This is a genomic window from Kocuria dechangensis (assembly GCF_014636775.1).
Classification (GTDB): domain Bacteria; phylum Actinomycetota; class Actinomycetes; order Actinomycetales; family Micrococcaceae; genus Kocuria; species Kocuria dechangensis.
Map to the genome: position 1 here is coordinate 170,411 of NZ_BMEQ01000003.1, position 91,641 is coordinate 262,051.

The window sequence follows — 91,641 nt, forward strand, 5'->3', positions numbered from 1 at the left end:
GGGGGGGGAGAAGCTGATGTGCGGCTTTTCATCAGGGTACTGCGGACCGCTGGACTGACGGTGTCCGGCGCCGTCCCCATAAAGGCCCACAAAACAAAGGCCCACAAAACAAAGGCCCACAAAACAAAGGCCCACAAACCGTCGGGGCTCAGCGCAGGCGGCCGTCGCGCATGGTCACGGACCGGTAGGCGAGCGGGACGAACTCGGTGTCGTGGGTGACCACCACCGTGGCCGTGCCGAAGCGCCGGGTCGCGTGCACGAGCAGGTCGACGACCTCCAAGGCCCTGTTCATCTCCGAGGCCACGGTCAAGACGCACCTGGTGCACATCTACGACAAGCTCGGCGTGGACAACCGCACCCGGGCGGTCGACCGGGCCCGCGCCCGGCGCATCATCTGAGGGGGCGACCGGAGAGGGTGGCGTCATATCCCGGACCGCTTCGCCGTGTCTATGTACTTTCGTCCATTTGCAATGAAAAATACAGGAGGAACGAAGGGAGAAGGCATGCGCGTCACGGTGTTCGGAGTCGACAACCCGGTGGGGCGAGCGGTCGTCGACCACCTGTTCTGCCGGGGGTTCGAGGTGCAGGCGTTCGTGGTCGATCCGAGGTCCGCCGCGGGCCGGTGGGGGAGCGACGTGCGGGTGACGGTCGGGGACGTCACGGACCCGGCCGCGGTGGCCGAGGCCGTGGCCGGGAGCGAGGCGGTGATCAACGCCCTGGACCCCCGCCTGGACCGTCCTACCGCGGACGGGGCCCTGGTGCGGGCGACCACCCACATCGTCGCCGCGATGCAGGCCCGCGGTGTGCGCCGCTACATCGGTCTCGGCGGCCCGGTCACGGGGATCTCCCCGAACGAGCGGCCCTCCACGTGGCTGCGGGTCCACCGGTCCGTCATGGCGGCCCTCCATCCCCGGCGGTACCAGCAGAAGGAGCAGATGCTCGCCGTGGTCACCGGCGCCGACCTGGACTGGACGATCGTGCGGTTCGTCCACCGTGCCCCGGGCGCGGGGCACGGCGTGGGGTACGTGGGGCGCTTCGGGCACGACCACGTGGGCATGTGGACCACCGCCGCCGACATCGCCGGCTTCGCCGCCGCCCAGGTCCTGGAGCACCGCTTCATCGGTGCCGCCCCGGCCATCAGCCACTGAGGTCGCCGACGGTCCGGTCCACCGCCTGCACAGGGTCACAATGATGCGTGCCGCCCGGCCGCTCTGGAGAATGGACGCTGTGAGCTGGACCCGCGCCGGGTGCGGCCCGAGCGGAAGGCGGTGCCGTCCCATGGGTGGAGTGTTCCGCCACGAGCTCACGGTCTCGGACACGGAGGTGGTGGCCGCGCTGGGGGACCGGACCGGGATGCACTTCGGGTACAGCTCCACCGATCCGCGGTTCTCCTATCGTCTGTCCCGCGCCGGGGACGAGCGGATGGCCGTGTCCCAGGTGCACGTGGGCGGGGTGATGTCCCTGTGGGGGGACACCGGGACCTTCACGGTGGCCGAGGTGCACGGGGTCCGGTACGACTGGCAGACGCGGGAGGAGGCCGGCGCCGCCGCCGCGGGGTCGTCAGTGCTGTTCCGTCCCGGCCATCCGGCCCTGGCGGTGATCGAGGACGCGGACGTGACCCTTGCGCACCTGCCGGTGGAGCTGGTGCAGGAGACCGCCGACACCGTGTACGGCACCGACACCCCGGTGGCCTTCGCCTCCTCCGCCCCGGTCAGCGCCCGGCTGGGACAGTACTGGTCGCAGGTGGCGCACTGCGGGATGGGGCTGCTGGGCACGCAGGCCTTCGACGAGCCGCTGGTGCGCAGCCAGATCACCCGCCATCTCTCCGTGGGCCTGCTCGAGTGCTTCCGCCTGGTCGGGGACCGTCACGAGCGGTACCTGTCCATGGAGGCCCAGGCCCACCGGTACCGGCTCGCGGTGCAGTTCTTCGACGACTCCGCCCCGGACCCCATCACCGTCGAGGACGCCGCCCGCGCCGCCGGGACCACCACGCAGGCGCTGGTGCGGGCGTTCCGCGCCAACCACCCGCTGGGGCTGACCCCTGCGCAGTACCTCCGCCGGACCCGTCTGGACGCCGCCCACCGGGACCTGCAGGCCGCGGACCCCACCGCCGGGGACACCGTGAAGAAGATCGCAGCCCGCTGGGGGTTCGCCCACCCGGGCCGCTTCGCCCAGTACTACCGGCAGATCTACGGGGTCAGCCCACGCGACACCCTCTGCCGCTGACCGCTGCCCCGCCGGCCGGGCCCTGGTCCTCCCGGTGACGCGGCCGGCCACGCCGCGGACACCGAGAACCCCGAGACCGAGGAGCCACGACATGACCCCCGTCATCCGAGCACGCGGACTGGTGAAGGACTACGGCCCGGTCCGGGCCCTGCGCGGGGTCGACCTGGAGGTCCACCCCGGGGAGGTGTTCGGCTTCCTGGGCCCCAACGGGGCCGGCAAGTCGACCACCATCCGCCTGCTCGTGGACCTGCTGCGCCCCACGGCCGGCACCGTCGAGGTATTCGGTCTCACCCCGGCCGCGGGTGGAGCCGAGCTGCGGATGCGGATCGGGTACCTGCCGGGCGAGCTGGCCTTCCCGGCGCGCCTGGACGCCGGTGAGTACCTGAGACATCTCGCGGCCCTGCGCGGCGGGCGCGGGAGGCCCCGCATCGATGAGCTCGCCCAGCGGTTCTCCCTGGACCTGTCCCGTCCGCTGCAGGCACTGTCCAAGGGCAACAGACAGAAGGTGGGGCTGGTGCAGGCCTTCATGCACGAGCCGGACCTGCTCGTCCTCGACGAGCCGACCAGCGGCCTGGACCCGCTGCTCCAGCGGGAGTTCCGCCTGCTCGCCCAGAAGTCGGTCGCCCGCGGCGCCACGCTCTTCCTGTCCAGCCACATGCTGGGGGAGGTCGAAGAGGTCGCCGGGCGCGTGGCGATCATCCGTGAGGGCCGGGTCGTCGACGTCGACGACGTCAGGGCCCTGCGCGCCCGCGCAGGCCAGCAGGTGCTGCTGCGCTTCGCCGAACCGGTGTCCCTGGCGGAGTTCGACAGCCTGCCCGGGGTCCAGGACGCGGTCCTGGACCCCTCCGACGGGGTGAGCCTGAGCTGCCTGCTCCGCGGTGATCCCATGCCGCTGCTCCTCGCGGCCGCCCGGCACCGCGTGGTGCGCTGGCAGGTCCAGGACCGTGAGCTGGAGGACCTGTTCCTGGACTTCTACCGCGCACCGGACCGCACCCCCCCGCGGGACAGCGCGACGTCGGGTCCCGCCGGCACGGAGACCGGCACCGAGACCGGCACCGAGAAGGAGGCCGCGCGATGACCGCCCGAGAAGGAGGCCGCGCGACGACCGCCCCAGCAGGCACCGTGCTGACCGGTGTGCTGAGAACCCGTCGTCGGTCCCTGGTGCTGTGGGCGGTGGCCGTCTCGGCCGTCGCGACCCTGTACACCGCGTTCTACCCCAGCATCGGCGGGGACAAGATGGCGGTGATGATGCAGTCCATGCCGCCCGGGTTCATCACCGCGATGGGCTTCGACAGCATCTCCACCGCGGCCGGGTACGTCTCCTCGACGGTGTACTCCCTGCTCGGGGCCATCCTCACCCTGGTGTGCGCGATCGGGCTGGGCGCACGGCTGATCGCCGGCGACGAGGAGGACGGGACGCTCGAGCTGGAGCTGAGCGCACCGGTCTCGCGCCTCCAGCTCTACCTCGAGCGCCTGGCCGTGCTGTGGGTGGGCGTTCTCGTGCTGGTCGTCGCCCTCAGCACGGTCCTCGCCGTCCTCTCCGTGCTGCTGGAGCTGGAGCTGTCGCCGGTCAACCTGATCGCGGCCGGCACCGGTCTGCTGCTCTTCGGCGGCGCCCTGGGCACCGTGGCGTTCGCGACCGGGGCCGCGACCGGCCGGCGCGGGACCGCCCTCGCCGTGTCCGCGGCAGCGGCCGTCGTGGCCTATCTGCTCAGCTATCTCGGCCCGCTCGTGGACGCGCCCTGGATGGAGGATCTCTCCCCGTTCCACTGGTACATCGGTGGCCGTCCCCTGTCCACCGGCTTCGACTGGTCGGGCCTGGGTCTGCTGGCCGCCCTCGCCCTGGTGGCCGCCCTGGGCGGAGCCGCATCCTTCACCAGGCGCGACCTCATGGTCTGAGCCGCAGGGATCCGCGGGCGGCCCGGTCGGTCGGGGACGGAGCTCAGCCGCGCTTCTTCTCCGCGGCCTCGGCGGCCTCAGCAGCTTTCGCCGCCGCGAGGATCTCGGCGGCCTCGGGGTGCTCGGCGACGTAGTCCTCGTGCACCTCCTGGACGTTCAGGTCGATGCCCTGGATGTTCTTCGGGACCAGGGACACCGCGATGAGCGAGACGGTCGCGATGCCGGCGATGTACACGCCGATCGTCCAGGACATGCCCGTCTGGTTGAGCAGCAGCTGGGCGATCATCGGGGCGAAGGCACCACCGATGATGGAGCCGAACGCGTAGCCGATCGAGACGCCGGAGTAGCGCACCCGGGCCGGGAACATCTCGGCGTACAGGGCGGACTGCGGGCCGTAGGACGGGCCGAGGCCCACGGTCAGGATCACGATCGCCAGGGCGAACAGGGGCAGCGAGGCGGTGTCGAGCAGGAACCACATCGGTACGGCCCACAGGATGATGATCGCGTAGCCGATCTGGAAGGTGCGCACGCGCCCGATCTTGTCCGAGATCCAGCCGCCGAACATCGTGAAGACCAGCCAGCCCACGCCGCCGATGAGGGAGGCGACGAGGGTCTGCGAACGGGGCATCCCCAGGACGTTGGCGCCGTAGGAGGCGAAGAACGCGATGACCAGGTAGCCGGCCGCGTTGTTGGCCGCGAAGATCAGGGCCGCGAGCGTGACCTGCTTGGAGTTGTGCTTGAAGAGCTGGCCCAGCGGCGCCGAGGACTCCTTCTTGCGCAGCTGCATCTCCTTGAACACCGGGGACTCGTCCACGGTCTTGCGGATCAGGTAGCCCACGACGATGAGCACCACGGAGGACAGGAACGGGATGCGCCAGCCCCAGGCCGCGAAGTCCTCGGGGGACATCGCGGAGGTCAGGGCGAACATGAAGGTCGTCGCGAGCAGCATGCCCAGCGGCACGCCGATCTGCGGGTACGCGCCGAAGAGCCCGCGCTTGTGCCGCGGCGCGTGCTCCACGGCCATCAGCGCCGCGCCGCCCCACTCGCCGCCGGCGGAGAAGCCCTGCATGATGCGCAGGAGCACCAGGAAGATCGGGGCCCACACGCCGATCGCGGCGTAGGTCGGCAGCAGGCCGATCAGCATGGTCGCCGCCCCCATGCCCACGAGGGTGAGGACCAGGACGATCTTGCGGCCGTACTTGTCGCCCAGGTGGCCGGCCACGACCGCGCCCAGCGGACGGAACAGGAAGCTGATGCCCAGGGAGGCCCAGGCGACGACCTGGGCGAGGCCGGCGTTGTCCTCGGACAGCGGGGAGAAGTACAGCGGTGCCAGGACGAAGGCGGCGGCCTGGGCGTAGATGAAGAAGTCGTACCACTCGATGGTGGTGCCCACGAGGGTGCCGGCGAGGACCTTGCGCTCCTCGTGGGACATCTCGTGCCGCCCGGCGGGGGCGGAGGTGTCGTGCGCCATGGGATCTCCAGTGTGATCGGGGACTGACGTGTCCTCGGGAGCCGAACGCCTAGTGACCGAACGTTCGGTATTGGGAGTGATACTACGGGCGGAAGTGAACTGTGTCACCACTCGGGCCGGATGATCAAAGGATGTATCAGAATTGTGACACAGGGCACCCTCCGCGCAGAACATGACGGTCGCCCGCCGGGAGACGGGGAGCTCCGGCGGTGCGGGGACCGCAGAACGCCGCAGGGCCCGGTCCTCGGGAGGACCGGGCCCTGCGGCGTGGCGGGGGCGTGAGGGGCGGGGGCTCAGCGGTAGAGCCGCTCCGTGGCCAGGCGCGCGCCCTCGACGAGGGACTCGAGCTTGGCCCAGGCGATCTGCGGGTGCAGGCGCCCGCCCAGCCCGCAGTCGGTCGAGGCGACGACGTTCTCGCGGCCCACGACCGCGGCGAACTGCTCGATCCGGTCGGCCACCAGCTCCGGGTGCTCCACGACGTTCGTCGAGTGGGAGACCACGCCGGGGATGATGACCCGGCCCTCGGGCAGCGTGTGGTCCTTCCAGACCTTCCACTCGTGGGCGTGGCGGGCAGAGGCGCCCTCGAAGGTGTAGCCGCCCGCGTTGATGGTCAGCATCAGGTCCACGAGGTACTTCAGCTCGAGGTCCGTGGTGTGCGGGCCGTGCCAGGAGCCCCAGCACAGGTGGAAGCGGACCTGCTCCTCGGGGATCCCCCGCAGCGCGTGGTTGAGCGCCTCGACACGCAGCTGCGTGAACGCCAGGTAGTCCTCGACCGTGGGCTCGGGGTTGATCTGGTCCCAGGACTCCGCGATGGAGGGGTCGTCGATCTGCACGACCAGCCCCGCTCCGGTGATCGCCAGGTACTCCTCGCGCATCGCGTCGGCGCACGCGTAGACGAGCTCCTCGTCGGTCCTGTAGTACTCGTTCGTCACGCGCGCCGCGGAACCGGGGGAGAGCGCGGCGACGAACCCGGTCCCGCCGCCCGTGGCCTGCAGGGCGGCCTTGAGGCTGCGGATGTCCGAGGCCACGGCCTCCTGGCCGGTGTAGCTGAGCGGCCCGGTGATCTTGGGCTGCTTGGTCGAGGACCGTCCGGTGAGGATGCCCGACGCCGGGTCCTCGTACGCCTCCCGGAAGCGCTCGCGGTCCCGGCGGTCCGGGAAGCTCGTGAGCACGATGCTGCCGGGGGAGGAGCGCTTCTGCTCGGTGGACGCCCATCGGTCCTCGTCGGACGGGGTGAGCCCGCCGAGGCGGCCGAAGGAGTAGTTCCACCAGGCGCCGTAGTCCACGGCGCTGGACATGGTGTGCCCGTACTCGCCGTCGTTGACGACGTCCACGCCGATCTCGCGCTGCCGGCGCACCACGTCCTCGACGCCCGCGGCGAGCTCGTCGGTGAGCTGCTCGAACGTGATGGCGCCGTCGGCGTACTGCTGGTTGGCCTCCAGCAGCCGCGGGGTGCGCGGCAGGGAGCCCACGTGGGTGGTCTGCACGTGGTCGGTGTTCTGCATGGTCATGCGTTTCCTCCTCGGGAACGGCGGGAAAGACGGGGGAGCGCCGGGCGGGCCGGGCCGGCGCCGGTCAGGACCAGAGGCGGCGGGAGGCGAGCTCGGCGCCGCGGGCGAGGGTCTCGAGCTTGGCGGCGGCGATCTGCGGGTGGATGCGCCCGCCCAGTCCGCAGTCGGTCGAGGCGATGACGTTCTCGCGGCCCACCTGGCGGGCGAAGCGCTCGATGCGGTCGGCCACCAGCTCCGGGTGCTCCACGACGTTGGTCGCGTGGGAGACGATCCCCGGGATGATGACCTTGCCCTCGGGCAGCTCGTGGTCCTGCCAGACCTTCCACTCGTGCTCGTGCCGGGCGTTGGCTGCCTCGAAGCTGTAGCCGCCGGCCCGGATGGAGAGCATGAGCTCCACCAGGTGCTCGAACCCGAGGTCGGTGGTGTGCGGGCCGTGCCAGGAGCCCCAGCACAGGTGGAAGCGGACCTGCTCCTCCGGGATGCCCTCGAGGGCGTAGTTGAGGGCCTCGACGCGCTTGCGGGTGAACGCGAGGTAGTCCTCCACGCCGGGCTCGGGGTTGACCTGGTCCCAGTTCTCCGCGATGGAGGGGTCGTCGATCTGCACGACCAGCCCGGCGTCGGTGATCGCCCGGTACTCCTCGCGCATCACCTCGGCGCAGGCGGCCAGGACCTCGTCCTCGTCCGCGTAGTGGGTGTTCTCCAGCCGGGCGCAGGAGCCCGGGGACAGTGCGGCGAGGTACCCCTCGCTCGCCCCCGTGGCCTGCAGGGCGGCCTTGAGGTTGCGGATGTCGGCCTCCACCGCCGCGTGGCCCGTGTACTCCAGCTTCCCGGTGATCTTCGGGAACGGCGCCTGCTTGCCGGTGGTGATCCCCGAGGTGGGGTCCGTGTAGGCGTCGTTGAAGGTCTGGCGGTCCCTGCGGTCCCCGAAGCTCGTCAGGACGACGTGGCCGGGGGAGGAGCGCTGCGGCTCCTGCTCCCACAGCCCCACCTCGCCGGGGGTCAGCCCCGAGATCCGGGCGAAGACGTAGTGCCACCACGCGCCGTAGTCGACCTCCGAGGCCATGACGTGGCCGTACTCGCCGTCGTTGACCACGTCGATCCCGGCCTCGCGCTGCCGCCGGACCACGTCGACCACGGAGTCCTGGAGGAGCTGGTCGTACTCCGCCTCCGGGACGCTGCCCTTCGCCCGGTTGGCCTCGAGCAGCGCCGGGGTGCGCGGGAGAGACCCGGCGTGGGTCGTGAGGATGCGCTCGGCGCTGTGCAGCATGGGGTGCTGTCCTTTCCATCGGTTCTGGCGGTAGCACCGGGGGCGCCGGACAGGGGTCCGTGCGCCCGGGTTGCTGCGGCGTCGTCGAGCCAGGTCTCTCGGCCGCTCTGGATGGTGACGTTGTCATCCAATCGCACGCGTCCGTGTTGCGCCATTCGGCGCCCGGATGACGGACATGACGCCGTGTGACGCGACCCGGTGCGCTCTCCCGGGCGGCACTGTCCTTCGCGAACATGGCCTGGATCACATACCGTGGCGGTGATCCGTGCCCCTCACCCCGCGGGCACGACGGACCAGAGGAAGGACCCCCATGTCCCAGACGCCCCAGCAGCAGGACCTCGAGGGCCGCACGGCGCTCGTCACCGGCGGCGCGAGCGGCATCGGCCTGGCGGCGGCCCGGGCCCTCGCCGGCTCCGGCGCGCACGTGGTCGTGGCCGACGTCGACGAGGCCGGCGCGCAGCGCGTCGCGGACGAGCTCGGCGGCCGCGCGTGGGCCGTCGACCTGCTCGACACCGCGGCGCTCGCGGACCTCAGCCTCGAGGTCGACGTCCTCGTGAACAACGCCGGCATCCAGAAGGTCGCCCCCATCCAGGAGTTCGATCCCGCGGACTTCCACCGGATCCTGGTGCTGATGCTGGAGTCCCCGTTCCTGCTGGTCCGCGCCGCGCTGCCGCACATGTACGAGCGGGGGTGGGGGCGGGTCGTCAACGTCTCGTCCGTCCACGGCCTGCGCGCCTCGCCGTACAAGAGCGCCTACGTCTCGGCGAAGCACGGCCTGGAGGGGCTGTCCAAGACCATCGCGATGGAGGGCGCGGCCCACGGGGTGACCAGCAACTGCGTCAACCCCGGCTACGTGCGCACCCCGCTCGTCGAGAAGCAGGTCGCGGACCAGGCGAAGGTGCACGGCATCCCCGAGTCCGAGGTCGTGGAGCGGATCATGCTCGGCGAGACGCCGATCAAGAAGCTCGTGGACCCGGAGGACGTCGGCAGCCTCGTGGCGTGGCTGGCCGGCCCGCACGCGGCGATGGTCACCGGCGCCTCCTACACGATGGACGGCGGCTGGACGGCGCGCTGAGGGCCCGGGGCCGGTGGCCCGCTCAGCGGTGGCCCAGCTCGCGGGAGAGCCGGTGGGCCTCCGCGAGCAGCGCCCGGCCCAGCAGCGCCCGGCGCTCGCCGGCGAACCGCGGCTCGATCCCCGTGAGGCTCAGCGCGTAGACGGGCCTGCCGGTCGCGTCGAAGACGGCCGCGGCCATGCCCCAGCTGCCCTCCACGATCATGCCCGGGTTCACGGCGTAGCCCTGCCGTCGCACGTCCGCCAGCAGCTCCCGGATCCGCTCCGGGGTGTGCAGGGGGCCCCACTCGGCGCGCGCCTGCGCGCCGGCGGCGAGGACGCGCTCCACCTCGTCCTCGGGCAGGTGCGCGAGGATCGCGAGGCCCGCCGACGCCACGCCCAGGGGCAGCCGCAGGCCCTCGTAGAGCACGTGGGAGCGGATGGGGAACGCGCCCTCCACGCGGGCCAGGCACACCGTCTCGGGGCCCCGGCGCGCCGACAGGAACGCGCTCTCGCCCGTGGCCTCCGCGAGCCGGCGCAGGGACGGGCCGGCGAGCTCCCGGATGGGGTAGCGGTGGGCCGCGACGGCGCCCAGCACGTAGAGCTCCGGGCCCAGCTGCCACGTGCCGGTCTCGGCGGAGCGGTCCACGAGGCCCTCCGCGGCCAGGCCCGTCAGCAGCCGGTGCACGGTGGGGCGGGTCAGCCCCGTGGCCGCCGCGAGCTCGGCGGCCGTGCTGCCCTGCTCGCGCCCCGCGATGGCCTTCAGCAGCCGCGCGGTCCGGTGCACCACCTGGGTGCCGGAGCCGCCGGCGGACTTCTCCCCGGTCTTCCCCGTCATGTACTCCACTATATGGACACTCGGCACCGCTTTGGCCGGATGCTGAGCGGATCGCCCGCAATTGCGGGGGAACCGTTGACCGGTATGTGGTGGGTTCCTAGATTGAGTGGTAGGTCGACATTCACCGACAGGAAGGGACGAGGGTGTCCAAGGTCAGAGAGAACGCCGCACAGCTGCTGGCGGAGCACTTGCAGGACGGCATGACGCTCGCCGTGGGCGGGTTCGGGCTCAGCGGGATCCCGCGGGACCTCATCGAGGCGGTCCGGGACTCGGGGGTCACCGACCTCACGGTGGTCTCGAACAACATGGGCGTGGACGGCAAGGGTCTCGGCATCCTGCTCGAGAACCGCCAGGTGAAGAAGGTGCTCGCCTCCTACGTGGGCGAGAACAAGCAGTTCGCCCGGCAGTACCTCGACGGCGAGCTCGAGGTCGAGTTCAACCCGCAGGGCACCCTGGCCGAGCGGCTGCGCGCCGGCGGCGCGGGCATCCCGGCGTTCTACACGAAGACCGGCGTGGGCACCCTCGTGGCCGAGGGCAAGCCGCACGCCGAGTTCGACGGCGAGACGTACGTCCAGGAGCGCGGCATCGTCGCGGACATCGCCCTGGTCCACGCCTGGAAGGGCGACCGGGACGGGAACCTCGTCTACCGCTACACCGCGCGCAACTTCAACCCCGTCGTCGCGACCGCCGGGAAGGTGACCTTCGCCGAGGTCGAGCACCTCGTGGAGGTCGGCGAGCTCCACCCCGACCACGTCGTGACCCCGGGCGTCTTCGTCCAGCACGTCGTGCAGTACAGCGGCGCGCCCAAGGACATCGAGCAGCGCACCGTCCGCCCCCGGCCCGTGGCGGCCGGGCAGTCCCACCAGCAGAACGGAGGCCAGGCATGAGCTGGACCCGCGACGAGATGGCGGCCATCGCCGCCACCGAGCTCTCCGACGGCGACTACGTCAACCTCGGCATCGGCATCCCCACCCTCGTGGCCAACAACCTGCCCGAGGGCGTCAACGTGGTGCTGCAGTCCGAGAACGGGGTGCTGGGCATGGGCCCGTTCCCCTACGAGGGCGACGAGGACCCCGACCTCATCAACGCCGGCAAGCAGACCATCACGCTGCTGCCCGGGGCGTCGATCTTCGACTCCGCCACCTCCTTCGGGATGATCCGGGGCGGGCACGTCAAGGTCGCCATCCTGGGCGCCATGCAGGTCTCCGGCACCGGCGACCTCGCCAACTGGACGATCCCCGGCAAGATGGTCAAGGGGATGGGCGGGGCCATGGACCTCGTCGCCGGCACGCCGCGCGTCGTCGTCCTGACCGACCACGTGGCCAAGGACGGCTCCGCCAAGATCAAGACCGAGTGCGACCTCCCGCTGACCGGCGTGGGCGTCGTCGACCGGATCATCACCGACCTGTGCGTCTTCGACGTCGAGGAGGACGGGCTCGTGCTGCGCGCCCTCGCCCCCGGGGTCACCGAGGACGAGGTCCGCGAGAAGACCGAGGCGGCCTTCCGCACCGACCTGCAGGACGTCGCCCCCGCCTCCGTCCCCACCGAGACCGCCGCCGCGAGCGGCGCTGAGGAGAACCGATGAGCACCGCCACCGAAGTCGTCATCCTGTCCGGGGCCCGCACCCCGCAGGGCAAGATCCTGGGCCAGCTCGCCTCCTTCACGGCGGCCCAGCTGGGCTCCCACGCGATCAGCTGCGCGCTCGAGCGCGCCGGGGTCGCCCCCGACCAGGTCGACTACGTCCTCATGGGCCACGTCCTGCAGGCCGGCGCCGGCCAGAACCCCGCGCGCCAGGCCGCCGTGGGCGCGGGCATCCCGCTGAACGTCCCCGCCGAGACGGTGAACAAGGTCTGCCTGTCCGGGCTCGTCGCGATCACCAACGCGGCGCGCATGATCCGCGCCGGGGAGGCCGAGATCGTCGTCGCCGGCGGCCAGGAGTCCATGACCAACGCCCCGCACGTCGCCATGGGGGTGCGCCAGGGCAAGACCTACGGGGACCTCAAGCTCGAGGACTCAGTGGCCAGGGACGGCCTGGTCGACGCGGCCGCCTCGGTGTCCATGGGCCAGCTCACCGAGTCCGGCAACACCGAGCGGCAGATCTCCCGCGAGGAGCAGGACGACGTCGCCGCGAAGAGCCACCAGCGGGCGGCCCGGGCCACCGACGAGGGCGTGTTCGAGCGGGAGATCGCCCCCGTGTCCGTCCCGCAGCGCAAGGGCGACCCGCTCGTCGTCGACATCGACCAGGGCGTGCGCCCCGACTCCAGCGCGGAGTCCATGGCGAAGCTGCGCCCCGCGTTCGAGAAGGACGGCACGATCACCGCCGGCAACTCCTCGCCGCTGTCGGACGGCGCCGCCGCGGTGGTGCTGACCACCCGCGAGTACGCGGAGCGCAACGGCCTCGAGTGGCTCGCCGTCGTCGGCGCCCCCGGCCAGGTGGCCGGTCCCGACACCTCACTGCACTCCCAGCCGTCGCGGGCGATCGAGGCGGCCGTGGCGAAGGCCGGCTGGTCCGTGCAGGACCTCGACTTCATCGAGATCAACGAGGCGTTCGCGTCCGTGCTGATCCAGTCCCTGCGCGACCTCGACTACCCGCTGGAGAAGGCCAACATCCACGGCGGCGCCGTGGCGGTGGGCCACCCGATCGGCGCGTCCGGGGCCCGGCTGGCGCTGCACGCGGCATTCGAGCTCTCCCGCCGGGGGTCCGGCAAGGCCGCGGTGTCGCTGTGCGGCGGCGGCGGGCAGGGCGAGGCGCTGCTGCTCTACCGCGACTGAGCCCCGCTCCGCCCGGCGCGGACGGCCCCGGTTCCCTCAGGAGCCGGGGCCGTCCGCGTCCGCCTGCTCCCGCTCCTGTTCCTGCTCCTGTTCCTGCTCCGCCCGCGAGCGCGCCAGGTCCAGGAACGCCTGGGCCGCGCGGCTCAGCGGGGCGGCGCCGCTCCAGGCCGCCACGACGCGGACCGGCGCGAGAGCGGGGAACCCGATCTCCCGGACGACGACCCTAAGCCCCTCGTGGGTCAGGTCCGTCTCCGGCTGCTGGAGCGTGATCGCCCAGCCGAGGCCCCGCCCGACGAAGGAGCGGACGGTCTCGAAGTTCTGGGACCGGTAGCGGATCTGCGGGCCGGTGCCGGCGGCGCGGAAGACGGAGTCGACGTGCTGGACGGCGAGCGGGAGGTCCAGCGAGACGAAGGGCTCGGCGGCCAGCGCCCGCAGGTCCACCGGTCCGGGCTCCCGGGCGGCCCAGTGGTCCTCCGGCAGCATGACGCCGGCGCGGCAGGAGGCGAGCGGCAGCCGCTCGAGCTCCGGGGGCACGCCGATGTCGTAGGTGAGCATCAGGTCCAGGGTGCCGGCGACCACGTCCGGGGCCAGGCGGTCGAGCTGGTCCTCGCGGAAGTGCAGGCGCGCCTCGGGGTGCGCCGAGAGGAACGCCTGCAGCAGCGAGGGCATCAGCGAGGGGCCCAGGCTGGAGAAGCAGCCCACCGACACCGCCCCGCGGACCACGCCGTCGCCGGAGGCCTCCTCGTAGAGCGACTGCGCCTGGGCCAGGATCGCGCGGCACAGGGGGGCCACGGACTGCCCGGTGGGCGTGAGCTGGATGCCCTGGGCGCGGCGGCGCACCATGAGCCGGGCCCCGAGCGTCCGCTCGAGCTGCGTCACGGCCAGGGAGACGGCCGTCTGGGAGATCCAGAGCCTGCCGGCGGCCGCGCTGATGGACCCGGCGTCGGCCACCGCGAGGAAGATCTGCAGCTGCCGCAGGGTGAAGGGCGGTGCGCCGGTGGGCCCGGGCGGGTCGGCTCCCTCGGGGGCGTCGTGGTCGCGGATGGTCACCTCCGGGGTCGGGGCGGGAGGGGTCAGCGCTGCTGCGCGGCCAGGTCGAGGGCCTCCTGGATGGCGGCGGGCTCGGGGTGGTTCATGGCGAGCAGCAGCACGGCCTTGGCCAGGAACGCGATCCGGCCCGCGTCGTCCTCGGCGGCGTCGAGGCCCTCGCTGATGCCGCGCCAGACCGTCTCGACGGTCTCGGCCTCCGGGTCCGGGGTGCGGGTGCGGCGCTCGGTCACGTGCCGGCTGCCGGTGCGGCCGGCGGCGACCCCGGCGGCGATCGTCGCCGGGTCGGTGGTCTCCTCCGGGGCCAGCACCGCGACGACGAGGCCCTCCGGGCGCACGACGACGACGTGCTCGCCCTCGATGCCGAGCAGGCCCCGGTCCGCGGCGCTCAGCTCGAGCGCCGTGGCCCCCTCGGCGGGGAACTGCGCGGCGAAGGCCTCGGCGGTGCGCCGGGCGAGCCCGGCCGTCGCCGGGGTGCCGATGACGGTGAACCCCGGGCCCGTGGCGTGGTACAGGGTGCTCCCGAGATCGGGCAGGCGAGTGTCCGCGACGGGGTCGCCGGGGTGGACGCCGGCCTGCGCCCCGGGGGTGCCCCAGTTGATGGCCGCGCCGCGGGCGTGGGTGGCCGAGGACTGCCGGGGGTCCACCAGGTGGCGCAGCTCCGGGCGGAAGCCGATCAGCGGCAGGACCGCCTCGCGGGAGGCCTTGTAGCCGAAGCTGCCCGGGGTCATGAACAGCGTGCTCAGCGTGGCGTTGGAGATGTTCTGCTCCCACGCGTACCGGCGCTCCGCGGCGTAGTCGTCCAGCAGCGCGGCGTCCGCGGAGCCGGTGACGACGGCGGCCAGCTGCCAGGCGGCGGTGGCGGCGTCCTCGAGCCCGGAGTTCATCCCGCGCACCCCGAAGATCGGCACGAGGTGGGCGGCGTCGCCGACGAACAGGACGCTGCCGTGGCGGAAGCTCTCCAGGGCCAGCGCGCGGGCGCTGTAGAGGCTGGACCAGACCATCTCCCACTGCGCGTCCTTCTCGCCGAGCCACTCCAGGTGCTCGGTGATGCGGGCGCGGATCACCTCGGGGCGCTGCTCGTGCTCGGCGTCGTCCTCGTCGCGCAGCTGGTAGTCGATCCGCCAGATGTCGTCGGGCTGCTTGTGCATGATGATCGTCGAGCCGCGGTTGGACTCGGGGTCGAACCACACGAAGCGCTCCGTGGGCCAGTCGTTGACCCACTTGATGTCGGCGATGACGTAGCGGCCCTCGTAGCTGGTCCCCTCCAGCCGCAGGCCCAGGGAGCGGCGCACGGCGCTGCGGGCGCCGTCGGCGGCGGCGACCCAGGAGGTGGTCAGGGTCCGCTCGCCGTCCGGGGTGGCCACGCTCAGCTCCACGAGCCGGTCGCTGCCGTTGACCGGGGCGTCCGCCGGGCGCTCGCGGACACCGGTCACCTCGCACGAGGTCAGCACCGTGGCGAGCTCCTCGGCCAGCAGCGCCTCGTAGAGGTACTGCTCCACGTCCGCCTGGGAGAGGTTGACCATCGGGGGCCGGACGAACTTCTCGTCGTTGGGCATGACGAACTCGAGCACCTGCTGGTCCCGGTAGAAGCTCTTGCCGCGGTCCCAGACCAGGGACCGGTCCTGGACGCGGTCCCCGACACCGAGCCGGTCGAGGATCTCCAGGGAGTGCCGGGAGGTGCAGATCGCCCGGGAGCCCACCGAGACGGTGTCACGGGCCTCCACGAGGACGACGGGGACGCCCCGCTTCACGAGCCCCAGGGCGGTGGCCAGCCCCCCGGGCCCGCCGCCGACCACGGTCACCGCGTGCACCTCGTCCCAGAACCCGGGCGCGGGCGGGGTGTGGGGGACCGAGAAGGAATTGAGGGCGCTCATGGGATCTCCTGGTAGAGGTTCTGCTGCCAGACCGATGTTAGGCGCGCCACATCAACATAATCAATGGTTGAATTACTTGGGAAGAACCACAGTTCTGCTTGTCCGCCGGGCCCGGTGGTCCTGCGGCGCCGCCGGTCTGCCCGGCTACTTGCGGGTGCGCGCGCCGATGCGCTCGCGCTGCTCCATCAGCTTCTCGAGCAGCCGGACGAGCGTGCGCTGCTCGTCGTCGGTCAGGGCGGCCGCCCACCGGCTCTCCCGCTCGTTCTGCTCCCGGAAGGCGGTGCGGATCCGCTCGAGGCCGGCGTCGGTGAGGTGCAGCGTGACGGAGCGCCCGTCGTCGGGGGAGGCCTCCCTGTTGATCAGGCCCTTGCCGACGAGCGTGGCGGTGAGGTTGGAGACCGCCGCGCGGCTCATCCCCGTCAGGCGGGCGGCCTCGTTGGGGTTGAGGGGGCCGGCCACCCACAGGGCGAGGAGCAGCCGGAAGCTCGACCAGGTGCCGCCGGCGGGGCGGTGGATCGAGGACTCGAAGTCGTAGGTCGCGGTGCTCGAGGACCGGTTGAGGGAGAGGAAGACCCGGTTCGCCATCAGGTCGGCGTCCGGGAACTCCTGGGAGATCCGCCGCTGGGCGGCGTCGACGAAGGACCAGTAGTCCGGCAGGGCGGCGCGGGTCGACGTGTCGTCGGCGTCCGGGCGATCGGTGGAGGGCATGGCGTCGATCCTATCCTTGGGGTTGCCGAAGATAGTACAAGCATTTACTATCTGAGGAGAGCTGGATCACAGACCGCCACACGCAAGGAGATGGTCATGGCCTACTACCGCCGGATCGGCGCCGTGCCGAAGCACCGCCACACCCTGTTCAAGGACGACAGCGGGAACATCCTCTACGAGGAGCTGATGGGCGAGGAGGGCTTCTCCTCCGACTCGTCGCTGCTCTACCACAAGCACATCCCCTCGGCGATCGTCGGCACCCGGCCGTGGGACCTGCCGGACCAGACGCTCACGCCCAACGACCCGCTGCTGCCGCGCCACCTCAAGCTGCACGAGCTCTTCACCGAGGAGCAGGTGCCGGAGACCGACGCCGTGACCGGCCGCCGGCTCGTGCTGGGCAACGGGGACGTCCGGCTCTCCTACGCGCACGTGGGCAGCACGTCGCCGCTGTACAAGAACGCCGTGGGCGACGAGTGCGTCTACGTCGAGCGCGGCTCCGCGCTGGTCGAGACCCAGTTCGGCCCGCTCGAGGCCGCCGAGGGCGACTACGTGATCATCCCGCGCGCCACGGTCCACCGCTGGGTGCTGCGCGAGGGCGAGTCCGCCCGGCTCTACTTCGTCGAGGCCAACTCCCACATCGGCCCGCCGCACCGCTACCTGTCCAAGTACGGCCAGCTCCTGGAGCACGCCCCGTACTGCGAGCGCGACCTGCACGGACCCACGGAGTCGATCCTGCGGGACGAGGCCGACGTCGAGGTCTACATCAAGCACCGGGGCCGCGGCCCGTCGGGCCTGAGCGGGACGGTCCACATCCTGCCGCAGCACCCCTTCGACGTCGTGGGCTGGGACGGGTGCCTGTACCCGTACACCTTCAACATCAAGGACTACATGCCGATCACCGGCAAGGTGCACCAGCCGCCGCCCGTGCACCAGGTCTTCGAGGGGCACAACTTCGTGATCTGCAACTTCGTGCCCCGGAAGGTCGACTACCACGAGCTGGCCGTGCCGGTGCCGTACTACCACTCGAACGTGGACTCCGACGAGGTCATGTTCTACGTGGACGGGGACTACGAGGCGCGCAAGGGCTCGGGCATCGGCAAGGGCTCGGTCTCCCTGCACCCGGGCGGGCACCCGCACGGCCCCCAGCCCGGGGCGATCGAGAAGTCCCTGGGCGTGGAGTACTTCGACGAGACCGCGGTCATGGTCGACACCTTCCACCCGCTCGACCTCGGCGAGGCCGGGCTGGCCGGCGACGACGGCAAGTACGCCTCCTCCTGGACCCCCGGTCGCGAGTGGACCGGCGGCCTGTGGTCGAACTCGTGAGGGCCGCCACGACCGGGGGCGCCGCCGCGCAGGCCGTCCCGGCGCAGTTCGCCCGGTTCTTCGACGACGCCGCGACGTTCCCGCCGGGGCTCGCCCCGCTGGAGAAGGCGGTCACGGACCACGTGGCGCGGTGGGCGAACCCGCTCGCCGCGGCCGTGGGTCCCGCCGTGCTCACGCTCGAGGACCTGCCCCAGGCCCGCCGGATCGCGGCGGGCCTGGAGCGGGGGGACCGGCCGGTGGAGGTCTCCGCCGTCGTCCCGGCCGGGCAGCTGGGGGCGGCGCTGGACGCCGCCCGGCAGATCGGCCCGGAGCTGCGGATGGTCTCGATCGAGCTCAAGACCGACGCCGGGGACCAGGACGTGTGGTCGGCGCAGATCCGCGAGGCCGCCGCGGCGCACGGGATCCCGGTCTACGTCGAGCTGACCGCGGACCAGGTCCGCGGCGGCGCCCTCGAGCTGCTGGAGAGCACCGGGCTGCGCCTGAAGCACCGCACCGGGGGGATCGAGGCCCGCCTCTTCCCCAGCCCCGAGCAGCTGGCCGCGGTGCTGGTGGAAGCGGTGGCCGCGCGGATCCCGTTCAAGCTCACCGCCGGGCTGCACGAGGCCGTGCGCTACACCAGCCCGGAGACCGGCTTCACGCACCACGGCTTCCTCAACATCGCGATGGCCACCGAGGCCGCCCGCGACCACGAGCCCGCCGAGCGCGTGGCCCGGCTGCTCACCGAGACCGACCCGGCGCCGCTCGTCGAGCTCGCCCGCGCCTCCGACGGGTCCTGGCGCGAGTCCTTCACGTCCTTCGGGACGTGCAGCGTCGGCGAGCCCGCCGAGAGCCTCGAGCGGCTCGGCCTCTTCCCGCACGGCCTGGCCTGAGCCGTTGCGTCCTCCCGTTCCCGCGGCACCGGGAACGGGAGGGCGCCGCCGTCTTCCGCTGTCCCCCGCCCCGAAGGAGATCCACCCGTGAGCACTGCCGCCGACCGCTTCGCCACCGAGGGCTTCGGCCCCGAGAACCTGCCCTACGCCTCCTTCTCGCCCACCGGCGGGGACCCCCGCCTGGGGGTGCGACTGGGGGACCGGGCGATCGACCTCGCGGCCCTGGCCGCCACCGTGGAGGGGCTCGACGACGCCGCGCGCGCGGCGGCCTCGGCGCCGAACCTGGACGCGCTGCTCGCGGCCGGCCACGAGACCTGGACCGCGCTGCGCCGCTGGCTCGTCGAGGTCGTGACCGCCGACGGGCTCGACGAGGCCGTCGATCAGGCCTCCCACCCGGTCGGCGGGATCACCCTGCACATGCCGTTCACCGTGGCCGACTACGTCGACTACTACGCCTCCGAGCACCACGCCTCCAACGTCGGGAAGATCTTCCGCCCCGACCAGGCCCCGCTGCTGCCCAACTGGAAGCACCTGCCCGTGGGCTACCACGGCCGCTCCGGCACCGTCATCCCCTCGGGCCGCGACTTCCCGCGGCCCAAGGGCCTGCGCCCCGAGCAGTCGGGCACGCCGAGCTTCGGCCCGTCCCGCCGCCTGGACATCGAGGCGGAGATGGGCTTCGTGCTCGGCGGCTCCGCCCCGGCGGGAGAGGTCTCCCTTCAGCAGGCCGCGGCCGAGCACGTCTTCGGCGTGGTGCTGTTCAACGACTGGTCCGCCCGCGACATCCAGGCCTACGAGTACGTCCCCCTGGGCCCGTACCTGGGCAAGTCCTTCGCGTCCTCCGTCTCCCTGTGGGTGGTGCCCTGGGAGGCCCTGGCCGCCGCCCGGGTCCAGCCCCCGGCGCGGGAGCACGAGCTCGCCCCGTACCTGGACGACACCGGCGCGGAGCCGTGGGGCCTGGACATCACCATGGAGGTCGTGGTCGACGGCCAGACCGTCTCCTGCCCCCCGGTCCGCACCATGTACTGGACCGCCCCCCAGATGGTCGCGCACATGACCGTCAACGGCGCGTGCCTGCGCCCCGGGGACTTCTTCGGCTCCGGCACGGTCTCCGGCCCCGAGAAGGACCAGCGCGGCTCCTTCCTGGAGCTCTCCTGGGGCGGGAAGGAGCCGTTCACCCTGCCCGACGGCACCGAGATGAGCTTCCTGCAGGACGGGCAGACCGTCACGCTCAAGGGCACCGCCCCGGGGCCCGGCGGCTCGGTCATCGACTTCGGCGAGTGCACCGCCACGATCCTGCCGGCCACCTGAATACTGGACCCGGCACGCCCGGGTGACCACGATCACCCGGGGTGACCACGGCGCGCCGTGGTCACCCCGGTGAGGGCGTGGCCACCCGCCGACGTCCGTCTCCCGTCCAGGAGGTCCTGCCATGAGCACCCGCACCCGTGAACCCGCCGTCGCCCGGGCCATGCGACCCGTCAACTCGGTGGTGGAGCGGTTCATCCCGAGCGCCCTGAACTTCGCCATCCTCCTGAGCGTGGCCGTCGGGCTCATGGCGCTCCTGCTCACGGACGCGGGCCCCGCCGACGTGCTGCGCGGCTGGGGCGAGGGGCTCGCCGGGCTGCTCGCCTTCATGACGCAGATGGCGCTGATCCTGCTCCTGGGCCACGCCCTGGCCAACACCCGGCCCGTGCGGCGGCTGCTCACCGCCCTGGCCGACGTCCCGCGCACCGCGGTCCAGGCGTACGTGTTCGTCTTCCTCGTGGCGGCGGTCGCGTCCCTCGTCACGTGGGGGCTCGGCCTCGTCGTCGGCGCGCTGCTCGCCCGCGACGTCGCCGCCGCCGGGGACCGACGCGGCCTGGAGCTCAGCTTCCCCATGCTCGTGGCCTCCGGGTTCTCCGGGTTCGTCGTCTGGCACATGGGCTACTCCGGGTCCGGGCCCCTGACCGCGGCCACCCCCGGCTCCTTCATCGAGCAGCAGATCGGGCGCACGATCCCCATCTCGGAGACCACGTTCTCCCTCTGGAACATGACCGCCGCGGTCGTCACGGTGGTGGCCCTCGCCCTCACCCTCTGGCTCATCGCGCCCCGGGCGGTGAACCCCGCGCACCGGATGACCGCCGAGGCCCTCGCGGCGTCCGAGCAGACCGTGGCCGAGGAGGAGGTCGTCACGCCCGCCGACCGGCTCGACGCCAGCCGGATCCCCACCCTGGTGGTGGGCCTCGCGCTCGCCGGGTACCTCGTGCTGCACTTCGCCGAGGGCGGCACCGTGACCCTCGACATCGTCAACTGGATGTTCCTGGCCCTGGTCTTCCTGCTCTCCCGCAACGCGTTCGAGGTCATGGGCCTGGTCAAGAACGCCGCCGCGAACGTGGGGGACATCCTCCTGCAGTTCCCGCTCTACGCCGGGATCATGGGCATGATGGCCGCGACCGGGCTGATCCAGGTGCTCTCCGACTCCGTCGTGGCGGTGGCCTCGCCCCAGACCCTCGGTCTGCTCGCGTTCCTCTCCGCCGGGCTGGTCAACTTCTTCGTCCCCTCCGGCGGCGGCCAGGTGGCCGTCCAGGCGCCCATCCTCCTCGACGCCGGCGAGCGGCTCGGCGTGGACCCGGCCGTGATGATCATGGCCATCGCCTACGGCGACCAGTGGACCAACATGATCCAGCCCTTCTGGGCGCTGCCGCTGCTCGCGATCGCCGGGCTGAAGATCCGCGACATCCTCGGCTACACGACCGTGGTGCTCGTCGTCTCCGGTCTGGTGTTCGGCGCGACGCTGCTGCTCGTCGGGGCGGGCTGAGGCGGTCCGGCGCGGGCCGGACGCCGCCGTCAGGCCCGGGCCAGGCCCCGCAGGATGATCGCCAGACCGGCCTCGAAGTCCTTCTCGTCCGCGCTGTCCTGCTCCGGTGTGCTCCCCGAGACCGCCGTGCGGGTCTGCTGGGCCGCCACCGAGCCCAGGGCGAAGCGGACGAGGGCGAGCGCGCCGTGTCGGGCGTCGTCGTCGTCCAGGCCGTCGGCGCGCAGGCGCGCCGTGAGCTCCGCGGACGGGGGCAGGGTCTCCGGGGCCAGGGCGTGGGCCACGGCGACGACGTCGGCGCCGTCCCGCACGGCCAGGACCGCCCGGCGCAGCGCGCGCACCAGGTCCGCGGGGGAGGCCGGCCCGGTGACGGATGCCAGCATGCGCTCGGCGAGGGCGAGCAGCAGCGCCTGCTTGTTGGCCACGTGCCAGTAGAGCGCGCCGGGCTGGACCTCCAGCTCCCGCGCCAGCCGGCGCATCGTGAGGTCTCCCAGCCCGTAGGTCCGCAGCAGCTCCCACGCCGTGTCCACCACGGCGGTACGGCTCAGGGCCACGGGGTGCCTCCTCGGGGACTGTAGGACCGCTCCAGTGTACGGCGGGGTCCGACAGGCCCTGCGGTCCCGCCCCGGTGCGCCGCCGCTCGCGGGCGCCGCGCCCGGGGCCGCGCTGGAGGGCACGACGGAGGGCGGCACCCGGCGGGGTGCCGCCCTCTCCTCCGGTGCGGCCCGGGGAGCCCGGTGCCGGGCTCAGCGGCTCAGGCCGCGCAGACCACCCACACGGTCTTGGTCTGGTTGGCGTTGCCCCCGAAGGACACCGCCCAGCCCGTGGGCGTGGTCCCGTCGGCGCCCAGGACGGGGGCGGACGCCGTGGCCGCGTTGTTGTTCTCGGAGGAGTAGCCCCCGCCGGTGGCGGCGCTGCCGGCCGGGCAGTCGGCCCGCACCGTCGCGCCCCCCGCCGTCCGGCTGTGCGTGGACACGACCTGCATGGCGTCCTTGCCGTCGACACCGTCGGCCCCGTCGGCTCCCGGAGCGCCGGTGGCTCCGGTCTCGCCCTTCTCGCCCTGCGGGCCCTGGACGCCCTGGGCACCGGTCTCACCCTGGGGACCGGTGGCTCCGGTCTCCCCGGCGTCACCCTTCTCACCCTGCGCTCCGGCGGCGCCGGTGGCGCCGGTGGCTCCGATGTCGCCCTTCTCGCCCTGCGCTCCGATCTCGCCCTGGGGGCCGGTGGCTCCGGTCTCTCCGGTGTCGCCCTTCTCGCCCTGGGGGCCGGTCTCGCCCTGGGCGCCGGTCTCTCCGGTGTCGCCCTTCTCGCCCTGGGCGCCGGTGGCGCCGATCTCTCCGGTGTCCCCCTTCTCGCCCTGCGGGCCGGTCTTGCTCCACGAGACGTAGGACTCGTTCGTCTTGCAGTCGTTCTTGCCGGAGACCACGCGCAGATCGCCCTTCTGCGTGTAGACGCAGGCGTGGATCTCGTCGCCGGCCGTGGCGTCGGCGGTGGCGGCGTAGGCCGCCGCCGTCCCCGTCCCCAGCAGCAGCACGGCCGCCGCGGCGACCGTCTTCGGGCGCGAGCCCAGGAACCGATGTGTGTTCATTTTTCTCCCCGATGAGCGAAGCGGATCACTTCTGATTGCGATAGCAAAAGACTAAATTGAACATGCGTTTGCATGGTCGTAGAAGGTGCAATCCGCGTGTGGCCTCTTTGGGCCACAGACACGTGCTGGGTGTTCGGCCCACGGGCGTGCTATTCCGTCCCGGCGGTCGTCGGGTCCCCGCCCATGCCCGTCCCTGTGCGCCGGAGCCGCCGGCGGGCACACTGGTGCCGGTGAGCCTCCTCGGTGGGCCGGCACAGTGCCGGGGGAGGGGCGCAGAGCAGATTCCCTCGCCGGTGACCTCACGTTCGCGCGCTCCCGAGCGTCTACCAGGTGATGACGACGAAAGAACCCTTCGAGAGAGTGGTCTCGGACCACGGCGCCACGGTGCTGCGGGTGTGCCGGGCCGTGCTGGGGGCCCACCCCGACGCGGAGGACGCCTGGTCGGAGACCTTCCTGGCCGCCCTGCGCGCCTACCCGGACCTCCCGGAGGGCGCGAACGTCCAGGCGTGGCTGGTGACCATCGCCCACCGCAAGGCGATCGACATCACCCGTGCGCGGGCCCGGCGGCCGGTCCCGGTCGAGGAGCTGCCGGACTCGTCGTCGTCGCTCGGGATCACCTCCGGCGCGGACCACGGCCTGTGGGAGGCGCTGGGCGCCCTGCCCGACAAGCAGCGCAGAGCGGTGGCCTACCACCACCTGGGCGGGCTGCCCTACCGGGAGGTCGCCCTCCTCCTGGGCGGGACGACGGAGGCCGCCCGCCGCGCCGCCGCCGACGGCATGAGGACCCTGCGCGCGGTCCTGACGGACACCCCTGCGAAAGGAGCCACCCGATGAGCGCCCCCACCGACGGCCTCGACCTCGCCCTCGACCTCGCCCTCGACCTCGCCCTCGGTGGGCCGGGCCCGTCCGCCCTGCTCGCCCGCACCGCTCCCGGCGACCGCGCGCTCGCCGCGCTGCACCGGAACCTGGAGGCCCTCGCCGACGAGGCCGGGATCCTCGACGTCGCCTACACCACGACCGGCACCCCGGTGGGGACGCTGCTGCTCGCCGCGACCCCGACGGGCCTCGTGCGGGTGGCCTACGAGCGGGAGGGCCACGATAGGGTCCTCGCCGAGCTGGCGGAGCGGATCAGCCTCCGGGTCCTGCGCGCCCCGCACCGGCTGGAGGCGGCCGTCCGGCAGCTCGAGGAGTACTTCGCCGGGGAGCGCACCGGCTTCGACCTCCCGCTGGACCTCACGCTCTCCCGCGGCTTCCGGCAGAGGGTGCAGCGGCACCTGCCGCAGATCCCCTACGGGCGCACCAGCTCCTACGGGGAGGTCGCGCGGAGCGTGGGCAGCCCGCGGGCCGTGCGGGCCGTGGGCACGGCGTGCGCGACGAACCCGCTGCCCGTGGTCGTGCCCTGCCACCGCGTGCTGCGCGCCGACGGAGGGCCCGGCGGGTACATCGGCGGCCTGGACGCCAAGACCGCCCTCCTGGAGCTGGAGCGCGCCGCCTGAACCGGACCGCGCCACCCGGCGGTCTCGCCGCCGCGGGCCGGCCGAGGGCCGGGCTCACGGGGGCCCGGCCCGCGCCGCTCGCAGCGCCCCGGCGCCGAGTGCCGTCAGCCATCCCATCCCCACCGAGATCGAGACGCGCTGGAAGAGCCCGCCGAGGTGCACGAGGGCCGGCGCCTGGGCGAACCCGGCGCCGGCGAGGACGAACGCGAGGAGCACGGCCGCGGCGCACCCGGCCGAGCCCACCGCCCACCCCTGCCGGCCCCGGCGCCGGAAGGCCCGGGCCCACAGCAGCATGGCGACCGGCAGCCCCAGGAAGACGGGCGCCGAGGAGAGGTCGTGCAGGAGGGCCGCGGGCCCGCTGCGACCGGTCATCCGGTCGGGAGTGCCCGGCGGGTAGCCGCTGACGGGATCCGTGGGGAAGATCCCGGCGCCCACGAGCCCTGCCGCCGTCGCCGCCACGAGGACGATGCCCGCCCGCGTGGCGGCCCACGGGCCGTGGGTGCGCCACAGTCCCGCCGCGAACGCCAGGTAGAGCAGGCCGCTGACACAGAAGTTCACCGACTGGACCCACCCGCCGGGGCCCAGCGCGAGCAGGCTCACCGGGTGCCGCAGGGGGTCGTAGGCGGGCCGCAGGGCGCCGGTGAGCAGGAACACGCCCACGAAGAGGGGTCCGGCCACCACGCCGCACCCGAGCAGCACCCGGTCCATCCCCTCATGGTCCACCCGGGGCCGGTCCCCCGGAAGGGCAGCGTCGGAGGTCCCGGAGTTGACGGATCCCTGAACACCGTTCAATGATTGAACGGTGTTCAAGAACTATGCGGCGCTCGCCGACGACGTCCTGGCCGGTCACGCGCTCACCCGTGACGAGGCCCTCGCCCTGCTGAACTCCCCCGAGGAGGAACTGCTGGACCTCGTCGCCGCCGCCTCCCGGCTGCGCCGCCACCACTTCGGCACGAGCGTGAAGGTCAACTACCTCGTCAACCTCAAGTCCGGGCTGTGCCCCGAGGACTGCGGGTACTGCTCGCAGCGGCTCAACGCCGGCACCGGGATCCTGCGCTACTCGTGGCTGAGCCCCGAGCAGGCGGTCGAGCAGGCCGAGCACGGCATCCGCGGCGGGGCCTCCCGGGTCTGCCTGGTGGCCAGCGGCCGCGGCCCCTCGAACCGCGAGGTCGGGAAGGTCGCGGGGATCGTCGAGGCGCTCAAGACCGAGCACCCGGGCGTCGAGGTCTGCGCCTGCCTGGGGCTGCTCAAGGACGGCCAGGCCGAGGCCCTCGGCGCGGCCGGGGTGGACGCCTACAACCACAACCTCAACACCGCCGAGGCCAACTACGAGGACATCTGCACCACCCACACCTTCCAGGACCGCGTGGACACCGTGCACCGGGCGCAGGAGGCGGGCCTGTCCCCGTGCTCGGGGCTGATCGTGGGGATGACCGAGACGGACGAGGAGCTCGTGGACGCCGTCCTCGCGCTGCGGGACCTGGGCTCCGACTCGATCCCCGTCAACTTCCTCATCCCCTTCGACGGCACCCCGCTCGAGGGCACCTGGGAGCTGACCCCCCAGCGCTCCCTGCGGATCCTGGCCGTGGTGCGCTTCGCGTGCCCCGGCCAGGAGCTGCGCATGGCCGGCGGGCGGGAGATGCACCTGCGCTCCCTCCAGCCGCTGGCCCTGCACGTGGTCAACTCCCTGTTCCTGGGCGACTACCTCACCAGCGAGGGCCAGGCCGCCGCGGCGGACCTCGAGATGATCCGCGACGGCGGCTTCACGGTCCTCGGCCAGGAGGCCACGGACGACGGCGACGCCGCGCCGGCCGCCGCGGACGCGGAGCAGCCGGCGCTGCGGCGGCGCGGGGCGGGCACGGAGCTGGCCCCGAATGCCTGAGCGGGGCGGGCTCGCGCAGCGCGACCACGGCCTGCTGTGGCACCCCTACGAGGCGCTGGACGGGGAGCTGCCGTACGCCGTCGAGCACGCGCAGGGCGTCCGGCTGGGCCTGCGCGCCCCGGACGGGCGCGCCCTCGAGGTGCTCGACGGGATGTCCTCCTGGTGGTGCGCCGTCCACGGCTACCGCAACCCCGTGCTGGACCGCGCCATGCTCGAGCAGGTGCAGCGCTTCTCGCACGTGATGTTCGGCGGGCTGACCCACGCGCCCGCCGTGGAGCTCGCGGAGCGGCTCGCGGCGCTCACCCCCGAGGGCCTCGACCACGTGTTCCTGGCGGACTCCGGCTCGGTCTCCGTGGAGGTCGCGCTCAAGCTCGCGGTGCAGTACCAGGCGGCCCGCGGACGGCCGCGGCGGCGCAAGATGCTGACGGTCCGCGGCGGCTACCACGGGGACACCACCGGGGCGATGGGCGTCTGCGACCCCGTCGACGGGATGCACGCGCGGTTCTCCGGGCTCGTCGCCGAGCAGGTCTTCGTGGCCGCGCCCCCGGCCGCCTCGGTGGCCGCCGACGGCACGTGGACCACGGACGAGCAGGCCGTCGCGCGCTGGGCCGCGCAGGTGCGGGACACCGCGGCCGCCCACGAGGGGGAGCTGGCCGCGGTCGTCGTCGAGCCGGTCCTGCAGGGGGCGGGCGGCATGCGCGTGTACGCCCCCGAGTGCCTGCGGGTGCTGCGCGAGGTCGCGGACCGGCACGGGCTGCTGCTGGTCGCCGACGAGATCGCCACCGGCTTCGGCCGCACCGGCCGCTGGTTCGCGTGCGAGCACGCGGGCGTGGTCCCCGACGTGCTGTGCGTGGGCAAGGCCCTGACCGGCGGCTACCTGTCCCTGGCCGCGGTGGTCGTGGCGCGGCGGGTGGCGGACGTGATCTCGGCGTCGGAGCTGCGGGCGCTGATGCACGGACCCACCTTCATGGGCAACCCGCTCGCGTGCGCCGTGGCCTGCGCGTCGCTGGACCTGCTGGCCGGCTCGTGGCAGCAGGACGTGGCCCGGGCGGACGCGGCCCTGCGGGCGTCCCTGGCCCCGGCGCGGGAGCTGCCCGGCGTGCGGGACGTGCGGACGATCGGGGCCGTGGGGGTCGTCCAGCTCCGGGCCCCCGCCGACCGCGCCGCGCTGACCCGCGCCGCCCTCGAGCACGGGGTCTGGCTGCGCCCGTTCCGCGACCTCGTCTACACGATGCCCCCGTACGTGGCGACGGCCGAGGAGGTCCGGCAGATCGGGCGGGCGGTCGTGGCCGCCGTGGCCACGGCCGCCCCGGAGCCCGCCCTCCCGCACGGCGCCGCACCCGACGAGCTGCCCGGCGCCGCACCCGACGAGGCTTCCGCTGCCGCGCCCGGCACGGTGGCCGCCGGGGCCGCCCGGTGACCGCGCTCGGGGCGTGGCTCGCCGACCGGGCCCGCGTCCGGCGGGCCCGGAGCATGGTCCGGGAGGACCGCCCGGCGCCCGAGGGCGCGCTCGACCTCGCCTCCAACGACTACCTCGGGCTCTCCCGGGACGCCCGCGTGCTCGCGGCCGCCCGCGAGGCCCTGGACCGCTTCGGCGCCGGGGCCCGGGCGTCACGCCTGGTCGTCGGCACCACCCCCGTGCACCGGCGGCTCGAGGGCGAGCTGTGCGAGCTCACCGGACGGGAGTCCGCGCTGGTCTTCTCCAGCGGCTACGCCGCCAACACCGGCCTGCTGGCGGCCCTGGGCGATCCCGGCACGCTGCTGGTCACCGACGCCCACGTCCACGCCTCGCTCGTCGACGGCGCCCGGCTCTCCCGCTCGCCGGTGACCGTCGTGGGCCACCACGACGTCGCGGCGGTGCGCGCGGCGCTGGCCGGTCGCCGGGAACCCCGCGCCGTGGTGGTGGTCGAGTCCGTCTACTCCGTGCTCGGGGACGCCGCTCCGCTGGCCGAGCTCGCCGCGGCGTGCCGGGAGCACGACGCGCTGCTCGTCGTCGACGAGGCGCACGGGCTGGGCGTGGCCGGGAACGGCCGGGGTGCCGTGCACGCGGCCGGGCTGGCCGGGGACGAGCACGTGGCGGTCACGGTCACGCTCTCCAAGGCGCTCGGGGCGCAGGGCGGCGCCGTCCTGGGCCCGGAGGCGCTGCGGGAGCACCTGGTGAACACGGCCCGTCCCTTCGTCTTCGACACCGGCCTGGCCCCGGCCCCGGCCGCCGCCGCCGCGGCGGCGTGCCGGGTGGTCGCCGCCGAGCCCGCCCTGCCCGCCGCCGTGCACCGTCACGCCCGGACCATCGCCGCCGGGTGCGGGACGGAGGTCTCCGCCGGCGCCGTGCAGTCCCTGCCGATGCCCTCCGCGGCCGCCGCGGCCGGGGCCGCGGAGCGGCTGCGGGCCCGCGGGGTCCTGGTCGGGTGCTTCCGCCCGCCCTCCGTGCCCGACGGCGTGTCGCGGCTGCGGCTGACCGCCCGGACCGACCTCGACCCGGACGCCCTCGCCGCCGCGCTGGGCGCCGTGCGGGAGGTCGTGCGGGAGGCCGTGGCGGACGCTCCACGGCAGACCCTGCGGGGGGTCCGCCCGTGATCCGCTACCACCACGTGCACGACCCCGACCTCGTCCGCGAGGTCCTGCGCCGCGCCGACGCCTTCGAGCCGACCAACGCCCTCACCGCGGTCGAGCCCCTGTGCCCCGAGGCGCTGCGCGTCCTGGCCCGGGCCGGGTTCGCGCTGCCGCCCGTCCTGGCCAGCGCCACGGGCCAGTCGCACCGGTCGGTGCGGCGCGTCGTCGCCCGGTTCTTCTCCCCGGCCCGGGTCGCGGCGCAGGAGGAGTCCGTCCGGGAGCTCACCCGCGCCGCGGTGGCGCGCGAGCTGCCCGGGGGGAGCGGGGACCTGGCCCGCGTGGGCCGGTCCGTGCCGGCCGCCGTGCTCGCCCGGACCACCGGGATCGGGCCGATGCCCGACGACGGCACGCTGCACCGCTGGAGCCTCGACGGGCTGACCCTGTTCTGGGGCCGGCCCGCGCCGCAGGAGCAGGTGGAGCTGGCCCGCTCCGCCGCCGCCCTCTACGGCTGGCTCCGCGAGGTCGTGGAGGACACCCGCGAGGACCCGGGCACGGTGTTCGGGGCCCTCGCCGCCGCGGGCACCGACACGGCCCGGCTGCGCTCGCTGGCCTTCTTCCTCGTGATCGCCGGACAGGCCACCACGGGCCTGCTCGTCAACACCGTGCTGCAGCGGGCGCTGGCCGAGCCGGACTCGTGGCGGGCCGCGGCCGCCGACGCCTCGGGGCCGGTGCGGGAGGCCCTGGCCCGCGACTCCTCCGTGCCCACTTGGCGGCGGGCGTGCCCCGCCGCGACGAGCCTGGGCGGGCAGCCGCTCCCCGCCGGCACCGAGCTCCTGCTCCACCTCTCCGGCCACGGCGGCGGCCCGGAGCTCGCGTTCGGCCACGGCCTGCACCGGTGCCTCGGGGACCGGCTGGCGCGGGCCGAGAGCGCCTGGATCGTCGAGGAGGTCGCCCGCGCCCTGCCGGACGCCCGGCTCGCGGGCCGCCCCGGCGACGCGCCGCGGCTCGAGCTGCTGTCCTTCGCCGCGCCGCTGGCCGTCCCCGTCCACAGCCCGCCCGCGCGCCGGGGGAGGGACCGGTGAGCGCGCCCCCGACCCGTGCCTCCCCGTGGCTGGACCCGCGGCGCGTGGCCGCGCTGCCGCGCGTCGTCCTGGTGACCGGCACCGACACCGACGTGGGCAAGACGTGGACCGTCGCGGCCCTCGCCGCCGCCCTGGCCCGGCTCGGCCGCTCCGTCGCCGTGCACAAGCCCGTCCAGACGGGGGTGGGGCCCGACGAGCCCGGCGACGCCGCGACGGTGCTGCGGCTCGTGGAGCGGTTCGGCGCGGGCGCCGGCTCCGTGGTGGTGGGGGAGGGCCAGCGTCTCACCGAGCCCATGGCCCCCCGTCCGGCCGCGGCGCTGGACCGCGTCGGGCTGCTGCCCCTGGAGGCGCACGCCGAGCGGGTCGCGGAGCTGGCGCTCCGGCACGACCACGTGCTCGTCGAGGGCAGCGGCGGTCTGCTCGTGGAGCTGGACGAGGACCGGCGGACCCTCGCCGACCTCGCCCTGCTGCTGCGGGAGCAGGGGCAGCCGGACAGCGGCGTCGTCGTCGTGGTCCGGGCGGGCCTCGGCACCCTCAACCACACGGAGCTCACGCTCGAGGCGCTCGCCGCACGCGGGCTCGACGCCCTCGGCACGGTCCTGGGAGCGTGGCCGGCGGAGCCGACGCCGGTCGAGCGCGGCAACCGCGCCCACCTGGCGGAGCTGGCCGTCCCCCTCCTGGGGGCCCTGCCCTCGGGCGGGACGGGTCAGCGGACGAGCGCCCCGTAGAGCTCCTCGAACCGGGCCCGGGCGCCGCGGTAGTGCTCCGCCCGCTCCGCGACCGGGCGGTGCTCGTCCCCCTGGGGCGGGTCGGCCGCCGGCACGCCCACGGCCAGGGTCTCCAGGGCCAGCATCGCCGTGCCCCGCAGGGTGGCGCGCTTGAGGTCGGCGCGGACCACCGGGGTGCCGAGGACGTCCGCCAGGAGCTGCAGCATCCCCGGCATCTCCCGCGCGAGCCCCCCGGAGGTCACGACCCGCTCGATGCCAGGGGCCGCCTCCGAGAGCTGGTCGGCGACCCGCCCGTAGGAGACCGCGATGCCCTCGAGCACGCCCCGGGCGAGGTCGGCGCCGCCGTGCGAGGCGGTGACGTCGGCGAGCACGGCCCGCGCCCCGCCGGCCCAGCCGGTGGAGCGCTCGCCCGTGAAGAAGGGCAGGACCGCCGGCGTCCCCGCGGCGACGTCGGCCGACGCCACGTCCTGGAGCGTCGTGCCCTCCGGCAGCGCGACGGTCCGCTCCAGCCACTGGACCGCGCGCCCGACGTCGTTGAGCGCCCCGCCCAGCAGGCAGCGCCGGGCGTCCACGCGGTAGCACCACAGCCCGGTCGGCAGCCGCTCGGGGATCTCGGGCAGCAGCACGCGCACCGCGCCGGAGGTGGCCAGCGAGACGACCATGGTGGAGGGCCCGGTGCCGCCCGAGCCCAGGTTCGCGCTCAGGCCGTCGGCCACGGGCGGGAACCAGACGGCGCCGCGCAGGGCCGGCCAGCGCCGGGCGGCGGACGGGCCGACCTCGAACAGCGGGTCCTGGGGGTCCGCGATCTCGTTCAGCCGGGAGGGCTCCAGCCCGCACGCGGCGAGCAGGGCCTCGTCCCACCGGCCGGTCCGGCGGTCGAGCAGCCCGGTCCACGCGGCGACGGAGGTCCCCGCGCGGGCCGTGCCCAGCAGGCGCAGGTGCACGTACTCGCCCAGGGACATCCAGCGGCGCACCCGGGACCACGTGCCGGGGTCGGTCTCGCGCACCCAGCGCAGCCGCGGGGCGAGGTAGGAGGTGTGCAGCCGCGCGCCGGTGCGCTGCTGCACCTCGGTCTCGTCGAGCTCCTCGCGCAGGGCCGCGAGCTGGGGCGCGCACCGGGAGTCGGCGTAGGTGAAGCACGGGGTGAGCGCCGCGCCGTCGTCGCCGACGCCCACGAGCGAGGAGGAGAAGGTGTCCAGGGCGACCCCGGCCACCCGCCCGGCGAGCGACGGGTCCGCCAGGACCAGGTCCAGGATGCGGGCGATCTCGTCGACCACCTGGTCCGGGTCGATCACCGACGTGCCGTCCGCGGCCGTCGTGAACTCGTGCTCGACCTTGTGCCGCCAGCCGCGCACGGGGGTGCCGGTCGCGTCGAAGAGCCCGCCGCGGCTGCCGGTCGAGCCGACGTCGAGGGCGAGCACGAGCGGGTCGAGGGCCTCCTCGGCCCGGACGCCGAAGCCTCCCCGCTCCAGGTCCCGGGGTCGTGGCGGAAGTGGTGCGGTGCTCATGGCGTCCCTCTCGGCCGACGGTGGTCCGCCCCAGTCTAGGAGGCCCCGCAGGGGACCACATGGTGAGACGGGCGTCCAGAAACAGATGCGTCGCGATCGTGAGGCGTATTCTCGGGAACGGACTCCAGGCGGCCGAGACCGCGTCCCCGGGCCCCGTGCGGGCCCGGCCGGCCGGCCGCGTCCCGACCCTCACGCAAGGAGAACGAGCACCGCCATGCCCCAGCTGCGCTCCCGCACCTCGACCCACGGCCGCAACATGGCCGGCGCCCGCGCCCTGTGGCGCGCGACCGGCATGGGCGACGACGACTTCGGGAAGCCGATCATCGCGATCGCCAACTCGTACACCCAGTTCGTCCCGGGCCACGTCCACCTCAAGGACATGGGCGACCTCGTCTCCTCCGCGGTCCGCGAGGCCGGGGGCGTGACCAAGGAGTTCAACACGATCGCGGTCGACGACGGCATCGCGATGGGCCACGACGGCATGCTCTACTCCCTGCCCTCCCGCGACATCATTGCGGACTCCGTGGAGTACATGGTCAACGCCCACCGCGCCGACGCCCTGGTGTGCATCTCCAACTGCGACAAGATCACCCCGGGCATGCTCCTGGCCGCCCTGCGCCTGAACATCCCCGTGGTCTTCGTCTCCGGCGGCCCCATGGAGTCCGGCGAGGCCGTCGAGGGCGTGGTGGAGCACCGCCTCGACCTCGTGGACGCCATCGCCCTGGCCGCCGACGAGTCCATCACCGACGAGCAGCTGGGCCAGATCGAGCGCAACGCCTGCCCCACCTGCGGGTCCTGCTCGGGCATGTTCACCGCCAACTCCATGAACTGCCTCACCGAGGCGCTGGGCCTGTCCCTGCCCGGCAACGGCACCACCCTGGCCACCCAGGTGGCCCGCAGGGAGCTGTTCCTCGAGGCCGGCCGCCGCGTGGTGGACCTGTGCCGGCGCTACTACGACCAGGACGACGAGTCCGTCCTGCCCCGCAGCATCGCCACGAAGGCCGCGTTCGAGAACGCCATGGCCCTGGACATCGCCATGGGCGGGTCGACCAACACGATCCTGCACATCCTCGCCGCCGCCCAGGAGGGCGAGGTCGACTTCACCCTGCCGGACATCGACGCCCTCTCCCGCAAGGTGCCCTGCCTGTGCAAGGTGGCGCCGAACTCCACGAAGTTCCACATCGAGCACGTCCACCGCGCCGGCGGCATCCCCGCCATCCTGGGGGAGCTGCGCCGCGGCGGGCTGCTCAACGAGGACGTGCACACCGTGCACGCCCCGGACATGGCCACCTGGCTCGACGAGTGGGACGTCCGCAGCGGCAGCTCCTCCGAGCGCGCGCGGCGGCTCTTCCACGCCGCCCCCGGGGGGGTGCGCACCACCCAGGCGTTCTCCACCGCCAACGAGTTCGAGTCCCTGGACCTCGACGCCGAGAACGGCTGCATCCGCTCCGTGGAGCACGCCTACACGAAGGACGGCGGGCTCGCCATCCTCTACGGCAACATCGCCGAGGACGGCGCCGTCATCAAGACCGCCGGCATCGACGAGGAGCTGTTCCACTTCGTCGGCCGGGCGTTCGTGGTGGAGTCCCAGGACGAGGCCGTGTTCGAGATCCTCTCCAAGAACGTGCAGCCCGGGGACATCGTGGTGATCACCCACGAGGGCCCGAAGGGCGGGCCGGGCATGCAGGAGATGCTCTACCCCACGTCCTACCTCAAGGGCCTCGGCCTGGGCCGGGAGTGCGCGCTGATCACCGACGGCCGCTTCTCCGGCGGCACCTCGGGGCTGTCCATCGGGCACATCTCCCCGGAGGCCGCGGCCGGCGGGGCCGTGGGCCTGATCGAGACCGGCGACCGGATCGAGATCGACGTCGCCCGCCGGGTCCTGCGGGTCGACGTCGACGACGCGACCCTCGCCGCCCGCCGCCAGGCCAAGGGCGAGGCGCCGTGGGCGCCCACGAAGCCGCGCGAGCGCCAGGTCTCCAAGGCCCTGCGCGCCTACGCCTCCATGGTGACCTCCGCTGACAAGGGAGCGGTGCGGGTCGTCGACTGACCGATCCCCCGCTCCGTCCCGCGCCGGGGTCGGAGACGTGCGTCACCTCCACTAGGCTGTGCCGATAGCGCGCCCAACAGGGCGTCCCTGTCGTTCACGCGGCACCCGCAGACCCGCGTCCGGGGCCGCGTCCGTCACAGTTCGGAGTTGGAATGGATCTCTTGACCGAGTTCGTGGGCACCCTCGGCGGCTGGGTGTGGAACGTGGTGTTCGCCGTCCTCATCGGGGTGGGTCTGTACCTGACCGCGCGCACCGGCGTGGTGCAGCTGCGGTCGATCCCGGAGATGTTCAAGGTGCTCAACGACAAGCCCGGCCTGGCCGAGGACGGCAAGAAGGGCATCTCCGCGTTCCGCGCCTTCACCGTCTCGGCGGCCTCCAGGGTGGGCACGGGCAACATCGCCGGCGTCGCGATCGCCATCAGCCTCGGCGGGCCCGGCGCCGTGTTCTGGATGTGGGTGATCGCCGGCATCGGCGCGGCCAGCGCCTTCGTGGAGTCCCTGCTGGGCCAGCTCTACAAGATCAAGGCGCCCACCGGCTACGTGGGCGGGCCCGCCTACTACATGGAGCGCGGCATCGGGGCCCGGTGGATGGGCCTGCTGTTCGCGGTGATCATCACCATCACCTACGGCTTCGTGTTCAACTCCGTGCAGTCCAACTCGATCGTGGACGCCCTCGGCGGGTCCTTCGGCGTCGACATGGCCGCCACCGAGACCCTGTGGTTCCGGATCCTGGTCGGCGCGGTGCTCGTGGGCCTGACCGCCGCGATCATCTTCGGCGGCATCCGCCGGATCTCGGCGGTCTCCGAGATCGTCGTGCCGATCATGGCGGTGCTCTACATCCTGCTCGGGCTGCTCGTGGTCGTGCTGAACATCGGCGAGGTCCCCGCGGTCCTCGGCCAGATCCTCGGGGGCGCCTTCGGCATCCGCGAGTTCGTCACCGGCGGCCTGATCGGGGTCATCATCCAGGGCATGAAGCGCGGCCTGTTCTCCAACGAGGCCGGCATGGGCTCGGCCCCCAACGCCGGCGCCACCGCCTCCGTCTCCCACCCCGCCAAGCAGGGCTACCTCCAGGCCCTGGGCGTGTACTTCGACACCTGGATCATCTGCTCGATCACCGCGTTCATCGTGCTGCTGTCGAACCCCGAGTTCGGGGGGCGGGAGGGCGCGTCCCTGACGCAGTCCGCGCTGGCCCTGCAGCTGGGCGGGTGGGCCGTCCACTTCCTGACGGTCGCGATCTTCCTCTTCGCCTTCACCTCGGTGATCGGCAACTACTACTACGGCGAGTCCAACATCCGCTTCCTCAGCGGCTCGAAGGCCGTCATGACGGGCTACCGCCTGCTGGTGCTGGTGTTCGTCTTCGGCGGCGCCGTCGTGGCCCTGGACCTCGTCTGGTCCCTGGCGGACCTGTTCATGGCCTTCATGGCCACGATCAACCTCGTCGCGCTGGTCCTGCTCGCGGGCGTCGCCACCCGCGTGCTGAAGAACTACGAGGCCCAGCGCGGGCAGGGCGTGGAGCCCATCTTCCACAGCGGCGACGTCCCGGGCCTGTCCGGGCTGGGCGCCTGGGACGGCACCGACGTGGTGACCACCCGCGCCTACTGGGACGAGCTGGCGCTGGAGAAGACCCGGTAGCTCTTCCCCCGAGCACGCAGAGGCCACGAGAAGAGCGCCACCGGGATCCTCCCGGTGGCGCTCTTCGCACGGGCGCTCACCCGGCCGAGGGGGGGAGGCCGCTGGGGATACAGCTAGGCGAGGACCTGCCGCTTCGAGGAGATCACCCCGGTGTTGAAGCCGGCCAGGTGCAGGCCGCCGTGGAAGCGGGCGTGCTCGATCTTCACGCAGCGGTCCATGACCACGTCCAGCCCGGCGTCCTCCGCGATGCGCGCGGCGTCCTCGTTCCAGGAGCCCAGCTGCAGCCAGAGGGTCTTCGCGCCGGCCTCCGCGGCCTCCTGGGCCACGCCCGGCAGGTCGTCGTGCTTGCGGAAGACGTCGACCAGGTCCGGGGTCTCGGGGAGGTCGGCGAGGGACTTGTACACCGGCTGGCCCAGGATCTCGTCGAGCACCGGGTTGATGAAGTACACCCGGTACGGCGAGGAGGACTGGAGGTAGGTCGCCACGAAGTACGACGCCCGCGAGGGCTTGTTGGAGGCCCCCACGATCGCGATCGACTCGGTGCGGCGCAGGATGCTCAGCCGCTCCGGGGCGGAGGGGCCGTTCCACGTGCGGGTCTCGACGGTCATCGGAGCGCTCCTTCGGCGGTGGCGTCGGTGGCCTCCCGGGAGAGCCCGGTGGCCGCGGTGAGGGCCTGGTCGAGGTCCCAGAGGATGTCCTCGGGGTCCTCCAGGCCCACGGAGATGCGGATGAGGTCCTCGCCCACGCCGCCCTGCAGCAGCTGCTCGGCGGTGAGCTGCTGGTGGGTGGTGGACGCGGGGTGCAGCACCAGGGTGCGGGCGTCCCCGATGTTGGCGAGGTGGCTGGCCAGCTGCAGGTTCTCGATGAACCGCGCCCCGACCTGACGCCCGGTCAGCTCGCCGGTGGCGGTCACCCCGAAGGCGAACACGGAGCCCACGCCCAGGGGGAGGTACTTCCGCCCCCGCTCGTGGTGCGGGTGCTCGGGCAGGCCCGCGTAGTTGACGTAGGAGATCCGCGGGTCCTCGCTCAGCCACCGGGCCACGGCCTTCGCGTTGAGCAGGTGGGCGTCCATGCGCTGCGGCAGCGTCTCGACGCCCTGCAGCAGGTTCCACGCGGACTGCGGGGACAGGGCCGGGCCGATGTCCCGCAGCTGCTCCGAGCGCAGCTTGGTGAGGAAGCCGTACTCGCCGAAGTTCCCCCACCAGGAGACGTTGTTGTAGGACGCGACGGGCTCGGTCATGGACGGGAAGTTCCCGTTGCCCCAGTCGAAGCGCCCCGACTCGACGACGACGCCGCCCAGCGTGGTGCCGTGGCCGCCCAGGAACTTGGTGACGGAGTGGATGACGATGTCCGCGCCGTGCTCCATCGGCCGGATCAGGTACGGCGGGGTGAGGGTCGCGTCGACGACCAGCGGGACGCCGGCGGCGTGCGCGACCTCGGCGAGGCCCTCCAGGTCGGCGATGTCGCCGGAGGGGTTCGCCACGATCTCGGTGTAGACGGCCTTCGTGTTCGGGCGCAGGGCGGCCCGGTAGTCCTCGGGGTCCGTGCCGGGCACGAACGTGGTGTCCACGCCGAAGCGGCGCAGCGTGACGTCCAGCTGCGTGACGGTGCCGCCGTAGAGCTGCGCGGAGGCCACGATGTGGTCCCCGGCCTGGGCGAGCGCCGCGAAGGTCAGGAACTCGGCGGCCATGCCGGAGGCGGTGGCCACGGCGCCGATGCCGCCCTCGAGGGAGGCGATGCGCTCCTCGAGCGCGGCGACGGTCGGGTTGCCGATGCGGGAGTAGATGTTGCCGTACTTCTGCAGCGCGAACAGGTTCGCGGCGTCGTCGGCGTCCTTGAAGACGAACGAGCTGGTCTGGTAGATCGGGACCGCGCGGGCGCCGTGCTCGGCGTCGGGCGTGCCGCCGGCGTGCAGGGCGCGGGTGCGGAACCCGAACTGGTGGTCGGCCATGGAGAGGTGCTCCTCGTGCGAGTCGTGCCGCTGGTCGGTCCCGGGCGGAGGAGGGCCCCGGCGGGGGTGCCGGGCGTGCGCTGCTCCATCGGTCCTGGCGGTAGCACCGTGCGGCCTGCGACGTCGGCCTCGGTTGCTGCGGCGTCGTCGATCCAGGTCTCTCTGCCGCTCGGGATGGCTGGCATCCATTGTCGCCGCCCGGACCGTTTCGCGCCAACCGGGGGTGACGCCCGGTGACCGCGATCTGACACGCCCCCGCGCCGTGGCCTAGTCTGGTCCCCGGTTCAACGATCATGAGACCCGGCGCGAAGCTCTGGCTGGCCGGGCGGCAACCCTCTCCCGTAGCGGGGTGCCCCAGATGAGGATCGGGCCGCAGCGCACACCGCCTGCGGCAAGTACGGCGCCCTCCCGCGCCGGATCTGCACGGCGCCCCCGGACGGGGCTCCGGGCCACGGGGCAGATCAGCTCAGGAAAGGCGCACCCCGCCCCATGACCCAGCCCGGTCCCGCCACGCTCTGGACGCCCCCGGACTCCGCCTTCAGCGACTCCGCGCTGGCCCGCTTCGCCCTCGCCAACGGGTTCGACCCCCGCCGCTACGACGAGCTGCACGGCTGGTCGGTGTCCCGGCGGGACGAGTTCTGGGACGCCCTGTGGGACTTCACGGGCGTGCTCGGGGACAAGGGCGACGTCGTGGAGCAGCCGCCCCGGACCGAGGGCGCCGACCTCGACCAGCTGCCCTCCCTGCGGCACGGGCGCATGTTCGGGACCCGGTACTTCCCCCACGGGCGGCTCAACGTGGCCGAGAACCTGCTGCGCGGCGAGCCCGGCCGGCTCGCGGTGCTCGCCGCGGACGAGACCGGGATCCACACCCGCCTCACCGTGGCGCAGCTGCGCGGGCGGGTCGCGGCCGTCCAGGCCGGGCTGCGGGCGGCGGGGGTCGGCGAGGGCGACGTCGTGGCCGGCATCCTGCCCAACACCGTCGAGAACCTCACCACGATGATCGCCACCCTGTCCCTGGGCGCCGCCTGGGCCGGCTGCTCGCCCGACTTCGGGGTGGCCGGGCTGGTCGACCGGATCGGCCAGGTGGCCCCGTCCGTGGTGGTCGCCGCGCAGAGCTACGCCTACAACGGCCGCGACTTCGACGTGCGGGCCAAGGCGGAGGAGGTCGTCGCCCGCCTCGGGACGGCGCCCGACCTCGTCCTGGTCGGCTCCCCGCGGTGGGACGAGCAGTTCACGGACGAGACCTCCGCCCTGACGCTCGAGCGCTTCCCGTTCGACGCCCCGGGCCTGATCATGTTCACCTCCGGCACCACGGGCCTGCCCAAGGCCATCGTGCACAGCGCCGGCGGGGTCCTGCTCCAGCACCTCAAGGAGCACGTCCTGCACGGGGACGTCCGCCCGGGCGACGTGCACTCCTGGTTCACCTCCACCGCCTGGATGATGTACGCCTGGGTCGTGTCCGTCCTGGCCGCCGAGGCGGCCGTGGTGCTCATCGACGGCAACCCCTCGCCCCGCCTCCCGGACGGCACCGTGGACTGCGGGCACCTGTGGCGGATGGCCGACGACGCCGGGCTCACCCACTTCGGCACGAGCCCCCGGTACCTGAGCGGCCTCATGGACGCCGGGTACGCGCCCCGCGAGCACCACGACCTGGGCGCCCTGCGCTCGGTCCTCTCGGCCGGGGCCCCCGTCTCCGCGGAGCAGTACGACTGGCTGTACGCCGAGGTGAAGCGGGACATGGTCTTCGCCTCCATCTGCGGAGGCACCGAGATCCACGGCTGCTTCCAGCTCGGCTCGCCCCTCCACCCGGTGCGCCGGGGGGAGATCACCTGCGTCGCCCTCGGGCACGCGGTGAGCGTGCTCGACGACCGCGGCGCGCCGGTGGTGGGGGAGAAGGGCGAGCTCGTGTGCACCGAGCCCTTCCCGTCGATGCCCCTCACCTTCCTCGGCGACGGCGGGCTGCGCCGGTACCACGACACCTACTTCGCCGAGCGCCCGGACGTGTGGACCCACGGCGACCTCGCCGAGCTCACCCCGCGCCGCTCCGTCGTCGTCCACGGCCGCTCGGACACGACCCTCAAGCCCAACGGCGTGCGGATCGGCACCGCGGAGATCTACCGGGTGGTGGACCAGCGCCCCGAGATCGCCGAGTCCCTCGTCTTCGGGCACACCGCCCGCACCGACGAGGAGGTCGTGCTGTGCCTCGTGATGGCCGAGGGCCACGAGCTGACCCCCGGGTTCACGAAGGAGCTGAAGGCGGACATCCGCGCCCAGGCCTCGCCCCGGCACGTCCCCGCCCACGTCTTCGCCGTCTCCGAGGTCCCGTACACCCTCAACGGCAAGAAGGTCGAGGGCGCCGCCCGCACCGCCGCGGGCGGCGGGACCGTCAAGAACGAGGCGTCGCTGGCCAACCCCGGCTCCCTCCACGAGTTCCGGGCGCTGTTCGCATGAGCCGCGGCACCGGAGCACCGCGCGGCACGATCGTCGGCGTGGGCGAGCTCGAGCCGGTCCGCCGGACCGAGGGCGTCACGACCATGGGCCTGCTGGGCCGGGCGGCGAGGCTCGCCGTCGAGGACGCCGGCATCGGCAAGGACGAGATCGACGGGCTGCTGATGGGCCCCCAGGTCGGCGAGACCCCCCAGCACGTCCCGGCGATGCTCTCCGAGTACCTCGGCCTGCAGCCCCGCACGGCGAACGTGGTGGACCTCGGCGGGGCCACCGGGCCCGGCATGCTCTGGCGGGCGGCCGCCGCGATCGACGCGGGCATGGCCGAGGTCGTGCTGTGCCTGGTCGGCAACCACCGCAACCCCGTGCCGCCGCGCTCGCCGAACCGCAACCCGATCCGGGAGTTCGACGTCCCGTTCGGGGCCTCCGGCGCCAACACCTCCTACGCCTTCCTGAAGACCGCCCACATGGACCGGTACGGGACCACCGACGCCGACTTCGCGCGGATCGCGGCCGTCTCCCGGGCCAACGCCCAGCACAACCCGCACGCGATCTTCCACGGCACGCCCGCCACCGTGCAGGACGTCCTCGACTCGCCCTTCATCGCCGAGCCGCTGCACCTGCTGGAGATCGTGATGCCGGTGGCCGGGGCCACCGCCGCCGTCGTCGTCAGCCCCGAGCGGGCCGCCGCGATGGACCTCCCGCACGCCCCGGTGCACCTGCTCGGGGCGGGGGAGAAGCTGACCCACCGCGCCATGAGCCAGTCGCCCTCCCTCACCAGCGGGCCGCTCAAGCCGTCCATGGAGCAGGCCTACGCCCAGGCCGGGATCACCCCGGCGGAGCTGGACGTGCTGTCGGTCTACGACTGCTACACCGTGATGGCCGCGATCACCCTCGAGGACGCGGGGGTGTGCGGGCCCGGGGAGTTCGCGCAGTGGATGCAGGGCAGGGACCTCTCCCACACCGGCCCCGTCGCCTACAACCCGCACGGCGGCCAGCTGGGCTGCGGCCAGGCCGACCTCGCCGGCGGCATGAGCCACGCCATCGAGGCCGTCCACCAGCTGCGCGGCACCGCCCACGGGCGCCAGGCCGCGGACCCGCACCTCGCCCTCGTCACGGGCAACGGGGCGACCATGAGCGAGGCCGTCGCCCTGGTCCTCGGCACCCAGGAGGCCGCACGATGACCCTCTCCCGCGAGACCCGCGTGCTGACCGCCGCGCAGCTGTCCGCCCTGACCGTGCCCCCGCCCACCCCGACGGGGGAGACCCGGCACTTCTGGGACGCGTGCGCCGAGGGCCGCTTCGAGCTCCAGCACTGTCCCGGCTGCGACCGCTGGGTCTTCTACCCGCGCGCCCTGTGCCCGCACTGCTGGGGCCAGGACCTGCAGTGGCGGGAGGCCTCGGGGCGGGCCACGGTCCGCAGCTTCACCGTGGTCCACAAGCCCGGGCACCCCGGCTGGGCCGACGCCGCCCCGTACGTCGTCGCCATCCTGTCCCTCGCCGAGGGGCCCACGATGCTGAGCGTGCTCCGGGACGTCGCCCCGGCGGACGTCGCCGTGGGCCTGCCCGTCAGGATCTCCTTCACGACCGTCGGCGAGTACGCCCTGCCCACCGCGGCCCCGGCGGGAGGGCCCCGATGAGCGCCCCCGCCTACCTGCTCGACGGCGTCCGCGTCCCGTTCGGGCGCACCGGCAGGGCCCTCGCGGGCCTGACCGCGACCGAGCTCGGGGCGCTGCCGATCGCGCAGCTGCTGCACCGGCACCCGGACCTCGCCCTGGACGCCGCCCTGCTGGGCGTCGTCGTCCAGGCGGGGCTCGGCCAGAACCCCGCGCGGACGGCGGCGCTGGCCGGCGGCGTGGACCCCGAGGTGCCCGCGCTGACCCTCAACAGCGTCTGCCTGGCCTCCCTGGAGTCGGTCTGCGACGCCGCGCGCCGGATCGCCGTCGGGGAGGGCGCCGCCTACCTCGTGGGCGGGTTCGACTCGATGTCCACCGGCGGCCGGCTCGGCGGGGACGTCGACGTCGTCCTCCACGACGGACTGCTCGACGTCGCCTCCGGCCGCTCCATGGGGGTGGTCTCGGACCGGGTCAACGCCGAGCTCGGCATCACCCGCGAGGACCAGGACGCCTGGGCCCACGGCTCCCACGCACGGGCCCTCGCCGCCCGCGACTTCCTGCGCGGCGAGACCGTGCCCGTGGCGCTGCCCGACGGCACCTCCCACACCGACGACCAGGGCGTGCGGGCGGAGTCGTCCCCCGAGGCGCTCGCCGGGCTGCGCCCCGCGTTCACCCCGGACGGGACCATCACCGCGGGCAACGCCTCGCAGACCGCCGACGGCGCGAGCGCCGGCCTGATGGTCTCCGGGGAGGTCCTCGACCGCACGGGGGCCGTGCCCCTGGCACGGATCGTGGACTGGGCGTTCGTGGCCGGTCCCGACACCAGCCTGCACCTGAAGCCGGCCCGGGCCGTGCGCAAGGTCCTCGACCGCCAGGGCCTGGGCCCCGCGGACGTCGACGTCTACGAGATCAACGAGGCGTTCGCCGGGGTCGCCATCGCCTCCGCCCGGGACCTCGGCGTGCCCGGCGACGTCGTCAACGTCCACGGCGGGGCCGTCGCCGTCGGCCACCCGCTGGGCGCCAGCGGCTTCCGGCTGGCGCTGACCGCGGCCCGGGCCCTGCGCGCCCGCAGCGGCCGCCGCGCCGTCGCGACCCTGTGCGGCGGCGGAGGGCAGGGCCTCGCGGTCCTCCTCGAGACCGTCTCCTGACCACCGCTCCCCTCCCGTTCCGATTCCCATCCCGATCCCCGTCCCGATCCCCACCCCGAGAGCAAGGCGATCCATGAGCACCACCACGTCACCGTCCCCCTCCGCACCGCCCGGTCACGCACCCCTGGACACCCGGCGGGAGTCCCGCAAGGTCGCCGTCGGCAGCTTCGTGGGCACCACCATCGAGTGGTACGACTACTACCTCTACGGCACGGCCGCCGCGCTGATCTTCCCGGCCGTGTTCTTCCCCGGCGACGACCCGGCCATCGGGGTCGTCAAGGCCTTCGCCACCTACGCGGTGGGCTTCGCGGCCCGCCCCCTGGGCGGATTCATCTTCGGCCACTACGGCGACCGGATCGGCCGCAAGACCATGCTGATGCTCTCCCTGATCCTGATGGGCGTCAGCACCTTCCTGATCGGGCTGCTGCCCTCCTACGACGCCATCGGCCTGTGGGCCCCGGCGCTGCTGTGCCTCATGCGCCTGATCCAGGGCTTCGCCGTGGGCGGGGAGTGGGGCTCGGCCGTGGTGATGGCCGTCGAGCACGCGCCCGAGGGCCGGCGCGGGCTGTTCGGCAGCTTCCCGCAGCTCGGCGTCCCCGCCGGCCTGCTCATCTCCTCCGGGGTCTTCGCGCTGGTCAGCGGCGGCCTGGGCCAGGAAACGTTCACCGAGTGGGGCTGGCGCATCCCGTTCCTGCTCTCGGCCGTGCTGATCATCGTCGGGATCGTGATCCGGATGTCGGTGGCCGAGTCCCCCGTCTTCCAGGAGCTCGTGGACACGGACACCCGGGCCGAGAAGCCCTCCCGGGACGTCATCGTGCACCACTGGCGCAACCTGCTGCTGACCATCGGCATGAAGATGTTCCAGAACGCGGTCTTCTACATCTACACGGTGTTCATGCTCGCCTACATCCGGGACACCCTGGAGATGGACTACCAGGTGGGGCTCAACGCCGTCATGTTCTCCTCGGTGGTCGGCTTCCTCACCATCCCGGGCTGGTCCTGGCTCAGCGACAAGGTGGGGCGCAAGCCCGTCTACCTGGCCGGGTGCGTGCTGGGCACCCTCTACTTCCCGTTCAGCTTCGTCATCGCGGACACCCAGAGCGTCCTGTGGCTGACGGTGGGCATGGTCATCGGCGCCAACTTCCTGCACGACATGGTCTACGGCCCGCAGGCGGTGTACTTCTCCGAGCTGTTCGGCAGCAAGGTCCGGCTCTCCGGCACCTCGATCGGCTACCAGATCGGGGCGATGCTCTCGGGCGGCCTGGCGCCGCTCATCGCGGCCTCCCTCCTGGCCGCGCAGGACGGTGCGACGTGGGGCATCAGCCTCTACATCGTGGCGCTCGGCGTGATCTCCACCGTGTGCACGCTGCTGGCGCGGGAGACCTTCCGCGAAAAGTTCTGAGCTCCCCGTCCCCGCCGGCCGTCCCCGCAGCCCGCGGGGACGGCCGGTGAGCCGTGCATAGCACAGGAGCCGCGGAAGCCGAAGTCCGCGCATCTCCATGACGCCCCTTGTCCCGCCGAGTGGATCTCAGGGTTAGGTGTGCCTTACCTTTCCCGGGGGATTTTCTCGATCATTCACATGTCGTCCCCGGATGATCCGTCCGGGGACGTTGAACTTAGGTGGTTCTGTGCGCGCTGTGCTCCGGGCGTCGGTCTCAATGGGTCTCGTCGCCGCTCTCGCCCTGTCAGGGTGCGGCTTCACCGGTGGGAACGGGGGGAGCGAGCAGGTGGCGGACCTCGACCAGCGGATCGTGGTGGACAACTTCCGCGCCCCGGTCGCGGACTGGGCCCTGGAGAGCGACGCCGCCTACATCCTCTCCCTGTCCGGGTGCCTGGAGACCCTGACCCGGTACGACGAGACCGCAGGTGAGATCGTGCCGTCGCTGGCCACGGAGTGGAACCAGGTCTCGCCCACGGAGTGGGACTTCACCCTGCGGGAGGGCGTGCAGTTCCAGGACGGCACCGAGCTCACGGCGGAGACGGTGGTGACGTCGCTGCAGAACGTCCTGGACGCGGAGGTCCCGGCCCGGGCCTTCAGCCCCACCGTGGTCAGCGGCGTCGAGGCGGTCGACGACCGCACGGTGCGGATCACCACCCCGGCCGAGAGTCCACTGGTTCCCTATCGCCTGGCCAGCGTCAACACCGGCGTGCTGGCTCCGGGCGCCTTCGAGGGCGAGGCGGTGGACCCGTTCGGGCACTGCACCGGGCCGTTCACCCCGGTCTCGGAAGAGCCCAAGCAGTCCCTGACACTGGACCGGAACGAGAACTACTGGGGCGGTCAGGTGCAGCTGGCCGGGGCCGAGGTGCGCTTCATCACCGACGGGGCGACCCGGGCGACGCAGGTGCAGACCGGTGAGGCCGATGTCTCCCTGTCCATCCCGGTCGCCAACCTGCCCGCGCTGGAGGCGGACTCGAACGTCGAGGTCCTCAAGACGGACTCCCCGCGGACCGCGACGCTGTACATGAACAACGGGAGGGCCCCGTTCGACGACGTGGACTTCCGGAAGGCCGTCAGCTCGGCGCTGGATCTGGAGGCCCTGGCCGACAGCGTCTACGAAGGGGCGGCGCTGCCGGGGACCGGGCCCTTCGCCTCGTCGGAGCCCTGGGCGGGTGAGAGCGCGGAGACGCCCCAGCAGGACGTGGAGGCGGCCAAGGAGCTGCTGGCCGCGTCCGGGTACACCGCGGAGCGGCCCCTGGAGATCATCGCGATCGTCGAGCGGGCGGAGTTCGCCGACGTGGCCACCGTCGTCCAGGAGAACCTGAAGAGCATCGGGGTGCCGGTGACGATCCGGACCGCCGAGTATGCCGCGGTGGAGCCGGACCTGCTGGCCGGGGACTACGACATGGTGCTCAGCCAGCGCAACCGCCTGATCGACATCGCCGACCCCATCGGCTTCCTCACCGCCGACTACACCTGCGACGGCAGCTACAACATCAGCCACTTCTGCGACAAGGAGTACGACAGGCTCATCGCCGAGGCCGCCGGGACCGCCGACACCGAGCAGCGCTATCAGCTCTACGCCCGGGCGGGGCAGATCCTCCAGGAGCAGGCCGCGAACGTGTGGCTGGTCAACGAGCAGGCCATCGACGCGGTCCGCACCGACCTGCAGAACCACGCCCAGGATCCGCTGGCCCGGTACGTGCTGCGGGCGGAGACGACGAAGCCCGCCTCGTGACCCCGGCCGGCACGTCGATGGCATCGGCAGCACGCGGAATCTCGATGATGCTGTTCCTCGCCCGCAGGGCGGCGACCCTGGGGGTGACCGTCCTGCTGGCCTCCTTCCTGGTCTTCCTCATCCCCTACGTGACCCCGGGCGATCCTGTGCGCAAGATCATCCGGTCGCGGGTGGCCGGTGAGGTGATCGACGACTCCGTGCTCCAGGGGCTGACGGCCCAGCTGGGCCTTCAGGACCCCTTGGTGGTCCAGTACCTGCGGTGGCTGGGTCGGCTGGCCGGAGGGGACATGGGACTGTCCTACGCCAGCCGCACACCGGTGGTCGAGCAGGTGGTGCCCGCCCTGGTGGTCACGCTGAGCCTGGTGGTCCTCACCCTGGGGACCGCGGCCGCGGTCTCCGTGGTGCTGGGGATCGTCGCCGCGCTGCAGGAGGGCCGCCCGGCCGACCGGGTGATCACCACGGTCACCCAGGCCTTCATCGCGATGCCCGAGTACTGGCTGGCACCGCTGCTGGTGCTGGTCTTCGCACTGAACCTCTCCCTGCTGCCCTCGGCCGGATGGGAGGGCCCGGCGTCCGCGGTCCTGCCCGTGACCGTTCTGGCCCTGCGCCCGATCAGCTACTTCACCTCCGCGGTGCGCGAGGGGATGCTCGACGCGCTGGGCGCCGAGCACGTCGTCGCGGCCCGCGCCCGTGGGCTCAGCCACTTCCACACCGTCCGCAAGCACGTGATCCCCAACGGCCTGCTGCCCCTGACCACGCTGGTGGCCGTGTGGTTCGCCGGTCTGCTGGGCGGCTCCGTCATCGTCGAGGTCGTCTTCGCGATCCCCGGCATGGGGCGGCTGCTGTACGACGCCGTGCTCAACAGCGACATCCCGCTGGCACAGGGCGGCGTGGTCGTCGTGGTGGGACTGGCCGTCGTCCTGACCACCGCCGCGGACCTGATCCACGGGCTCCTCAACCCCCGGATCAGGGGGCACCATGCGTGACCGGCCGGTGTTCGTCCGGGCCGCGACGGGGATCCTGGTCCTCGTCGTGGTGGCCGTGGCCGCCTCGCCCTGGATCGCACCGTCTTCACCCGCGGAGCAGGACCTCGCGGCCCGGCTGCTGCCGCCCGGCTCGGCCCATTGGCTGGGCACGGACCACCTGGGGCGGGACACCCTGAGCCGGCTGCTGGACGGCGGGAGGTTCTCACTGGTCATCGCCTCACTGGCCACGCTGCTGACCGGCGTGATCGGCACCGGGATCGGCGTGCTCAGCGCTCGCCGCAGGGGCTGGCTCGACGAGGTCCTCACCCGGACCAACGACGTCCTGCTGGCGCTGCCGGAGATGGTGGTGGCACTGTTCCTGGTCGCCGTGCTGGGGCCCGGCTTCCTGTCGCTGGTGCTGGCTCTGACCGTCACGGGCTGGACGCCCTTCGCCCGGCTGGCCCGCGCCCTGGCCTACGACGTCTCGGCCCGGGGCTTCGTCGAGTCAGCCCGTGTGCTGGGATGCTCGACGACCTTCATCGTCTTCCGGCACATCCTGCCGCACCTGGCCGGGCCGTTGCTCGGGCAGGCCGCGCTGCGGTTCGGGCAGTTCCTGATCACCGTCGGCGCCCTCTCCTACCTGGGGCTGGGGGTGCAGCCGCCGCAGTCGGACTGGGGGTCGATGCTGGCCGCGGCCCAGCCCTACGCCGCCCGGGCACCGGTGGGGATCCTGGCCCCGGGCCTGGTGGTCTTCACCGTCGCGCTGTGCGTGACCTTCCTCGGCCAGCGCCTGGCACGCATGAGCAGCACCCGGATGGTGCTGAACCCGGCCTCCTCGGGGGCGGTGGCGGATGCCTGAGGGCCTGGTCGTCGAACACCTGCACGTCAGCCACCGGGCGCCCGAGGCCGCCCCCGGTTCCGGCACCGGTTCCGCGGGCGGCAGGGGCGGCCACCCGATCCTGTCCGGGGTCGACCTCGCCGTGGCCCCGGGGGAGTTCGTGGCCCTGGTCGGTGCCTCCGGGTCCGGCAAGACCATGACGGCCATGTCCGTGCTGGGGCTGCTGCCCCCGCAGGTGCACCTCGACGGCGGGACGATCCGCCTGGGCGGGACGGACCTCGCCCGGGCCCGGGAGACGGAGCTGAACCGGGTGCGCGGCGGCCGGATCGGCATGCTCTACCAGCAGCCCAAGCGCATGTTCAACCCGCGCCGGACCGTCGGCAGCCATCTGCGGGAGCCGCTGAAGCTGCACGGGGGCCTCCGTGGGGCGCGGGCCGGGGCGCGGGCGCTGGAGCTGCTGGCCGAGGTGGGGTTCGAGGACCCCCGGTGGTGCGCCCGAGCGCATCCCCACCAGCTCTCGGGAGGCATGGCCCAGCGGGCCATGGTGGCCCTCGCCCTGGCCGGGCGACCGGAGCTGCTGCTGGCCGACGAGCCGACCTCCGCCCTGGACACGGTGCTCGAACGGCAGATCCTGGAGCTGATCGACCGTGAACGGCGTGATCGCGGGGTGGGGATCCTCTACATCACCCACAACCTGGCCACCGTCTCCGCCTATGCCGACCGGGTCATGGTGATGGACACCGGGCACATCGTGGAGTCCGGTCCGGCCGGTGCCGTGCTCAACGCCCCGCAGAGCGCGTGCACGAAGGCCCTCCTGGACGCCGCGGCCCTCAACCCCGCCAGGACGGCACCTTCCGCCACCGAGGCGCGCCCCGTGGTGGTGCTGGACAGCATCACCAAGCGCTTCCCCTCGAACGGGCGTGAGGCCCGTCCCGCCGTGGATCAGGTCTCCCTCGACCTGCGGGAGGGCGAGATCCTCGGCGTGCTGGGGCAGTCGGGTTCCGGCAAGAGCACCTTGGCACGGCTGATCGTCGGGCTCGAGACGCCGGACAGCGGACGCATCACCGGCACCCTGGGCGCCGACGCCGATGGCACAGGCGCGGCGGGCTCGCACGTGCAGCTCGTCTTCCAGGACCCCCACGACTCCTTCGACCCCCGCATGCGGCTGCGCACCAGCCTGGAAGCCCCTCTGCTACGGCGTCGGGATACCACGTCCGAGCAGCGGCGGATGCGCATCCACGAGGTCGTGCAGGAGGTGGGCCTGGATCCCGGGCTGCTGGACGGATTTCCCGGGCAGTGCTCCGGTGGCCAGCTGCAGCGGCTCACCATTGCCAGAGCGCTGCTGCTGGAACCGACGGTGCTCATCTGTGACGAGGCCACATCGGCCCTGGACGCGGTGACCCAGCGCACCGTCCTGGACCTGCTGCTGCGCCTGCACCGGAACCGGCGCCTGTCCCTGGTGATGATCTCCCACGACCTGAGCGTCATCCGCTACATGAGCCACCGGGTCGCCGTTCTCTTCCAGGGGCGCCTGGTCGAGCTGGCGGAGACCGAGGATCTGTTCACCGGTCCCCGGCACGAGCACAGCAAGCAACTGGTGGCAGCGGCACTGCCCCGGGTGTGCGCGATCCTGGACGCCCACCGTCTGCCCCAGGAGCAGGTCGATGCCCTTCCGTGACTATCCGCTCGAGACGCGCACCCTGCTGGGCGCGCAACTGGTGTTCAACATCGGCTTCTACGCCGTCGTCCCGTTCCTGGCGGGGGCCATGGCTGCCGACTACGGGCTGGACGCCGCGGCCATCGGCCTGGTGCTGGGAACACGGACCTTCAGCCAGCAGGGCATGTTCCTGCTCGGTGGGATGCTGGCCGACCGATGGGGTGCCCGCAGGGCCATCCTCACCGGCTGTCTGGTGCGCATCGCCGGCTACGCCACGCTGGCGATGGCATCGGGATTCCCCCTCTTCCTCCTGGGCGCGGTGCTCACCGGCGCCGGAGGCGCCCTGTTCTCCCCGGCGCTGGAGTCCCGGCTCTCCCACTCCGACCAGCCGTCCGGGAGCGGGGATCCGGGTCGGGAGAGGGGGCGGCGCCGGTCGGTGTTCGTGTGGCTGGCGATCACCGGAGAGATCGGCGCCGTGCTGGGCCCGGTGCTGGGATCGGCCCTGCTGGGGTGGGGGTTCGACGCGGCCCTGACCGCCGGCATCGGGGTGTTCGCCGTGGTGACGGTTCTGCTGTGGTGGCTGCTCCCCGCCGAGCGGGCCCCCCGGCCCCAGGACCAGGGGGGCGAGGTGCCCGCCGCCGCACCCTCTGCGGCCCGCGTCCGGTGGGCCTGCCTGCGCGACCGTCGCTTCGTGGTGTTCTGCGCGCTGGCCGCCACCAACATGCTGGTCTACAACCAGCTCTACTTCGCCGTGCCCGTCGAACTGGGCCGACGAGGCCTCGACGGCGCCTGGCTGGGCGCGCTGTTCCTGCTGGCCTCTGTCCTGACGCTGGCCCTGCAGCTGCCGGCCTCCACGGTCGGTCAGCGCCTGGGGCCGGGACGCGCCCTGACGCTCGGCTTCGTGCTGGAGGCCTGCGCGTTCACCATCGCCGCCCTGACCTCGGTGCACCCGGGGTCGGCCACCGGGTCGATGGCGCCTCTGACGGCCGCCGTCGCCGTGATGATCATGGGCCACATGCTCCTCACCCCCACGATCCTGTCCCTGATCCCGCGGTTCGTACCTGCGCAGGGGGCCCCGAGGGGACGCGGCGCCTACTACGGACTGGCTGCCACCTGCGGCGGCATCGCCGTGCTGGCCGGCAACGCCGTGCTCGGGCGGCTGCTCGACCTGACCGACCGGCACCACTGGTGGCCCGGCACCCCCTGGATGCCGGTGATCGTGCTCGCACTCCTGGCTTCTGCGGCCCTGCCGGTCGTGCTCCGCGGGCAGAGTCCCCTCCGGCCCGCTGACTCGTCATCAACCACAGCGCCCTCCAGCAGAGCCCGCTGACGATCCACCAGCGACTCAGCACGGCGTCCCTCCTGCTCTTGATGGCACTGTGCCCAATGCAGAAGAAAAATCTGGGCACAGTGCCATGGTCCGGGTCCGATAGCTTGACGTCATCGGAAGGAAGCGTGCGGGAACGTCCCCGAATGCTTCCTTCCGGGTCCACCATCTCCCGCCACCCTCGATGGTGGAGGACTGCGCGAGGCCTGCCGACGACGGGTAGTCCCACCGTCGACTGATCTCCTCGAGTCGGGTCCGTTGCCGCACCATCCCCGACACCGGCACCTTCTGGTCTCTCAGGGGGGATCGTCCTGCCACCCGGGACGGTCCCGCTCTGCGGAGCGGGGGCGGTGCCGACGGCGTGGGCCTGCAGCCGGGATCTCACGATGACCGCCCCGAGGCGCAGCAGCGCCGCCTGCCGGCGGTTCCTGCACGAGGTGGAAGGAGCCCGTCGAGGCGGGGAGATCGTGGGGATCACCGACGACCTCTCCTCCCACCGCAGCCGCACCACCCGCACCTGGCGGGAGGGCCCCCGCATCCTGCGGGGAACGGAGCACTAGATGATCAGGCCCAGGGCGAAGGGCCCGATCAGCACGGTGAACAGCGTGATCAGGATGACGCCCACGATGTTGAGCACGAGGCCGCCGCGCACCATCTCGGTGATCTTGACGTGCCCGGTGGCGAAGACGATCGCGTTGGGCGGTGTGCCCACGGGGAGCATGAACGCGCAGGTGGCGGCCAGCGCCGCCGGGATCAGCAGCGTCATGGGGTCCACCCCGATCCCGACGGCGACGCCGCCCAGGATGGGGATGAAGGTCGCCGCCGTCGCCGTGTTGCTGGTGATCTCGGTGAGGAACAGCACGATGAGCACCACCGCGGCCAGCAGCAGGATGATCGGCAGCGCGCCGAGCCCGCTGACCTGCTCGCCGAACCAGGCGTCCAGCCCGGTGCCCGCCACGGCGGCCGCGAGGGAGAGGCCGCCGCCGAAGAGCAGGAGGACGCCCCAGGGCAGTCCCTCCTCGGCGTCGTTCCACTCGAGGGTCATCCGGCCCTGCTGGTCGCCCGGCAGCAGGAAGAGCAGCACGCCGGCGCCGATGGCGATGACCGTGTCGTCGAAGAGGTCCAGCCAGGGCAGCTGCTCGCCCAGGTCGCCGATCCCGGACAGCAGGCCCGGCACGATCCAGAAGAACGCCGCGGCGACGAACACGCCGAGGACGGTCTTCTCGCCCTGGCTCATGGGGCCCAGGGCGGCGATCTCCTCCTCGATCAGCTCCTTGCCGCCCGGCACCTCCTCCAGGTCGAAGCGGAAGATGAGGCGGGTGATGAGCAGCCAGGCGATCCCGAGGAAGACCACGACGATGGGCACGCCGAGCATCATCCACTGGGCGAAGCCCACGGTCCTGTCCAGCTCCTCGCTGATGTAGCCCGCGACGATGGCGTTGGGCGGGCTGCCCAGCAGGGTGCCCAGACCCCCGATGGAGGCGGCCCAGGCGATCGCCAGGACCAGCGCCACCCCGAAGAGCCGCACGTCCCGGTCCGCCACGACGTCGCTGATGGACTTCCCGGAGCGCAGGTCCTCGTTGGTCTCCGCGGCCTCGGCCCTGGTGCCGGTCTGGCGGCTGTTCTCCACCACGAGGGTCAGCACGCTCAGGCCGATGGGCAGCATCATCAGCGTGGTGGCCGTGTTGGAGACCCACATCGACAGGAACGCCGTGGAGATCATCATCCCCAGGATGATCTGGCGCGGGTGGGTGCCGACGCGCCGCAGCGTCAGTAGCGCGATGCGGCGGTGCAGGTTCCACTTCTGCATGGCGATGGCGATCAGGAAGCCGCCGAGGAACAGGAACACGATCGGGTTCGCGTAGGGCGCGGTGGCCTCGGCGATGGTGAGCGCGGTGAGCACCGGGAACAGCACGATCGGCAGCAGCGACGTGATGGACAGCGGCACGGCCTCCGTGATCCACCACACCGCCATCAGGACGCCCACGGCGGCGACGATGCGGGCGTCGCCGGAGATCTCCGCGCCGCCGAGGAGGAACCACACGACGAGGGCCAGCAGCAGCCCCAGGCCGCGGAAGAGCCAGGTCTTCCCCGCCGCACGGGGCGGCTCGCGGTCCTCCGGTTCGTAGTCGAACTCACCCTGCTCGGGGACGACGCCCCGGGACCGCTCAGTCATCTGACTTCCTCCGCACGTCCTCGTGTGATGCAGGGCACGTTAGCAGTCGCTTATGGGCGCGGCAAGGGACGCGGGGCGGGGGCGCTACCTTCCCGTCGGTGTGTCCTGGGTCCTCCGGGGGAACCGGTTGCGCAGGTTCTCGCGCGCCACGGCGGAGAGGTTCTCGACCGGCAGCCCGGCGGGGCACACCTCGACGCAGTCGCCCAGCAGGGAGCAAGGGCCGAACTCGTCCTCGGACGCGGCGAGGACCTTGGCCGAGCGCTCCCGGCGCTCGTCGTCGTCCCTGGCCAGCGGGGGCAGCTCCTTGAGCAGGGTGCCCACGAACAGCTGGCCGGAACCGTTCGGGCAGGACGCCACGCAGGCCCCGCAGCTGATGCACCCTGCGGTGTTCAGCGCCTTCATGGCGACGGGGAACTTGGCCTCCTTGGCCACCCGGCGCAGGGCCTTCTTGTCCACCGACAGGTCCTGCTTGACGGGGAAGGACGCGGCCCGCAGCGGCTCGATCCGCACGCGGTCCCCGTCGCGGTACGCGCCCAGGTGCTGCATGCAGCTCGCGGCGTTGCGCTCGGGGCCGTGGGCCACGCCGTCGACGGTCACCCCGCACTTGCCGCAGACGCCCTCGCGGCACCCGTCGTCGTAGGCGATCGGGTCGGCTCCGGTGGCCGCGAGCTGCTCGTTGATCCGGTCGATGAGCTCGAGCACGGTCATCTCCGGGCTCGCGTCGGGGACGTCGTAGGCCACGAAGTCCCCGGGCTCGTCCGGGGAGGGCTGGCGCCACACGTCGACGGTCAGGGCGAAGGTCGTCACTGGAGGGGTCCTCGGGTCGGGGGCGTCAGCGGACCGTGCGGGTCAGCACGGCGAGCGGGATGGTGGTGTTGCCGGCGGCCACCACGGCGCCGAAGGCGTTCGCGGCGATCCGCAGCCGTCGCTGGAACTGCTGGTCGCCGCCCGCGCCGACGTCGTTGGCGATCTCCGGGATGCCGTGCACCAGGTGCGCGGCCAGGGCCGCCATGGACAGGGCGTAGGCCGCGGCCACGGGCGGCCGGGAGAGGCTGGCCACGAGGTTGGCGTGGGCGTCGCCCGGCGCGAACCGCTCGGAGGCCGCCGGGCGGGCGCCCAGGGTCAGGTCCAGCACGTGGAAGACGGTGAACAGCCCCAGCACCCCGCCCGTGCTCCGCATCGACCGCTTCGCGACCTGCCACGGGGAACGACGGCGCCCCCGCGGGCGCCGCGACCGCCGCGGCAGCAGCGACCCGTTGGCCTTCCAGGCGCGGCCGGTGAGCACCGCCGCGCCGCCCACGTGCGCCACCAGGCTCGTGGCGAGCACGCCGCGGGCCGCCCAGAGCACGGTCCCGCGCGGCAGCACCGGGGCTCCCGCGGTGCGCAGGAGCTCGGCGTAGGCGTTGAACTTCTCCGGGCCCTGGTAGACCTTGAGGTTGCCGAGCATGTGCGCCAGCACGTAGCCCGAGAACAGCGCGCCGGAGCCGGCCATCGCGAGCTTCACGGTGGCGGTCGAGAGCTCCGGGAGCTCGGGGAGGGCGGGCCGGGACTGCTCGTCGGGGCGGGCGGGGGAGGCATTCACGGCATTCATCCTAGATGTCGTTCCGATCGAGACGTCACAACTCTCAACGTCCTTGCGCGGGCCGTCACGGGCCGTCATGCGGTGGCGCCGGAGCCCTGCCGCCGCGCCGCCAGGACCTCGGCGATGTGGTCCAGCGCCTCCTCGTTCTGCAGCGACGAGCGGTCGCCCAGCGGCGCCCCCTCCCACAGCTGCGCGAGCAGGCGGCGGGTGATTTTCCCGGAGCGGGTCTTGGGCAGGTCGGGGACCGCCACGACCGCCTTGGGCTTGGCGATCGGGCCGATCTCGTGCGCCACGTGCTCCCGCAGCGCGGCGGTCAGCTCCTCGGCCGGCCGGCCCTGCGCGCCGGGGGCCAGCACCACGTAGGCGAGCACCGCGTGCCCGGTCAGCTCGTCGCGCACGGGCGCCGCGCCGGCCTCCAGGACCCACGGGTGGGTGACGAGCGCCGACTCGATCTCGATGGTGGACAGCCGGTGCCCGGAGACGTTGATGACGTCGTCGACCCGCCCGAGGATGTAGATGTCCCCCTCCTCGTCGTAGCGGGCGCCGTCCCCGGCCAGGAACCAGCCCTGCTCGGCGTAGGCCTGCCAGTAGGAGGTGAGGTAGCGCTGCGGGTCGCCCCACACCGTGCGGGCCATCGAGGGGCCGGTCCGGTCCACCACCACGAAGCCCTGCACGCCGGGCGGCACGGTCTGCCCGGCCTCGTCGACCACGCGGGTCGAGATCCCCGGGACTGCCCGGGTGGCGCAGCCGGGCTTCAGGGCGGTGTGGGGGGCCCCGTCGTCGAAGGTCCCCGGGGGCGCGAACTGCGGGTCGTGCGGGCGCGGGGACATCACGGTGGAGCCCGTCTCGGACTGCCACCACGTGTCCACGAACGGGACCTCGTCCCGGCCCACCTGGGCCCGCAGCCAGCGCCACGCCTCCGGGTTGATGGACTCGCCCACGGAGCCGAGCAGCCGGATCGAGTTCAGGTTGTAGAGCGGCGGGACGCCCTTCGGGAACGCGCCCATGAGGGAGCGGATCAGCGTGGGGGCGGTGTAGTAGTTGGTGACCCCGTAGCGCTCGATGACCTCGAAGTGCCGGCCCCAGTGCGGGGTGTTCGGGGTGCCCTCGTAGATCACCTCGGAGACGCCGTTGACCAGGGGCCCGTAGATCTCGTAGGTGTGCGCGGTGACCCACGCGAGGTCGGCGGTGCACCAGTGGACGGTCGAGTCCACCTTCGCGGGGTCGTTGACGGTGGCCAGCTCGTCCGGGCGCAGCTCGCCGTCCTCGTCCTCGACGTCGGGCAGCAGGTCGAACAGCAGCGCGTGGGTGTAGGCGGTCTGCACGAGGTAGCCGCCCATCGTGTGCACCAGGCCCTTGGGCTTCCCGGTGGTCCCGGAGGTGTAGATGATGAACAGCGGCGTCTCGGCGTCGAACGCCTCGGGCTCGTGCACGTCGGGCTGGTCGGCGATCAGCTCGTGCCACCACACGTCGCGCCCGCGCGTCCACGGGACCGCGTCCTCGTCCTTGGAGTGCGTCCCCCGGGTGCCCCGCGGCAGGTCCGTGCGGCCGGGCCGGGAGGTGCGGCGCACGACGACGACGTGCTCGATCGCGTTGTCGCCGCTGCAGGCCTCGTCGGCGTTGGCCTTCACGGGCACCACGGCCCCGCGCCGGTGCTGCCCGTCCGTGGTCACCAGGACCTTGGCGCCGGTGTCCTCGACGCGGAACTTCAGGGCCTCGGCGGAGAACCCGCCGAAGACCAGCGAGTGCACCGCGCCGATGCGGGCGCAGGCCAGCGTGATGATGACGGTCTCCGGGATGACCGGGAGGTAGATCACCACCCGGTCGCCCTTCTCCACGCCCAGGGCGAGCAGGGCGTTGGCGGCGCGGGAGACCTCCCGCTGCAGGTCGGCGTAGGTGTAGACCAGCCGGTCGCCGGGCTCGCCCTCGAAGTACAGGGCCACGTGGGCGCCGCGGCCCGCCTCGACGTGGCGGTCCACGCAGTTGTGGGCGACGTTGAGCCTGCCGCCCTCGAACCACGCGATCTCGGGGACCGACCAGGTGGGACTGCCCTCCTCGTCCTCGCCGATCCGCCGCGGACCCACGAAGCGGTGGGCCGTCGTCCACGGCTCGGCCCAGTCCAGCCGGGAGGCCTGGCCCTCCCAGAAGGCGATCCGGGCCTCCTCGGAGACCAGCGCGGGGTTCGGGGTGGGGGAGTGCGGGTCGCTCCAGCTGAAGCTCACGGTGTCGGTTCCTTCGTCGTCGTGCGGGGTGTGGTCTCCACCGTCGCAGATGGGTGTGTCACGGGCGTTGCCTCAGGCCCACTTCTTGACGGCCCACTTCTCGAAGACCCCCAGCAGCGCGTCGGAGAGCTTGCCCAGCACCGCGAGCAGCACGATGGCGAGGAGGAGGCGGTCGGTGCGGCCGTTGTTCTGCGAGTCCGTCAGCAGCCAGCCCAGGCCCATGGACGCGCCCAGCAGCTCGGCGGCCACGAGGAACAGCCACGCCTGGGCCAGCGCCAGGCGCAGGCCCGAGACCACCGACGGCATGACCGCCGGCAGCTGGACCTGCGTGAGCAGGCGCAGGCCGTCGAGGCCGAAGGCGCGGGCGGCCTCGACGAGGTTGCGGTCCACGTGCCGCAGCGCCGAGGCGACCGTGGTGTAGACGGGGAAGAACGCACCGATGGCCACCAGGGTCACCTTCGAGTCCTCGCCCAGGCCGATCCACAGCAGCAGCAGGGGCACCCACGCCAGGGAGGGCACGGCCCGGAACGCCCCGATGGTGGGGGCCACCAGGGCCGAGCCCCAGCGGGAGAGGCCGATGAAGGACCCGGCCGCGAGGCCGAGGCCCGCGCCGATCAGGAAGCCGAGGGCCACCCGCTGGGTCGAGATGCCCACGTGGGTCCACAGGTCCCCGCCGGCCAGCAGGCCGATCCCGGCCTCGAGGACCGTCAGCGGCGGGGGCAGCTGGACGTGGCTGAACACGCCGGCCGTGGAGAGCACGTGCCACAGCGCCAGCAGGACGGCGGGCAGGGCCAGGCCCAGCCCGGCGCGCAGCAGCGGCCGGGACCGGGGCGCCGTCGGGGGAGCGGGCGCGTCGGCGTCGGGCGCGGCGGGGAGGCCGCCGTCCAGGGGTGCGAGCTTCTGCGTCACTTCTGCTCCTCGATGGCGCCGGCCACGCGGGAGGCGTCCGCGTTCTCGGCGTAGGCGGGCTCCACGATGGTCGCGAGCGCGTCGTCGACCTGCTGCTGGTCGGCGACGTCGTCGGACTCGACGAAGATCGGGCCGACCTTCTCCAGCACGTCCAGCTGCTGCCGGCCGGGGACGGGGTTGATGTCGAGCTGGGTGCGCTCGAGGACCTTCTCGGCCACGGGCAGCTCGATGGAGGCCGTCTCGGAGAGGATCCGCGCGGTCTCCTCCGGGTTGGCCAGGGCCCAGTCGCGGGCGTAGGCGTAGACGTCCACCACGGTCTGGGCGGCCTCCGGCTGCTCCTCGAGGAAGGACTCGTGGGCGTTGAGGAAGCCGTAGGTGTTGAAGTCGATGTTGCGGTAGAACAGCTCGGCGCCGTTCTGCTCGGCGGCGGCCATGATCGGGTCCAGGCCGGACCAGGCGTCCACCTGGCCGTTCTCCAGGGCGGCGCGGCCGTCCGCGTGCTGGAGGTTCTGGACGGTCACGGACCCGGGGTCCACGCCGGCCTCCTCGAGTGCCTGCAGCAGGAAGAAGTACGGGTCCGTGCCCTTGGTGGCCGCCACCGTCCTGCCCTCGAGGTCCGCGACCTCCTGGATCCCGCTGTCCGCCGTGGTGACGAGCGCGGACCACTCGGGCTGGGAGTAGAGGTCGATGACCTTGATGGGGGAGCCGTTGCTGCGGGCCAGCAGGGCCGCGGAGCCGGCGGTGGACCCGACGTCGATCGCCTCGGCGCGCAGGGCCTCGTTCGCCTTGTTCGACCCGGCGGACTGCACCCACTCCACCTCGGTGCCGCTCTCGGCGAGCGCGGCCTCGAGCCAGCCCTTCTCCTTGATCACCAGGGACAGCGGGTTGTAGGTCGCCCAGTCGACGACGACCTTGTCGTCGGCGGCGCCGGACCCGGCCTGCGCCTCGCCGGAGCCCTCGCCGGCCATGCAGCCGGTCAGGCCGAGGGTCAGGACGGCGGGGAGGGTGCAGAGCTTGAGGGCGGGGAGCTGGGGCATGGCAGGGCCTTTCGTGGGCGGGCCGGGCGGGTCCTCGGGGCGCGGGTGCGCGCCGCCGACGGACCCGGCCCGGGGCGTGCGGGTCGGGAGCGGGGAGCGGGCCGCGTCAGCGGGTCGCGGTGTTGTGGTGGGCGTCGACGCCCAGGTGGCCGAGCAGCCGGACGCGCAGCTCGGCGAGGATCTCGGAGGCCCGGTCGCGGGGCCGCTCGCCCGGGACGTCGAGCACCGTGGTGATGGACGCCGGCCGGTCGGCGGCGGCGCCCGGCGCGCGGCCCAGGACGATGATCCGGTCGGCGAGCTGCAGGGCCTCGTCGACGTCGTGGGTCACGAGCAGGACCGTGGTGGGCTGCGCGGCGTGGACCGTCAGCAGCAGGTCCTGCATCTTCAGGCGGGTGAGGGCGTCGAGGGCGCCGAACGGCTCGTCGAGCAGCAGGACGCCGGGGTTGCGGGCCAGGGCCCGGGCCAGGGAGGCGCGCTGCGCCATGCCCCCGGAGATCTCCCGCGGGCGGTGGCCGGCGTGCGCGGTCAGGCCGACCAGGCGCAGCAGCTTCTCCACCACCGTGCCGCCCTCGTCCCTGCCCCGGCCGTCGGGCAGGCCGAGCCGGATGTTCTCGCGCACGGAGCGCCACGGGAGCAGCCGGGGCTCCTGGAACGCGACCGCGCACCGCGGGTCGATCCCGGACACGGGGGTGCCGTCGATGAGGACGCGGCCGGAGGAGGCCGTGTCGAGACCGGCGGCGGCCCGCAGCAGCGTGGACTTGCCGCAGCCCGAGGGGCCCAGGATCGCCACGACCTCGCCGGGGCGGGCCGTGAAGTCGACGTCGTGCAGGACGTGGTGGACGTCGCGCCCGGACCCGAAGGACTTGCCGACGTGCTCGAAGGACACGGAGAACGCGCGCTTGGGGGCGCCGGGGTCGGACGCGTGCAGAGCGGGGCCGGCCGAGGACGGCTCGGAGCTCAGCAGTGAACTGCTCATGATCAACTCCATCGGTCCTGGCATTAGCACCTCGCACGGGGGATCGGGAGTGTCCGTGCCGGTTGCTGCGACGTCGACGAGCCAGGTCTCTCAGCCGCTCCGGATGGTTACGCGCTCATTCAACGACGCCCGCGGGTCCCGTGGCAAATCCGTGCGGCGCGAGGTGTCGCGGGAGGTGGCGGCAGAAATCTGTGGCCCCCGGGGCGATCGTGGCCCACCATGGACCCATGACGAGCCGGAACACCCCGAGCCGGGCCGAGCTGGTGCGGGAGGCGTACACCGCCTTCGGCGCGGCCCTGGAGGAGCTCGGCGAGGACGACTCCTGGGCGGCCACCGGGTGCACCGGGTGGTCCGTGCGGGACCTGACCTACCACTGCGCCATGGACGCCCTCCGCGGGCTCGTGGCCCTGCACACGCCCACGACCGCGCGCCCGGACCGGGACGCCGCGACCTACTGGGGCGACTGGGGCGGGGACCCCGCGACAGCCGCCGAGGCGCGGCGCTGGGCCCGGGTGTCCGCGTCCATGTTCCTGGACTGGGGGCCGGTGCGGGAGCTCCACCACGAGAGCGCGCGGGCGGTCGTGCACGCGTCGGAGCACCGCCCGCCCGGCGGGGCGGTGCGCACGCAGGGGCACGTGCTGACGGTGGAGGACCTGCTGAGCACCCTGGTGGTGGAGGCCACGGTCCACCACCTGGACCTGATCCGGCACCTGGGGGGCAGCACGGGGCCGTCGGCGGCCGGTCTCGCGGAGACCCGCCGCGTCCTGACCGAGCTGTGGGGGCGCGAGCCGCTCGAGCACTGGAGCGACGAGCACTTCGCCCTGGTCGGCACGGGCCGGGCCGACCTCTCCGCGGAGGACCGCGCGGTGGTGGGCCCGGAGGCGGAGCTGCTGCCCCTCTTCTCCTGACCCGCCCCGCCCGCCGGAAGCCCTCTCCGGAGAGACTCTCCGGAGGGAGCACGAGGGGGCACGGGGAAATCGGGGGAGAACCCGGGGAGCATTCCGGGCCGTTCGGTGCCAGGCTGGTGGCATGAGCACCGAGCGCCGCGTCAACGACCCCGCCGTGATCGACCGCCTCCTCGCCGGCTCCGGCCGGTGGGCCGTGGTGGGCCTGACCCAGAACCGCATGCGCCCCGCGTACTCCGTGTCGCGGCGGATGCGCGACGAGCTCGGCCTGACGATCGTCCCCGTGAACCCGAAGGGCGAGGAGGTGCACGGCGAGCCCGGCCACCGCACCCTCGCGGAGGTCCCCGGGCCGATCGACGTGGTGGACTGCTTCGTGAACTCCCGCAGGGTCGGCCCCGTCGTGGACCAGGCGATCGCCGCGGGCGCGCGGGCGGTGTGGCTGCAGCTGGGGGTCGTGGACCGGGCCGCCGCGGACCGGGCGCTGGCGGCCGGTCTCGACGTGGTCATGGACACCTGCCCGCTGATCGAGCTGCGGGAGCGGCTCGATCGGGGCTGGACCTGCGAGCCCGGGCGGACCCCGCCGCTGGCCCCGCCCGCCTGACCCGGGGCTGCCGGGTGCGGGAGCCCGCGCCGCCGGCACGAGGGTCCCGGTGCGGGGCCGGGGAGCAGTGCGACCGGGTGTGACGGGGATTGCGCGGCCCCCCGGAGGACCCGGTAGACTTCCGGGCGGACAACGATGACGAGATCCGACGCGAAGCTCTGGCTGGTCGGACGGCAACCCTCTCCCGTAGCGGGGTGCCCCAGATGAACATCGGGCCGCGGGGGCAGTGCCCCGTGGCAAGTACGGCGCCCAGCACAGTGCGTCGGATCCGCGAGGAGACCGCACGCCGTGCGGCGCACGGGACGCGGATCGCAATCGATCCGAGAGGTCCCCATGAGCAAGCGCATCGCCCTGAACGCCTTCGACATGACCTGCGTGGGCCACCAGGCCCCCGGCCTGTGGAAGCACCCCCGCTCCCGGGCGGACGAGTACAACACGATCGAGTACTGGACGGACGTCGCCCAGGTCCTGGAGAAGGGCCTGTTCGACGCGCTGTTCCTCGCGGACGTCGTGGGGTACTACGACGTCTACCAGAACTCCGCGGCGCCGGTGATCCGGGACGCCACGCAGATCCCGGTCAACGACCCCTTCATGCAGATCTCCGCGATGGCGGCCGTGACGAAGCACCTCGGCTTCGGCGTGACCAGCGCGATCACCTACGAGCAGCCGTACCCGCTGGCGCGGAAGTTCGCGACCCTCGACCACCTGACCCGGGGCCGGATGGGCTTCAATGTGGTGACCTCCTACCTGAAGTCCGCGGCCGAGAACCACGGGCTCAAGGACCAGATCTCCCACGACGAGCGGTACGAGATCGCCGAGGAGTTCATGGAGGTCTGCTACAAGCTCTGGGAGGGGTCCTGGGAGGACGGCGCGGTCAAGCGCGACCGGAAGAACGGGATCTTCGCCGACCCCGCCCTCGTGCACCCCATCCAGCACCACGGCAAGTACTTCGACGTCCCGGGCATCGGGCTGACCGAGCCGTCCCCGCAGCGCACCCCGCTGATCTTCCAGGCCGGGGCCTCCTCCCGCGGGCGCGCGTTCGCCGGGCGGCACGCGGAGGCGGTGTTCGTGGGCGGCATCCGCCCGGACCTCACCCGCGTGGTCACCGACAAGCTGCGCGACGAGGCGGAGGCCAACGGCCGGAACCGGGAGGACCTCAAGATCTTCGCGATGCTGCACGTGATCGTCGACGAGACCGACGCGAAGGCCGAGCAGAAGCGCCGCGACTACGAGCAGTACGCGGACACCGATGGGGCGCTGGGCCTCGTGGGCGGCTGGTCCGGCGTGGACCTGGGCCGCTACGACGAGAACGACGTCCTGGAGTACATCAAGACCGAGTCCATCCAGTCCTTCCTCACGCCGTTCACCACCGCGGACCCGCACAAGAAGTGGACGGTCAAGGAGGTCGCCAAGCACATCTCGATGGGCGGCATGGGCGTGCCGATCGTCGGGTCCCCGCAGACCGTGGCCGACGAGCTCGAGCGGTGGATCGACGACGGCGGGCTGGACGGGATCAACCTCGCCTACCACGTGTCCCCGGGCTCGTTCGAGGACTTCGTGGAGTGGGTCGTGCCGGAGCTGCAGAAGCGCGGCCGCTACCGCACCGGGTACGAGGGCACCACGCTGCGCGAGAACCTCTACGGCAAGGGCCACACCAAGGTGCTCGACACCCACCCGGCCGCGAGGTACCGGGGGGCCTACGCGGGCAAGCCGTCCGCGGCGGACACCCCCGCCCGCGAGCTCGTCTGAGCCCCCGGACGGCGACGCGGGACCGGGTGCGGGAGACTGTCGCGCCCGGCACCCGCTGACACCGGGACCTCGGTCCCCTCACGACGACGGCTCCCCCGCGGACGCGGGGGAGCCGTCGTCGTCCTGTGAAGGATCACTCGGCGGAGGGGGCGGACCTCCAGCGCAGCAGGGCCGCGACGTCCACGCCGTGGGGCAGGGCTCCCGGCGGGACGAAGACCGGGCGGCCGTCGGTGAGCACCGCGGCGCGGACCAGGGCCGCGTCCGCGGAGACCTTCCCGAGCACGTCGGCGCCGACGGCTTCGGACTCCTCGAACGCGATCCACGGCTCGCGGTCGAGGGCGATGAGCTCCTGCTCCCCGTCGAGGTGGGTGTCGTCGATCAGCAGGGTCTCGGCCTGCGCCTGCTGGAGGGCGCCGACGACGGACTGCAGCCCCGTGACCGCGGTGGGCTCCGGGCGGCCCTCCTGCTCCGCGAACCGCTCCAGCAGCAGATGCTGGCGGCGGGCGATGACCTCGGCGACGCGCTCCTCCACCTGGTGGTCGAAGTCGGCGGCCTCGCTGCCGCCGGCACGGGTGTTGGCGTCCACCACGCTCACCATGGCCCGCACGGCCTTGGACAGCTGCTCCTCCACGAGCCCGCGGGCGCGTCCGTCACCGGCGAGGACGACGAGCCGCGCGCCGCTGTCCGCGACGACCTTGTCGATCTGCTCGGCCACCTGCTCCGTGTTGCGCCGCCACACGTCCTCGGTGTGCCGCTGCCACCGCGACTGCGACCAGCCGCCGCCGGGGAACTTCTTGAGGTGCTCGGTCTCGCCCTCGATCTGCTGCTGGTCCCCGCCGCGCGCCCGGCTGGCGTACTGCAGCTGGATCTCGCCCCCGTCGCGGCCGACCTCGGCCACCACGTAGGGGAAGTCGTCGGGCCGGTGGCGGAACAGCGGGGTGAGGTCCGGGACCTCGTCGACCCGGATCACGCCGTTGCCCGCGACGGGACCGGGGAGCACCTCGTCGATCTCGACGGTGCCCTCGCGGACCAGCAGGTAGCGGCACACGGGGTCGGGGACGCCCGGGGCGGGCCGGACGGCCTTCTCCACGGCGGCGAGGTCCTCCTTGCTCGCGCCCTGGGCCTCGAGCTGACGGCAGATGTTCTCGGGCAGGACGTCGATCGAGTGCAGGGAGTCGACGGTGCCGGTGCTGATGTCGGTGTACACGGTGCACCACGGTCCCTTGCGCTTGAACAGCTCGGCGTAGGCGTGGAATCGGCTCGTCATGGTGGGAGACCCCCTGATCTGAAGCAACGGTCCTGCGGTGATGCACCCCACGTTATCCGAGGCCGGTGGCGCTGGGAACAGTGCTCCGTGGCGCTGGCGTCCGGCCGGGTGCCGATCACTAGACTGGGGGCTCCGTCGGTCCCACGACCCAGGAGGTACCCGTGAGCGAAGCACCCGGTTCGAGCAGTGAGTACGACGAGGCCGACCGCCTCGAGCAGTCGATCGACGCCGAGGGGCCGGAGATGGACGACGAGGACGACGAGGCCCCCGCCCACCTCCGGGACCGGGCCGCGGAGTCCTCCCTGGAGGCCAACCCCGCCGACCTCGAGGAGCAGGAGCAGGAGGTCGTCCTCGAGGAGCCGGAGCAGGCGTCCACCCTCGAGCAGGAGTGACCGGCCCCCGTCCCGGCACCGACCACGGCGCCCCGCCCCTCACGGTGCGGGGCGCCGTCGTCCGTCCGGAGCGGTCCGGGGAGGGGCGTCCGGGGGAGCGTCGGGGACCGTCCGGAAGCGTCCGGAAAAAAATGTGACCTGCTGCATCCACGGGCGGGTCCACGGCGGTAGTGAGGGTGCAAGGTCGATTCCGCCTCCCACGGGAGCCCGTTCAAGGAGCAGTCATCATGCGCAAGACCCTCTCTGCAGCAGCAGTCCTCGGCCTCGGTGCCGGTGCCCTCAGCATGACCCCGGCGTTCGCCGCCGAGCACGCGGAGCTGTCCGTGCTGCACGGCGTGCCCGACACCGTGGTGGACGTCTACGTCAACGGCGAGCTGACGCTCGACGACTTCGCTCCGGGCACGCTCGCGGGCCCGCTCGAGCTGCCGGCCGGCAGCTACGACCTCGCGATCACGGCCCCCGACGCCGCGGACGCCTCGGCGCCGATCATCGGGCCCGTGACCGCGCAGCTCGAGACCGGGATGAACTACACGGCCGTGGCCCACCTCGACGCCGCGGGCAGCCCCACGGCGGCGCTGTTCACCAACGACATGTCCGAGATCGAGGCCGGGAAGTCGCACCTGACGGTCCGGCACGTGGCCGCTGCCCCGGCCGTGGACGTCCTGGCCGGCGGCCAGCCGATCATCCAGGGGCTCGAGAACCCGAACGAGGAGACGCTGCCGGTGGACGCCGGCACGGTCTCCGCCTCCGTGGCGGCCGCGGGCACCACCGACCCGGTGATCGGCCCGGCCGACCTCAACCTGGCGGAGGGCACCCACAACATCGTCTACGCGTGGGGCTCCCTCGAGACCGGCAACCTCCAGCTCGCGGTCCAGACCCTCGAGGGCATGGAGCAGGCCCCCGGCGCCGTGCCGGGCGGGCAGTCCGGTCTGGCCGCCCAGGAGCAGAGCACCCTGCTGAGCACCGGCCTCGCGGCCGGCGGCGCGCTGGGGCTGATCGGCGTGGCGATCGCGGCGCAGCGCACGATCTCGTCCCGCCGGCAGTTCGCGCAGGACCGCCAGCGGTGACATCCCACCGCCGGCACGGGCCGGGTGCGCGGCGGGCGGCGGCCCACCGCGCACCCGGCTCCCCGACTCCCGGTCCCCCGCGCCGCCGGACGGCGGCGCTGGGGGCCGGGGCCCTCGCCTCGACCGCCCTGATCGCCGCCGCGGCGGTCGTGGCCGTCCTCCCGGCGGAGGGAGGGCAGGGCGGGGCTGCTCCCTCGGCGGCCCCGCCCGCCGGGGCGGTGGTGACGGCGGCGTCCCGGGGCAGTCTCTTCGCGGGGCAGCCGGTTCCGGAGCAGCGGGTCGTGGGTCGCCCCGTGCCGGACAGGTCCCTCCCGGAGCGCCCCGCTCCGGGTCCCGGGGCCGTGCCCGACCCCGGGCAGGTGCCCGTGGCGCCTGCCACCCAGGCACCCGTCGCGAAGGTGCCCGCCCCGGTGCGGGTCGTCGTGGGCGGGACGCCGATCGACATGCCGGTGGTCCCCGTGGGGATCGAGGACAACGGCGCCATGGTCCTGCCGGACAACCACGTGGAGCTCGGCTGGTACCGGTACGGTCCGGCGCCGGGGGCCCCGGAGGGCGCCGCCGTCGTGGCTGGCCACGTGGACACCCTCACGGAGGTGACCCCGATGGCCCGGCTGAAGGACGTCCCCCCGGGCACGGAGGTGACCGTCGAGCGGGCCGACGGGTCGGTGCAGCGCTACCGCACCGAGTCCGTGGAGCTGGTGCACAAGCGCAGCCTCGAGGACGCCGACCTCTTCCGCCGGACGGGCGATCCCGCCCTGCACCTCGTGACGTGCGGGGGCGAGTGGCTGGAGGAGATCGGGGACTACGAGGACAACGTGGTCCTGCGGGCGGTTCCCGTGGGCTGATCACGACGGAGCAGGGCGAGCGGACGGAGTGTGCGATGGCAGGACCGCCGGTGTGCACTAGGCTGAGCACGACCCGACGGGCGCCGCCCGCGACGATGACCCCGACGATGCCTGCTTCGAGGAGCCGTCCCACGATGCCGATGCCGCCCCCGGAATGGGGACCCGAGCTCGACACCGCGTTCGCCGCGGGGGACGAGCACGCGCTCGGCGCGGCGTACCGGCACTGCGCCGGGATCGTGCGGTCCCTGGCCCTGCGGGCCCTGCGCGACGACGCGGCCGCCGACGACGTGGTCCAGGAGGTCTTCATCCGGGCGTGGAAGTACCGCTCCGGCTACCGGCCGGAGCACTCCTCGGCCCCCGCCTGGATCATCGGCATCACGCGCAACTGCATCGCCGACGCCGCGCGGACCGCCGGCCGGGAGGCGGACCGCCGGGCCGCGGCCGGGATCGAGACGGACCGGGAGCCGCGGCACGAGGAGGCGGACCTGCTGGTGGACCGGCTCGTCGTGCGGACGGAGCTCGAGCGGCTCGGCCCACCGCGCTCGACGATCATGGCGCTCGCGTTCTACGAGGAGCTCACCCACCAGCAGATCGCCGAGCACCTGGACCTGCCCCTGGGCACGGTCAAGAGTCATCTGAGGCGCGGCCTCACCCACCTGCGGACACGATTGAAGGACGGCCATGGCACACCTGAGTGAGGAGTCGCTGGCACTCCTGGCTCTGGGTGAGCCCCTCGACGCCCAGAGCCAGGACCACCTCGCGGACTGCCCCGACTGCACGGCGGAGGTCGAGTCCCTCCGGCACGTCGTGCTGGCGGGGCGCGCGGAGCCGCCCGCCCCCGCGGCGCCCGGCCCGCAGGTGTGGGCCGCGATCCACGCGGGACTCGGACTGTCCGAGGACGTCGCGGAGGACCCGTTCGCGTCCCCCCGGGGCGCCGCCCCGGACGGCGCCGAGACGAACGGGGCCGAGAAGAGCGGCACCGTGCACAACTCCGCCGGGACGGCCGGCGCCGGGAGCGACGCCGGGGCCGGGGCGGGCAGCCGCTCCGCCGTCGTCGACCTCGACGCCCGCAGGCGCCGCCCGCGCCGGGGGGTGCCCTACCCCCTGGCCGCCGCCGCGGCCGCGGCCGCCCTGCTGGCCGGCGCCGGGGCGATGTGGGCCGTGCAGCGCCCCGGCGCGGAGCCCGCCCCCACCCTCGTGGCCCGCGCGGAGCTGGAGCCCCTGGCCGGCTACACGGCCCGCGGCGCGGCCGAGGTGGACGTGCGCCCCGACGGCACCCGGCAGCTCGTGGTGCGCACGGACCCCGCCGACGTGGACGGGTTCAAGGAGGTCTGGCTGCTCGCCCCGGACGCGACGGGCATGATCAGCCTCGGCGTGATGGCCGGGGACGAGGCCGTGTTCGTGCTGCCCGAGAACGTGGACGTCTCGCAGTTCCCGGTGGTGGACGTCTCGAACGAGCCGGTCGACGGCGACCCCACCCACTCGGGGGACTCGATCGTGCGCGGCACCCTGGAGGCCTGAGCGCCCCCGCCCGGCGGGGCGCGGGGCTCAGAGGAGCGCGGAGGTCAGCCGGGCCACGTTGTCCAGGTACTTGTGCCACAGGGGCCGCCGGTTCCACTCCTGGATGTCGAGCAGCGTGCTGGCCGCGTGGAACTCGGCGACCACCTCGTCCATCCTGCGGCGGAAGTCCCGGTCCACGATGTAGACGGAGACCTCCAGGTCGAGGGCGAAGGAGCGCTCGTCCATGTTGGAGGAGCCGATGACGGAGACGTGGTCGTCCACCAGCACGAACTTGGCGTGCAGCACGGTGGGGGCCTTGTACCGGTAGATCTTCACACCGGCGGCCACGAGCTCCTGGTAGTAGGAGTTCTGCGCGTGGTAGGGCAGGAACTGGTCGGAGGTCTCGCCCACGAACAGCTGGACATCCACCCCGGACTGCGCCTCGGTGGTCAGCGCGTGCATGAGGGACTCGTCCGGCACGAAGTACGGGCTGGAGATGATGATCTGATCGTTGGCGTTGTAGATCAGGTGGTTGAACAGGCGCAGGTTGTTCTCCGTCTCGAACCCCGGGCCGGAGGGCAGCACCTGGGCGAAGACGGGCCCCTGGACGTCGGGCAGCTCGCGGCTCGCCTCGTCGAGCAGCAGGTCACCGGTCTCGGAGTACCAGTCGCTGGTGAACAGCGCGTTGAGCTCGGCGACCACCGGGCCCGTGCACTCGATCATCAGGTCCTTCCACTCCAGGCCCTTCCGCACGTTCCTCCGCTTGTTGTAGGAGCGGTGGATGATGTTCTGGGAGCCGGTGTAGGCGAGCACGCCGTCGACCACGAGGATCTTGCGGTGGTTGCGCAGGTCGGGGCGCTGCCACTCGCCCTTCCAGGGGCGCAGGGGCAGCATGCGCCGCCAGGGCAGGCCGATGCGGTCGAACTCCTTCACGAGCACGGCGTAGCCGGGGTAGCCCACCGAGCCGAGGTGGTCCACGAGCGCGCGCACCCGCACGCCCCGGCGGTGGGCGCGCACGAGGGCGTCGAGCAGCACGCGCGAGGCGTCGTCGACCGCGACGATGTAGAACTCGAAGTGCACGTAGTCCTCGGCCCGGTCCACCGCGTCCGCCATGACGCGCATGGCCTCGTGGCTGTCCGTGAGGATGTCGAAGCGGTTGCCGCCGACCATCGGCAGGGCGCCGAGGTTGTAGTTGAGCTCGGCCGTGGACAGGATCCACTCGGGCAGCTCGTCGCCCACGTTGCCGAGGATGTAGGACGGCGGGGTGTTCTCCCGGATGACGTCGTTCATCTTGGCCTGCATCGCCATCCGCTTCCGGGGCAGCTTGGCCGAGCCGATGGCGAGGAAGAGGATCACGCCCACGATCGGCAGCAGGAAGATGGCCAGCAGCCATGCGAGGGCCACCGACGGGCGGCGGTTGTGGGGGATCCAGCCCAGGGCCGCGATCCGCAGCGTCCAGTCGAGGACCACCAGGGACACCACGATCCACTCGGGCAGCCCGTAGGGCGCCAGCAGGTCGAACGGGAAGATCGCGATGTCCACCGCTTCAGCCTATCGACGGGCCGTCCGGCCCGCGGTCACGCCGGGCGCGGCAGGAAGTAGTCGGTCTCCAGGCCCGGGGTCTCCCGCTGGACGAAGCCCAGGGCGATGAGCACCTGCTCGGCAGGGGTGTTGTCCCCGGGCACGCTGGCGCGCACGCCGTGCACCGCCGCGTCCGCGAAGGCGACCCGCAGCAGCGCGTCGAGCCCCTCCTGCGCGTAGCCCCGGTTGCGGCGGTCGGCGGTGAGGGAGCCCACCACCTCCAGCTCGTCGTCGATGGGCGGGCCCACGAAGCCGGCCGTCCCGACGATCTCCCCCGTCTCCTTCTCCACGATGGCCATCCGGGCGTACACGGACTCCGTGAAGAAGTAGCCCCCGGCGAGCAGGGACTCGCGGGCGAAGTCCATGTCCTCGGCGGCGGGGAAGCCGGCGGCGAAGTGCTCCGCCGGCTCGCCCGCCGCCACGGCGTCGAGCTCCTCCGCGGTGAAGGGCCGGATGAGGAGCCGCTCCGTCTCCAGGACGGGGGCGGGGCGGAGGGCCTCGAGATCCTCGGTCATGCGATGCTGCTTTCCTGCGTGCGCCGGGGGCGCCTGCCGACAGTGGGAGTGGAGCGGTGCGTGCGGTGCTGCGGGCTCAGCCGAAGTGCTTCGGCAGGGTGCCCTCGTGCGCGGTGCGCAGCTCGTCCAGGCCGATGGCGAACTCGCTCTGGACGTCCAGCGCCCGGTTCTCCGCGTCCACCACGCCGATGCGGGTGAACGGGTAGCTCCGCATGGTGCACATGTCCTTGAACCGTACTTCCTCGCTGCGCGGCACGGCCACCACGGCACGGCCCTGCGTCTCGGAGAACAGCATGGTGAACAGGTCCACGCCGTCGCGCTCGCAGACCTCGCCGAGGCCGATGCGGGCGCCGGTGTCGAAGCGCAGCGCCATCTCGGCCAGGGTCGCGGCGAGGCCGCCCTCGGCGACGTCGTGCGCGGCGTCGATCATGCCGTCACGGGACATGTTGATCAGCAGGTCGCCGAGCAGCTTCTCCTGGGCGAGGTCCACGGCCGGGGGGAGCCCGCCCAGGTGCCCGCGCAGGTTCGCCCACTCGGAGCCGTCCAGCTCGTCGCGGGTGGTGCCGAGCAGGTAGATCGCCTGCCCGTCCTCGCGCCAGCCCGACGGGGTGCGCCTGCGGACGTCGTCGAGCACGCCCATCATCGCGACCACGGGGGTCGGGTGGATGGCCACACCGCCGGTCTGGTTGTAGAGGGACACGTTGCCGCCGGTGACCGGGACGCCGAGCTCCTGGCAGCCGTCGGCGAGGCCGCGCACGGCCTCCGCGAACTGCCACATGGTCTCGGGGTCCTCGGGGGAGCCGAAGTTCAGGCAGTCGGAGACGGCCACGGGGCGCGCCCCGGCGGTGGCGACGTTGCGGTAGGCCTCGGCCAGGGCCAGCTGCGCGCCCTGGTAGGGGTCCAGGTAGGCGTAGCGGCCGTTGCAGTCGGTGGACAGGGCCACGCCGAGGCCGGTCTCCTCGTCCACGCGGACCACTCCGGCGTCGTCGGGCATCGCCATGGCGGTGTTGCCCTGCACGTAGCGGTCGTACTGGGCGGTGACCCAGTCCTTGGCGCACAGGTTCGGGGAGGCCATGAGCTCGAGCACGGCGTCCTTCAGCTCCGCGCCCGAGGGGCGGGAGGCGTCCGCGGGGGAGCCGGCGAACCGGTCGGCCTGCAGCCGGTCCTGGTCCGCGGGGCGGGTGTAGGGGCGCTCGTAGACGGGGCCCTCGTGGGCGACGGTGCGGGGGTCGACGTCGACGATGACCTCGCCGTCCCACTCGATCACGAGCCGGCCGGTGTCGGTGACCTCGCCGATCCACGAGTACTCGACGTCCCACTTCGCCATGACCGCCTCGAAGGCCTCGGCCTTCTCCGGGGTCACGACCGCCATCATGCGCTCCTGCGACTCGGACATGAGGATCTCGCCCGGGGTCAGGGTGGGGTCGCGCAGCAGCACCGAGGACAGGTCCACGTGCATGCCGCCCTCGCCGTTGGAGGCCAGCTCCGAGGTGGCGCAGGAGATGCCCGCGGCACCCAGGTCCTGGATGCCCTCCACGAGGGAGTTCTTGAACAGCTCGAGGCAGCACTCGATGAGCACCTTCTCGGCGAACGGGTCGCCGACCTGGACGGCCGGGCGCTTGGACGGCTTGGCGTCGTCGAAGGACTCCGACGCGAGCACGGACGCGCCGCCGATGCCGTCGCCGCCGGTGCGGGCGCCGAACAGGACCACCCGGTTGCCGACGCCGGAGGCGTTGGCCAGGCGGATGTCCTCGTGGCGCATGACGCCCACGGCGAGCGCGTTGACCAGGGGGTTGCCCTGGTAGACGGAGTCGAAGACGACCTCGCCGCCGATGTTGGGCAGGCCCAGGGAGTTGCCGTAGCCGCCCACGCCCGCCACGACGCCGTGCACCACGCGCGCGGTGTCCGGGTGGTCGATCGCGCCGAAGCGCAGGGGGTCCATCACGGCCACCGGGCGCGCGCCCATCGAGATGATGTCGCGGACGATCCCGCCCACGCCCGTGGCGGCGCCCTGGTAGGGCTCCACGTAGGAGGGGTGGTTGTGGGACTCGATCTTGAAGGTCACGGCCCAGCCGTCCCCGATGTCGGTCACGCCGGCGTTCTCGCCGATGCCCACCATCAGGTTCTTCTTCATCTCCTCGGTGACCTTCTCGCCGAACTGGCGCAGGTGGACCTTGGAGGACTTGTAGGAGCAGTGCTCGGACCACATGACCGAGTACATCGCGAGCTCCGCGGCGGTCGGACGGCGGCCGAGGATCCTGCGGATCTCCTCGAACTCGTTGTCCTTGAGGCCCAGCTCGGCCCAGGGCAGCTCGGTGTCGGGGGTGGTCGTCGCGTGCTCGACGGTGTCCAGGTTGAAGTGCTTCTCGCTCATGGGTGTCCCGTGTTCCTTACTTGACCAGTGCCTTGAGGACGGAGACGAACAGGCCGAGCCCGTCCGTGCCGTCGCGCATCCCGACCTCGCCGACGGCGGAGGAGTCCGCGCCGAAACCGGGCTCCACCGCGTGCTCCGGGTGCGGCATGAGCCCCACCACGTTGCCGCCGGCGTTGCAGATGCCGGCGATGTCCCGGCGGGAGCCGTTCGGGTTGAAGCCCACGTAGCGGAACACCACGCGGCCCTCGGCCTCGAGGGCGTCGAGGGTCCTCTCGTCGGCCACGTACTGGCCGTCCTGGTTCTTGAGCGGGACCACGATCTCCTGGCCCTGCTCGTACTCGGTGGTCCACGCCGTGGTGCTGTTCTCGACGCGCAGGCGCTGGTCCCGGCAGAGGAACTTCAGGTGGTCGTTCTTGATCATGGAGCCCGGCAGCAGGTGGGACTCGGTGAGCACCTGGAAGCCGTTGCAGATGCCCAGCACCGGCAGCGGCGAGGAGCCGGAGGTGCCGGCGGCGTTGGCGCCCTCGATCACCTTGTCCATGATCGGCGCGAACCGGGCGATGGCACCGGCGCGCAGGTAGTCGCCGTAGGAGAAGCCGCCGGGCAGGATCACGGCGTCGACGTCCTGGAGGTCCTCGTCCGCGTACCAGAGGGGGACGGGGGTGCCGCCGGCGAGCATCACGGCGCGGGCCGCGTCCCGGTCGTCGAGGGTGCCGGGGAAGGTCACGACGCCGATCCGGGCGCCGGCGAGCGCGGCGTCCGGGGCGGGGCCGGAGAGGTCCGCGATCAGCGGGGTCTCGAAAGCGGCCACGCTCAGTTCTCCTCGTCCAGGACGGCCACGCGGACGACGTCCTCGATCACCGGGTTGGACAGCAGCCTCTCGGCGGCCTCCCGGGCCTGGGCCAGCACGTCCTCGGTGGCCTCGCCGTCGACGGTGAGCTCGAAGCGCTTGCCCTGCCGCACGCCCGCGAAGCCGGCCAGGCCGATGCGGGGCAGTTCGTTGGCGATCGCCTTGCCCTGCGGGTCAAGGATCTCGGGCTTGGGCATGACGTCGACAACAATGCGGGCCATCGGGGAACTCCTCGGAGGGGTCGAGCGTGGTGCCGGGATCCGGCGAACGCGTCCCAGTCTATCGGTTCGGACACGCCCTCTCCGGCCGCACCGGGACCGGCGCCCTGCGTGTGGTAGATGACACGCCGGCTCCGCCCCGGCTCGTGCCCCGCCACCGACCACGGAACGCCCGGCCGACCGCGGGATCCCTGGTCGGCCGGCGCCGGGTCAGCGGGCGCCGGGGTGGTCCGTGCCGGGGCGGCCGGCGAGCTCGTCGTCGACGAACCGGGGGGCGGCGGCCACGAGTCCCGCCCCGATCAGGATTACGCCGGAGGCGGCCAGGGCGACCAGCGGCACGGTCCAGCCGCCGGTGAGCTCGTGCAGCGCTCCCACGGCGAAGGGGCCGGCCGCGGCCAGCAGGTAGCCCACCGGCTGGGTGAACCCGGACAGCTGCGCGGTCACGTGCGCGTCGCGGGAGCGGGCGACGATCAGCGCCAGGGCGGTGGGGAAGGAGAAGCAGCCGACCCCCAGCAGCAGCGCCCACAGCCAGGGCAGGCCGGAGGGGGCGAGCAGCAGCCCAACGTACCCGGCGGACATGCAGGCACCCAGCACCACGACCCACGTCCGCAGGTGCTGCGACCGGGCCACGACGGCCGGCATGAGCAGGCCGCCCGGGATCCCCATGGCCGCGAGCAGCGCCGTCATCAGCCCGGCCTGCGTCTGGTCCAGGCCTCCGTCGCGGTAGATCTGGGCGATCCAGCCGAACTGCACGTAGGCGTGCATCGACTGGATCCCGAAGTAGAGGGCCAGGGCCACGGCCGTGCGCGAGCGGGTGATCCGCGTCCGCGGGTCCCGGAGCAGCACCCGTGTCCCGGCGGCGGCCTCCCGCCGGTCGCGCGCGGCCACGACGACCCAGAGGCCGAAGGCCGCGACGGCGGCGAGCCCCCACAGCCCGAGCGCCGACCGCCACCCGCCGGGTCCGTGCTCGGTCAGGGGTCCGGCCGCGAGCAGGGGCAGGGTGGCGCCCACGGCCAGGCCGGTGGTGTAGACGCTGTTCAGCGCGGCGGTTCGCTCGCCGCCGTGGCGCTTGACGAACGCCGGCACCAGGATGTTGCCGATCCCCATCCCGATCAGCGCCAGCACGGACAGCGCCAGGAACACCGGTGCCGACGTCACGAGGCTGCGGCCCAGGAGCCCGGCGGCCACCAGGGCCAGGCCGCAGGCGATGGCCCCGCCGATGCCCGTCCGCCGCGAGAGGGCCACCGCGCAGGCCCCGGCCACCGCGAACGTCAGGCCGGGCAGCGCGGTGAGCGCTCCGGCGACCGTGGCGCTCAGGTCCAGGTCCCGCTGCAGCTCGGCCAGCACGGGCCCGATCGAGCTGGCGCCGGGGCGCAGGTTGACCGCGACCAGTACCACCGCCGAGACCACCAGCCACCACGGCACGCGGCCGGGGGAGGAGGGAGATGCCGGCGGCGGGGAGGCGGTCGTCCTGATCACCGGGCCGTTCTATCACGACCGCACGGACGCGGTGGCTCGGCCGTCCACCGGGGGCGGGTCCACGACCGCCTCGACCGCCGTCCGCCGGTCCGCGGGCAGGGCCGCGGCCCGGGCGCCGCCGTCCCTCCGCCGAGAACGGCCGGACGGCGGCGTGTCACGGGGGAGGACCCCAGGCATTTCCCAGGGTGGTTCCGCTGTACCCGGACCGTATGAAGAACATGCCGCTGCTGCCCCTCGCCCCCGCCCACCGACCCGTGCTGACCGAGGGGCTCGGCAGGCACGGCATCTCCCCGGAGCAGCCCGACCGGGTGCGCCGCGCCCTCACGGTGGAGTGAGCGACGTGCCGGACACCGTGGGGACGCACCACGACACCGTGGAGCTGGTCTCCGTCTACCGCCGTCTGCTGACCTGGCTGGGCATCGGCACCGCGCTCGGGGCCTGCGCCGAGCTGGCGACGCTGCGGCCTCGCCCGTTCTCGCTCCCGGCATGGTCGGGCTGGCCGGGGCGCTGCTCTGGCTCGGCGCCCTCCGCTGGCGTCCCGGGGGTTCCTGAGCCCGCGGCGGGCGGTGCACCGGACCCCCGGCGGCCGGGAGGGGACACGGCGGTGCCGCCCGCCCTAGGCTGGGCGGTGCGCTGATCATCGAGCGGCGGTCGCCGCCTCCGGTGCGTGCACCGTCCCGGGCGACCCGTGAAACCCCCACGACCCGGAAGGACCACGTCATGAGCCAGCCAGAGCAGCAGCAGGAAGTCCCCGGCGTCCAGTCGGCGATGACCCCGGTCCCGGACTGCGGCGAGCAGACCTACCTCGGCTCCGGGAAGCTCGAGGGCAGGGCCGCGATCGTCACCGGCGGGGACAGCGGCATCGGCCGCGCCGTCGCCATCGCCTACGCCCGCGAGGGCGCCGACGTCCTCATCGCCTACCTCAGCGAGGACGACGACGCCGAGGAGACGGGCCGCTGGGTCGAGGAGGCCGGGCGGCGGGCGGTGCTCGTGCGCGGGGACCTCTCCGAGCCCGCCCACTGCCGGGCCGTCGTGGCGAGGGCCGTCCGGGAGTTCGGCAAGGTCGACGTGCTCGTCTCCAACGCCGCCTACCAGATGAGCCGGGAGAGCCTCGACGAGATCAGCGACGAGGAGTGGGACTACACCTTCCGGCTCAACGTCGGCGCGATGTTCCACCTCGTCAAGGCCGCGCTGCCGCACATGGGCCCCGGCTCGGCCGTCATCGGCACGTCCTCGGTGCAGTCCGACCAGCCGTCCCCGCAGCTGGCGCCCTACGCGGCCACGAAGGCGGCCATCGCGAACTTCTCGGCGGGTCTGGCCCAGATGCTGGGGCCCCAGGGCATCCGCGTCAACAGCGTGGCGCCGGGACCCATCTGGACGCCGCTGATCCCGTCCACGATGCCGCCCGGGAAGGTCGCGTCCTTCGGCGACGACACGCCGCTGGGCCGCGCCGGGCAGCCCGCCGAGCTCGCCCCCGTCTACGTCCTGCTGGCCTCCGACGACGGCAGCTACGTCTCCGGCGCCCGGGTGGCCGTCACCGGCGGCAGGCCGATCCTGTGACCGCACGGCCCGGGGCCGCGCCGCCCCGGGAAGGCGTCTGGGAGGATGGCACCATGACCCAGCACCCGCCGACGACCACCCCCGGGCTCAGCGGCCGGGACGCCGAGCGCCTCGCCGCGGCCCTCGGGTCGCGGGACGTGACGGTCTTCGTGGACGGCACCTCCCTGCGCCTGCCCGAGGGGGCGCGGGACGCCGTCGTCGACCTCCTGTCCCGGCTCACCCGCGGGGAGACCGTCACGGTCGCCTCCGCCGAGGAACCGCTGACCGTCTCCGGGGAGCTGCTGACCACCTCGCAGGCGGCCGCGCTCGCGGGGATCTCCAACACCTACCTGCGCAACCTCACCACCCAGGGCGTCATCCCCGTGCAGTACCGCGGCAGCCACCGGCGGATCCGCCGCGCCGACGTCGAGGCATGGCTCGCGGGGCAGGCGGCGGCCGGTCCCGCCGAGGACGCGGCTCCCGGCGCGGCGGCCCCCGCCGGCGAGCTGCTGACCACCTCGCAGGCGGCCGCGCTCGCGGGGATCTCCAACACCTACCTGCGCAACCTCACCACCCAGGGGGTCATCCCCGTGCAGTACCGCGGCAGCCACCGGCGGATCCGCCGCGCCGACGTCCAGGCCTGGCTCGCGGGGCGCGGCGGGGCCGCGGACGACGACGCCCCTCCCGGCGAGGCCTCTGCCGGGACGGAGCAGGCGTGAGCGCGGCCCGGACCACGGCTCCGCGAGAAGAGGAGGCCCCGCGACCACGCCGTGAGCACGGCGTGACCGGGGAGGCCCGGCGGCCGGCGGCGGCTCAGCCGAAGCGGGCCACGACCCACCCGTCGACCACGTCGGCCTCCGCCGCGGGCAGGTCCTTGGCCGGGTCCGGCGGCGCCTCCCGCCCGGCGGCGAGGGCCAGGCGCGAGCCCAGGAACCGCCCGTCGGGGGCGAACACCCAGTAGTGGTTGGGGCACTCGAACGTCTCGGCGCGGCCCGACGCCGCCCGGCAGACCGTGGCCTGCTGGTGCGTGCAGGTGTTGGCCAGGACGTGCAGGACGCCCCCGGCGTCCCGGGCGACGATCGCCTGGCCGGTGCTCGACGGCGCGGTCACGAAGTCGAGCGGGCCCGGCACGGCGGAGGCCTCGACGATCCGCTCCCACTCCCCGGCGGGCGCCCCGCTCACGCCGCCGCTCCCTGGGTGGCGCGGCCGGGGTCGAGGACCTCCAGCGCCGCGGCCAGCCGGCGGCGCAGCGGCGCGGCCCGGCGGGCGAAGTCGCGCTGCCGGCGCACGTACTCGGCCTTGCCCTCGGGCGTCTCGATCCGCACGGGCTCGTAGCCCCATCCGGAGAGGTCGTAGGGCGCGGCCCGCATGTCCGTCTCGCGGACGTCCCACGCGAGCTCGAAGCAGTCCATCAGCAGCTCGGAGGGGATCGCGGGCACGAGCTTGTACGCCCACTTGTAGAGGTCCATGGTGGCGTGCAGGCAGCCGGGCTGCTCCAGCCGGCGCTGCGCCTCCCGCGTGGGCTGCAGCTCGTTGAGCGGGACCGCCTGCGGCTGGAAGAACCGGAAGGCGTCGAAGTGGGTGCAGCGGATGCGGGAGGACTCGACCACGGCGTCGGTGCCCCCGGCGCCCAGGCGCAGCTCGAGGTACTCGTGGCGGAGGTCGTTCTCCGCGGAGCGGTAGGCCATCGCCCACTCGTGCAGGCCGAAGCAGCCGAAGAATCCGGGGTTGACGGCGTGGGCGCCCAGCACCGCCCGGGCGAAGTCGACCGCGGCGGCCCGCCGGTCCCGGAAGGCGTCGTCGTCGACCGTCACGGCGCCGGCCTCCGGGCCGAGGCCCAGGGCGGTGCGCTCGTCCTCCCGCAGGGGGCGGTAGAACTTCTCGGCCGCCCGCTCGGCCGCGTCCAGGAGCACGGTGCCGGCACCGGGGTGCCAGCGCTTCAGCTGCGCCGGCTTGAGCGTGTAGTAGGTGAAGAGGAAGTCCTCCACCGGGTGCTTGCGCCCGCGGTGGCGGCGCTCCACGAACGGGTCCGCGTAGCGGGCCGCCCGCCGCTCGTGGGCGAGCGCGCGGGGCGCCCACTGGGCGCGGGACAGGACGGCGACGGGGCGGGTCGTTGGACCCGACCCGTCGTCCCCGGTGGGGGAGGGCTCGAGGCTCAGCGGCCGGTCCCCGCGTAGACCGTGGCCTCCTGGTCGGAGTCCAGGCCGAACGCGGTGTGCACCACGCGCACGGCCTCGTCGAGGCGGTCGGCGGACGTGATGACCGAGATCCGCACCTCCGAGGTGGAGATCATGTCGATGTTGATGTTCGCGGCGGCGAGGGCCTCGAAGAAGGTGAAGGTCACGCCGGGGTTGGACTTCATGCCGGCGCCCACGAGGGAGAGCTTGCCCACCTGGTCGTCGTACTCCAGGGCCTCGTAGCCGATCTTCTCCTCCGCGGCGCGCAGCAGGCTCATGGCGAGCTCGCCCTGGGACTCGTCCAGGGTGAAGGAGAGGTCGGTCTGCGGGTGGTCGCCCGTGGAGACGTTCTGGACGATCATGTCCACGTTGACCTTCGCCTCGGCGAGGAGGCGGAAGATCCGGGCGGCGATGCCGGGCCGGTCGGGGACCCCGACGACCGTGACCTTGGCCTGCGAGCGGTCGTGCGCGATGCCGGAGATGAGCGGCTGTTCCAACGGGATCTCCTTCGGTGAGGTGGCGACGTCTTCGGGGCTGGGGATGACCCAGGTGCCCTCGTTCTGGGTGAAGGACGAGCGGACGTGGAGCTTCACGCCGAAGCGGCGGGCGTACTCGACGCAGCGCAGGTGCAGGATCTTCGCGCCGTTGGCGGCGAGCTCCAGCATCTCCTCGCTGCTGACCTGCTCCAGCTTCCGTGCCTTGGGCACGATGCGGGGGTCGGCCGTGAACACGCCGTCGACGTCGGAGTAGATCTCGCACACGTCGGCCTTCAGCGCGGCGGCCAGCGCCACCGCGGTCGTGTCCGAGCCGCCGCGGCCGAGGGTCGTGATGTCCTTGGTCTGGCGGTGCACCCCCTGGAACCCGGCGATGATCGCGATGTTGCCCTGGTCCAGGGACTCGCGCACGCGCTGCGGGTTGACCTCCACGAGGAGGGCGGCCCCGTGCGCGCCGTCGGTGACCATCCCGGCCTGGGAACCGGTGAAGGACTGGGCGGGCGCGCCCATCCCGGAGACGGCCATGGCCAGCAGGGCCATCGAGATGCGCTCGCCGGCGGTCAGGAGCATGTCGAGCTCGCGCGCCGGGGGTTTGCGGGTGACCTCGTGGGCGAGGTCGAGCAGCTCGTCCGTGGTGTCGCCCATGGCCGAGACCACGACGACGACGTCGTGGCCACGGTTGCGCGTCTCGACGATCCGCCGTGCAACACGGCGGATGCCGTCGGCGTCCGCGACGGAGGATCCACCGAACTTCTGCACGATCAGGCTCATGGGTTCTACTCCTGTGGTCGGGTGGGGGCCGTGTCCGCCCGGAGAGCTGCCCGGGCCCGGCCCCCCGACATCCTACCCGGGTGCGTCAGGCGACGACCGTGCGGCCCTCGAACGCCCGGCCGAGTGTGACCTCGTCGGCGTACTCCAGGTCCCCGCCCACCGGCAGCCCGGAGGCCAGGCGGGTCACCCGGACGCCGAGGGTCTTGAGCATGCGGGAGAGGTAGGTGGCCGTGGCCTCGCCCTCCAGGTTGGGGTCCGTGGCGAGGACGACCTCCTGGACGGTCTCGTCCGAGAGCCGGGTCATGAGCTCGCGGATGCGCAGCTGGTCCGGGCCGATGCCCTGGATGGGGCTGATGGCGCCGCCCAGGACGTGGTAGCGGCCGCGGAAGCTGCGGGTGCGCTCGATGGCCATGACGTCCTTGGACTCCTCGACCACGCAGATCACGCTGGGGTCCCGGCGGGCGTCGCGGCAGATCGCGCACTCGTCCAGCTCGGACACGTTGCCGCAGATCCGGCAGAACTTCACCTTGTCCTTGACCGCCGTCATCGCGTCGGCCAGCCGGCGGACGTCCTCCTTGTCGGCGTCGAGGAGGTGGAAGGCGATCCGCTGCGCGGACTTCGGCCCGACGCCGGGCAGCCGGCCCAGCTCGTCGATCAGATCCTGAACAGCGCCTTCGTACACGTTCTCCTCGATTTCCGGGCCGGTGGGGGCCCTCTCCTCGTCCACGTGCCGCGCCCGTCCACGTCGCGGGATCGCTGCGTGGTCCGGGCCGGCCGGTCTCTCCGGTCACCGCCCCGAGCGGTCACTCCCCGGTGTGGAGGTCACGCTCCTCGATGAGCATGCCGCCGAGGATCCGCTCGATCGCGGCCCGGCCGTAGAGGGTGGAGTCCTCCAGCGCCTCGTCGTCGGAGCTCGGGACGAAGGAGTCGTCCCATTCTACGCCGTCGTCCTGCTCCGGGGCGGGGCGCTCGGGGGCCTGGCGCCCGGCGGCGATCTGGGCCGCGTGGCGCTCCCGGAAGCTCAGGCGCTGCCGCGCGGCGGCGTCCTCGGCGGCTTCCACCACGGTCGGCCGGGCGGTCGTGGCGGAAGCCGTCCCGGCGGTCGGCCCGGCGGTCGTCCCGGCGCGGGCCGCGCCCGGACGGGCCTCCGCGGAGGGACGCGCAGAGGGCTGCGCGGGGGCCGCGGCGGCCGGTGCGGGGTCCTGCCGGGCCGGGGGGCTGGGGCGCCACTGCTCGGGGGGCGCCTCGTCGAGGTCCGCGGGCCCGTCCGGGTACGGGGGCTCGTCGTCGGGGTAGGGAGGCTCCTCGGGGGGCGGGACGTCGTCGAAGGGCGGCGGGGCGTCACGGTCCTGCGGCCCCGCGGCGGCACGGGCCGGGCCGGACCCGGACGAGCCGGCCCGGGCGGCCGGGACGGCGGGGTCCCGCGGGGCCTCCCGGGCCGGCTCCGGCCGGGGCGCGGACGGAGCGGGGCGTGTCCGCGGTGCGGTCTGCTCCGGGGCCGCGGCGCGCGCGGCGGGTTCCGCCGGGGGAGCAGGGGCCTCGGCGTCCCCGGCCTGCGGGATGACGGCCACCGACCAGCTGCGCACGGGCTCCTCGGCCCACGCGGGGTCGGTCCACTCCGGTGCGGCGTCCGTGGCGGGCCGGCCGTGGGCGCCCCACGCGTCCTGGCCCTCCCCGTCCGGGCCGCCGGCGGAGGCTCCGGGTCCGCCGGCGGGCGCTGGGCGTCGCTCCTGGTGCGCCGGGGCCGGCGGCCGGGACTCCTGGCGGGCCCGTCCCTGCGGTCCCTCGTGGCCGGGCTCCTGGTCACCGCGGTCCTGGTCGCGGCGCTCGTGGTCGCCGCCGTCCCGCTCGCGCCGGTGCGGCTCGCTGCGACCCTGGGGTCCGCGGTCGGGGGCGTCGGTGCGCGGCTCCGGGCCCCGGCCGGCCGGGGGCGCGGAGGGCTCGGGAGCGCGCGGGGCGCCGCCGCGTCCGTGCCCGCCGCCGTGCCCGCCACCGGGCGGGACGGCCTCGGCGCGGCAGTCGATGCCGAGGACCTGGTGCACCGCCCGGCGCAGGTCGTCCTCGAAGCGCGGGAAGTTCATGAGGTCGCCCTCGGCGTCGAACATGATCCGCAGGACCCTGCCGTCGAAGGACTGCGGGGTGCCGCGCTGGACGGTGAACCACGCGACGCGGCGGATGTCCGCCAGCGCATTGACGATCTCGGGCCAGGAGGCGCGCAGCAGCTCGATCTCGTTGCCGGCGGCGCCCGGTGCGCGAGGGGTGTCCTGGCGGGGCGGCTGCTCGGCCGGCCGCGCGGGGCCGGCCCCGCGCTCCTCGGGCCGCCGTGGCTCCTCGGCCTGCTGGGAGGGTTCGGGCCCCCGTGCCGCTGCGGGGCGCTCGGGCTCGGCGGCGGGTCGGGGACGGTCGGCCTGCCGCGGTTCCGCGGGCGGCTCCGCGGGGCGCCCGGAGGCGGCGGCCTCCGGTGCCGGGGCGGCGGGCGCGGGCGCCGGGGCCGGCTCCGGTGCGGCGGGGAGTGCGGCCGAGGGTCCCGCGTCCGACGGGGCGGCGACGACGGGGGCGGCTCCGGCGTGCTCCTCGTGCCCGGCGGCCGGGGCGGTGCCGCGGGCGATGCTCAGCCGCCGCTCGATGCGGTCCACGCGCGCGGTGACCCCGCGAGTGGTGTCCTCGGAGGAGGGCAGCAGGATCCGGGCGCACAGCAGCTCGAGGTGCAGCTGCGGGGAGGTGGCCCCGGTCATCTCGGTCAGGGCCGTGTTGGTGATGTCCGCGGCACGGGAGAGCTCCGCCGCTCCCAGCTGGGACGCCTGGTTGCGCAGCCGGGAGACCTGGTCCTGGGGCATCCCGTGCAGGATGTTGCCCGCGGACTCCGGCACCGCGTTGACGATGATGAGGTCCCGGAACCGCTGGAGGAGGTCCTCCACGAACCGCCGGGGGTCCTGGCCCGTCTGGACCACCCGGTCCACCGCGCGGAAGACCGTGGCGGCGTCCCCGGAGGCGAAGGCGTCCACGACGTCGTCGAGCAGCGCGCCGTGCGTGTAGCCCAGGAGGGCGACGGCGAGGTCGTAGGTGATGCCCTGCTCGTCGGAGCCGGCCATGAGCTGGTCGAGCACGGAGAGGGTGTCGCGGACGGAGCCGCCGCCGGCGCGGACCACCAGCGAGAGCACGCCCGGGGCCACTGCCACGTGCTCCTCGGCGCACAGCTGCTCGAGGTAGTGCATGAGCGGCTCGGGCGGGACGAGGCGGAACGGGTAGTGGTGAGTGCGGGACCGGATGGTCGTGAGGACCTTGCTCGGCTCCGTGGTGGCGAAGATGAACTTGATGTGCTCCGGGGGCTCCTCGACGATCTTGAGCAGCGCGTTGAAGCCCTCGCGCGTGACCATGTGGGCCTCGTCGATGATGAAGATCTTGTACCGGTCGCGGACGGGCGCGAACGTGGCGCGCTCCCGGAGGTCGCGGGCGTGGTCCACGCCGCCGTGGCTGGCGGCGTCCATCTCGATCACGTCGAGGGAGCCGGCGCCGTCCCGGGCCAGGTCCCGGCAGCTGTCGCAGTGCCCGCAGGGGGTGGCCGTGGGGCCCTCCGCGCAGTTGAGGCAGCGGGCCAGGATGCGGGCGGACGTGGTCTTGCCGCAGCCGCGGGGGCCGGAGAAGAGGTACGCGTGGCTGACCCTGTCCTTGCGCAGCGCCGTCATCAGCGGCTCGGTCACGTGCTCCTGGCCGATGACGTCCTCGAAGGTCTCCGGGCGGTAGCGGCGGTACAGGGCGGTAGTCACAGAAGCCACCTTAGCGACGGAATCCGACAGGCGGACGGGCGGCGTGCGGCTGGGGAGCCGGCCTGCCCGGAGGGGATGAAAAGACCCCTCGCGCACCCGCCAGAGCCCGTCTACCCTTGCTACCTTCCGGTCCTGGGGGAGTTCGACAGGATGACGCCACGCGAGGGGCTGTCACATACTCTAGCGGATCCTCGCGGAGGGTCGAAACCGGGCCGGAACCGGGCCGGGGACGCACGGCGATCCCCGCCGGATCCCGGCAGGGGCCCCGTGGAACCCTCCCGGCGTCCCCGTGGTGCGCCGGTGGGGCGGGGGGTCCCTCCGGATCGATTCGGCAATGCCCGGAGCTTCGGTTATGCTGGACCCCGCATGTTCGAGCACCCACCGGTGCCTCGGCATGCGTGCTTGGAGGATTCGCCTAGCGGCCTATGGCGCACGCCTGGAACGCGTGTTGGGTTAACGCCCTCGGGGGTTCAAATCCCCCATCCTCCGCACCCGGGATGTCCCGGTCCGTCGATCGACGGGCCGGGACATTTCATTTCCGGCGGTCCGCCCGCCGCCGCGCCCGCGCCCCCGACCCGGGCCCCTCCCGGAGGTGGTCCCAGGAGCACCGCATGATCTTCAAGGCCGTGGGGGACTCCCGCCCCTACCCCGACCACGGTCTCGTGACGCCCTCGGACTGGTCCGGTGTCGCTCCCCGCCAGGTCCGGCTGGACCAGCTGGTCACGACCAAGACCACGCTCGACCTCGCGACCCTGCTCGACGCCGACTCCACGTTCTACGGGGACCTGTTCCCGCACGTGGTCCGCTGGAGCGGGGAGCTCTACCTCGAGGACGGCCTGCACCGGGCCCTGCGCACCGCCCTCCACCACCGCACGGTGCTCTACGCGCGCGTGCTCGAGCTCGACCGGAGGTAGCCCGGCCCGCAGCCCCGGCGTCCCGCGGGGAGAGGGGCGTCCGGTCAGGACGCCGCGCTGAGCGTGGGGCGCTGCGGGGTGAGCCGGACGGGCCGGCCCTCGGTGTCGAACCGGGCGCCCAGGCCCTGCTGGATGAAGCGGACGGTGGAGCGGATGTGCTGCTCCCGGTCCTCCCGGTCCTGGTCCGAGTTCTGGCCCCGGTCCGCCGCCGCGGTCAGCGAGCCGTGCACCAGCGCGGCGAGCTCGGCGATGTCCCCCTCCGGCAGCCAGTGGTCCTGGATGGCGTCGCGCAGGATCGCCGCGAGCAGGCCCTGCAGCTCGCCCACGTGCTCCCCGAGCTTCTGGTAGTCCTCGGGGGACAGCACCGTGCGCATGGTGGGGCCCGGCGGCAGGTGGCGGCGGGTCAGGTCCTCGATCTGGGCGCGGATGTACACGGCGAGGCGGTCCACCGGGTTCTCGACGCCGTCCAGGTCCCGGCGCAGGTCCATCATGAAGCGCTCGGTCTCGTCCAGGGCGTAGGCCACGAGCAGCTCGCCCATGTCCGCGAAGTAGTTGTAGACCGCGGTGCGGCCCACCCCGGCGTTCTTGGCCACGTGGGTCATGGTCAGCCCGGTGAGGCCGCGCTGGTAGAGCAGCTGGCCGAAGGAGTCGAGGATCGCTCGCTTGGTGTTCTCGCGCTGCGCGGCGTTGGTGGCAGCAGAAATGCGGGGCATGATGACACCTTTTCTCTATCTGTCATCAAATTATGCACACTGCACTGAGCCTTGATGACGGTATGTCCGACTATGACAACACCGATCCGGCCCGTTCGGTTCCCGTTGCAGGAAGATCAGAGGCAACGTCCAGGTAACGTCCGAGCAGGGTTCAGACGTCGCAGCCCTCCGGGCCGCACGCCGGCGCGGCGCCACCCAGCCCCACCAGAGGGTGGGTCTCCGCCCACACCTGCTCCAGGGCCTGCTCGAACGCCTCCGTGGGCTGCGCCCCGGAGATCCCGTAGCGGCCGTCGAGGACGTAGAACGGCACCCCCTGGATCCCGAGCCGCCGGGCCGCCGCCACGTCCTCCTGGACCGCCCGGTCCAGGGCCGGGTCGGTCAGGGCCTCCCGGGCGGCCGCCTCGGGGAGCCCTGCCTCGACGGCCAGGGCGGCCAGGGCGTCGTCGTCCCCGATGTCCAGGCCCCGTTCGAAGTGGCCCGTGAGCAGGGCCTCCTTCAGCCGGGCCGCCACGGAGGCGCCCGCCGCGCCCCCGTCCGCACGCCGGGCCGCGTGCAGCAGCCGGTGGGCCTTGAGGGAGTTGGCCACCACGAGGGCGTCGAAGTCGTAGTGCAGCCCCTCCTCGGCCGCCACCGTGCTCACCTGCGCGAGCATCTGCCGCACCTGCTCCGGGTCGAGGCCCTTGACCTGCGCCAGGTAGTCGGTCTCCCTGCCGTTCCAGGACTCGGGCAGGGAGGGGTCCAGCTGGAAGCTCCGGTAGGTCACGCTCACCTGGTCCCGGTGCGGGAAGGCCGCGAGGGCCCTGTCGAAGCGGCGCTTGCCGATGAGGCACCAGGGGCAGGCGATGTCGGACCAGATGTCGATCTGCAAAGTCATGTCCGTGTCAACAAAAAAGCGCCCCGGCCCATTCCGGGACGGGGCGCCTCTCCGGCTCAGCGCTCGGCGGCGGCCCCGCCCTGCCACAGGGAGTCGAACGGGGCGCGGGAGCTCAGCCGCTGCCGGATGCCGGCGGAGACGAACGCCTTGGCCGCGCGGGCGGCCTCGAGGGGCTCGGCGCCCTTGGCGAGCTCCGCCGCCACGGCTGCGGCGAGGGTGCAGCCGGCCCCGGCCACGGGGACCTCGCCGACCTTGGGCTCGGCGAGCACCTCGAGGGTGGTGCCGTCGTAGTAGACGTCGACGGCCTCGGGTCCGGACAGGCGGACCCCGCCCTTGGCGAGCACCACGGCCCCCGAGGTCTCGTGGATCCGGCGGGCGGCCTCCTCGAGGTGCTCGACGGTGCTGATCTCGTCCATCCCGGACAGGGACAGGGACTCGAAGTGGTTGGGGGTCACGAACGTGGCCAGCGGCAGGATCCTCGCCTTGAGCGCCTCGTCGGTGTCCAGCGCGGCGCCGGGCTCCTGGCCCTTGCAGATCAGGACCGGATCGAGGACCAGGTGGCGGGGCTGCAGCCCGGCCAGCACCTCGGCGGTGGTGGCGATGGTCTCGGGGCTGCCGAGCATGCCGATCTTCACGGCGTCGAGCGCGTGGGCGGCCGTGATCGCCTCGAGCTGCTCGCGCAGCACGTCCTGCGGCACCGGGAACAGGCGGTGGCCCCACTCGGCCGCGGGGTCGAAGGAGACGATGCAGGTCAGGGCGAGAGAGCCGAAGACCCCGAGCTCCTGGAAGGTCTTGAGGTCCGCCTGCGCGCCGGCGCCGCCGGTGGCCTCGGAGCCGGCGATCGTCAGGGCGACGGGCGGCTGGGCGGCGGACTGGGCGGCGGGGGAGGAAGCGGTGGAGGAGTCGGTCATGGGAGCCATTGTGCGCCCCGTCCCGCGCACGGTGCCAACCGCGGTGCCCGCCCCAGGGGCACCGCGGCCCGGTCGTGCGTGCCCGGTGGGCCCCGCGGGCCGGGCGGGCGCGGCGGTAGACTGTCCGACGGCCTCCGGCCGCCGCGACGTCCCCGCACGGGGTTCCGCGGCGCCGGTGGCGGGAGCCCGGGTGGCAGGCGGGCGTCCCGCGCTCCCGCCCGGATCGAGCCGCAGCGCCCGGCCCGCGCGGCCCCGGCCTCACAGATCGAACCACGGCGCCGTCCCGGCGTGCGCCGCGTCAATACAGATTGGTGACCCACCGTGTCCTCTCCCGCAACGCCTGCTCCCGCACCTGCTCCGGCGGGGTTCGCCCGCCGGCCCCGCACCTATTTCGACCTCATCGTGGCCGCCTACTGCGTGGTGCTCGTGCTCTCCAACGTCGCGGCCACCAAGGGCGTCGCCTTCGGCCCGGTGCTCACCGACGGCGGCTTCTTCCTCTTCCCGCTCGCCTACGTCCTGGGCGACGTCGTCTCGGAGGTCTACGGCTTCCGCTCCGCCCGCCGGGCCATCGTCACGTCGTTCGCGGCGGGGCTGTTCTCCTCCGTGGTGTTCTGGCTCGTCATCGCGCTCCCCCCGGCGGACTTCTACGAGGGCCAGGCGGCGTTCGAGGCCGTGCTCGGTCCCGTCCCGCTCATCGTGGCCGGCTCCCTGCTGGGCTACCTCGCCGGGCAGCTGCTCAACGCGTTCGTCCTGGTCAAGGTCAAGGCCCGCACCAGGGAGCGGCACCTGTGGGCCCGGCTCATCGGCTCGACCCTGGTGGGCGAGCTCGTCGACACCGTGATCTTCTGCGCCGTGGCGGCCCCGATCATCGGGATCAGCACGCTCGGCGACTTCCTGAACTACGTGGTGGTGGGCTACGTGTACAAGGTCCTGGTCGAGGTGCTGATCATGCCGGTGACCTACGCCGTGATCGGCTGGCTCAAGCGGCGGGAGCCGACCTACGGGGAGGCCGGCGTCCCGGCGGGGGCTCCGGCGCCCACGCGCTGAGCGCCGACCGGCCCGGGCCCGGTGGACCCTCCGGGGTAGGCCCGGCCCGGCCCTAGGATGTCCGCATGGACCTCCTCACCGGCACCGGTCTGGCGGCCTCGGCCGGGCTGAACGCCTACGTCCCGCTCGTGGTGCTCGGCCTGCTGGACCGGTACACGCAGTTCGTGGACCTCGGCCCGGGCTTCGCGTGGCTGTCCGACGGGTGGGTGCTCGGCATCCTCGCCGTGCTGCTGGCCGCGGAGGTCGTCGCGGACAAGATCCCGGCGGTGGACTCCGCCAACGACCTGCTGCAGACCTTCGTGCGCCCCACCGCCGGCGGCATCGTCTTCGGCTCGTCGGCGACCTCCCAGATCGCCGGGATCGGGCTGGGCGGGCAGACCGCGACCGTCACGGACCCGGAGGCGTTCTTCGCCTCCCACGCCTGGGTGCCCGTGCTCACCGGCGTCGTGATCGCCCTGGTGGTGCACGTGACCAAGGCCGTGTCCCGCCCCGCGGCCAACACCCTGACGGCGGGGGCCGCCGCGCCGGTCGTCTCGACGGCCGAGGACGTCTCCGCCCTCGCGCTCTCCCTGGTGGCGGTGTTCCTGCCCCTGCTCGTGCTGGGGGTGCTGGCCGCCGTCGCGGTCCTGCTGTACGTCCTCTACCGCCGGCTGCGGGGGCGCCGCCGGCCCGGTGCCGGGGGCGACCGGCGGGACCGGGCGGCTCAGAACCCCAGGTAGGCCAGCTGCGCGCCCACCGACAGCCGGGCGGCGGGCAGCACGTTCGGCGGCACGTCGTGGTAGATCCGGGCCGTGATGGCCTCGAGGGTGGCGCCGCGGCCCAGGGACCGCACGGCCTCGCGCACCTCGGCGAGGCGCTCCATGCGGTGCTCGAGCAGCTCCTCGCAGGTCCTCTCCAGGTCCGGGCGCACCTCCGCGTGCCCGGGCAGGACCAGTGCCTCGCCCAGCACCGCGAGCCGGTGCAGCGAGCGCAGGTAGGCGCCGAGGGTCCCGTCCGGGTGGTCGAGGACCGTGGTGCCGCGGCCCAGCACCGTGTCCCCGGTCAGCACGCTGCCGCGGGGGACGCCGTCGGCGTCGTGGTCCCGATCGTCGTCCCGGCCGTCGTCCGTGCGGGGGAGGGGGGTGTCCTCGGGCAGGTGGAGGCACACCGAGTCCGCGGTGTGCCCGGGGGTGTGGAGCACCCGGATCCGGACCCCGGCCGCCTCGATCGTCTCGCGGTCGGCCAGCGGCTCGGCGTCGCGGCAGAGCTCGGGCAGGAAGGCGCGCACGGGCGCGCCGGTGAGGGCGTGGAACTCGTCCACGGACCCGGCGTGGTCGGCGTGCCGGTGGGTGATCAGCGTCAGGACCGTCCGGCCCGCGGCGGCGAGGGCCTCGAGGTGCCCGCGGTCGGCGGGGCCCGGGTCGACGACGACGACGTCCTGCTGCCCCGGCGCCCCGACCACCCACGAGTTGGTGCCTTCCAGGGTCATGGGGCCGGGATTGGGCGCGAGCAGCCGCCGGGTGAGCACGGTGGTGCGGGTGGGGTCCGTCATGCGGGCAGACTATCCGAGCGCGGCCCGCCCGGGCATCCGAGGACCCCCGGTCAGGGGCGGGCGAGCAGGGCGTCGAGCTTGACGAACGAGCTGCGCCATCCCGCGGCCGCGCCCGCGTGGACCGCGGGCGGCAGGGGCCCCTGCGTGACGACCAGCAGGGTGCCGCCGTCCCCGGTGGGCAGGAACTCGGCGCGCATCAGCACGAAGGTCTGCGTCGGCCTCCCGTCGGGGCCGGGCAGCGCCTCGCGGCCCTCGAGCAGCGCGTCCTGCTCCACGCGCACGTAGGTGGCGTGCACCGGCGAGACCTGGGCGGGGTCGGCGTCGCTGACCATCCGGAAGCGCTGCCGGCCTCCGGGCCGGACGTCGAGCTCCACGGAGTCCCGGGGCACGCTCCAGCCCTGCGGCCCGAACCAGCCGGCGAGCCGGTCGGGCTCGGTGAACGCGGCCCAGACGGCCGCCGGGGGGTGGGCGAGGTCGTGGGAGACGGAGAAGACCTCCGCCGGGTCCAGGTCGGTGACGTCCATGGCTCCATTGTCCTCCCGGATCGTCTGTCCTCCCGGATCGTCCTCACGCCTTCCCGTGCCCGCCCCCGCCGGTGGGTACAGTGGCGCTCGTGAGCACGGAACCGGCACGGGACCCTGCGGACGCCGGCGGCGGCAGCGCCCGGCCCCCGGCGTGGCTCACCGCGCTCAAGGCGAGCGCACTGCTGCTCCTGCTCGGGCTCGCGGCCTGGTACCTCCTCTCCCAGGAGCTGCCCACCGTGGACCAGATCCGCGCGTTCGTGGAGCGCTTCGGGGTGTGGGCCCCCCTGGTCTTCGGCGCCGTCTACGCCCTCGTGGGGGCCACGCCCATCCCCGTGACGATCATGGCCGTCTCCGGCGGCTTCCTCTTCGGCATGGCCCAGGGCAGCGTGCTGGGCATCCTCGCGTCCACCGGCGGGGCGTGGCTGGGCTACTGGATCGCCCGCTTCCTGGGCCGCGACGCCCTGTACCGGATCGCCGGGCCCCGCCTCGGGACGGTGGAGGGCAAGCTCGAGGGCAAGGGCTTCCTCACGGTCCTCGTCCTGCGCCCGGTGGTGCCCCACTGGGCCCTGAGCTACGGGGCCGGGCTCGTGCGGATCCCGCAGCGCGACTACCTCGGGGCCACCGTGCTCGGGGGGATGCCCGGCCAGATCAGCTTCGCGGCCATCGGGGCGTTCACCTCCCGCCCGTCGTGGCCCGCCCTGGCCGCCGTCGCGATCTCCTGGGCAGTGGTGATCGTCGTCGGCACCATCACCTGGCGCCACTCCCGGCGGGAGGAGTCCGCGGACGGCGGCCGGGACGGGCCGGCGCCGTAGCGGGCCGGGACTCCACCCGGGGGGGGGGG

84 protein-coding genes, 1 tRNA gene, 1 other RNA gene, 1 pseudogene and 4 riboswitches are annotated in these 91,641 nt (G+C 73.4%); of the genes and pseudogenes, 49 read left to right on the plus strand and 38 right to left on the minus strand.

Annotated features, from left to right (window positions below; all coding sequences use genetic code 11):
* Positions 1-278: 278 nt before the first annotated feature.
* The 5 genes and pseudogenes from IEW07_RS04470 to IEW07_RS04490 form a co-directional block, all read left to right on the plus strand.
* Positions 279-398 (plus strand): annotated as a pseudogene (locus IEW07_RS04470) (helix-turn-helix transcriptional regulator); the annotation flags it as partial.
* 105 nt (positions 399-503) lie between these two features.
* Positions 504-1,148: an NAD(P)-dependent oxidoreductase gene (locus IEW07_RS04475; RefSeq protein ID WP_188534683.1), complete on the plus strand. Its 645-nt coding sequence runs from the start codon at positions 504-506 to the stop codon at positions 1,146-1,148.
* Between the two features lie 130 nt (positions 1,149-1,278).
* On the plus strand, positions 1,279-2,226 hold the full coding sequence (locus IEW07_RS04480; protein ID WP_188534685.1) for a helix-turn-helix transcriptional regulator: 948 nt from the start codon (positions 1,279-1,281) through the stop codon (positions 2,224-2,226).
* A gap of 91 nt (positions 2,227-2,317) precedes the next feature.
* Complete coding sequence (locus IEW07_RS04485) at positions 2,318-3,304, plus strand: ABC transporter ATP-binding protein (protein ID WP_188534687.1); 987 nt, start codon at positions 2,318-2,320, stop codon at positions 3,302-3,304.
* A complete protein-coding gene (locus tag IEW07_RS04490) occupies positions 3,301-4,125 on the plus strand; it encodes an efflux permease Rv1217c-related protein (RefSeq protein WP_188534688.1) in 825 nt (274 codons plus the stop codon). Before IEW07_RS04485 ends, IEW07_RS04490 begins: the two co-directional genes overlap by 4 nt.
* Positions 4,126-4,168: 43 nt before the next feature.
* Here the strand turns inward: IEW07_RS04490 and IEW07_RS04495 are convergent, their stop codons facing one another.
* The 3 genes from IEW07_RS04495 to IEW07_RS04505 form a co-directional block, all read right to left on the minus strand.
* The gene (locus IEW07_RS04495; protein WP_188534690.1) at positions 4,169-5,596 is read right to left on the minus strand and encodes an MFS transporter; all 1,428 of its coding nucleotides are present in this window, start codon (positions 5,594-5,596) and stop codon (positions 4,169-4,171) included.
* A 293-nt stretch (positions 5,597-5,889) separates the two neighbouring features.
* On the minus strand, positions 5,890-7,107 hold the full coding sequence (locus IEW07_RS04500; protein WP_188534692.1) for a cobalamin-independent methionine synthase II family protein: 1,218 nt from the start codon (positions 7,105-7,107) through the stop codon (positions 5,890-5,892).
* Positions 7,108-7,171: 64 nt separating this feature from the next.
* Positions 7,172-8,374, minus strand: coding sequence for a cobalamin-independent methionine synthase II family protein (locus IEW07_RS04505; protein WP_188534694.1), 1,203 nt, complete (start codon positions 8,372-8,374; stop codon positions 7,172-7,174).
* Between the two features lie 12 nt (positions 8,375-8,386).
* Positions 8,387-8,492, minus strand: a riboswitch (SAM riboswitch).
* Positions 8,493-8,684: 192 nt separating this feature from the next.
* Between IEW07_RS04505 and IEW07_RS04510 the strand changes: the two genes are divergently transcribed.
* Positions 8,685-9,449 (plus strand): 3-hydroxybutyrate dehydrogenase, encoded by a 765-nt coding sequence (locus tag IEW07_RS04510; RefSeq protein ID WP_188534696.1) that lies wholly within the window; start codon positions 8,685-8,687, stop codon positions 9,447-9,449.
* Between the two features lie 22 nt (positions 9,450-9,471).
* Here IEW07_RS04510 and IEW07_RS04515 read toward each other — a convergent pair whose 3' ends face one another.
* Positions 9,472-10,263 (minus strand): IclR family transcriptional regulator, encoded by a 792-nt coding sequence (locus tag IEW07_RS04515; protein WP_188534698.1) that lies wholly within the window; start codon positions 10,261-10,263, stop codon positions 9,472-9,474.
* A 143-nt stretch (positions 10,264-10,406) separates the two neighbouring features.
* Here IEW07_RS04515 and IEW07_RS04520 point away from each other — a divergent pair, with 143 nt between their 5' ends.
* From IEW07_RS04520 to IEW07_RS04530, 3 genes are read left to right on the plus strand one after another with little or no spacing between them, the layout of a single operon-like run.
* On the plus strand, positions 10,407-11,150 hold the full coding sequence (locus IEW07_RS04520) for a CoA transferase subunit A (protein WP_188534700.1): 744 nt from the start codon (positions 10,407-10,409) through the stop codon (positions 11,148-11,150).
* Entirely contained in the window at positions 11,147-11,848 is a 702-nt protein-coding gene (locus tag IEW07_RS04525; RefSeq protein ID WP_188534702.1) for a CoA transferase subunit B, read from the plus strand. Before IEW07_RS04520 ends, IEW07_RS04525 begins: the two co-directional genes overlap by 4 nt.
* Complete coding sequence (locus tag IEW07_RS04530) at positions 11,845-13,035, plus strand: acetyl-CoA C-acetyltransferase (RefSeq protein WP_188534704.1); 1,191 nt, start codon at positions 11,845-11,847, stop codon at positions 13,033-13,035. The genes IEW07_RS04525 and IEW07_RS04530 overlap by 4 nt, the downstream gene beginning before the upstream one ends.
* Before the next feature lie 36 nt (positions 13,036-13,071).
* Here IEW07_RS04530 and IEW07_RS04535 read toward each other — a convergent pair whose 3' ends face one another.
* From IEW07_RS04535 to IEW07_RS04545, 3 genes are all read right to left on the minus strand, one after another.
* Positions 13,072-14,085: a LysR substrate-binding domain-containing protein gene (locus tag IEW07_RS04535; protein ID WP_188534706.1), complete on the minus strand. Its 1,014-nt coding sequence runs from the start codon at positions 14,083-14,085 to the stop codon at positions 13,072-13,074.
* 23 nt (positions 14,086-14,108) lie between these two features.
* Positions 14,109-15,959, minus strand: a complete 1,851-nt coding sequence (locus IEW07_RS04540; RefSeq protein ID WP_188534708.1) for an FAD-dependent monooxygenase — start codon at positions 15,957-15,959, stop codon at positions 14,109-14,111.
* A 144-nt stretch (positions 15,960-16,103) separates the two neighbouring features.
* Positions 16,104-16,667, minus strand: a complete 564-nt coding sequence (locus tag IEW07_RS04545; RefSeq protein WP_188534710.1) for a MarR family winged helix-turn-helix transcriptional regulator — start codon at positions 16,665-16,667, stop codon at positions 16,104-16,106.
* 96 nt (positions 16,668-16,763) lie between these two features.
* Between IEW07_RS04545 and IEW07_RS04550 the strand changes: the two genes are divergently transcribed.
* The 4 genes from IEW07_RS04550 to IEW07_RS04565 all read left to right on the plus strand — a co-directional run bounded on the left by IEW07_RS04550 (position 16,764) and on the right by IEW07_RS04565 (position 21,656).
* On the plus strand, positions 16,764-17,990 hold the full coding sequence (locus IEW07_RS04550) for a homogentisate 1,2-dioxygenase (RefSeq protein ID WP_188534712.1): 1,227 nt from the start codon (positions 16,764-16,766) through the stop codon (positions 17,988-17,990).
* Positions 17,975-18,859 (plus strand): hypothetical protein, encoded by an 885-nt coding sequence (locus tag IEW07_RS04555; protein WP_229741565.1) that lies wholly within the window; start codon positions 17,975-17,977, stop codon positions 18,857-18,859. Before IEW07_RS04550 ends, IEW07_RS04555 begins: the two co-directional genes overlap by 16 nt.
* A gap of 87 nt (positions 18,860-18,946) precedes the next feature.
* Entirely contained in the window at positions 18,947-20,167 is a 1,221-nt protein-coding gene (gene fahA, locus IEW07_RS04560; RefSeq protein ID WP_188534716.1) for a fumarylacetoacetase, read from the plus strand.
* A 121-nt stretch (positions 20,168-20,288) separates the two neighbouring features.
* Positions 20,289-21,656, plus strand: coding sequence for a short-chain fatty acid transporter (locus IEW07_RS04565; RefSeq protein ID WP_188534718.1), 1,368 nt, complete (start codon positions 20,289-20,291; stop codon positions 21,654-21,656).
* Positions 21,657-21,685: 29 nt separating this feature from the next.
* Here the strand turns inward: IEW07_RS04565 and IEW07_RS04570 are convergent, their stop codons facing one another.
* Together IEW07_RS04570 and IEW07_RS21595 are read right to left on the minus strand one after the other, a co-directional pair.
* Positions 21,686-22,207: a TetR/AcrR family transcriptional regulator C-terminal domain-containing protein gene (locus tag IEW07_RS04570; protein ID WP_188534721.1), complete on the minus strand. Its 522-nt coding sequence runs from the start codon at positions 22,205-22,207 to the stop codon at positions 21,686-21,688.
* 200 nt (positions 22,208-22,407) lie between these two features.
* Positions 22,408-23,241, minus strand: coding sequence for a collagen-like domain-containing protein (locus tag IEW07_RS21595; protein ID WP_188534722.1), 834 nt, complete (start codon positions 23,239-23,241; stop codon positions 22,408-22,410).
* Positions 23,242-23,574: 333 nt separating this feature from the next.
* Between IEW07_RS21595 and IEW07_RS04580 the strand changes: the two genes are divergently transcribed.
* A complete protein-coding gene (locus tag IEW07_RS04580; protein WP_188534724.1) occupies positions 23,575-24,075 on the plus strand; it encodes an RNA polymerase sigma factor in 501 nt (166 codons plus the stop codon).
* Entirely contained in the window at positions 24,072-24,737 is a 666-nt protein-coding gene (locus IEW07_RS04585; protein WP_188534726.1) for a methylated-DNA--[protein]-cysteine S-methyltransferase, read from the plus strand. Before IEW07_RS04580 ends, IEW07_RS04585 begins: the two co-directional genes overlap by 4 nt.
* Positions 24,738-24,791: 54 nt before the next feature.
* On the opposite strand, the gene IEW07_RS04590 is transcribed toward IEW07_RS04585, so the two are convergent.
* On the minus strand, positions 24,792-25,445 hold the full coding sequence (locus IEW07_RS04590; RefSeq protein ID WP_188534728.1) for a DUF998 domain-containing protein: 654 nt from the start codon (positions 25,443-25,445) through the stop codon (positions 24,792-24,794).
* Between the two features lie 94 nt (positions 25,446-25,539).
* On the opposite strand from IEW07_RS04590, the gene bioB reads away from it, so the two are divergent.
* The 5 genes from bioB to bioD are packed head-to-tail and all read left to right on the plus strand — an operon-like array spanning position 25,540 to position 30,982.
* Complete coding sequence (bioB, locus tag IEW07_RS04595; RefSeq protein ID WP_229741566.1) at positions 25,540-26,619, plus strand: biotin synthase BioB; 1,080 nt, start codon at positions 25,540-25,542, stop codon at positions 26,617-26,619.
* The gene (gene bioA / locus IEW07_RS20865) at positions 26,612-28,039 is read left to right on the plus strand and encodes an adenosylmethionine--8-amino-7-oxononanoate transaminase (RefSeq protein WP_229741567.1); all 1,428 of its coding nucleotides are present in this window, start codon (positions 26,612-26,614) and stop codon (positions 28,037-28,039) included. The genes bioB and bioA overlap by 8 nt, the downstream gene beginning before the upstream one ends.
* Positions 28,036-29,196 (plus strand): aminotransferase class I/II-fold pyridoxal phosphate-dependent enzyme, encoded by a 1,161-nt coding sequence (locus IEW07_RS04600; protein WP_229741568.1) that lies wholly within the window; start codon positions 28,036-28,038, stop codon positions 29,194-29,196. Before bioA ends, IEW07_RS04600 begins: the two co-directional genes overlap by 4 nt.
* Complete coding sequence (locus IEW07_RS04605; RefSeq protein ID WP_229741569.1) at positions 29,193-30,254, plus strand: cytochrome P450 family protein; 1,062 nt, start codon at positions 29,193-29,195, stop codon at positions 30,252-30,254. Before IEW07_RS04600 ends, IEW07_RS04605 begins: the two co-directional genes overlap by 4 nt.
* A complete protein-coding gene (bioD, locus tag IEW07_RS04610; RefSeq protein ID WP_229741570.1) occupies positions 30,251-30,982 on the plus strand; it encodes a dethiobiotin synthase in 732 nt (243 codons plus the stop codon). Before IEW07_RS04605 ends, bioD begins: the two co-directional genes overlap by 4 nt.
* Here bioD and IEW07_RS04615 read toward each other — a convergent pair.
* Positions 30,961-32,490, minus strand: coding sequence for a gluconokinase (locus tag IEW07_RS04615; protein WP_188534730.1), 1,530 nt, complete (start codon positions 32,488-32,490; stop codon positions 30,961-30,963). The two genes, bioD and IEW07_RS04615, sit on opposite strands and share 22 nt — an antisense overlap.
* Before the next feature lie 214 nt (positions 32,491-32,704).
* Between IEW07_RS04615 and ilvD the strand changes: the two genes are divergently transcribed.
* Both ilvD and IEW07_RS04625 read left to right on the plus strand, forming a co-directional pair.
* Positions 32,705-34,540 (plus strand): dihydroxy-acid dehydratase, encoded by a 1,836-nt coding sequence (gene ilvD, locus IEW07_RS04620; protein ID WP_188534732.1) that lies wholly within the window; start codon positions 32,705-32,707, stop codon positions 34,538-34,540.
* Positions 34,541-34,692: 152 nt separating this feature from the next.
* Positions 34,693-36,171, plus strand: a complete 1,479-nt coding sequence (locus IEW07_RS04625) for an alanine/glycine:cation symporter family protein (protein ID WP_188534734.1) — start codon at positions 34,693-34,695, stop codon at positions 36,169-36,171.
* A gap of 113 nt (positions 36,172-36,284) precedes the next feature.
* On the opposite strand, the gene IEW07_RS04630 is transcribed toward IEW07_RS04625, so the two are convergent.
* Both IEW07_RS04630 and IEW07_RS04635 read right to left on the minus strand, forming a co-directional pair.
* On the minus strand, positions 36,285-36,779 hold the full coding sequence (locus tag IEW07_RS04630) for a CoA-binding protein (protein WP_188534736.1): 495 nt from the start codon (positions 36,777-36,779) through the stop codon (positions 36,285-36,287).
* Complete coding sequence (locus IEW07_RS04635) at positions 36,776-38,122, minus strand: O-acetylhomoserine aminocarboxypropyltransferase/cysteine synthase family protein (protein WP_188534738.1); 1,347 nt, start codon at positions 38,120-38,122, stop codon at positions 36,776-36,778. Before IEW07_RS04635 ends, IEW07_RS04630 begins: the two co-directional genes overlap by 4 nt.
* Before the next feature lie 289 nt (positions 38,123-38,411).
* A riboswitch (SAM riboswitch) is annotated at positions 38,412-38,526 on the plus strand.
* Between the two features lie 85 nt (positions 38,527-38,611).
* Between IEW07_RS04635 and IEW07_RS04640 the strand changes: the two genes are divergently transcribed.
* From IEW07_RS04640 to IEW07_RS04690, 11 genes are all read left to right on the plus strand, one after another.
* Positions 38,612-40,573 carry an acetoacetate--CoA ligase gene (locus IEW07_RS04640; RefSeq protein WP_188534740.1) on the plus strand — a complete coding sequence of 654 codons (1,962 nt, stop codon included), beginning with the start codon at positions 38,612-38,614 and terminating at the stop codon, positions 40,571-40,573.
* Entirely contained in the window at positions 40,570-41,751 is a 1,182-nt protein-coding gene (locus tag IEW07_RS04645) for a thiolase family protein (RefSeq protein ID WP_188534742.1), read from the plus strand. The genes IEW07_RS04640 and IEW07_RS04645 overlap by 4 nt, the downstream gene beginning before the upstream one ends.
* Positions 41,748-42,206 (plus strand): Zn-ribbon domain-containing OB-fold protein, encoded by a 459-nt coding sequence (locus IEW07_RS04650; protein WP_188534744.1) that lies wholly within the window; start codon positions 41,748-41,750, stop codon positions 42,204-42,206. The genes IEW07_RS04645 and IEW07_RS04650 overlap by 4 nt, the downstream gene beginning before the upstream one ends.
* Complete coding sequence (locus tag IEW07_RS04655) at positions 42,203-43,330, plus strand: thiolase family protein (RefSeq protein ID WP_188534746.1); 1,128 nt, start codon at positions 42,203-42,205, stop codon at positions 43,328-43,330. The genes IEW07_RS04650 and IEW07_RS04655 overlap by 4 nt, the downstream gene beginning before the upstream one ends.
* A 73-nt stretch (positions 43,331-43,403) precedes the next feature.
* Positions 43,404-44,732, plus strand: a complete 1,329-nt coding sequence (locus tag IEW07_RS04660; protein ID WP_188534747.1) for an MFS transporter — start codon at positions 43,404-43,406, stop codon at positions 44,730-44,732.
* Positions 44,733-45,057: 325 nt separating this feature from the next.
* Positions 45,058-46,506 (plus strand): ABC transporter substrate-binding protein, encoded by a 1,449-nt coding sequence (locus tag IEW07_RS04665; protein ID WP_371870204.1) that lies wholly within the window; start codon positions 45,058-45,060, stop codon positions 46,504-46,506.
* Positions 46,507-46,550: 44 nt separating this feature from the next.
* Positions 46,551-47,492: an ABC transporter permease gene (locus IEW07_RS04670; RefSeq protein ID WP_188534751.1), complete on the plus strand. Its 942-nt coding sequence runs from the start codon at positions 46,551-46,553 to the stop codon at positions 47,490-47,492.
* Positions 47,485-48,330 (plus strand): ABC transporter permease, encoded by an 846-nt coding sequence (locus tag IEW07_RS04675; protein WP_188534753.1) that lies wholly within the window; start codon positions 47,485-47,487, stop codon positions 48,328-48,330. Before IEW07_RS04670 ends, IEW07_RS04675 begins: the two co-directional genes overlap by 8 nt.
* Complete coding sequence (nikE, locus tag IEW07_RS04680; RefSeq protein ID WP_188534755.1) at positions 48,323-49,987, plus strand: nickel ABC transporter ATP-binding protein NikE; 1,665 nt, start codon at positions 48,323-48,325, stop codon at positions 49,985-49,987. Before IEW07_RS04675 ends, nikE begins: the two co-directional genes overlap by 8 nt.
* The gene (locus tag IEW07_RS04685) at positions 49,974-51,296 is read left to right on the plus strand and encodes an MFS transporter (RefSeq protein WP_188534757.1); all 1,323 of its coding nucleotides are present in this window, start codon (positions 49,974-49,976) and stop codon (positions 51,294-51,296) included. Before nikE ends, IEW07_RS04685 begins: the two co-directional genes overlap by 14 nt.
* 383 nt (positions 51,297-51,679) lie before the next feature.
* Entirely contained in the window at positions 51,680-51,853 is a 174-nt protein-coding gene (locus IEW07_RS04690; RefSeq protein WP_188534759.1) for a hypothetical protein, read from the plus strand.
* On the opposite strand, the gene IEW07_RS04695 is transcribed toward IEW07_RS04690, so the two are convergent.
* The 7 genes from IEW07_RS04695 to IEW07_RS04725 form a co-directional block, all read right to left on the minus strand.
* Positions 51,850-53,469 (minus strand): SLC13 family permease, encoded by a 1,620-nt coding sequence (locus tag IEW07_RS04695; RefSeq protein ID WP_188534761.1) that lies wholly within the window; start codon positions 53,467-53,469, stop codon positions 51,850-51,852. The two genes, IEW07_RS04690 and IEW07_RS04695, sit on opposite strands and share 4 nt — an antisense overlap.
* Positions 53,470-53,553: 84 nt before the next feature.
* On the minus strand, positions 53,554-54,276 hold the full coding sequence (locus IEW07_RS04700) for a 2Fe-2S iron-sulfur cluster-binding protein (RefSeq protein WP_188534763.1): 723 nt from the start codon (positions 54,274-54,276) through the stop codon (positions 53,554-53,556).
* A 25-nt stretch (positions 54,277-54,301) separates the two neighbouring features.
* Entirely contained in the window at positions 54,302-55,060 is a 759-nt protein-coding gene (locus IEW07_RS04705; RefSeq protein WP_229741571.1) for a succinate dehydrogenase/fumarate reductase transmembrane subunit, read from the minus strand.
* 65 nt (positions 55,061-55,125) lie between these two features.
* The gene (locus IEW07_RS04710) at positions 55,126-57,273 is read right to left on the minus strand and encodes an AMP-binding protein (RefSeq protein ID WP_188534766.1); all 2,148 of its coding nucleotides are present in this window, start codon (positions 57,271-57,273) and stop codon (positions 55,126-55,128) included.
* A 72-nt stretch (positions 57,274-57,345) separates the two neighbouring features.
* Positions 57,346-58,182 (minus strand): ABC transporter permease, encoded by an 837-nt coding sequence (locus IEW07_RS04715; RefSeq protein ID WP_229741572.1) that lies wholly within the window; start codon positions 58,180-58,182, stop codon positions 57,346-57,348.
* Positions 58,179-59,219: an aliphatic sulfonate ABC transporter substrate-binding protein gene (locus IEW07_RS04720; RefSeq protein WP_188534769.1), complete on the minus strand. Its 1,041-nt coding sequence runs from the start codon at positions 59,217-59,219 to the stop codon at positions 58,179-58,181. Before IEW07_RS04720 ends, IEW07_RS04715 begins: the two co-directional genes overlap by 4 nt.
* 106 nt (positions 59,220-59,325) lie before the next feature.
* Positions 59,326-60,195 carry an ABC transporter ATP-binding protein gene (locus tag IEW07_RS04725; RefSeq protein WP_188534771.1) on the minus strand — a complete coding sequence of 290 codons (870 nt, stop codon included), beginning with the start codon at positions 60,193-60,195 and terminating at the stop codon, positions 59,326-59,328.
* A gap of 5 nt (positions 60,196-60,200) precedes the next feature.
* A riboswitch (SAM riboswitch) is annotated at positions 60,201-60,305 on the minus strand.
* 117 nt (positions 60,306-60,422) lie between these two features.
* On the opposite strand from IEW07_RS04725, the gene IEW07_RS04730 reads away from it, so the two are divergent.
* From IEW07_RS04730 to IEW07_RS04740, 3 genes are all read left to right on the plus strand, one after another.
* The gene (locus IEW07_RS04730; RefSeq protein WP_188534773.1) at positions 60,423-61,103 is read left to right on the plus strand and encodes a maleylpyruvate isomerase N-terminal domain-containing protein; all 681 of its coding nucleotides are present in this window, start codon (positions 60,423-60,425) and stop codon (positions 61,101-61,103) included.
* Positions 61,104-61,224: 121 nt separating this feature from the next.
* Complete coding sequence (locus IEW07_RS04735) at positions 61,225-61,701, plus strand: CoA-binding protein (protein WP_188534775.1); 477 nt, start codon at positions 61,225-61,227, stop codon at positions 61,699-61,701.
* Positions 61,702-61,835: 134 nt separating this feature from the next.
* Positions 61,836-61,950, plus strand: a riboswitch (SAM riboswitch).
* A gap of 84 nt (positions 61,951-62,034) precedes the next feature.
* Positions 62,035-63,450 carry an LLM class flavin-dependent oxidoreductase gene (locus tag IEW07_RS04740; protein WP_188534777.1) on the plus strand — a complete coding sequence of 472 codons (1,416 nt, stop codon included), beginning with the start codon at positions 62,035-62,037 and terminating at the stop codon, positions 63,448-63,450.
* Between the two features lie 133 nt (positions 63,451-63,583).
* On the opposite strand, the gene IEW07_RS04745 is transcribed toward IEW07_RS04740, so the two are convergent.
* The gene (locus IEW07_RS04745) at positions 63,584-64,717 is read right to left on the minus strand and encodes a baeRF2 domain-containing protein (protein WP_188534779.1); all 1,134 of its coding nucleotides are present in this window, start codon (positions 64,715-64,717) and stop codon (positions 63,584-63,586) included.
* A 161-nt stretch (positions 64,718-64,878) separates the two neighbouring features.
* Between IEW07_RS04745 and IEW07_RS04750 the strand changes: the two genes are divergently transcribed.
* From IEW07_RS04750 to IEW07_RS04770, 5 genes are all read left to right on the plus strand, one after another.
* Entirely contained in the window at positions 64,879-65,109 is a 231-nt protein-coding gene (locus IEW07_RS04750) for a hypothetical protein (RefSeq protein WP_188534781.1), read from the plus strand.
* Between the two features lie 227 nt (positions 65,110-65,336).
* Positions 65,337-66,176, plus strand: a complete 840-nt coding sequence (locus IEW07_RS04755) for a DUF4397 domain-containing protein (protein ID WP_188534782.1) — start codon at positions 65,337-65,339, stop codon at positions 66,174-66,176.
* Positions 66,173-67,021 (plus strand): class F sortase, encoded by an 849-nt coding sequence (locus IEW07_RS20870; protein WP_229741573.1) that lies wholly within the window; start codon positions 66,173-66,175, stop codon positions 67,019-67,021. The genes IEW07_RS04755 and IEW07_RS20870 overlap by 4 nt, the downstream gene beginning before the upstream one ends.
* A gap of 134 nt (positions 67,022-67,155) precedes the next feature.
* The gene (locus tag IEW07_RS04765) at positions 67,156-67,719 is read left to right on the plus strand and encodes an RNA polymerase sigma factor (RefSeq protein WP_229741574.1); all 564 of its coding nucleotides are present in this window, start codon (positions 67,156-67,158) and stop codon (positions 67,717-67,719) included.
* A complete protein-coding gene (locus tag IEW07_RS04770) occupies positions 67,703-68,542 on the plus strand; it encodes an anti-sigma factor domain-containing protein (RefSeq protein WP_188534784.1) in 840 nt (279 codons plus the stop codon). Before IEW07_RS04765 ends, IEW07_RS04770 begins: the two co-directional genes overlap by 17 nt.
* Positions 68,543-68,569: 27 nt before the next feature.
* Here the strand turns inward: IEW07_RS04770 and cls are convergent, their stop codons facing one another.
* The 6 genes from cls to IEW07_RS04800 all read right to left on the minus strand — a co-directional run bounded on the left by cls (position 68,570) and on the right by IEW07_RS04800 (position 75,538).
* A complete protein-coding gene (gene cls / locus IEW07_RS04775; protein ID WP_371870208.1) occupies positions 68,570-70,057 on the minus strand; it encodes a cardiolipin synthase in 1,488 nt (495 codons plus the stop codon).
* A gap of 41 nt (positions 70,058-70,098) precedes the next feature.
* Positions 70,099-70,617: a GNAT family N-acetyltransferase gene (locus tag IEW07_RS04780; RefSeq protein WP_188534788.1), complete on the minus strand. Its 519-nt coding sequence runs from the start codon at positions 70,615-70,617 to the stop codon at positions 70,099-70,101.
* Positions 70,618-70,693: 76 nt separating this feature from the next.
* Positions 70,694-72,991 (minus strand): phosphoribosylformylglycinamidine synthase subunit PurL, encoded by a 2,298-nt coding sequence (purL, locus tag IEW07_RS04785; protein WP_188534790.1) that lies wholly within the window; start codon positions 72,989-72,991, stop codon positions 70,694-70,696.
* A gap of 16 nt (positions 72,992-73,007) precedes the next feature.
* Positions 73,008-73,808: a phosphoribosylformylglycinamidine synthase subunit PurQ gene (purQ, locus tag IEW07_RS04790; protein ID WP_371870209.1), complete on the minus strand. Its 801-nt coding sequence runs from the start codon at positions 73,806-73,808 to the stop codon at positions 73,008-73,010.
* Positions 73,805-74,062: a phosphoribosylformylglycinamidine synthase subunit PurS gene (gene purS / locus IEW07_RS04795; protein ID WP_188534792.1), complete on the minus strand. Its 258-nt coding sequence runs from the start codon at positions 74,060-74,062 to the stop codon at positions 73,805-73,807. Before purS ends, purQ begins: the two co-directional genes overlap by 4 nt.
* A 207-nt stretch (positions 74,063-74,269) precedes the next feature.
* Complete coding sequence (locus IEW07_RS04800) at positions 74,270-75,538, minus strand: MFS transporter (protein ID WP_229741576.1); 1,269 nt, start codon at positions 75,536-75,538, stop codon at positions 74,270-74,272.
* Between the two features lie 209 nt (positions 75,539-75,747).
* On the opposite strand from IEW07_RS04800, the gene IEW07_RS21405 reads away from it, so the two are divergent.
* From IEW07_RS21405 to IEW07_RS21730, 3 genes are all read left to right on the plus strand, one after another.
* Positions 75,748-75,873 (plus strand): hypothetical protein, encoded by a 126-nt coding sequence (locus tag IEW07_RS21405; RefSeq protein ID WP_268235525.1) that lies wholly within the window; start codon positions 75,748-75,750, stop codon positions 75,871-75,873.
* A gap of 385 nt (positions 75,874-76,258) precedes the next feature.
* The gene (locus IEW07_RS04805; protein ID WP_188534794.1) at positions 76,259-77,098 is read left to right on the plus strand and encodes an SDR family oxidoreductase; all 840 of its coding nucleotides are present in this window, start codon (positions 76,259-76,261) and stop codon (positions 77,096-77,098) included.
* A 53-nt stretch (positions 77,099-77,151) separates the two neighbouring features.
* On the plus strand, positions 77,152-77,796 hold the full coding sequence (locus tag IEW07_RS21730; protein ID WP_371870205.1) for a helix-turn-helix domain-containing protein: 645 nt from the start codon (positions 77,152-77,154) through the stop codon (positions 77,794-77,796).
* A 94-nt stretch (positions 77,797-77,890) separates the two neighbouring features.
* On the opposite strand, the gene IEW07_RS04815 is transcribed toward IEW07_RS21730, so the two are convergent.
* The 6 genes from IEW07_RS04815 to ffs form a co-directional block, all read right to left on the minus strand.
* A complete protein-coding gene (locus tag IEW07_RS04815) occupies positions 77,891-78,259 on the minus strand; it encodes a Rieske 2Fe-2S domain-containing protein (protein ID WP_188534796.1) in 369 nt (122 codons plus the stop codon).
* Positions 78,256-79,170 (minus strand): 3-methyladenine DNA glycosylase, encoded by a 915-nt coding sequence (locus tag IEW07_RS04820; protein WP_188534928.1) that lies wholly within the window; start codon positions 79,168-79,170, stop codon positions 78,256-78,258. The genes IEW07_RS04815 and IEW07_RS04820 overlap by 4 nt, the downstream gene beginning before the upstream one ends.
* A 62-nt stretch (positions 79,171-79,232) precedes the next feature.
* A complete protein-coding gene (locus IEW07_RS04825; RefSeq protein WP_188534798.1) occupies positions 79,233-80,519 on the minus strand; it encodes an aspartate kinase in 1,287 nt (428 codons plus the stop codon).
* Between the two features lie 85 nt (positions 80,520-80,604).
* Positions 80,605-81,201, minus strand: coding sequence for a recombination mediator RecR (gene recR / locus IEW07_RS04830; RefSeq protein WP_188534930.1), 597 nt, complete (start codon positions 81,199-81,201; stop codon positions 80,605-80,607).
* 121 nt (positions 81,202-81,322) lie between these two features.
* Positions 81,323-84,286 carry a DNA polymerase III subunit gamma and tau gene (locus tag IEW07_RS04835; protein WP_188534800.1) on the minus strand — a complete coding sequence of 988 codons (2,964 nt, stop codon included), beginning with the start codon at positions 84,284-84,286 and terminating at the stop codon, positions 81,323-81,325.
* A gap of 76 nt (positions 84,287-84,362) precedes the next feature.
* Positions 84,363-84,459, minus strand: an RNA gene (gene ffs / locus IEW07_RS04840) — signal recognition particle sRNA small type.
* 231 nt (positions 84,460-84,690) lie between these two features.
* Here ffs and IEW07_RS04845 point away from each other — a divergent pair.
* Together IEW07_RS04845 and IEW07_RS04850 are read left to right on the plus strand one after the other, a co-directional pair.
* Positions 84,691-84,775 (plus strand) — tRNA-Ser (locus tag IEW07_RS04845).
* A 122-nt stretch (positions 84,776-84,897) separates the two neighbouring features.
* Positions 84,898-85,200, plus strand: coding sequence for a type II toxin-antitoxin system VapB family antitoxin (locus tag IEW07_RS04850; RefSeq protein ID WP_188534802.1), 303 nt, complete (start codon positions 84,898-84,900; stop codon positions 85,198-85,200).
* Positions 85,201-85,244: 44 nt separating this feature from the next.
* On the opposite strand, the gene IEW07_RS04855 is transcribed toward IEW07_RS04850, so the two are convergent.
* The 3 genes from IEW07_RS04855 to IEW07_RS04865 form a co-directional block, all read right to left on the minus strand.
* A complete protein-coding gene (locus IEW07_RS04855; protein WP_188534804.1) occupies positions 85,245-85,913 on the minus strand; it encodes a TetR/AcrR family transcriptional regulator in 669 nt (222 codons plus the stop codon).
* A 151-nt stretch (positions 85,914-86,064) separates the two neighbouring features.
* Positions 86,065-86,787 carry a DsbA family oxidoreductase gene (locus IEW07_RS04860; RefSeq protein WP_229741577.1) on the minus strand — a complete coding sequence of 241 codons (723 nt, stop codon included), beginning with the start codon at positions 86,785-86,787 and terminating at the stop codon, positions 86,065-86,067.
* Positions 86,788-86,843: 56 nt separating this feature from the next.
* Positions 86,844-87,698: a hydroxymethylpyrimidine/phosphomethylpyrimidine kinase gene (locus tag IEW07_RS04865; RefSeq protein ID WP_188534806.1), complete on the minus strand. Its 855-nt coding sequence runs from the start codon at positions 87,696-87,698 to the stop codon at positions 86,844-86,846.
* A gap of 321 nt (positions 87,699-88,019) precedes the next feature.
* Between IEW07_RS04865 and IEW07_RS04870 the strand changes: the two genes are divergently transcribed.
* On the plus strand, positions 88,020-88,745 hold the full coding sequence (locus IEW07_RS04870) for a queuosine precursor transporter (RefSeq protein ID WP_188534808.1): 726 nt from the start codon (positions 88,020-88,022) through the stop codon (positions 88,743-88,745).
* Between the two features lie 65 nt (positions 88,746-88,810).
* On the plus strand, positions 88,811-89,464 hold the full coding sequence (locus IEW07_RS04875) for a DUF4126 domain-containing protein (RefSeq protein ID WP_188534810.1): 654 nt from the start codon (positions 88,811-88,813) through the stop codon (positions 89,462-89,464).
* Here IEW07_RS04875 and IEW07_RS04880 read toward each other — a convergent pair.
* Positions 89,449-90,276, minus strand: coding sequence for an MBL fold metallo-hydrolase (locus IEW07_RS04880; RefSeq protein WP_188534811.1), 828 nt, complete (start codon positions 90,274-90,276; stop codon positions 89,449-89,451). The genes IEW07_RS04875 and IEW07_RS04880 overlap by 16 nt on opposite strands.
* Positions 90,277-90,326: 50 nt before the next feature.
* Complete coding sequence (locus IEW07_RS04885; protein ID WP_188534813.1) at positions 90,327-90,800, minus strand: SRPBCC family protein; 474 nt, start codon at positions 90,798-90,800, stop codon at positions 90,327-90,329.
* A gap of 89 nt (positions 90,801-90,889) precedes the next feature.
* On the opposite strand from IEW07_RS04885, the gene IEW07_RS04890 reads away from it, so the two are divergent.
* Positions 90,890-91,612, plus strand: coding sequence for a TVP38/TMEM64 family protein (locus IEW07_RS04890; RefSeq protein ID WP_188534815.1), 723 nt, complete (start codon positions 90,890-90,892; stop codon positions 91,610-91,612).
* Positions 91,613-91,641: the final 29 nt, after the last annotated feature.

Excerpts from the sequence above, each read along its gene's own strand:
- IEW07_RS04475 (WP_188534683.1), top strand. The coding sequence starts at position 504 with ATGCGCGTCACGGTGTTCGGAGTCGACAACCCGGTGGGGCGAGCGGTC.
- IEW07_RS04480 (WP_188534685.1), top strand. The coding sequence starts at position 1,279 with ATGGGTGGAGTGTTCCGCCACGAGCTCACGGTCTCGGACACGGAGGTG.
- IEW07_RS04485 (WP_188534687.1), top strand. The coding sequence starts at position 2,318 with ATGACCCCCGTCATCCGAGCACGCGGACTGGTGAAGGACTACGGCCCG.
- IEW07_RS04490 (WP_188534688.1), top strand. The coding sequence starts at position 3,301 with ATGACCGCCCGAGAAGGAGGCCGCGCGACGACCGCCCCAGCAGGCACC.
- IEW07_RS04495 (WP_188534690.1), bottom strand. The coding sequence starts at position 5,596 with ATGGCGCACGACACCTCCGCCCCCGCCGGGCGGCACGAGATGTCCCAC.
- IEW07_RS04500 (WP_188534692.1), bottom strand. The coding sequence starts at position 7,107 with ATGACCATGCAGAACACCGACCACGTGCAGACCACCCACGTGGGCTCC.
- IEW07_RS04505 (WP_188534694.1), bottom strand. The coding sequence starts at position 8,374 with ATGCTGCACAGCGCCGAGCGCATCCTCACGACCCACGCCGGGTCTCTC.
- IEW07_RS04510 (WP_188534696.1), top strand. The coding sequence starts at position 8,685 with ATGTCCCAGACGCCCCAGCAGCAGGACCTCGAGGGCCGCACGGCGCTC.
- IEW07_RS04515 (WP_188534698.1), bottom strand. The coding sequence starts at position 10,263 with ATGACGGGGAAGACCGGGGAGAAGTCCGCCGGCGGCTCCGGCACCCAG.
- IEW07_RS04525 (WP_188534702.1), top strand. The coding sequence starts at position 11,147 with ATGAGCTGGACCCGCGACGAGATGGCGGCCATCGCCGCCACCGAGCTC.
- IEW07_RS04530 (WP_188534704.1), top strand. The coding sequence starts at position 11,845 with ATGAGCACCGCCACCGAAGTCGTCATCCTGTCCGGGGCCCGCACCCCG.
- IEW07_RS04540 (WP_188534708.1), bottom strand. The coding sequence starts at position 15,959 with ATGAGCGCCCTCAATTCCTTCTCGGTCCCCCACACCCCGCCCGCGCCC.
- IEW07_RS04545 (WP_188534710.1), bottom strand. The coding sequence starts at position 16,667 with ATGCCCTCCACCGATCGCCCGGACGCCGACGACACGTCGACCCGCGCC.
- IEW07_RS04550 (WP_188534712.1), top strand. The coding sequence starts at position 16,764 with ATGGCCTACTACCGCCGGATCGGCGCCGTGCCGAAGCACCGCCACACC.
- IEW07_RS04565 (WP_188534718.1), top strand. The coding sequence starts at position 20,289 with ATGAGCACCCGCACCCGTGAACCCGCCGTCGCCCGGGCCATGCGACCC.
- IEW07_RS21595 (WP_188534722.1), bottom strand. The coding sequence starts at position 23,241 with ATGAACACACATCGGTTCCTGGGCTCGCGCCCGAAGACGGTCGCCGCG.
- IEW07_RS04580 (WP_188534724.1), top strand. The coding sequence starts at position 23,575 with ATGACGACGAAAGAACCCTTCGAGAGAGTGGTCTCGGACCACGGCGCC.
- IEW07_RS04585 (WP_188534726.1), top strand. The coding sequence starts at position 24,072 with ATGAGCGCCCCCACCGACGGCCTCGACCTCGCCCTCGACCTCGCCCTC.
- IEW07_RS04590 (WP_188534728.1), bottom strand. The coding sequence starts at position 25,445 with ATGGACCGGGTGCTGCTCGGGTGCGGCGTGGTGGCCGGACCCCTCTTC.
- bioA (WP_229741567.1), top strand. The coding sequence starts at position 26,612 with ATGCCTGAGCGGGGCGGGCTCGCGCAGCGCGACCACGGCCTGCTGTGG.
- IEW07_RS04615 (WP_188534730.1), bottom strand. The coding sequence starts at position 32,490 with ATGAGCACCGCACCACTTCCGCCACGACCCCGGGACCTGGAGCGGGGA.
- ilvD (WP_188534732.1), top strand. The coding sequence starts at position 32,705 with ATGCCCCAGCTGCGCTCCCGCACCTCGACCCACGGCCGCAACATGGCC.
- IEW07_RS04625 (WP_188534734.1), top strand. The coding sequence starts at position 34,693 with ATGGATCTCTTGACCGAGTTCGTGGGCACCCTCGGCGGCTGGGTGTGG.
- IEW07_RS04630 (WP_188534736.1), bottom strand. The coding sequence starts at position 36,779 with ATGACCGTCGAGACCCGCACGTGGAACGGCCCCTCCGCCCCGGAGCGG.
- IEW07_RS04635 (WP_188534738.1), bottom strand. The coding sequence starts at position 38,122 with ATGGCCGACCACCAGTTCGGGTTCCGCACCCGCGCCCTGCACGCCGGC.
- IEW07_RS04640 (WP_188534740.1), top strand. The coding sequence starts at position 38,612 with ATGACCCAGCCCGGTCCCGCCACGCTCTGGACGCCCCCGGACTCCGCC.
- IEW07_RS04645 (WP_188534742.1), top strand. The coding sequence starts at position 40,570 with ATGAGCCGCGGCACCGGAGCACCGCGCGGCACGATCGTCGGCGTGGGC.
- IEW07_RS04650 (WP_188534744.1), top strand. The coding sequence starts at position 41,748 with ATGACCCTCTCCCGCGAGACCCGCGTGCTGACCGCCGCGCAGCTGTCC.
- IEW07_RS04655 (WP_188534746.1), top strand. The coding sequence starts at position 42,203 with ATGAGCGCCCCCGCCTACCTGCTCGACGGCGTCCGCGTCCCGTTCGGG.
- IEW07_RS04660 (WP_188534747.1), top strand. The coding sequence starts at position 43,404 with ATGAGCACCACCACGTCACCGTCCCCCTCCGCACCGCCCGGTCACGCA.
- IEW07_RS04670 (WP_188534751.1), top strand. The coding sequence starts at position 46,551 with ATGATGCTGTTCCTCGCCCGCAGGGCGGCGACCCTGGGGGTGACCGTC.
- IEW07_RS04675 (WP_188534753.1), top strand. The coding sequence starts at position 47,485 with ATGCGTGACCGGCCGGTGTTCGTCCGGGCCGCGACGGGGATCCTGGTC.
- nikE (WP_188534755.1), top strand. The coding sequence starts at position 48,323 with ATGCCTGAGGGCCTGGTCGTCGAACACCTGCACGTCAGCCACCGGGCG.
- IEW07_RS04685 (WP_188534757.1), top strand. The coding sequence starts at position 49,974 with ATGCCCTTCCGTGACTATCCGCTCGAGACGCGCACCCTGCTGGGCGCG.
- IEW07_RS04690 (WP_188534759.1), top strand. The coding sequence starts at position 51,680 with ATGACCGCCCCGAGGCGCAGCAGCGCCGCCTGCCGGCGGTTCCTGCAC.
- IEW07_RS04695 (WP_188534761.1), bottom strand. The coding sequence starts at position 53,469 with ATGACTGAGCGGTCCCGGGGCGTCGTCCCCGAGCAGGGTGAGTTCGAC.
- IEW07_RS04705 (WP_229741571.1), bottom strand. The coding sequence starts at position 55,060 with ATGAATGCCGTGAATGCCTCCCCCGCCCGCCCCGACGAGCAGTCCCGG.
- IEW07_RS04720 (WP_188534769.1), bottom strand. The coding sequence starts at position 59,219 with ATGCCCCAGCTCCCCGCCCTCAAGCTCTGCACCCTCCCCGCCGTCCTG.
- IEW07_RS04725 (WP_188534771.1), bottom strand. The coding sequence starts at position 60,195 with ATGAGCAGTTCACTGCTGAGCTCCGAGCCGTCCTCGGCCGGCCCCGCT.
- IEW07_RS04730 (WP_188534773.1), top strand. The coding sequence starts at position 60,423 with ATGACGAGCCGGAACACCCCGAGCCGGGCCGAGCTGGTGCGGGAGGCG.
- IEW07_RS04735 (WP_188534775.1), top strand. The coding sequence starts at position 61,225 with ATGAGCACCGAGCGCCGCGTCAACGACCCCGCCGTGATCGACCGCCTC.
- IEW07_RS04740 (WP_188534777.1), top strand. The coding sequence starts at position 62,035 with ATGAGCAAGCGCATCGCCCTGAACGCCTTCGACATGACCTGCGTGGGC.
- IEW07_RS04745 (WP_188534779.1), bottom strand. The coding sequence starts at position 64,717 with ATGACGAGCCGATTCCACGCCTACGCCGAGCTGTTCAAGCGCAAGGGA.
- IEW07_RS04755 (WP_188534782.1), top strand. The coding sequence starts at position 65,337 with ATGCGCAAGACCCTCTCTGCAGCAGCAGTCCTCGGCCTCGGTGCCGGT.
- IEW07_RS04765 (WP_229741574.1), top strand. The coding sequence starts at position 67,156 with ATGCCGATGCCGCCCCCGGAATGGGGACCCGAGCTCGACACCGCGTTC.
- IEW07_RS04770 (WP_188534784.1), top strand. The coding sequence starts at position 67,703 with ATGGCACACCTGAGTGAGGAGTCGCTGGCACTCCTGGCTCTGGGTGAG.
- IEW07_RS04780 (WP_188534788.1), bottom strand. The coding sequence starts at position 70,617 with ATGACCGAGGATCTCGAGGCCCTCCGCCCCGCCCCCGTCCTGGAGACG.
- purL (WP_188534790.1), bottom strand. The coding sequence starts at position 72,991 with ATGAGCGAGAAGCACTTCAACCTGGACACCGTCGAGCACGCGACGACC.
- purS (WP_188534792.1), bottom strand. The coding sequence starts at position 74,062 with ATGGCCCGCATTGTTGTCGACGTCATGCCCAAGCCCGAGATCCTTGAC.
- IEW07_RS21405 (WP_268235525.1), top strand. The coding sequence starts at position 75,748 with ATGAAGAACATGCCGCTGCTGCCCCTCGCCCCCGCCCACCGACCCGTG.
- IEW07_RS04805 (WP_188534794.1), top strand. The coding sequence starts at position 76,259 with ATGAGCCAGCCAGAGCAGCAGCAGGAAGTCCCCGGCGTCCAGTCGGCG.
- IEW07_RS21730 (WP_371870205.1), top strand. The coding sequence starts at position 77,152 with ATGACCCAGCACCCGCCGACGACCACCCCCGGGCTCAGCGGCCGGGAC.
- IEW07_RS04825 (WP_188534798.1), bottom strand. The coding sequence starts at position 80,519 with ATGAGCCTGATCGTGCAGAAGTTCGGTGGATCCTCCGTCGCGGACGCC.
- IEW07_RS04850 (WP_188534802.1), top strand. The coding sequence starts at position 84,898 with ATGATCTTCAAGGCCGTGGGGGACTCCCGCCCCTACCCCGACCACGGT.
- IEW07_RS04855 (WP_188534804.1), bottom strand. The coding sequence starts at position 85,913 with ATGCCCCGCATTTCTGCTGCCACCAACGCCGCGCAGCGCGAGAACACC.
- IEW07_RS04860 (WP_229741577.1), bottom strand. The coding sequence starts at position 86,787 with ATGACTTTGCAGATCGACATCTGGTCCGACATCGCCTGCCCCTGGTGC.
- IEW07_RS04865 (WP_188534806.1), bottom strand. The coding sequence starts at position 87,698 with ATGACCGACTCCTCCACCGCTTCCTCCCCCGCCGCCCAGTCCGCCGCC.
- IEW07_RS04875 (WP_188534810.1), top strand. The coding sequence starts at position 88,811 with ATGGACCTCCTCACCGGCACCGGTCTGGCGGCCTCGGCCGGGCTGAAC.
- IEW07_RS04880 (WP_188534811.1), bottom strand. The coding sequence starts at position 90,276 with ATGACGGACCCCACCCGCACCACCGTGCTCACCCGGCGGCTGCTCGCG.
- IEW07_RS04885 (WP_188534813.1), bottom strand. The coding sequence starts at position 90,800 with ATGGACGTCACCGACCTGGACCCGGCGGAGGTCTTCTCCGTCTCCCAC.